The sequence below is a fragment of the Microbulbifer mixtoriginis (SeqCode) genome (genome assembly GCF_052466695.1).
Genome location: NZ_CP174285.1, coordinates 2,418,629 through 2,533,971 on the forward strand (window position 1 = coordinate 2,418,629; position 115,343 = coordinate 2,533,971).

Here is a 115,343-nt window from a genome sequence, read left to right on the forward strand (position 1 = left end):
AGGACAAGCCCGGATCTAAGCTAGCAAGTGGCTATGCAAATCATCCAGGCTGGATTGAGTGATCAGCCGACTATACGGACGGGGCGCTCTGCATTGCGGTAGCGCTCGGAGCGACGGGTGCGGTCGTTAACACTGCCGGCCAGCTGGCCACAGGCTGCATCGATATCGTCGCCGCGGGTAGTGCGCACGGTAACCGTATAACCCTTATCAAGCAGTATCTGCTGGAAGCGACGCAGAGCATTGTTGCTCACACGCTGGTAGTCGGACAGCTCAAACGGGTTAAAGGGAATCAGGTTAATTTTCACCGGAATCTCTTTCAGCAGCTCCGCCAATTGCTCAGCGTGCTCCGGGCGATCATTAACTTCGCGCATCAGCGTGTATTCAATGGTCATTTTACGGTGCGTATCCGGCATACGCTCGATATAGCGCTTAGCGGAATCCAACAACACCGCAATGGGGTATTTCTTATTGATCGGCACCAACTCGTTACGCAATTCGTCGTTGGGCGCGTGCAGGGAAATCGCCAGGCTCACATCGGTCACATCGGCTAGGCGGTCCAGTGCGGGCACGACACCGGAAGTTGACAGGGTGACGCGGCGCTTGGAAATACCGTAGGCATTATCTTCCATCATCAGGTTCATGGAATCGACCACATTGTCGAAATTGAGCAATGGCTCACCCATGCCCATCATCACCACGTTAGTGACTTTGCGCGGTCCTTTCGGGTCCAGCTGGCCGAAAGACTTACAGGCGATCCACACCTGACCGATAATTTCTGCCGCGGTTAAATCGCGGTTAAAGCCCTGCTTACCAGTTGCACAGAAACTGCAATCCAGGGAACAGCCCACCTGGGAGGAGACACACAGAGTGCCGCGATCGCCATCGGGGATATAAACCGTCTCGATAGCATTGCCACCGGAGACTTTAATTAGCCACTTGCGTGTGCCGTCGGCAGAATCCCACTGATTCAATACTTCCGGGGCACGGACTTCGGCCACTTCCGCCAGCTTTTGACGCAGGGCCTTGCTGACATTGGTCATCTCAGCAAAATCATCAACCCCATTCTGGTGAATCCACTTTAAAACCTGAACTGCGCGGAAGCGCTTCTCGCCCAATGATTCAAAAAAGGCGGCCAGCTTTTCTACTGAAAGGCCGAGCAGGTTGGTTTTCTCTGTGGTCATTCATTTCACCTCGGGGGAAGAATTGCACCGGTCCGGACAGACCGGTGCGATTTGTGGCGCTAATTAAGCGCGCGCGCAGATTTCGTCGTCGGCGAAGAAGTAGCTTACTTCGCGGGCAGCGGACTCTGCGGAGTCGGAACCGTGTACAGCGTTGGCGTCGATGCTGTCAGCGAAGTCAGCGCGGATGGTGCCAGCAGCCGCTTCTTTCGGGTTGGTAGCGCCCATCAGATCGCGGTTTGCCAGGATAGCGTTCTCGCCTTCCAGAACCTGTACAACAACCGGACCGGAAGTCATGAAGTCAACCAGGTCTTTGAAGAAAGGACGCTCTTTGTGCTCAGCGTAGAAACCTTCAGCCTTTTCACGGGACAGTTGAACCATTTTCATGGCAACGATGCTCAGGCCAGCTTTCTCAAAACGGCTCTCGATTTCACCGATTACATTCTTGGCTACTGCGTCCGGCTTGATGATGGAAAGGGTACGCTCCAGGGCCATGGTTATCTCCAAATTGATTTTTTGTAACTTAACTTACATATAGAAAGAGCAACCTACACAGTTGCTCTTCCCTAGTATTCCTTTCATACCCACCGGGGGTACTCAATTTTTGATCACCGCATTTCGCGGCCGGCGGATTATACGGGGTATTGATCGACTTTTGTACTCCAATACCAATACCCCCTTAAACCCATTCTGACTACTCGCGTTCCTCAATCCAGGCGGCCTGAATAGCCTCCAGAATCTTTTCACCACAACGGCCCGGCTCGTCATCAAACTCAGGTAACGCCATCACCCAGTTGCGCAAGTCGACAAAATTGACGGTGAGCGGGTCCACATCTTCATGGGCTTCGCAGAGCTCAATAGCGATATCGTGAATATCGGTCCACTTCATTGTTTTGGCTTCCTCACTACCCGCGGTACTCAGTGCTTTTCCGATACCTGGTTGATGGTGTATTTGGGAATTTCCACCACCAGATCTTCATCTTCAACGATCGCCTGACAAGACAGGCGCGACTCGGGCTCCAGGCCCCAAGCCTTGTCCAGCAGGTCTTCTTCCAGCTCATCGGGCTCCTCCAGGGAGTAGAAGCCTTCGCGCACAATCACATGGCAGGTAGTACAGGCACAGGCCTTCTCGCAGGCGTGCTCGATCTCGATATCGTTGGCCAGTGCCGCATCGATTACACTAACACCGCTCTCCGCTTCCACCACTTTACCTTCAGGGCACATTTCTGGGTGGGGTAAAAATACTATCTTCGGCATGGGTACTGACTCTCTATGGTCTCAATCCGACGGGGGCAAGCCCCGGCCGCAAGTTGTGCGGGCTAGGCGCCCACCGCTTATTTATCAAATTCATCCAGGCTGTGGCCGCGCATGGCGCGCTTGATAGAAGCATCCATACGTTTGGCCGCAAAGGGCTCTGACAGCTGGTTAAGGGTCTCCATACGCTGACGAATCTCATCGGCATCGCCCCCGTTATGGGCCAGGCGCAGAGCTTCCATTGCATGCTCCAACTCACTCAGCTCATGCTCTTCCAGCAACTCGGCACCGTTTTCACGCAGGGCCACCAGCAAGCTCTCTAAAGTCCGCTCCGCCTCAACCTGCACCTCGCGCAAAGCACGCAGAGCGATATCCTCGGCGGCGTGGGTATAGGATTCCTGCAGCATGCGCGCTATGTCCTTATCCTCCAGGCCGTAGGAAGGCTTCACTACGATATCTGCACTAACGCCACTGCTCTTCTCCATGGCGGTCACCGACAGCAAGCCATCCGCATCCACCTGGAAGGTCACGCGAATATGAGCGGCACCCGCCACCATTGGAGGAATTCCGCGCAACTCAAAACGTGCCAGCGAGCGGCAGTCGCTAACCAGCTCTCGCTCACCCTGCACCACATGAATCGCCATGGCGGTCTGGCCATCTTTGAAAGTGGTGAATTCCTGAGCTTTAGACACCGGAATGGTGGTATTGCGCGCAATCAACTTCTCGGTGAGTCCACCCATGGTCTCAATACCCAGAGACAACGGGATTACATCCAGCAGCAGCAGGTCGTCGTCGGATTTATTACCCACCAGCACATCGGCCTGCAGGGCCGCACCAATTGCCACCACTTGATCCGGATCGATCTCCGCGTGGGGCGCACGGCCAAAATAGTCTTCGACCCGCTCACGCACCCGCAAAGTCCGAGTGGAACCACCCACCAGAACCACTTCCTGCACTTCATCCACACCGATATCGGCATCGCGCAGGGCGCGTTTGCAGGCGCGCAGGGTCTTGTCGATCATGGGATCCAGCAACGAGGCCATGATCGCCCGGTCGAGCACGCCACGCCAGTCCCCATGGTGTATTTCTACCTGCTCGGCATCACTCAGGGATTCCTTAGCAGCGCAGGCACTGTCCAGCAACAACCGCTGAGTCGACGCATCCAGATCGGTGCCCAAACCCGCTTGCTCGGCGATCCAGGCCGCAATAATGCGGTCGAAGTCATCGCCACCCAAGGCCGTATCGCCACCGGTGGCCATTACCTCAAAAACACCGCGGGACAGCCGCAGGATTGAAATATCAAAGGTGCCGCCGCCCAGGTCATAGACAGCGATCACGCCCTCTTCCCCCCGATCGAGGCCATAGGCTACCGCCGCGGCAGTCGGCTCATTGAGCAGGCGCAGCACCTTCAGGCCGGCCAGCTTGGCCGCGTCCTTGGTCGCCTGGCGCTGGGCATCATCAAAATAGGCCGGCACGGTAATCACTGCGCCGTCGAGCTCGCCATCCACTTTGCCGTAGAGTGCATCGCGGCCACGCTGGGCCAGCTTCTTAAGGATTTCCGCAGATACCTGCACCGGGTTGACCGGGCCGGCGGCAGTTTCAATAGTGGGCATGCCGCCATCGGTATCGGAAAAATGATAGGGCAGCTGCTCGCCCAGGCTTTTTACATCGGCGACCCCACGGCCCATCAAGCGCTTGATCGACAGCATGGTGTTGTAGGGATCAGCAGCAGCACGCAGACGCGCCTCGCTACCAACGGTAATACCGTCGCGGCTGTAGTGCACCGCCGAGGGCAGGATGACACTACCATCCTCTGCCGCAATGGCCTCTGCCGAGCCGCTGCGCACCGTGGCCACCAGTGAGTTGGTGGTGCCCAAATCGATGCCCACCGCGTATTTGCGCTGATGGGGGTCGGGACTCTGCCCCGGCTCGGAAATCTGCAGTAATGCCATTACTTATCTCTTCTATCAGCGGGATTTATCGCGTTGGCACCGCCTGTGCCAGATCCCGGTTTATTTTCTGGTAGCGCTTGTTTAATCGCCGAACAGATCAGCTTCCAGCTCTTCCACTTGCGACTGCAGCTTGACCAGGAATTGCTGCTTGCGCAGGGCGTCTTCCGCTTCGCTGAACTTGCCCGCGGCATAGGTCTCAGCAAATTGCCGCTGCGCACCGCGGTAGAGGCCATCCACCTCTTCGGCGAGTTCCTCCAGGGCAACAGTGGGATTTGCTTGCTCGCGCACTTCCTCCAGGCGCTCACGCAGCACCATCTGCTGCATCAGGAACTCTGTATCGGCGGTAGTCTGCTCAGGTGGCACTTCCACCCCAGCCAACTTGAGCAGGTAAGCAGCGCGTTGCACCGGATCGCGAAGTACCGTGTGGGCTTCATTGATCTGCGCAGCCATTTGAATAGCGAGCAACTGTTCGCGCTCGGATTTGGAAGCGTATTTATCCGGGTGGAATTCCCGCTGCAATTCCCGATAGCGTGCGGACAGAGCACTGCGATCGAGTTCAAAGGCGGGGTCAAGCCCGAATATTTCAAAATGGGTCAGGTTGGTTGCCATCTCAGTTCACCTGCCGGCACTGGGCCTTAAAAACTGGGCGGCGGCGCCGCACCCGGCAACTGCCGGGCCAATAAAAAGGCCGGCATGCGCAGTGCATCCGGCCTCGCTGAAGCGGGCCACGCTCAGACGTGGAAACTCTCGCCGCAGCCACACTCGTTTTTGACGTTGGGATTGGTGAAGGTGAAGCCTTCGTTGAGCCCTTCTTTAACGAAATCGAGCTGGGTACCATCCAGGTAAACCAGACTCTTGGGGTCTACGATCAGCTTTACTCCATCCTGCTCGAATACCACGTCTTCGGCCTCTGCCGAATCGACAAATTCCAGTACATAGGCAAGGCCTGAACACCCGGCGGTCTTAACACCCACACGAATGCCAATTCCCTTACCGCGCTTGGCCAGCTGACTCTTGATATGAGCCTCAGCGGCCTCGGTCATAGTAATAGCCAAAACAATACCTTCACTGCTATTGGGCCCTGGGCCCGGTGGTTAACCTGCGGCGGATTCCGGCGCATCAGCGGCTTCGGCAGACTCACCGCGCTTTTCACGGATGTTGCGTACAGCGGCCTTGATTGCATCTTCGGCCAGCACGGAACAGTGAATTTTCACCGGTGGCAGCGCCAGTTCCTCGGCGATAGCGGTATTTTTGATCTGCTCCGCCTCATCGATCGTCTTACCTTTCACCCACTCGGTGAGCAGGGAGCTGGAGGCGATAGCGGAACCGCAACCGTAGGTTTTGAACTTGGCGTCTTCAATCACACCCGCGTCGTTCACCTGGATCTGCAAGCGCATCACATCACCACAAGCGGGCGCACCCACCATACCGGTGCCTACATTGTCCGCCTTGTCGTCCATGCGCCCGACATTGCGGGGGTGTTCGTAGTGGTCAATTACTTTATCGCTATAGGCCATGACTTTTCTCCTAACTCTTGTGCGCGCTTAGTGAGCGGCCCATTCAATCTTGTTCAGGTCCACACCGTCTTTGTACATATCCCAAAGCGGCGACAATTCACGCAGTTTCTCCACTGCCTTGCGCACGGCGGCCGCGGCGGTGTCCACGTCCTGCTCGCTGGTGAAACGGCCGAAGCTGAAACGCAGGGAGCTGTGCGCCAGCTCATCGTTTACTCCCAGGGCACGCAGCACGTAGCTGGGCTCGAGACTGGCGGAGGTACAGGCGGAACCGGAGGAAATTGCCAGGTCGCGCAGGGACATAATCAGGCTCTCGCCCTCTACAAAGGCAAAGCTCACGTTCAAGTTGCCCGGTACACGCTGTTCGGCGGAACCATTGATATGGACTTCTTCCATATCTTTGATCTGATCCCAGAAGCGGTTGCGCAGGGAAACCAGACGCTCGCCCTCTTGCACCATTTCCTCTTTGGCGATGCGGAAGGCTTCACCCATACCAACAATCTGGTGAGTCGGCAGAGTGCCGGAACGCATACCGCGCTCGTGGCCGCCACCGTGTATCTGCGCTTCCAGACGGACGCGGGGTTTGCGGCGTACATACAGTGCGCCGATACCTTTGGGGCCGTAGATTTTGTGGGCGGAGAAGGACATCAGATCGACCTTCATCTCCTGCAGGTCGATAGGCAGTTTGCCTGCGCTTTGCGCCGCGTCCACATGGAAAATAATTTTGCGCGAGCGACACAGCTCACCGATGGCGGCGATATCGTTAATTACACCGATTTCGTTGTTCACGTGCATCAGGCTCACCAGAATGGTGTCCTCACGCAGCGCTTCCTCAACCTGTTGCGGGGTCACGATACCGTCTTCACGGGGGTTCAGATAGGTTACTTCGAAGCCTTCACGCTCCAGCTGGCGACAGGTGTCTAGTACTGCCTTGTGCTCAATCTTGGAAGTGATGATGTGCTTGCCGCGGCCCTGATAGAAGTGCGCCGCACCTTTAATCGCCAGGTTATCGGACTCGGTGGCACCACTGGTCCAGACGATCTCGCGGGGGTCAGCATTAATCAGCTCAGCCACCTGACGACGGGCATTTTCCACCGCCTCTTCGGCTTTCCAGCCGTACAGGTGAGACCGTGAAGCCGGGTTACCGAAGTTGCCTTCCATCGTCAGCTGCTCTGCCATCTTTGCAGCGACACGCGGGTCAACCGGGCAGGTAGCTGAATAATCCAGGTAGATGGGAAGCTTCATAGTCATACCGTTTCCGCTCAATAATTCTCAAATATTCCGCTTTGGCCACAGTTGTGACCGATATTTACAAGCCGCCGAGTACGGCGACCCGCTCTTCCGGCGCTTCGCGCATATCCTGGCGGCGTGCCACTTCCTGTACCTCGGCGCGAGACACCAAGTTGGCCAGGCTGATTCCGCTCAGGAAACCGTGAATCTGATCACTCAGGTCTGACCAGAGGTAATGGGTCAGACATTGTTCGCCATTGGCGCAATCGGCGTTGCCGCCACAGCTGGTGGCATCCACCGATTCATTGACTGCATCAATGATCTGAGCCACAAAAATTTCTTCGCCATCGCGGGCTAGACGATAACCACCGCCGGGGCCGCGCACACTGGACACCAGTCCGGATTGCCGCAGGCGGGAAAATAACTGTTCCAGATAGGACAGGGAGATGCCCTGCCGTTTGGAAATATCTGCCAAGCTGATCGGCCCACGCTCTGCATGCAACGCCAGATCCAGCATGGCGGTTACCGCATAGCGGCCTTTGGTTGTTAAACGCATACCAGCTCCCAACTGATGAACAGCCCTTTTCCGATCGGGGCGCGAGTATGAAATAACCCAGCACCTTAGTCAAGTATATAACCAAGCAAAGTACTCGGGTACTCAACTAGTCTGGGCGCCCCTTGCCACCAGAGCGGTGAATATAGTTCTGGATGGAGGTGAGCATGCCGCGCAGGATACCCAGCTCCATATCATCCGGGCGCACACGGCTGTACAGCCTACGCAGTCGGGTCATAGTCTGGCGAGGGTTATCCGGATCGATAAAGCCCAGTTCACCTAAAGCTTGCTGGAGGTGCTCAAAATAGAGCTCCATATCGCTGGCTTTGGACGGTGGGCGATCCCAGTCTGCATAACTCACAGGCTCGCCTTTCTCTGCTTCCAGCGCCGCCATACGCACCTCATAAGAAAGCACCTGTACGGCGGTCGCCAGGTTTAGAGAGCTGTACTCGGGGTTGGCCGGAATATGCACATGGTAATTGCACGCCTGAAGCTCTTCATTGGTCAGGCCGCGGTCTTCGCGACCAAACACCAGCGCCACCGGGTGGCTGGAGGCCTCGGCCACTGCGCGCTCACCGCACTGGCGCGGTGTCAGCAGAGGCCAGGGAATACGTCGCTCGCGGGCACTGGTGGCCACCACCAGGCCGCAATCCGCCACCGCCTCTTCCAGAGTGTCCACTACTACTGCACTGTCGAGCAGCTCCGCCGCACCAGCGGCGCGCCATACGGCATTGGCCGCAGGGAATTCCCGCGGTGCAACCAGATAGAGCTGGCTCAGGCCCATATTCTTCAGGGCGCGCGCCGCGCCGCCAATATTTCCTGGGTGGGCACTGTTAACCAGAACCACACGCACATTGTCGAGCGCACTGAGCGGAGTCGTGTCTAATGGGGACTTGGCCATACTGAAAGTAATAATTCGGTGTCATGGGGGCGCGCGAGTGTAGCAAAAAGGAGCGGGAATCCATACAATCGCGTCCGCTGCGGTTAACCCGCGGTCTGCTTTTTAACCACTTCAACCACTTAGTGCGGAATAGTTATGGAACCCATGCTAAATATTGCCCTGCGCGCGGCGCGCAAGGCCGGAGAATTGATCGAACGGGCCTGGGAGCGCGGCGACCTGATGAAATTCGAGGAAAAGGCGCGCAACGATTTCGTCACCGAAGTGGACAAGGCCAGCGAACAGGAGATTATTTATCACCTGCGCAAAGCCTACCCCAAGCACAGCATCCGCGCTGAAGAGAGCGGCCTGATCGAAGGTGCCGAGCCCGACTACGAGTGGATTATCGACCCCCTCGATGGCACCACCAACTTTATCCACGGCGTACCCCAGTTTGCGGTATCTATCGCCTGCCGCTATCGCGGCCGCATTGAGCACGCGGTGGTACTCGACCCGATTAAGCGCGAAGAATTCACCGCGAGCCGCGGTCGCGGCGCGGCCCTTAACGGCCGTCGCATCCGCGTTTCCCCCCGCCAGGGCCTGCGCGGCGCTCTAATTGGCACCGGCCTACCCTTCAATGGCCCCGCTCTGGAAAACATCGACCCCTACCTGGGCGCTTTGAAAGAGATCGCCGGGCAGACCGCCGGCATCCGCCGCCCCGGCGCCGCCGCACTGGACCTGGCCTATGTAGCGGCCGGGCGCTTCGACGGTTTCTGGGAGATGTATCTGAATACCTGGGATATCGCTGCAGGCTCGCTACTGGTCAAAGAGGCCGGCGGTTTAATCAGCGACTTCCGCGGTGGAGAGGACTACCTGGAATCCGGCAATCTGGTCTGTGCCACCCCCAAAGTCTTCAAGCCGCTGGTGCAGATCGTCGGTAAGCACCTGGGCTCCGTGCGCTAAGCTTCATTCTTCACTGGCCCGGCGACTGCCGGGCCAGCTGTTACGGTGCCGCTAAACTGACCGACCGGCCCGCCCAAGGGTTTCCGCCAGCACACGCGACAACTGCATAAAGTCAAACTCTGCCGGCAGTGCCGGATAGTTCTCCCCACTGGGTTTTTCACCAACCAGTACAAAGCGCATGGCTCTGGTGGCGATATCCTCCTGCAAAATAGAGATTAGGTCCGCAGCGGACATGCCCGGCACCTCACTGTGAAACAACAGTACATCGGGACGCTGCGTTCGCGCGATAAAAATTGCCTCCACCACATCGGTGGCAATCAGGCACTGAACCTGGGGACTCTCCTTCAGCATTTCCTTTAGCTGGTCGGCCGCAGCAGGGCGGTTATCCACAAGTAACACGCGCCCCTCCGGCAACTGCGGAGGCTCCTGTGGATGAGCGGAAAAGCTCATAAGGGCATCGGGCGCATCGATCATAGGGAATTCGATCCAGAAAACTGAGCCCTGCCCCTCCTGACTATCAAAGTCGATTCGCCCACCCATAGCCTCGGTGAGCCGCTTGGCAATTGCCAGACCCACGCCGGTCCCCTCTATATGGCCCTTTTCCTCCCCCAAACGATTAAAGGGCTCGAACACCTCGCTGCGCCGATCCGGAGAAATGCCCTTACCGGTATCGAGAATACTTAAGCGCAGCCAGCCCTCTGCCTGAGGAGTAAAATTAATAATAACCCTGCCGTTATCCCGATTGTATTTCACTGCATTGCCGGCGAGGTTTAGAACCACCTGTTTGTAACGAACTGGGTCTGCGCAGATATAGGCGGATTCCCAGCCGAGAGGCTCGTAGACCAGACTGACCCGGCGGGTCTCCGCCAGTGGTTCCAGCAGGCGCTTACATTCGGCCACTAATTCCACCGGGCGCACCGATTCCATTGAGGGGCCGAGCCGCCGACTGTCGATACGGGCGAGCTCCAGCACATCCCCCACCAGGTGCAATAGGTGTTGACCCGCTCGGCGAATCTCCCCCAGCCGCTGGCGTTGGTCGGAATTCAAGCTCTGATCCAACTCCACCATTTGGCTGTATCCCAAAATGGCGTTGAGAGGGGTCCGCAGCTCATGGCTCAGGCTGAACAAAAGATCGGCTCGATGGGCATTTTCCTCGCGCTGCTGGTGCAACTCCCGTTCCAGCCGCGCCTGGCTCTCACGTCCAGCGCTAACATCCTGCAAAACCCCGAACACCCGCACCGGTTGACCGCGGCTGTCCAGTTGGGCCTTGCCGCGACAGCGAACCCAAACCAAGCTGCCATCGGAGCGCCACAGGCGGAATTCCACATCCAGGGGCAGCCGGTCGCGCACATGGTCCAACATCGATTGTTCCACCCTGGCTATATCCTCGGTGAGAATACGCGCTTTCCATTGCTCCGCAGCAGAGCGCCCAATACTGCGAATCGGGCTCACCTCGTAGCCAAGAATCCCCCAACAGGCGTCATCGAGTACCATTTCATCGGCTCGTAAATCCCATTCCCACAAACCATCTCCCACCCCGGACAACGCCTGCAGTGGCCGCTCACTGGGTAGATTGGTCAGATAGCGCTGCGAAAGTGCCTCGCTATAATCGGCACAAGTGCCAATCGCGATCACCTCGCTGCCATCGGCACTGGTGGTAGCCCGGCCACAAAAGCGCAGCCAGCGCATTTGTCCGGAGATGTCGTAGGCGCGAAAAGCGATGTCGAAGTAGCCACCCTCGCTGGCGATCCTTTTGCGTAACGCAAAAATGCGGTGACGCTCATCAGAATGCACCGGATGCAACTCGGCGCCAGACCACAGACCCTGAAGGGCGCGATCAGCACTATCGGCAAACAAATGCCAGATATCCCCCTGAGCGCGCTGGGCGCCACTATTTAGGTGCCACTCCCACAGGCCGCAATCCACATCCATCATCAGCCCCTGCAGGCGACCGGTTTGGTGTGTGAGCTCCAGAACATCCAGAGAGTGCAACTCCTCTGGAGTTGCCAGCAGGAAAGGGAGATGGGGCGGAACGGGGTTCTGAAATTCGGACACGCTTAACTCGATTCGTTGGCATTGCTGGCAAAAAAAGGGCATTTATACCTAGGCGCGAAAAGGGCGTCTATTTACCAAGCATTAGTGCCAATCAGAATTCCACACAGAGTCACAAAAATAAAATTTTTTTCGAGCGGGAGCGCTTGGAAATAGGGATAGAAGAATAAAAAAGGCCCCGCAAAGCGGGGCCATAATCAGCGATGATGAGAGAAAACGGGGAGTTCCTCATTGGAAACGGTTTGCCATAACCCCATGCAAACTCCCCGAAGTACGGGTCATGCGTCCCGTACGCTTCTAATACTGCAATCGGTATGCCAACTTCTCGTAGGATTTTGCGGTGGCCGATCTCTTTTTTTTCCTGGCGACCAAGCAATATGAACCAACAAGTGCCAAAAAACCTAAATATCGCACCAAAAAGAGGCGCAACCTGCCAAGGACAGCAACCACTAGAGGCCTGATGTAAAAAAATCCCTCTGAGAAATTCTGTGCGCCACTAGATTGGATGATCCAAAAACATCCCTTAGGTAGAAAAAACTACAACAATGCCAAAGGCCTTTAGCAGGACGACATTGTGATGAGGCAACACCACCACTATGTGCCGATCACCGCCAGTATGAACTTTGCTTTCGGCCTAATCCTCGGTCTGATTACCGGAGATATTGTCGCCATGTTTTTGCTGGCAGGTGTTTTGCGCATGGTAATCAATCACCATGCCGCCTTCTCTCTCAATTCAATGGGGCACCACTGGGGCAAAAGAAAATTCAGGGCGATATTGCGGCCCTGGACAACTCTGTTATCCATGCTTTTGCTTTTGCCGAGGGCTATCACAACTCCCATCACGCCTTTCCCGCGAAAGGGTCTCAGCTGGCTGGGCAGCACTTGGCAGTATGGATGACGGTAAAAAGCCCACTGCGCCTCCTCAAAATAATTATCTATATTCTCTGTGTAGCGTCGTATTGGTAATTGGAAATTATCCCCAGAAATACACCGCCAAATAACATCATAGAAAAACTGCGCCACTAACTATACGGGGCTTCCCGAGGCCGTTTCACAAACAGGCTCGAATTATGAATACTGCTTCACCAACATCCACAACTAAGCGCAAATGCTTTTGGGTTCCCACAGTGCTGTTTGCCAGTACAGGTTTCCTGGCCCTGACCGCCGTGCCCATCTACGGGCTGATGGTTGGATATCACTGGTACCAGTGGCTCGCCTTCGCTCTATTAGCCGCCTTGTGCAGTCTCTCGGTAACAGCAGGCAATCACCGGCTCTGGTCCCACAGAAGCTATAAAGCCCACTGGTCTCTACGCCTGTTCTTTGCCTTGTTCAGCGCGGCTGCCCTACAAAACTCCACCCTGACCTGGAGCGCTGCGCACCGCTTGCACCACCGCCATATTGATGACAATGATCGCGATCCCTACTCAGCAATGCGCGGCTTCTGGTTTTCACATATCGACTGGATGATGCACGAATATCCAAGCAGCCACTTGGATTATAAAAATGTCGGGGATCTAAAGCGCGACAAGATCGTGATGTGGCAACACAATCACTATATCCCCATCACCCTCAGTATGAACCTGGGCATTCCTTTAGCGCTTGGGCTTCTCACCGGCGATGTGATCGGCATGCTATTACTCGCAGGAATACTCCGTATCGTAGTCAACCACCACACAACTTTTTTGGTCAACTCCCTGGCGCACATGTGGGGCAAACGCCCCTACAAAAACGATATCAGTGCGCGAGATAATATCTTCCTGAACTTGTTGGTTTTCGGTGAGGGATACCACAACTACCACCACGCCTTTCCTGCGGATTATCGCAATGGCGTTGGCTGGTTTGCATACGACCCAACTAAATGGATGATCAAGCTATTCAGTTGGATCGGTATTACCAACGACCTGAAAACCCCCTCAGCGGTACAAATACAGAAAGCCAAACTGTCGGTGCAGTTCAGCCAGGCGGAGGAGAAGCTCGGAGGCAGCGCACACCGGGAGGACTGGTTAAAACTATTGGAGAACGAGGCCATACAATTCGCCAGGGCTCTGGAAAACTGGAAAAACCTGCAGTTACAGCGCGCCCAGTGCCGCGGGGATAAGATCGCGGAGAAGTGGCGTTCGCTGGCAATTCAAAATAAGGTTAAGGAGTTAGAGTTCGGCTTGAAAATGCAGAGCCGGCGTCTGAGTAGACTGATAAAGCAGTGCCAGACGGACTCAGCCACATCCTCCTAACAGTGCTGCGAAAATACTGGAAAATCGCAATAGGCAACTGCCTTCGAGTGGGTTAAAGGGTTTTTTCCGCGGCGAATTCACGCATGGAATACGCCACCCGCTCGTCCACCCCTTTCTCGAGCATCTCTTCATCCAGCCCCTCGATAAAGCGCAGACGCTGGCGCAGACCCACACCGTTAGCTACCTGTATTGCGAGACCGGGACGAGCATTGGCTTCGAGTAATAGCGGACCGCGCTCGCGATCCAAGACGATATCGCAACCGAGATAGCCGAGACCGGTCATTTCATAACAGCTCGCCGCCAGACGCACCAGATCGTACCAACCCGGAACCTTCAGCTCACCGAAAGACATCTTGGTATCCGGGTGGTGCTGGATGCGTAGGCCGCGCTGTACAGCGTGGCAGCTCTTGCCTGTGGCCAGGTCGATACCCACTCCTACAGCGCCTTGGTGCAGATTGGCTTTACCATCGGAGCTATGGGTAGAACAGCGCAGCATTGCCATCACCGGAAAACCGCGAAACACAATCACGCGAATATCCGGTACTCCCTCAAAAGAGTAATCCTGAAACACCGGGTCAAAATCCACCAGAGCCTCCACCATTACCCGGTCAGGCTTGCCGCCGAGGCTGTAGAGGCCACTGTGGATATTGTTAACGTGACGCAGAATATCCAGGGCTTCAACTTCAGAGCCGGAAATCTTCTTGTACTTATCCCCATCGCGACCGGCAATGACCAGGATACCTTTGCCCCCCGAACCGCGTGCGGGCTTGATTACAAACTTCCACAAGGGATCGATCACTTCCATCACGCGCTTGCGGCTGGCCGGAGTTTCAAAGGCCGCGATCAATTCCGGCACTGGTATGCCTGCGCGCTTGGCCGCTCGCTTAGTGTTCAGCTTGTCGTCGACAATTGGGAATTTTTCCCGATCGTTGTAGCGCGCAATGTAATTGATATTACGTGCATTCATCCCGAGTATGCCCATCTCATTCAGGGCCATCGGCGAAACCATACCACCGCGAACCTTGTTGATGATGTGCTTGAATGAAAATTGAAGCATCGCAACCCCCTACTTAATCAGAGGCCGGAAACGCATCAGCTCGCTGAGGCGATAACCGGTGTAGTTACCCACAACCAGGATAAAGGCCAACAACACCAGCAACAGCTCGGGGAAATTAAAGGTCCAGTGTTCCACATAGCGGTTAGTCATCACCCACCAGGCCAAAACAGCCACCAGCAGGCTACCGCCGGCCTGTACAATTACCTCGTAGGGGCCATCCTCCTCCCAAACGATGGACATGCGCTCAATGGTCCAGGCCAAAATAATCATCGGGAAGAAGGTCACCGTCAGTGCCTGCTCAATTCCGAGCTTATAACTGACCACACTGATCACCCCCATAATGAGCACCACCGTGACTACCACGGCGGCGATCCTCGACACAAGGAGCAAATTGAGCCGACTCAAGTAGAAACGCACCCACAATCCGAGCACCAGGATCAATACAAAAATTGATAGCCCTGTGAGCAGCTGAGTTTCAATAAAGGCTATTGCCAGGAGTACCGGCATAAAGGTACCGGAGGTGCGCAAGCCGACAAAGATGCGCAGCAGCACCACCACCAGGGCACCTACCGGCACCAGTAAAATCAATTTAAAGATACTTTGTTGCTCAATGGGCAGGCTGTAGATGGAGAAATCCACCAGTGCCTCTTTTTCGCCCTTTGTGCTACGCATGGAGACATCCCGTGCAGGCACGTCATTGGAAATGACCGAGAAAGTCACCTGCGAATTGCGGCCACCCTCCAGGTCCAGCAGACTCTTGCCACCGCGCTGCCAGATAAAGAAGTTTTCTGGAATTCCGGGCAAGCCGCTGCTTGGCTCGAAAACAATCCAGCGCTGACCATCGTAAACTTCGAGCAGATCCTCTGGAGCAAGGCGGCGACGGTCGTCCTCAAGGTAGAGGCCGCGGATGCGATGCGCTGGAATATCGGCGGTGGCCAGCATCAGCAGAGCGACATCCACCAGGGATTTATCGGTGTAGTGGCGGAAGACCAGGTTGCGATCCTGGTTACCATCGTCGTTCAGCTCAAACAGCAATTGAGTGGTGAAAGATTCCACGTCGGAGGAGCGCTCGCGGGCCTGCTTAACCAACGAATCAATCGCCAGGCGCACGGCTTCTTGCTCCCGTGCACCGAGGAAAGGTTTCTGTACCTGGGTGCTGAGATTCAAAGGCTGTTCGAGCGCCGCACCGGGAGTCTGGTACACATCCAAGCGATAGAACAGGGACTGGGGCCCCTCGGCGGAGCGGCGCGTCCAAACTGCCCGATACTCATCATTTTCCCGGGCGATAAAAAAGCCAAAACCGGAGGAACTGAAAGTCTCGCCGAGGATTTCCATATTGCGTTGCTCACGGGGCAAAGTCAGCGCAGCTTTTACCGGGCCGCCCTCCGCATCAAAACCCACTTTGGCCTCAATGGTCCAGACAGTACGGTATTCACCCGGCAGCAGAGGAAAACCTAATTCGAAATGTTTGTAAGCGGTGAGACCCGCCCCGATCAATGCGAGCAATGCCGCAATAACATAAACTTGAACGCGCGGCGACATTCGCCCTTCCCCGTAACTCTAGGGTTCCAAAAGGAACCTAATCTTAATAAGCGGCCTATTTGTTCCCGAACACCCGAGGCTGCCCTTGGATATTGCGCCGGCTCACATCGACAACCGCGGCATCTTTGAGGAAATTGCGTCCCAGCACCATCACAATATCGTTGCGGCCCTCATCCGTCAGACTGACCTCAACCATATGAGTAACCTCACCCACAGTGAGATTCATCTCCACTACCGGGCGACGCTGGCTCGGGAAACCAATACGGTTCGCACGGATATGGCGTTTGATGGGCAGTTCGATGGGAGAAGTTTCGGCCTTACCATCCACTTCCGGCAGTGCCAGCTGAATTCTGATCCAGTCCTCACCATCGCGCTCAAAGCGTGTCAGTGTCTGGGCACGCAGGGTGGTTGTCGGCGCACCGGTATCCACCACAGACTCAACAACCAGACCGGAGGGCTCGATAGAGATTTTCTCCACCGCTCCTAGTACCAGTTTGTCCTTGGCGACGGGCACTTCGACTACTTTTTCAAGGGTTCGTTCGATGACTTTTTCAACGACCCTGACCTCTGGCTCTGCGCAGATCACCTCCACAGGCTCTGGGCACTGGAGTATTTCGCCCTGAGATTGGCCCGATTGTGCAGTAGAGGGTTCTGCCCCTTGCTGGCTCTGTGCGGGGTACATCAGCGACTGACAGCCCAGCAATAACTGGACCGCGACCAATAACCACAGAAGGGAAAATTTCTGCATCCTAACGATTACCTCTAGCCCCATTAGCATTCCAATCCGACCGCACTGTCTTCGCAGCGTTCACGGTAGCAAGCGCAGAAATTCCTCCCAACGCAAGCAAAAGGCCGATATTAGCCTATGAAAGAGCTTGGTGAACAGGGATGTTCCTAGAGTCGAGCGATGCAAGCGCCACAATGTGACACGCGCCAGATCTTGAGAATTTGACGGCCAACCGTGAATCGTTATAGCTAACAAAGTAGATGAAAGCGAGGTGGGGCGCCCAGTGGACGCCAGAGAGGAGGACTCAGCCGCGCTGCAGGCGCTCGTCGATGCCCTTGAGAATCTTGATCAGAGGCTCAGCGCCTCCCCTCTCTTTGAAGAACTCTTCCGCGATTGGCGCTATGCCACACTGTTGCGGTAGGGGCATCTGCCCCTCAATTAGCTGGCGCATACGCGGCAAAAAGATGAATTGCAGCCACTGCGGCAGAGTCAGGGTATCTACACAGAAAGGTTCCCTGCTGGCTAAGGCTTCCGCTGTTGGGGCCTCCTCCTGCCACAGGGCCATGCGGCGCAACTCGGCTTCGAGCTGTAACAATTGATCGGCGACTTCAGAGTAAATAGCTTGCATAGATCCAATCCCTAAACCGCCCTGCCGGGCAGCTTGTAATCCCAGTGCCCCTGGCAGGAATTCCAAACCTGTAGACGAAAATGGGGCACACCAAAGAGTAAGAGGTTATTCGATATGGCGGTTAAAAGGCGGCAGTGAATTGAGAATCGCCTGGCCGTAGCGACGGCTCACTACACGGCGATCCAGCAGGGTGACTGTTCCACTATCCCCTTCCGCACGCAACAAACGACCGCAGGCCTGTACCAGTTTCAGGGCTGCATCCGGCACGGTGATCTGCATAAATGGATTGCCACCCTTGGCCTCAATCCATTCTGCCAAGGCCGCCTCAATTGGGTCATCGGGCACCGCGAAAGGCAACTTGGCAATCACCACATGCCTGCAGTAATCCCCAGGCAAATCCAGGCCCTCGGCAAAACTGGCAAGACCAAACAACACACTGCTGCCACCACCATCGACGATTTCACGGTGTGAGTCGAGTAAATGCTGACGGGACTGCTGCCCCTGCATCAGGATGCGGTTGCGCCAGGTACCGGGCAGTGCCTCGTAGACCGTCTCCATCTGGCGGCGAGAGGAGAAGAGTACCAGGGAACCACCTGAGTCCTTGAGCAACTCCGGCAGAGCATCAATCACCGCATCGGTGTGCTGGTCCGCATTACCTGCATCCACGGCACAAGCGGGAACCTGCAGAGTGGCTCTGGAAAAATCAAAGGGACTGGGAACCACTTGGTAGCTGGCATTTTCCGGGGTACCGGCACGCATACGCAGGCGGTCAAACTTGCCCAGTGCGGTGAGCGTCGCGGAGGTAAGCACCGCACCGTAGCAGCGCCGCCAAAGGCTGTAATCCAAAGTCTTGCCGGCCAGGATGGGCGAGCTGCACACCTCGAAATCGGTCGAACCACCCCAATCCACCAGAGTAACCCAGCGCGCCTGAGGCAAGGCCCCATCGGCATCTGCGCGGGCATAGTTGGCCCAGAGCAACAAATTGGCCTCGGCACGCCCATACCAGCTGCCTAGCTGCGGGTACCAACGCTCTAGATCTACAATAGGCACCGGAGAGTGGGCGTCCTCAAGCATACGCTGGGCCGTTTGCAACATTTTGCCGAACAGCCCCTCCAGCTCGTCAAAATCCTCGCGCAACTTTTCCGCCAGCTGCATCATGGAATCCGGCACCACTCCACCCTCGAAGCGGTGTCGAGTGGTATTACCCCGCTCATCCTCAAATTCGCACAATTCCTCAATCAGCGGCCACATTTGCTCCAAGCCCTGTTTGGCAGAGGTGAGCACCGCCGGTAGCTGCTCACCACAGCGATCCAGTTCGGCACCATCGCCGATCTCTCCCAACATCTGGCCAAGGGCCTTGTTGGCTTGGTCGAGCCAACCGGTGGAGGCGCCGACACGGCTGTGATGGGAGAAGTGATTGAGGGCCTTGTCCGGCAGGTGATGGGCCTCGTCGAGCACGTAAATCGTCTCTTCTGGGGGAGGCAATATGGCACCGCCGCCCAGGGCCAGGTCCGCCAGTAACAAATCGTGATTGGCAACAATCACTTGGGTCTTGCCCAAGCTCTCGCGCGCGCGAAAGAAACTGCAATTGGTGACATGGGGGCAGCGACGGCCGCTGCACTGACGGTGATCTGTAGTGATCCGACCCCAGTCATCGGCCTCGATAGTTTCCGGCCAGTTGTCGCGGTCACCATCCCAACGGCCAGAGGTCAGACTGTCAGTCATCTTCTGGTAGAGGGCAACACTATCCTCTCCCACCTGGGGCAGCTCGTCTTCATAGAGTCCCAGAGAGAGGCCGGTACCACTGGCGGAAAAACTGGAGAGTAGTTGATCTAATTTTGACAGGCACAGGTAGCGACCGCGCCCCTTAGCCAGGGTGAACTCAAAGTTGAGGCCACTGTGACGCGCCACTTCAGGCAGGTCCTTGTGGATAATCTGTTCCTGCAAAGCAACTGTGGCAGTGGAAATCACCAGGGTTTTGTCCTGGGCCTGGGCCAGAGGAATGGCGGCAAGTAGATAGGAGACCGTTTTACCGGTACCGGTACCGGCTTCCACCACACAGATATGCTCGCCATCTGTCTTACTGCTGTCGCGCTCGCCACTGGCACTTTGCACAATCGAGCCCAGCGTGCGGGCAATGGCTGCCACCATCAGTTTTTGCCCATAACGGGCCTTGAGGCCACGGCTGGACAGGAATTGGCTGTAGGCAGCCTGGATGGCGGTTTTGTGTTTATCGTTGAGCACGGGGGAGAGTCTATTCGCTAGTGGGTGGCGCAGGGGGCGTTATTATCCACTAAGCGCCCCCTCCTCACCAGCACCGCAGAGGCTGAGTGCCCCTCTTACACTGATTCCAAAACAGTTATTCAAATGCGAGGCGTGAAACTACCGGGTTGGCATAGGCCTGGATCGCCTTTTCCCGCCAACGCTCATCGACCTTGGCCATGCGCGCTTCAAACTTCTCACGGGTCTCCAGGTGTTCACTGGCATCCCAGGGCTTGTGCGGGTAACCCACCGGCAATCCGGACACCTCGCCATAGATCATTTCGTAGGCGATCAGATTCGTGGGATGCAGGGTGTAATTGCCGACAATCTGGCGATCAATCTCTTCAGCGACGCTGTTAACGTCATTGAAATCCGCCTCGATCGGTGTACCAAACGCGGTGTGCACCCGCCCTTTGAAGCCGATCACACCCTTGCCGATGGAGGCCAGATCCTCGTTCTTGGCCTTCTTGTACTCGTCCTTGTGTTCGGTGATGTAGAGTTCCTTGGCTTTCTGGGCATCGCAGGGGTCCCACTCGTAGGAGATGGACAGGGGCACTATGTGCAACTTGCGCCAGAAATCCGCAAAGGGCATATCCCGATCTTTCGTCATGGCGAACATGGCCGCCAAGGCCGGATTAGTACGATCCATACCATCCTTCGCACGCCCGGAGCGCTGCGCGATCCACACATGCTCATTGTCATTCACGATGGAATGGTAGATGTAGTTAGACAGCATTGTCGCCGACTGCAGCTTTTCCCTGCGGGTGCCAGAACTGCGCTTAACGGTAAAGCACTTGTTGAGCTTCATAATATCGCCGGCAAACTGCTTGCCCAGCAGGTTATCGCCGATGGCGATTCGGGAGGTCTCATGCCCCTCCTTGTACATGGACACGATGGCAAAAGCCGGGTCCATGGCAATATCCCGGTGATTGCTTACAAAGAGACAGGCGCGGTCCCGCGGCAGGGTATCCAGCCCGGAAATCGTCAGCCCGGAGGTGGTGCGGCTCACCACCTTGTCGATGTATTTTTCTACAATCGCCTGTACACCACGTACATCGTTCACTTTGCGAAATTCAAAACGCAGGAACTGGCGTACCAGCCAGGCCAGGGGGCCTTCCAGGCGCGCCAGTTTGGGGATCAGGAAATGCGCTACAGCGTGGGACATTTCCGGATCGGCGATCAGCCTGTCCAATACAGCACGCACCTCATCGTCGCGATAAGGGCGCATATCCTCAAATTGAGCGGGGTCTAACTCACTTGCTCTCATGACATCACTACCTGCCGGACCGACTATCTACCCGTGGCCCGGGCTCATTTTATTGTACGGCCACAGGGTAGCCGGGATAAGAAATCGGCGCAGAACATACCGGAAGCCTCGCCGAACTGCTAGCACCTCACCCGACCAGATCGATGACCAAGGCGATGAAAGAACCGTTAGACGGGTCAGTCAGCAAAAAGGTCCTCCTGTCCCAATTGCTATTCAAAGTAGACTTCACCGTCCCAAGCCGGGAGAATAGGAAGGTCAACCGCCGCCGACGGCAAAAACAACGATAACGAATACGGCACAAGCCACGCAGTCAAGCAGGAGTCCACCTTGTCTCAAGCCACCCCCACCAATGAACCGCGCACGCCCAGCCTGCTGGATGCGTTGATCCCCTTGGGGATCCTGGTCGCTCTCTTATCGCTGTCAGTGTACTTCTATGGCGCCGACTCCTCTTACGGCCCCAACCAAATTGCACTGCTGTTGTGCGCCTGTGTAGTTGCGCTGATGGGCATGAAAAATGGCCACAGCTGGAGTGATATGGAAGGCGGCATGCTGCACGGCATCGGCCTGGTATTCGGCGCGATTCTGATACTACTGGCAGTGGGTGCTTTGATCGGCAGTTGGATATTAGCCGGTACCGTGCCGTCGATGATTTATTACGGGGTACAGATACTCTCGCCCCAATGGTTCTACGCCGCCAGTTGTATTATCTGTGCCGTAGTGGGTCTTAGCATCGGCTCCAGCTGGACCACCGCAGGCACACTGGGTGTGGCTCTGATGGGGATTGCCGGTGCTCTTGGCTTGTCCCCGGAAATCACTGCGGGTGCGGTAATTTCCGGCGCCTACTTTGGCGATAAGATGTCGCCGCTATCTGACACGACTAACGTGGCTGCGGCGGTAACATCGAATGATCTGTTCCAGCACATTCGCCATATGATGTCGACCGCGATTCCAGCCTTCGTTATCGCCTTGGTGGTGTTCGCGTATCTCGGCCTCACTTCTGAAGCCAGCACTGCCTCCGCCTCAGATATCGAGTCTTTACTTACCGCCCTGAAGAGCGAATTCAAAATCTCCCTGATCAGCCTGCTGCCTCTGATCTTGCTACTCGCTATGGCCTGGCGCAAAGTCCCCGCCTTCCCCACGTTGATCGTCGGCTCCCTGGTGGGCTGTGCCATCGCATTGATTTTCGAACCGGAGACCGCCCGCCGTCTGGGGGGAGATGAAGGTGCCCTGGCCGCGCTCAAAGGCGCCTGGTACAGCCTGTTCGATGGCTATAAATCCACCTCTACGAATGAGAATGTCGCCGCACTCCTCTCGAAAGGCGGTATGAGCAGCATGCTCAATACCGTGTGGCTGATCACCTCCGCCATGGCCTTCGGTGGCGCCATGGAGCGCGCCGGCTTCCTACAAGTGATTGTCAACTGGACTCTGTCGCGTATTAAAACCGTGGGCGGCTTGGTGACCTCCACCGTATTCACCTGTTTCGGCATGAACGCCGCCGCTGGCGACCAGTACATGGCAATTATTATTCCGGGCCGTATGTTCAGAGAAGCCTTTGAAGAGAAGGGCCTGCATGGGCTAAACCTGTCCCGTACACTGGAGGACTCCGGCACCATCACCTCCGTGCTAATCCCCTGGAATACCTGTGGGGCCTATATGACGGCTACCCTTGGCATTTATACCTTCTCTTACCTACCCTATGCCCTGTTTAACATCATCTGCCCGCTGCTAGCGATCGCCTACGGCTGGTTGCACTTTAAGCAGATGCCGATCTCAGTTGCGGCCACAGCACCCTCCGATAAAAAAGAAGGAAATCTACAAAGCTGTCATGAGTGAAAGCGGTACCCTGAGCGCCCTGATAGAAGAGGCGGACTTTAAATTACGCTGGTTCGATCTGGGCCGGCGTCTTCAATCTGTACCAAAGTCTACAGCCGAGGCTTTCGAGGCGGGCCAAAAAGCCTGGCCTCACCCCTATTTGCGCCAGGCCTGGAGCGGGCTCTTACTGCAGCCCGTTGAGGGTGGTGAACCGGCGGTATGGTTCTTGCGCTTTCCCCTCGATGAGCAGGGCAAGCTACAGCTACAGGCCCGCGATGGCTTGCTGCGCGCCCTGGCCCAAGAGCTGAAGCAGGCGCCCGCTTCGGAATCCGCAGCGCAGCTGGACCAATTACTGCAACAAAGCGGTCTACTTTATACCCCTTCCAACGAGCGCCAAGCTGCATTTCACGCGCACACCCAACGGCTTCTGAAGCGTACACCTAGCGCGCACTATGCAGCAGTACTCGACTATTTTCACAACCCCCAGAAGTCCCGCTGGGATAACCTGGCCCTACAGGGCATTGCCGATCTATCAGCCCGCTGGGACTCCCAGAAAGAGCTTCTGTTAAATCAGTTGCCCCATATTGCTGCGCCAGTTTTTGTCAATCTGTGCCACTGTCTGGAAAATGAAGCGGTCGATCACCAGTTGGTAGAAGTCATCGCCACTCGGGCACGTGACTCTTTACACGATGACACTCCAGATTTCACCCTGATTGCCGCTGCAGTGCGTGGTATCTCTCATTCGCCGGCGCAGGGGTTGCGCAGCACTTTACTGCAAGAAGTTTTAAAGCATCTGGCACAAAAATCATCGAGTGGCACTCAGAGCATCAAGGCCAAGTCTCTAGAGCTTCTCGCTGCCATCGGCAGCCGCTGCCCCCAAGACCTAGAAAATCCACAATTAGCCAAACTCTGGCTCAATGCACTGGCAGATAGTAATAACCAGGATACCTTTAACTTATTGCTCTCTGACTTGATGTTTCTGCCCAAGGTGCGCACCTCTCTACTGAGTACATTACGCGACCCCGAACGGAATGAAACCCTGGCTCAGGCCTTCGGTCATTTCCTTCATGGACCCAAACCCACTCACTAGGGTCTTCAATCTGGCAATGATGTAGCAAAATTTTGGCCTACCTCATTGCCATGTTCACGCCTTATCTTTACACATTCCACCTGTAAATGATTTTCGTCATCTTCATAAGAAAAGTACTCATCTGCGCAACGAATAAAAAACTGCCATTTTTACATTCGCTAACTTCTATTCCAGCAATAGTTCACCTAAAATCCCGCAAAAGAAAACTGCAACAAAAAACATTAAAAAATAAATTTCAACTCACTCCACCGCCACAAAAAACAACACACTTAGCAGTACCTCAGAAAGAAAACGCTATTTTTACAGCCTAAAACCCTACAAACTGGCGCAAGCTTCTCCCTGACTTTGCACCTGACAGCTTTTTTTTTCCTGCGCCTATTACACTCAATTAGGCGGCTTCTTTGTAAAACACATTTTACAAAGCTGACCAACAGGTGACGTTTTATTGGCTATGCTAATGGCTAACATCAACGGAAAGGAGTTAGGGGATGAATTTCACTCCAGCCAAGTACTTAATCGGTATTATCAGTGCACTGGTTCTAGCAGGTTGCTGTAGCCCTCCGGCACCGCCAGCTTACTGCCCACCGGGTGCTGAACAAATTCCAGTTTCCATGGCCTGCCCTGCAGATGCTGACTGCTGGATGGCTTCTGACAGAGTACGCTGCATGAAAGTGGTGAAGTAAAATCATTTCAAGCAGAACAGCGTGGTGATTCATACTAAATGAGGTTTTGACTAAATTTACACTGACAGACACACAAGTAACAAAGCATTATTTAGTATGGATCACCACCAAATGCCGCTTTAACAAGCGGCATTTGTTTTTTCTCTCCCCCCTTCTTAGCGAAGACTCTTTTCTTGTAATAGACTGTACCGTCTCAGATACTGGTCCCGCGAAAGTAATAAGTTAGGATTGCCAGCCCGTTGACACCAAGCGCCGTTCAGCTTGGGAAGACAGAAAAATTACTCAAAAGAGAGTTTATTAACGACCACCATGACAAGTGAAACTCTGGCCCTGAGCCGTGCCTCTGCAATCAGACAACTCCAATTTCATTTCAAACAACAAAAGTGGTCTTTACGCGAACTTTTCGCCACCGATCCCCAGCGCACAACCAGTTTTAGCTGTGAAGCCTCTGGTATCTATCTGGACTTCAGTAAAAATCACCTGCGGCAGGACACTCTGCAACTGTTACTCGACTATGCCGAAGATCAGGATTTGGGCAGCCAGATTGCCGCCCTGCTAGACGGTGCCAATGTCAATAATACCGAACATCGACCAGCCCTACACACCGCCCTTCGCTTTCAGGGAGCGGCAAAAACTGAACACGAACGCGCCGTGGCCGACTGCCGCGTTCAGATGCAGCGATTTGCCGATAGCATCCATCAACAAAAATGGCTCGGATTCAGCGGCAAAGCTATTCGCCATATCGTCAATATCGGCATCGGTGGCTCCGATCTCGGTCCGCGCTTGGTGGTTGAGGCTCTCGGCTCATGGCATAAGGAAAGTATTCGAGTACATTTCGTAGCAAATATTGATGGTGCCGACCTCAGTAGTACCCTCAAAGGTCTCAACCCGGAAGAGACTCTCTTTATCATTGCCTCTAAGTCTTTTTCCACTCTGGAAACCCGAGAGAATGCTCTGAGTGCACGTCAATGGGTACTAGCGGCAGGTGCCACTGAAAAACAATTATCCCAACACTTTGTTGCCGTAAGCAGCAATATTGTGGCCGCACAAGACTTTGGTATTGCCCCAGAAAATATTTTCCCTATGTGGGACTGGGTAGGTGGCCGCTACTCACTGTGGTCGGCCATTGGTCTGCCGATCATCCTGGCCTGCGGCTACAACGTTTATGAGCAACTATTGGCCGGTGCCCATAGCATGGACACCCATTTTGCCAGTGCCCCTCTGAAGGAAAACCTGCCGGTATTGCTGGCTCTTATTCAGTTCTGGTATCGCCAGTGCTGGGGTGCCAGCAGCCAAGTGATTCTGCCCTATGCTCAGCGTCTATCCAAATTTCCCGCCTGGATGCAGCAATTGGATATGGAGAGCCTGGGTAAAAGCGTGGATAAAGAAGGCAAGCCTCTGGAGTATCCCAGCGGCAGTGTGATCTGGGGCAGCGAGGGGACCAATGGACAGCACTCCTTCCATCAACTATTGCACCAGGGCACCGACCTGATTCCAGCGGATTTTATCGCCATCAAGCAACCGACCTCTGAGCTAAGCGAGCAACACCGCTGGTTACTGGCTTGCTGTATCAGCCAGAGCCAGGCTCTACTACGCGGCAAATCCCTGCACGAAGCCCGCCAGGAACTGGAGGATGCCGGCTATACCCACCGCGAAGCCCATGCGCTGGCACCACATAAAGCCATTCCCGGTAATCGCCCAAGTAATACTTTGATACTGGAAAAGTTAGACCCGCATCACCTAGGAGCTCTGTTAGCGCTTTACGAGCACAAGGTATTCACCAGCGGTTGCCTTATGGGAATTAACCCATTTGACCAATGGGGGGTAGAGCTAGGCAAACAGTTAAGTGCGCAGATTTATAATGCCGCAGATGGAAATGTTCCCGAGGATTGGGATAGTTCAACTCGCTCTCTGATGGAAAAGCTCTTGTAAGACCATTTACAGAGAGCTCCACTAAAAAGGCCACATCAAAATGTGGCCTTTTTAGTTATGTTTCACAGAGAAAGAGAATTCTTTATTTCTGCGCCTCAGCACCACGTTTCAATAGAGGCTCAATCAAATCCAGTGGAAGTGGAAACACAATGGTTGAGCTATTATTTGCTCCGGCAATATCAATCATGGTCTGCATGTAGCGCAAAGTAATGGCGTTAGCATTTTGAGATAGCTGATTGGCAGCTTCTGTTAATTTTAAGGCTGCCTGGGCTTCGCCTTCTGCATGAATTACCTTGGCTCGTCGTGCCCGCTCCGCTTCAGCCTGCTGGGCAATAGCACGCACCATGCTCTCATCCAGGTCAATATGTTTAATTTCGACATTAGTGACCTTAACACCCCAGGCATCAGTTTGCTCATCAAGGATTTTTTGAATATCCACATTGAGTTTGTCCCGCTCGGAAAGCATCTCATCTAACTCATGCTTACCCAGTACAGATCGAAGCGTCGTCTGGGCCAGTTGACTGACAGCTTCATGATAAAATTCAACATTGATAATCGCTGACTGTGAATTAACAACCCGGTAATAAACTACCGCATTCACTTTTACTGAAACATTATCGCGGCTTATCACATCCTGTGTAGGGACATCCATCACTACGGTGCGCAAGTCCACGCGCTCCATGGTCTGGATAATTGGGATGATGATAATCAGGCCAGGTCCTTTCACCGTCTGAAAGCGCCCCAGAAAAAAGACCACCGCACGCTCATATTCCCGCAAGATTCGGATGGCATACATCAATAGCAGTAATACCGCGAGCACCAACAGCCCAACAAAATAACTGACCATGCTTATCTCTCCCTATAACTGCTTATAAATTTTGCTGGGGTAAATTCGCACCAGCAAAAGCCAATTTGAATGCCAACCGCAATGACTAGCCCGGCTCAACATAGAGCAGCAAACCACGCTGGGCGATAACACGCACTCGCTGCCCAGGCTCCAGTGGCGTCTCACAGTGCGCCCGCCATATTTCACCACCGAGGTGCACCAGCACCTCTTCTTCGCTCACATTGCTCACCACCGCCACTCGTCCCACCAGGGCCTGATCGGAGGCAGGTCGCGGTTTGCGCAAACTCCTGCCCACCGCCATTAAAAGACCCAAAAGAAAAACACCACTCACTCCGGCAATTGCCGCGATGAGTTTTCGCGACACCTGCATGCCCGGCACATCGGTATCGATCAGCATTACTGAACCAATCACCAAGGCAATAATTCCACCAATTCCCAAGGCGCCAAAACTGGGCATAAAGACTTCCGCCACAATCAAAAGCGCCCCAACAATAATCAACGCCAATCCGGCATAATTAATCGGCAAAACCTGCAAGGCATAAAATGCCAAAAGCAGGCAGATAATCCCCACAATGCCGGGCACAAAAGCGCCGGGGCTATACCCCTCGAAAATCAGCCCATAAATACCGATCAATAAAAGAATATAAGCCACCTGGGGATTGGTAATCAGAGCCAGTAACTCATTACGCCAATCTGGCTCGTAATTTTCTATAGGGAGCTGGGCAATCTCTGCCGAAATGGTAATTTCACCGGAATCAAGAGATACTTTACGTCCGGCCACTTGCTTCAGTAAATCCTCGTCATTCTTGGCAACAATATCGACAACATTCATCTCTAGCGCTTCCGAAGCGGTCAGAGTTGCCGCTTCACGAACGGCCTTCTCCGCCCACTCGGCATTGCGTCCATTACGTTGTGCCAAGCCTCGAATAAAAGCAACGGAGTCATTAACCATCTTGCGCTCCATGGCGGTGCCGGATAATGGCTTTTCCTTTTTGTCCTCGTCTTTACCTTCTTCGTCGTCTTTATTCGCTTTTTCTTTTTCCTCTTTTTGGTCGCTCTCTTTCGGGTTGCCACCTGGAGATGGCGTTCCCGGTGGTCCGCCTATTTGTACCGGCGTGGCGGCCCCCAGAGTTGTAGCCGGGGCCATGGCTGCTATCTGGCTGGCATAGAGGATATAGGTGCCGGCACTGGCTGCACGGGCGCCCGAGGGGTACACATACATGGCAATAGGGATAGGAGAGGAAAGGATATGCTGAATAATATCCCGGGAAGCCGCATCCAGACCGCCTGGAGTATCGATATGTACAATGATTAACTCAGCGCCGCGCTCACCAGCACTCTCAGTGGCACGCTTAAAGTAATCCGTCGTAGAGGGGCCTATAGCGCCATCAATAGTCAACAGCGCCACATGGGGGGAAGTACTTTCCTGTGCGGCACTTTTTGAAATCAAAACGACGAGAAGCAGCGTCAGGATGAGCGCGCCGCGCAAGAATACCGCTGACGATATCTGATTCGACATGCATCTTTCCCTGATGCGATTGCGGAGAAACCCGGGCCAGCCATCGTATTTCTGGCCGGGGTAACTCAATCAGATTAACAGAAAAAAACGGCGTTATCCGAAAACAAGGAAAGTGACGTTAAACTGGGTTGCGACGGCTATGCCAGTTAACTTCGCGGGCGTATTTATCCACTTGACGTTCCACCCCTAATAGCAGGGCAAACAAAGCCATACGCACCAGCAGGCCGTTATCGGTCTGGCGGAAAATCGCCAGGCTCGGATGTTCGTTCAGGTCGGTATCCAGTTCGTTGGCCTCTGCGCGTGAATCCCTCGGCAGGGGGTGCATAATCACCGTATTGGGCTCTGCATAGCGAGTAAAAATCGCCCGGTTAAGGCGAAAACGCCCGCGATAGCGGTTGGCCTCATCCTGAGAGGCAAAGCGCTCTTCCTGGATACGGGTGGAATAGACGATATCCACATGGGCGATCGAGGATTCCAGCTGGTCGGTCACCGTTACCTCGTGCCCCACCTCGCGCAGCTTCTCCACAATCGCATCGGGCATTGCCAGCTCCGGTGGGGAGACCAGAGTGATATGCACACTGCCAAATAAGCACAGCAGCTTGCACAGGGAATGCACGGTGCGACCGTGTTTGAGGTCGCCAATCATGGCAATACGGAAATCATCCAGGGTGCGGCCATGGGCGGCCAGCTCTTTGCGAATAGTGTAGAGATCCAACAGCGCCTGGGTGGGATGCTCATTAGCGCCATCACCGCCGTTGACCACCGGCACGCGGCTCGCTGCAGCAAATTCTGCCACAGAGCCCTCCTGTGGGTGACGCATACAAATCACATCGCTGTAGCCCGACAGTACCCGTGCCGTATCGTAGAGGGATTCTCCCTTAGCCATAGCACTGGCAGTAATCCCCACAGTTTCCCGAACCGTGCCACCCAATAAGTTAAAAGCAGCCCCAAAACTCAGGCGGGTACGGGTGCTCGGCTCCATAAACATATTGCCGAGAATCGCCCCCTCCAATACGCGCGTTACTTTTTCGCGCTTTGCATAAGGGGTCATGGCGTCAGCCACATCGAATACGCGCTCTATATCGGCACGTTCGAACTGGCTGACGGACAGAATATTGGCTCCGATAAAGTCCATGGTTACTCCAGTGATTGCGCCTTGTGGGCGCGGGTGTTCGCGAGCGGCATTCTACTCGGGCACCGCAATAGAGCCCAGTGAAAGAATGGCCGCTGGCGCGATTCAACACATTAGGCGAGTAGGCTATCGCCCCAGTTTTCCAGCTCGGTAATCAGCGATATCCGCTCCGGATGCTGTACTCGCAGTTCGGACAGCTGGCGGAAGTAATCTTCGAGGGTGATAGAGGCCCCTGCGGTGGGATCGGTTAACCGCTGGAAACACCAGATCTGCCAGCGCTGATGTTCCTCGTCCGATAGGGTCTCAGGGAAGTTGCGCGCACGCATGCGAAACAATAACTCGGGTAGGCGCTTATCACTGAATAGCACTTCGCCCGCCAGGGCTTCGGGCCCGCGGGCTGCCAAGCCGCGGTGCAGCTCACGGCAAATATCGCGATCGGCATCGCTGAGGAAACCTCCGTAGAGATCCGCCTCTACATCTTTCTGGGGAAACTCCCGATCCAGAAATACGTTGTGCAGTTTCTCGGTCAGATCAACGCTTTTCAACTTCTGCCAGTTGGCTTCGCAAGCCGCTCGGTCGATGCCCAGTTCACTGGCACGTTTATCGTCGAGCATATTGGCTGGGGCCAATATCGGGCACTTGTTCAAGTGCACCAGCTTCAGGCCCACCGGCAGTTCGCTTTCACCCAGTTGATCGCGAGCGGTATAGAGGCGCTCACGCAGCGTATCCGCATCCAGGTTGAGTAAAGGCTCGGGGTCCATCGCCAAATTGGCAACAATTACGGCGTTGCGATTCACCGGATGGCTGGCCAACGGCATCACGTAGGTCAAATGCCCATGATTGGCAGAAATCTTGCCGGAGATATGCAACAGCGGGCGGCGCTCACGCATATCAATCATCTTGGCGGCTTCCTGCTTTCGGCGCAGGCGGAAAACATAATCGTAAAGCTTCGGCTGTTGCTTGCGGATCAGCCGCGCCATATCTATCGTAGCGTGGACATCAGAGAGTGCATCGTGAGCGCCCTCGTGGGAAATTCCATTGGCTGCGGTCAGTTCTTCCAGGCGGAAAGACGGCGCACCGTCTTCGCGTGTCGGCCACTGGATACCCTCGGGGCGCAGGGCATAAGTGAGGCGCACCATGTCGATAATGTCCCAGCGGCTATTGCCAGAGCGCCACTCGCGCTCATAAGGATCGAGCAGATTGCGGTACAGGGTGTAGCGGGTTACTTCGTCATCAAAGCGCAAACTGTTGTAGCCCACTCCGCAGGTACCAGGCGCACCCAGTTCAGCGAGGATACGCTGGATAAATTCAATTTCCGGCACGCCGTTAGCCAGGGCCTTTTGCGGGCTGATGCCCGTCACCAGACTCGCCATGGGCTGCGGCAGGCAGTCCGCTGAAGGGCGGCAGTAAATCATCAATGGCTCGCCGACGATATTCAGCGCTTCGTCGGTCCTGATACCGGCAAACTGCGCCGGTTTGTCGGCACCCGGGTCTGTGCCCCAGGTTTCATAATCGTGCCAATAAAGTGTGGTAGAACTCACGGTACCTCCATAATTTGGCGGCATCATACCACTGAGCACCACACCATCTGGACACCTGTACCCAGATTTGAGTCGCTCTCCAGCCCTCGCTGGTTGCAAAGCCGCCACCGCCCATTAAAATTCGGCGTTTCCACGAATTTAAGACAGCTATAACCCTCTATGAATATTCGCCAACTCCTCTCCGACAAATTCCAGGCCGCCATGCTTGCCGCCGGTATCCCCGAAGAATGCGGCCCGATTGTGGCACCTGCGAAGAAAGCCGGATTTGGCGACTACCAGGCCAATGGCGCTATGGGCGCCGCCAAGCGACTGGGCACCAACCCGCGTGAGCTGGCCAGCAAGATCCTTGAGCAGCTGGACAAGGGCGATATGATCGAAAAGGTCGAGATCGCGGGTCCTGGCTTCTTAAACATCCATCTGAGTGAACAGTGGCTGAGCCAACAGCTGTTGGCTGCCCAAGGCGACAAGCGTCTCAATATTGCCTCTGTTGAAGAACCCAAAACCGTAGTTATCGACTATTCCCACCCCAATTTGGCCAAAGAAATGCACGTAGGCCATTTGCGCACCACCATTATCGGTGATGCATTGGCGCGCTTATTGGAATTCCAGGGTCACAAGGTGGTTCGCCAAAACCATATGGGCGACTGGGGCACCCAGTTCGGTATGTTACTGGCACATCTGTCCGACAAACTGGCAAATAGCGATGCGGAAGTAGCCCTGGCCGACCTGGAAGTCTTCTACCGCGAAGCCAAAGTACGCTTCGACGAGGAAGAGGGTTTTGCAGACCGCGCCCGTGAATACGTTGTAAAACTGCAGGGCGGCGACGAACAGTGCCTGAAACTGTGGAAACAGTTTATCGATATTTCTATCAGCCACTGTGAAGAAATCTACTCCAAGCTCAATGTCACCCTTAAGCAGGAAGACGTTTATGCGGAAAGCCAGTACAACGACGATCTGCCGGTGCTGGTTAAAGAACTGCTGGATAACGGCATCGCCGTAGAGGACCAGGGTGCTATCGTAGTCTTCCTGGAAGAGATGGCCGATAAAGAAGGCAATCCAAGCCCGATGATTATCCAGAAAAAGGGCGGTGGTTACCTATACGCTACCACCGACCTGGCTGCCATTCGCTACCGCGCCAACCAGCTCAATGCAGACCGTATTCTCTACGTAGTGGATGCCCGTCAATCCCTGCACTTACAGCAGGCCTTTGTTGCTTCACGCAAAGCGGGCTTTTTACCAGAATCCGTTTCTCTTGAGCACTGCGCTTTTGGCACCATGATGGGCGACGATGGCAAGCCGTTTAAAACCCGCACCGGCGGTACGGTAAAACTGGCCGCCCTGCTAGAGGAAGCCGTGGAGCGAGCAGAAAAACTGGTAGCCGAGAAGAACCCTGAGCTGGATGCACAAACCTGTGCGGAAATCGCGCGCAAGGTGGGCATCGGCGCGGTGAAATATGCGGACCTAAGCAAGACCCGCACTAACGATTACATTTTCAGCTGGGAATCCATGCTCAGCTTTGAAGGCAATACGGCGCCTTACCTACAGTATGCCTATACCCGCGTGCGCAGTATTTTCCGCAAGGCCGGTATTGAGGCGAGTGAACTCAAGGGCGATATTAATCTGGAAAGCCCCCAAGAGCGCGCACTGGCAGTAAAACTGAACCAATTTGGTGAAGTACTGGATCAGGTAGCCAAAGACACCTTCCCACACGTGCTCTGTACTTATTTGTACGAGCTGGCCAGCGCCTATATGAGCTTCTACGAAGCCTGTCCGGTATTGAAAGAAGGGGTAAGTGAAGAACAGAAGCACAGCCGTCTGCAGCTGTGTAACCTGGTGGCCAGCACTATCGCGACTGGCCTCGGCTTGCTCGGTATTGAAGTTATGGAGCAAATGTAAATTGTTCCTGCCCGGCCATACCTCCAGCAAATATGCAGGCTGGCTGGCCGGGCGGCTCTCTGGCGGGCAGGCTTCCCTAGCCTCCAGCCAAACTATCCTGCACCATTTATTACCCCACATAGGCCACCGTTTCCCCACTGGTCTAATTAAAGGAAAGTAACCCGTGAAAATCCTGATTACCGGCGCCTCCGGCCTGCTGGGCCGTAGTGTATTTAAACAACTTTCCAACAAACCTACTTTTTCCGTAATCGGCACCGCTTTTTCTCGCGCAGGCGAAAACTTAATTCGCCTGGACTTATCGGATAGCAGCGCAGTGAAAGCTTCCCTGAACGATATCAGGCCGGAAGTGGTGATCCATTGTGCCGCTGAGCGCTGGCCAGACCGCTGTGCTGACAATCCAGATACCGCCTGGCAACTCAATGTCAGCAGCACAGAGTTGTTGTCAAAGCACTGTAGCGAAATCAATGCACAGCTGGTGTATATCAGCACAGACTATGTCTTTGATGGTTCTGCGCCACCGTATGCCCCTGATGACACACCCAATCCCGTGAATTTCTACGGCCGCAGCAAGCTGGCGGGAGAGGAAGCAGTATTGAAAAACGGTAACCATTGGGTTTTAAGATTGCCCTGGCTGTTTGGACCCGTCTCCTACCTGGAGGAATCCGGTATTACCGCCCTATTAGAGACACTGCGAGAGCAAAAGCCGGTCACACTGGATCACTGGGCAATTCGTTTTCCCACCAGTGTGGAGGAAGTGGCAGAAATATTGGAGCAATGCCTGTTGAAAACCCAGCGTGGCATCCAATTTGAAGGTATCTATCAGTGGAGCGGCGACACCGCCTGCACTCGCTTTGAACTTGCGCATATTATTGCCAAAGTGTGCGAATTGAGTGCTGACCATATCAGCGCAGATAGCAAACCCGATTTTTCAGTACCGCGCCCCTACAATTGTCAGCTGGATAAATCGCGCTTAACAAACCTCGGCATCAAAGGGACTGAACCATTGCCTCAGCAACTGGCACGCAACCTGAAATCTTTTATCCAGAATTAAAAGCTAATGGAAAACGTATAAAAGAAATTAAATGGTATAGGGATATACCTGTGCCGGCCTATAAGCCGGCATTAACTTTTGTAATTGAGCACTATTTATAGCTAACAAGCGTTAATGGCAGTTATTACAGGAGTGGCCATGTATCGACACAAGGAAGGGTCGTGAAATCGCCAATTAAAGACTCTCGAACCATAGGGAAATATAGATGAAATTAAAACGTTGGCTATCTGCCGGAGCCCTGATTCTTGGTAGCTTTGCAACCCTGGCCTCCTGCCATGCGGATAATGGTCGCCATGGAAAGCGCCTGCACCAAGCAACCAAAAATGAAGATGCCCAACCGATTATCTGGATCGGCGACTTCAATAACTTTGACGATGCCGTAGCATTGATGCTGATTGCCAAAGACCCGCGCTACACCCTGGAGCTGGCAGTGGTTGAAGACTCCTTCAATACTGTAGCGCACGGAGCCAATACGGTTTACAACATCCTCGAGTGGTTGGGTAACAACGATACCAAAGTGATACGCGGTGCCTACTTTGCCACTGAGGAGGTCGCTTACGGGGCTAACGGTAAGGCTTCCAGCGCTCCGGTAAATGACGACAATGCTGTAACTGGCCGCGATGATTACCAGCTGCCCAACTCCTCCGATTTCAGCACCGGCACATGGAATCTGGAGCGCCGCAATGCCATGGGCATTAACCTCTATGGCCAGTATGTGCCCGGTCCCTGGCGTGACAACGGCTCCACCTTATACGGAACTGACCACCTAATCCCCCGCGCAAAACAGGAACACTACCGCTACCAAGGTAACAATGGTGTCTCCTTCAATTTTGAACTGGCCGAAGACATTATCCTGGAAACTCTGGATAAACTGGAGCAACACCCAGTGGTTTTCAATACCGGCAAACTCACCACACTGGCCCGGGTACTCGGCAAGGCCAACGAAGAGCAGCTGGCAAAAATTGATCGTGTGATTATGATGGGTGGAGGCTTTGAGAATTATGAGCCGTTTACCGGGAATCACCAAGCAGCCTGCTTTGGCGATAAATCTAGAAATCTGGGCGGCAATATTTTCTCCCATCCGAGTTTTGGCTGTGACAGCGACTTCAGCACCCACCAGGAATTCAATATTCTACTCGACCCGCTGAGTGCGCAGTGGGCCTTTAACGCCCTGAGTGAAAATGATATTGAAACCTATTTGGTACCCACCAACTCTACCGACATGGCCAAGGTACAGGGCAGCACCATCGAAGCCCTGGCTAAACGTCGCGCAACCCCTGAGGCCTGCTATACCTCCAAACTCCTTAGCTCTATCCGTGAATTTGAAGGTGGGGATTTCCAGGGTAATGGTGACTTCGCTATGGATGCAGTAATTCGCCTGTGGGATATAATCGCCGCACTGGTACTGTTGGAGCCTGAAACTCTAGAAATGGATCTGGTGGCCGGATTTATTGAAGTCGACCAGTTAAATACCGGTCTGGCTGACAGTATGACTCCTTACGACCCCATTTCCTTCGACCCCACCGTGGGTAAAACCACTTTTGCCGAAAACGGCGAGGGCCTAGAAGTGAATGTCGTAATGGGTATCAACCACGATGCCGCACGCACTACAATGATTGAGCGCCTGCGCGATCGTTTTAATTCTGCCCGTAAGGGATCTAGATGTAGACTGTAATTTACTAAATTGAAATTAGCCCCCCGTACTCTATTGACAGAGTGTTATGAGGGATATTGGGGGGCATTCGAAGATCCTTAATAAGGTAATTTTGAGAAATTAGTCAACCCTAAAGTACTAGTAATAATATTCTAAACCTACCTCTAAATAATCATCTTTTTGGAAACTACTCAATGGATCCTCTTTACCATAACTATTAAAAGTCCATCCATTCACCCTCCACAGCCAAGAATTTGTAATCCTGCTCGATGCTTCAAGCTTTATAGCTCTGGAATTAAAATAATCAAGATCCTGGGTTACCCCCAGCAATATCTCAGTCCCTGCGATATCATTAACTGTAAGTCTAGTTCCTATAAAAATATCTTGCTGCCATGCTGTCGTAGCACTCTGTCCACGGGAATCATACAAAACTTCCGTTAGAATACCTAAATCCATATTTGTATCAGTGATCCCTACAAGGCTGTATTCAAAACCTGCGGTTATTGCAAAGTACTCTTTTTCACCAGTATCACGCCATAGAGCTTCGGAAATCCAAGAAAAATCTCCTTTTAGCCACTGGGCATCAATTCCAACTTGTCTAATCTGCCGGTAAAAAGGTAACAATTGCTGCTGGTTATAGATAAAATCAGGATCTCTACCAGTGCCCTGGAAATAGCTTACCCCCAGATCAACCGAATTCATACTAGTAGAGTATCTAGCTGCAAAATCCAAATGCCTATTCCCTTTCGAGGACTTATACTGAGCAGACGAATTTTCAACGCCTAAACTAAGTCTCCCATCCTCACCTGGAAATGTACGTTCTCGAAAATAAGGGAGTAGAAAACCCTCAACACTTCCCCATTCCTTAATCCATGATACATGAAGCATTGGCTGACCGAGTTTATCCTCATTATCTAATGATTCGATACTGTCAGTTTGATTAATTATATCCACTAGATGCTGAGACTCAGTTACACCCCAAAATACCTTACCTATTCCAAGATCAACCTCAAGATCTAGCTCTTTAAAGTGATATCGCACCATAAATTCACGGATATCCCAGTGAGACCGTTCATCATCTAAAGCATCTAACCGTAAAAAAGGTACTACAGTGATGCTAGCACTGTCTTTCAAAAAAGATTGATAGAGTTCTGGTTCAACAAAAACAGAAGGCTGAAAGGTCTTCTGACCGACCTCGCCTCTAGCAAGGAATTGGCGATACTCAACTGCAGCAATCCCTCGTAATTCGACACAACTAGCACTAGAGGCGGAAGCAAGTAAAAATATAAAAAAAAGACAATTAAAGATGTGTAGCTTCATTGTAAAAAAATCAACGTATTCTTTTAAGCGTCGCTACATTAAAATCATCTTCACCCAACCCTACTTTAAATTTAAGATCATGAATGGTGAGCACAGTACTTTTGCCCGTCTGATGGTTTATCATTGTCAAAACATGTGCCCGCCAATATTGCTCCAAATATTGGCGATAGTCCTCCAAATGTAATGTTTTTAATAACTCTCCCTTTCGATCGTAAAATTCCGTTCTAATTGGTTGATAGTGATCTTTATCAATCCAGACTACCTGCCTTGTATAGCCAGAATACTCATCAGTAGGTATTTGTTCCACAACAAGGGTTTCCCTCCCCTTTATTAGCTCCTCTCTTAGATAGCTGAACTTATATTTCTGCAATTCAAAGGAAGTCATGTCTTCATAGGCAAATTCACTACTCATAAAAGGCCCTGATTTATTTCGTGAGGCTATTCGCTTAACTCTCTTTAACCGAGGTAGATAAAGCCACTGATCATCTGGACTATTAATGTGAGAATAGGATAAAAAAGCAGTTCCTTTTACATCACGAGGCTCATCAAATACAGTTAATCCTCTATCTCCATCACCTTCAATTTCCAGAGTTCTAACCCTAAGTTCTCTTGAGCTAGTTTCACCCAATGCATTTTTCAACAACATACTGACAGTTGCAATTGAGTCTCTCCAGCCTTCATCTCTTACCTTTCTCTCTTTGGCAATTTCCAGCCCCATTTCGGTATTCGCCATCGCGAGGGAAGCCAAAAGAAGTAACAGGCAAGTTAAAATTCCATTCTTTATCATGATTTTTCCTATTGATATTTTTAATTGGCAGCAGACAAAAACTCATTGTTGGCCTTGGCTTGCACAATATCCGTTCTTCTATCAAAAATTAAAAGTACAGCTGGCAGAAGTAAGAAATCGACAACTAGGGCAATTGTAATCACTAAAGCACTTAAAAGCCCTAAATCTGAATTCAACCGAAAACTAGATAATGCAAGAACAAGAAATCCAGCAACCAGCACGAGAGAAGTTACCCAGAGAGCACGCCCCACGGTATTAAAAGAGTAGGATATTGCTTCTTCCACGGAGTTTCCCTGCCGACGAGAATATTGATATTTGCTCAAAAAATGAACAGCATCATCCACCACAATACCCAATGTAAGTGACACGACAACAGACAAACCTAGATTCACCTCTCCTGAAATAAACGCCCATAAACCAAACCCCAATAAAACTGGAACCAATGTAGGTAACAAGCTAATTATTCCAATCCTCAAAGACTTTAATGCAATAACTAAGAGTGTAGAAATTAACACTAAAATAATTGGTAATGATTTAAGCATGCTATGCATGTTTGTCTCTCCAATATGTGCGAACATAAGAGAGGGACTGGATGCAACTATTTCATATTGTGGAGCATTGCTACTGAACCAGTCATATATTTTGTTTTCAAAATCAACAAGCTCACCGCTACCTAAATTTTTAGTTGTCAATTGCAGTTTAACCGCTGATTTATCAATATCGACTTCATTATTAATATCTAATCCATAGGGCAAGGAAAGTTCATACAATAGAAGATATTGTGCAGCCAACTCTCTATCATTGGGTAACTTGTAGTATTCTTCCTTGTCACCATGTAGGTTTTTATTTAACCTTTTATAGGTATCCACTAGACTAGCAACATGATCTATTTGTGGCTGCATACGAAGCCAATTTGTAAAATCATCTAGCATAGAAATAAAATCAGGATCAACTACACCCTGTGATTTACCAGACTTGACAGCAATACTAATATTAGTCATGCCGCTAATATGGTTCTCCATATAATCGGCAGCAATTCTAAATTTATGACTGGAATCAAAGTACTCTATCGGCTCATCATTTATTCGATTCTGCATCACCATATAGCCAGCAATCAAAACCACAATAGTGGAGACACAAAAGATACTTCGATGGTAACGAATTATCAGATTTGGTAGCAATTGAAATAATTTGGAATAAACACCTCCTCTTTCCTTATATACTTTTACTGGCATCAATAATAACAGCACTGGCAAAAGGAAAATCGAAAAAACAAAAGCCAGCATAACTCCCAAAGCAGATAAACTACCCATATGCCGTAAGACAGGCGAATCAGAAACATTCATTATTAGGAATCCGATAGCCGTCGTCACAGAAGTAATTAAAATAGCCATAAAGTTCAGTTTAAAACTATGAACAACAGCTTCTCGATTCTCCAATCCCTGCCTTTTGCCTTCATTGACAGAGGTAATCAGGTGTACACAATCTGCCACTGCCAAAGTCATTATCATTGTGGGAACATTAACTGTGGCAATGCTCAAATACATTCCTGCCCAACCATAAATCCCCATAGTTGCCACTACACTTGTAACAACAATAACCAAGGTTAAAATTACATAGGTGATCGACCTTAGCGTCATAATTAATAATAAACTAATTACCGCAAACATTACTGGCACTAAAGTGAGAATGTCTTTTTGAGCAGCCTTGGTAAAGGAAGAGTTCATAGCAACGATGCCAGCCTGATGAAATGAAACATCAGGGTATGACTCTTGATAGGAAGCAAGCATCCTATCTGAATGGTCCGTGATTTCAGCTACTCGAGCGGTCTTATCGCCTGACGGCAATTGAAAAGTGATATTAATAACTGCGGAATCACCTGTTTTTGAGACCAAGGCCCCCTTAAGCCTTGGGGCATTCTCAGCAACAAACTTAACTTTATTAATATATTCTGTATTTAACGGATAATTCTTGAATACGAGATTTTCAACTAAAAGATCATCTTCTTGAGCCTCAGTATGCTGATAGTTGGCAATGGAATCCACTCTACTGGAATAAGGAATATTCCAAGCATCTTCTGTGAGGAGCATTATCAATTCGAGATATCTTTCAGTATAAATATCGCCAGTTTCTGGCGCTATAATTATCGCCAAACTGTCAGTCTTGTTAAAGGTACCTTCAATCTCATTGAACGCCTGAAGCTCTTTATTCGAATCATCAAAAAAAATTGCATAATCACCACGAAAAAAAAGGTTTTTAGCACCAACTGTACAGGCAACAAAAAAAAGCAAAAAAACAGACAATACAAATTTTGGACGCGATAGAATCCCTCTAAATAGTTGCTCCATTATATATGGTCTCCCAAGAGAATATTTTTCTAACAAAAATTAGTAACCATTACTAAGCAATTCCACTCACCAGCTCGATATCACCAAACGGAGTCTTCAAGACTTGAGTAAAGATATCTTTAAAGCAAGCTTCAGCAAGAGCTTTTTCTACTGAACCAGAAGATAAAGAGAGTGGACCCAACTTTAGTTCTGCGTGAATACGACCAACAATGTGAAACTCAGGAGATGTTCTTTCGCTGTTCAGCTTTTCATGAAAGCTAAGGAACATTCCACCAGGATTAAGAGATTGACGTATTTTCTCTAAGGTATGAGTAAGATCATTGGCGTAATATAAGACCATCGAAGCAAAAACTAAATCATATCCGCTCCCTAGAGAAGCTGTGTTCATATCACCTTCTAAAACATTTATCTGTGCTTTTTGAAAAACTTGATTTTTAATTAGAGAGGCAATACCAGGCAAATCAAAAATTGTTACTTTAAGATCTGGCTTAACCGAAAGTAGATCTATAGCCAACTGCTCTGAACCTGCTCCGAGATCCAATATATGATTAACATCAGACCAGTTAGGCTGTGACATTAGAACATCTAAAACTATTGGATTTCTAACTGATAAATGAAATAATCTAAGGCCTTCTATCATATCGTTCCAAAATTCTGGATCTTTCATAGTAGGGCCATTTTTCTTCTGATGCTTACTGCTCAGGAGGTCAATAATCTCAGATTCACTTACATGCTTTATCTGACTGAGATGCTGCAATAACCCACACAAAGAAGAATCGGAACCAGAAGTCAATAAAGAACGATAGGAGCTACTTATTTGATACTTTCCTTTAAACTTATCAATCAATCCTATTGAAACCATTGAGTTAAGGAAAAGTTCAGCCCGGCTCTCTAGAAAATCAAAGTGAAGAGCAACGTCCTTAGCTGTACGTGCATCCTGCAGATAATCAAATATTTTAAGCTTTATCCCTGCTGATAGAATCTCCCACCGTAAAGGAGCCACTAGAGTATCAAATAAAAAAAATTGAGCATCATCCCCAAAGGAGGATTTATTAAACAACATTGATAATTCCAATATTTTCTGACAATAGATATCTAATCACAAACTTTATAATCAAAGATTACCCAATAAGACATATGGCCTGAAAACCCAGCGGTTAACAATTGAGATTTCTAAACATAGTCAGATTAAATTATTTATAAAATTTAAAAGCTAACAACTAAAGCTTTAAGCCATTTATTGACAAATTGGTAACAAGGTTAAGTAGAAAACGCAATAAATAGCTATAGATACCAAACAGATCTAAATCTCATTCCAGAGTTCCTATTTGCTTCAAATTAACCTGTAAACAAAATTAGCTTCAGGATTCACATCGTTCCTTAAACTTGCTTTATGAGAACACAATAGGCTGCTCTGCAATCGTTTCCTATCATTACAGGAGCGAAGGAATATCAATTGCTGAACGCCGTTAACCCTTTCGACTGTTCGTGATATGACAAAATCTTGAGCCTAATTTTATATCGAACCTCAATAAAAAACGGTTTGATAATCAAATTCGATAGATAAAAGATATAACAAGGACTACGTAATGACACTGCCCCCGCTTGTCAGCCCCGTTCACGAACTCAGTAAACAAGAAATGGAGAGGTATAGCCGTCACCTACTGTTGCCAGATATTGGAATTGATGGGCAGAAACGGTTAAAAAACAGTAAAGTTTTGATTATTGGTGCAGGCGGACTCGGATCACCGGCATTACTGTATCTGGCTGCAGCGGGAGTAGGAACACTCGGTATCGTAGATTTTGATACAGTAGATGCCTCTAATCTTCAGCGTCAAGTTATCCACGGCCAATCCAATATAGGTGAAAATAAACTCGATAGCGCAAAAGCAACAGTTCAAGAGGTCAACCCTTTCGTTCATGTTGAACTGTATGAAACACGTCTAGATAGGACAAATGCTCTAGAAATAATTTCAGATTATGATCTTATTCTAGATGGAACAGATAATTTTGCTACTCGTTACCTAGTCAATGATGCTTGCGTAATGGCCAAAAAACCTTATGTATGGGGTTCAATATTCAGATTTGAAGGCCAAGCCTCTGTTTTTTGGGAAAATGCTCCTGGCGATATAGGAATCAACTACCGTGATCTATATCCAGAGCCGCCCCCCCCTGAGCATGCACCTTCCTGTTCGGAGGGAGGGGTGTTAGGAGTCCTATGCGCAGCAATAGGCTCAATTATGGCGACTGAAGCCATAAAACTACTCACCGGTATTGGGAGTCCTCTTATTGGGAAATTGATGGTCTATGATGCACTGGATATGACCTTCTGTAAATTACCCATTTATCGTAATCCCGATAGACAACCAATTACAGAACTCTGTGACTATGAATTTTTTTGCGGACTAACTAAGCCTTCGCAAGCACAAGAAGAAATTCCCACTTTAACACCCACTGAATTGCATAAAATTCGGCAGACAGGAAAATCGCATCTGCTGATTGATGTAAGGGAGTCCGGAGAGCGTGACATCTGCTGTATTGAAGGTGCTATTCATATTCCTAAAGCTGACATTCTAGCCGGGCGTGGATTAGAGTCGGTAGATAAAAACACCTTCATAGTTTTACACTGCAAAGTTGGTGGAAGATCCAGACAAGCTCTGGCCGCTTTAGAAAATCAGGGGTTCACTAATCTTTACAATCTCCATGGAGGCATTCTTGCCTGGATTAAAGATATTGAACCTGAACTTCCAGCTTATTAACACTAAAGCACAGACTGGAAATTTACTATGCTGAAGATTTTAGATGTACATATAGAATCTATTATGAATCAAGCACTTGCTGAGCACCCTATAGAGGCTTGCGGCATTATTCTTGGTAAAAAAGATAATCAAGTACCCCATAGAATAGTGCCGATGCAAAATGCAGCACGCTCTGAAAATTTTTTTGCTTTTGACCCTAAAGAACAGTTTAAGGTCTGGCAAGAAATGGAAGAAAAAAATGAAGTGCCAATGGTGTTCTATCACTCACATACAAACTCCCGCGCCTTTCCAAGTAAAGAAGATATTCAACATGCTTGGTATCCTGATGCCAGTTATGTTTTGGTTTCAACAACTGGGGGTAAACCTGGTGAAGTGCGTAGCTATCGCATAGTAGACAAAAAGGCCATCGAAGAAACAATTAACGTAGTATCGCAATAAAACAAATAGGCAGATAAAAGCATGTCAGTGAAAGTAAAGATTCCTACTATTTTACGAACTCTAACTAACAATCAAAAAGAAGTAACGTCTGAAGGACAAACAGTCAAAGAGTTAATAGAATCTCTAGAATCGCAATATCCAGGGATCAGAGAGCGCTTATTAAAAGAAGGGGAAGTTCACAAATTTATGAACATTTATGTAAATGAAGATGATATCCGCTTCAAAAACCAATTAGCTACAGACATAAAATCAAGCGATGTCATTACTATACTTCCAGCTGTCGCAGGTGGCTAATTAAAAACAAATAAAAAAACTGTAAAAAACCTTAACATCTGAAAAAGGTGGTCGGCATTATCGACTCACCTTTTTACATTATATAGTGATACCTAATCTAACCGGTAGAGAAATAACCAGAGTTACCTTGTTGCTCTTAAATAACGACCTCAATTAATTTAATTGATTGATTGATTGTGTTACTGGCAACAGATTTTGGTGGTATATAAATTATGGAAATGGATAAATTTCTTAGCGATTGTACAATTATTGGTAACTTTAAAGAAGTTCCGGTTCACCTACAGTCAACAATAAATACTTTTCAGTATCAGTGCCATGCGTTAGGAATTCAAGTAGAAAATGATTTAAGTTTAAATAGTGATGTAAATTTTCCATTCAAATTTATATCTTCAGATAGACGAACTCAGGAAAACCTTTTCTCTTTTTGGTCAGATGATCCCCTACGGCAAGGCTCAGAGTCTGTGATTCAAGCCGCAACTGGCTTGATGTCGGTTCATGGACGTTCCATTGGTGGAATAGATGCCTTGAATGCTCCCTATCTATCTAGCGCATCAGCTGTTTTAACTCTTTTAGGCTGTATAGCCACCGCTATAGGCCATAGACGCGGATTAAATTCGAGAGGATTTCAAACCTCCATGGTATCTGCAGGGTTATTGTGTGTTGGGCAATACCTTGCTGGTGCAACTGTAAATGAATATGCGGAGAATATTCCTCCCGGAGTACACGATCATTCTCAACGACCACCTTTCTGTTCAGCAGATGGTGTGCTTTTTGAATTAGAAACTCTTTCTCCAGAACCTTGGCGTCGATTCTGGAGTGCTCTTGGGATCAGCCAGGAGGATATGAGCAAAGGTTGGCAGTCATTTCTGCAGCGGTATGCGAAAGCAACATCATATCTGCCAAGAACCCTCATATCAAAAATTTCTTCTTATAAATTTAAAGATATTGAATTGTTAGCAAGTGAATCGGGGGTCGCAGTATGTCGTCAGAGAACACTTTTAGAAAGGTCCACTGATAGAGATATATCTATTTTATTGGAACGAGGCCCATGGCAACTTAGACCTGAAGTTATTAATAATGATATATACAAAGATTCTTCAAAAAATATTTTAAATCAAGATACTTCAAATAACTTTATTACTGACCAAAGTAAACCTTTGAGTGGACTTACTGTTATCGAATCCTGCCGACGGATTCAAGGGCCTATAGCTGGCCATTTACTAGCCTTATTGGGAGCTAGGGTAGTACGAATTGAGCCACCTGGTGGTGACCCATTACGAGGAATGCCTCCTCTTGCTGGAGATTGTTCAGCGCGATTTGACGCACTAAACCATCTTAAAGAGGTTCGGGAAATCGATATTAAAACACCTGCGGGTCGCGCTGAAGTTCTTTCATTAGTATCTACTGCGGATGTCTTTATTCATAACTGGGCTCCAGGAAAAGCCAAGCAACTACAACTCGACCACGAACATTTGAAAAAGGTAAATCCTGATATTGTTTATAACTATGCCGGTGGATGGGGAATTCTAGATAACGATGTGCACTATCCTGGTACTGATTTCACCGTACAGGCTTATTCTGGACTAGCTAGTGAGCTTTCACATAATAATAAGAATAATGGAGGTACTCTATATACAGCCCTCGATGTTCTTGGTGGGATAATTTCAGCTCAAGGAACCACCTTAGGTCTATTCCGTAAATTTTTTAATAACCAGGGATGTCGTGTAGATACCTCATTACTAGGAAGCGCGACACTTTTAACCCAACCAATTATTAAATCTATTAGGGAAAAAAATAAAAAGCCTGAATTTCAGAAAGGAAGGCTATTCAAGACCTTAGATGGATATATCATCCTAGAGTTCTCCTCATCTAATGAACTAATTCCTTTGCTAGATGAAATAAATTTGACGGTCAGAGATTTAGAGCAATCGAACATAGATGAAAAATTAGAGAAAATTCTTGAAGACAAAAATGCTCAAGAGTGGTTATTTATTTTCGAGAAACATAACATCCCATGTAGTCAAGTAATAGAGTCACTCGAAGAGCTACCCAAGCAGCCTCGCTTTAAAGAAAACTTTCAAACCTCAAATTATTCTCGTGTAACCACGCCATGGAGATTCAAATGAACAATACAGGTGTGATTGATATAGTGCCCATTTCGGTGCGACAGGATTGGACTTCTAAAGGATATTATCCCGAGCAAACTGTTTATGAAAAATTTTGCGAAAACGCTATAAAACAACCAAATAAACCCGCAGTACTTGAGAAAGATACAATAACAACTTACAGCCAATTATCTGAATCCGCAGCCCGGCTTGCTAATAGTTTTTTAAAATTGGGGATTGTCAGTGGGGACGTTGTTGTTTATCAGCTGGTCAACTCCTGGCGATCATGTGCTATTGATCTTGCATGTGCTGCAATCGGTGCTGTTGTCTGTCCGATTCCACTTGGGCGAGGCAGCCTTGATATTAAATCTGTTATCAAGCGTACTAATGCCAGAGTATTGATTACTGAAAGATCTTATGCAGATATTGATTACTGTGAAATAATTCAATCGATTCGTCCAAATGCATTATCATTGAGAACATTTATCGTCCAAGGTGATAAACCAGCATCCAGTGAAACTAACTGGAATGATCTTGATGAATTATTTAAAAATGATCCGCTTAAAACACCGATCAAAGTATGCCCTAATAGCCCTGTAAGGTTTCTCATTTCTTCAGGTACTGAATCAGAACCCAAATTAGTTGCTTATTCACACAATGCTATATTGGGTGGAAGAGGACGATTTTTAGAAAGAATTACTAAGCCCAATAGAGACTTTCGTGCATTATACCTTATGCCTTTGGGTACTGCATTTGGCTCTAGTGCGACATTTGGCGTGCTTTCCTGGATGGGAGGTTCATTAGTACTTCTTCCAAAGTTTGATATAACTACTGCTATAGAGGCTATACAGCAACATAAACCAAGTCATATTTTTGGTGTTCCCACCATGTTTCAGCGTATGGCGGCGGCTGCAGAACTACAAAAAACTGACTTATCATGTCTTACGGCCATTGTCAGTGGTGGCGCCATTATTGATCAAGCGACAATTTATCGCTGTGTTAGTGCTTTTGACTGTAGAATTATTAGCCTTTATGGATCAGCCGATGGTATTAATTGCCATAATACATTGGAAGATTCTTTAGATTCTATTTGTAGATCCGTTGGACGTCCAAATCCTAGTATTTGTGAAATTCGAATTGTAGATGATCAAAAGCAACCTTTGGCTCAAGGGGAGATAGGAGAAATAGCTGGGCGAGGGCCGATGACGCCGATGCAATATGTAAATGCCCCAGATCTAGACCAACGTTACAGGGATCATGAAGGCTGGGTTTATACTGGTGATCTTGGTTGTATTGATGATAATGGATATCTTATTCTTCTCGGGAGAAAAAAAGATATCATTATTCGGGGCGGAATGAATATTAGCCCTGTTCAAATTGAAAAAATTGCAACCTCTCATCCTGAGATTATAAGTGCAGCTTGTATTCCTGTACCAGACGAAGATCTTGGCCAAAGAGTTTGTATCTGTATCACTCTGCGCGAAGGTTCAGATCTTCTCTCACTTAATGAAATTAATGATTACCTTAGGGATCAAGGCCTGGAAGTAAATAAACTACCAGAGTATCTGCAATTTTACCGGCAACTACCGATGACCCCTGCCGGAAAAATTAATAAAAAAATGCTTGTGGAAAATATCTCTTCATTGGGAAAGAGCAGAGAACAATCAAGGAATAGTGAATACGATACTGTAACATAATTTTGCTACCATTTTGGATACCCCATTTCCCTAAAAAGGATTAAATCGATCATGAGTGCCCCTCCAACTCATATAGATCCGTTCGATAAAATAAAAATTGGACTGGTTCTTTTACTTGCAATGGCATTACCAATGTTCATTCTTTATGCAACTGGTGTGCTGAGCCCATATTTAATTAAAGCACTACAAGTACAAGAGAGTGACCTGAGCTATATTGTGATGGTTTCTTTTGGATTAGCATCAATTTTATCCCTATTTGCGGGAAATGCTGTCGACTATTTTGGTCTTAGGGCATCATATGTTCTTCACTTCATAACAATTGCAATATCTTTTTTTATAATTAGTATCTCGGATAGCTTATGGACAATCATTGGCGCAATTTCTATAGTTGGTCTTTCTCAAGCCTTAGCCAATCCCTTAACTAATAAGTTAATTGCACTAAGAATCCCAGACTCTAGTAAGGCCATGATGGTCGGTATGAAGCAATCTGGAGTGCAGTTATCAGCATTACTTGCCGGTTTCACTCTGCCTTTTATAGCAAATAATTGGGGTTGGAGAGTATCCTTCTTGGCTGTAGTACCTATAGCAATAGTAATGGCAATACTTAGTTGGAAAGTATCACCAAATAAGCCTCTAGTAAGGAAATCCTCTCAACAATACATTCCAAATAGAAAGCTTGCGCTATTAATGTTAACCCAAGGAGGAATTGGAGCAGTTCTTTCTGCATACATCACTTATATACCAAGCTTTGCAATCAGTTTATCCCTAAGCCCAGAGCAAGCAGGGCTTCTCATTACATTGTTTGGTATTACAGGAATGTCCTCTCGAATTATAATGACACCTATAGCCTCATCATTTGATAATCAAGCAATGTTTATCGTAGGGATGATTGGATTCGCTATTCTAGCCATATTTATCACAATGAAATCAAATATTGAGGCCTCTTGGCCAATTTATATTGGAGTCATTGGAATTGGATTAAGTATTGTGGCAACTAATGCAATAGCTATGGGAATGGTTGTAAAGGATTCAAGATTTGGCCCTATTGCCTATGCATCTGGAATGATATCTGCTGCTTTTTTTGCTGGTATAGCCGTCGGATCATCTATTTTTGGAATGATCATTTCATTCTTTGAATCTTTTTCAAGTGGATGGATATTTACTATTTTAATCCTGTTGATAAGTGGGAGTTCTTGCCTGATTCTTGCAAACCAACATTCTCTCACTCAACAAGAAGCTGTTTAAAATGAATAATTCTTTGTTGGTAGAGAATAAAGAGTCATCTTTTTCAGACTCTTCTACAAGTGTAAATTACACAGCCATATATGCCATAACCAATACTTTAGAAAGAATTTCTTATTCTTGTGATGATAATTTCCCAATATTTACATCCCCCCAGGATAATCAGTGGAAATTTTCTTCAGGAGGTTCTTGGATGGGCGGATTTTGGTGTGGCAGCTGGTGGTTAAAGGCAAAAGTCAGTGGAAAGGATATTGATAGAAATTACGCGTCTTCTATTTTAGAACGTCTCACACCAAAACTATATTCAGACACAATATTCCGCAGCATGATTTATTGGTATGCATTAGCGCCTGGCATTCGTTTATTTAACGATACTAAGTCTATTTTATTTGCGGAAAAAGCAGCAAAAACCATCTTTCAAAGTTTCAATTCGAAGTGGGATTGCTATCCTATGGGAACCGCTTTGGGGGCAGGAGAAAAAGGAAAAAACACACTAAATATTGATGGCCTTGCTGCTCTTATCCAACTGTTACAGTATGGTGACTCTGAAACCCGTTCTACTGCAAAATCACACACCGATTCAATTATTAAGTTTATGCTCGACCCAAGTGGTAATTTTTCTGCAAATGCTACACTTGGAAGCAATAAAATAAAAATAAGCAATTCTTCCAAGGGTTGGGCTCGAGGCCATAGTTGGGGACTTTTGGGCTTAGCTACTGCTTCCCGTCTTTGGGGCGGAGATTATCATACATTGGCTGAATCATTGTGCGTTGAATGGCTTAATGAATATTCTGATAAATTCCCTAAGAACCTTAAAAATGGAAATCGAAATCACCTGGATCCCTCTGCATCACTGATCGCGGCATTATCCATGTATAAACTTTCCACATGTCCAAACAATATGATTGATTGGCGAGCAGAAGCCAACTCTATTATTAAAAATATAATTGAGTCTGACTACTTCAATATAAACGACCAGTCCCATGAGGCATATTTTAACGGTTGTTTTTTTCGCATTAACTCTAGCGAAGAAAGTTTAGGTGAAACAATATGGGGATATTTTTTTCTTCTGCAGGCTCTGCTTATATCAGAAAAAATTATTGACCCAAACGATATTTAACAAAATGAATTAGAGGCTCAACTTTAGAGATGAATCACAACATAGGGATATGCATTATTTCTGAGAACCCTGCTCTTATTGAAGAGCTGGATTATATTTTTTCTCTTATCCATGTCATTCAAAATCCTGAGGATGATTGCTCATTTACGATAGAGCCATTTTCTCTACCGCCGAAAAATAATAGGGACATATTGAATGCCACTATAAAACAAGCTCAACACTATCTAACGAATGCTGGCAAACGTCATGAATTCTCATTTACTCCATATATATTTAGAGATTTAAATGAAGCAATTAAGGTGTTGCCTGGGGAAAATACTGTTTTTGACATATTTATTGTTGACACTGAATATTTACCTGAATACTCCAAAGAGGCCAACATTAGCTTACCCGAAAGCCCTTTTGATTTATTAATATCATCTTGTAAAGTACGTACACTTACTCCATTTTCTAAAGTTATGTACGTGCCAGAAGAGAGTCTAAATAGTATTTTATCATATGTTGATGGCAGTACTCAGATTCAAGTTCTACAAGACGATCCGGATTTAGTTAGGGCGAAATTGCTAAAACTATTGATTGATCACATGGAGCACGGTTATCTCAATAAGTTATTATCAAGAACTGCAGCAACCACTAAATCACCAATTGGACTCGCCCAGGCAATCTTTAGTCACATGCAAGAATTCTGGCCGAAGCAATGGGATTTCCACTATTATACGGGCTCTATGGTAGCCAACTTAATTCGCTCAATACAGGCATTATGTACGGATGTCCAGGATGATTCATCGCCCAGATGTTTAACTGGTAATAATGAGCATTGTTTAGCTGCTGGCGCATTAGCAGGATGGCAACTATTCGAGCGTTCATACGTTATTACAGTCACTTCTGGTATGATTGATGAATTTCGTGGTACTTTATCCAACCTTCAAAGAGCAAAAGCCCCAGGTTTAATTATATGTGCTGATAGTCCAGCTGATTCTTGGTTTGCTTTTCAGGGAACAATTGACGTTGATACTGATGGGCGTGAAGTCATAGCTGCCAGAAGGATACCCCACGTATACCTACATGATCGGGAAACCTTATCAGAACAGCTGAATAAGGCTTTTCAAGTCATGCATGAAAATCCTGGTCCCGTTTTTATTTTTGCCACTCCAAATATACTCGAGTCTAGGGAGAATACATTTAGCCCATCTGAATTCATATCAAAAGTATCCGAACCTAATGATATACATCAGAATGATCTCGATACTGTTATGAACTTAATTAACAATTCTGATATCAGATTACTCTGGAACTGTGGTCCGCTTTCTAAGTATGAGCTTGAGTTGGTAACCCAGATTGCGCAAGATGCAGGTATAGCTCTTACCGATTCATTAACTCATCCAGGTACGGTTCAAGCTTATAGAAATGGAAAACTAAATAAAAACTATCTTGGAACCTTCGGCGTCTATGCTTTCAGTCGACGGGTTTATCACTACCTACATGACAATGGAAAACTACGAGGGCCGGATACTCTTAGTCAATTTTTTTTAAAACATAAAATTGATCAGGCTGCGACCCCATTTTCAGAAGGTAAACTGAAGCGTAATATCCATATCGTCCAAGTTAATAAAAATAAACGTCATCTCTCTCCTTACAGCAATATTGCCCTTAATATGCCTCTTGTAAAACTCTTGGAGTATATAAAGGCGCACTTAGACGTACAGGATCACATCAAAGCAAATCGCTTAGCATACTTGACAGAGGCTACAAATCTTGACGAATGTGTACCCGGGGATTATATGGCCAGCCTTCCAATGTCAGCCAATTATTTCATGTTGAAATTAGGTCAACAGGTTAGGAGATTAATTGAGAACAATGCATTTGAATTCATTGGTGTTTATGATGTAGGGCGCTGTGGGTTATCTGCAATACGTAATATACCAAGGACCTGTCGTAGTTTTTCTGGCTGGTACGGAAGAGCACTAATGGGAGATGCGCTTTCTGCCCTACCCTACATTGCTAGAACTTCTGATAAAAATGTATTGGCATTTATTGGCGATGGTGCACGAGCACTGGTCCCCAATATTGAGAGTCAACTTGTCCATGCTTTATCTCAAAACCCAAATGGGACAAAAATTAATATTACACTTTTGTATCTATGCAATGGTGTTTTATCAATGATTCAAACATATTTGGACAAAAGAACACCATCCGGCTGTGGTCGACAGGTAGTGGTGCCTTTACCACTTCAGGAGAACCATACCGATCATAAGAGAGAGCCTGTTACTTCCCGCAATATCATTGTTAATCGAACAAGGGTTAGTAGCTATCAGGAGCAGCAAATAGGAGATCTTTTGAATCAAAAGGGAAGAATAAATATTGCTGAGGTGCTTCTATCCCACAATTCTGATGGAGATGGTCTAAGCCTAATCTCTGAAGCCTCCTGGAATCGAATTACAGCTTGAATTTGGACTTAAAAGAATGAAATTTGGATTTATCGCTCACCCAACATCAGTTGCCCTGAAGCGTCATGTTAAACTTATTGATTTGGTCAACCGAAATATTGATGAGCAAAGTAATGGTTATCATGAGGACTACTGGAAAAAGCAAAACCTTGTGCCATTTACTACTTTTGATTCCGTTATCAGTAAGGCAGGGTCACAATGTAGTGGAATTATCCACTATATGCCTCTAACCGCAGAGGAAATGCTTTCGGAACATCGAAATGTAACAAAACGTGTTATTGAGGGAATCAATGACTTACAAAGCCGAGGAGCAGAACTAGTTGGGTTAGGTGGATTCACTGGCATCGTTGGAAATCGGGGCCTGCAGACAACAGAGAAATGCTCAATTCCAATCACCACAGGTAACTCTCTAACAGCTTATGCTGCTCAAAGAAACATTCTACAAGCTATGGAGCGGCTCGAACTATCACCTCAAGGTATAGAAGTTGCCATTATAGGCTATCCAGGCTCTATTTCTCTCACTATTGCTCAACTACTTATCGACAAAGGTTGTCACCTAACATTAGTGCATCGAGGTAAGAGCGATCCTGATAAATATCTGAACTACCTGCCTAGCCAGATGCATTCATCTGTAACGCTCACTAATAATATTGAAGATTGTTACGGTAGAATTAAATTCTATATTGCCGCAACTTCTACAGGCAGTGTAATAGATCCAGCCAGACTTCTTTCTGGCTCAATAGTGGTTGACGCAGCCTTACCTAAGGATGTAATGCCCACACTACAGCCGAGAGAAGATATTCTGATTATAGATGGTGGCCTGATTTCTGCAGGTCCTGAAGTCAGCTTCGGGGAAGCCACTAAAAATTTTGCTCCAAAGAAGTTCATGAATGGTTGCTTAGCAGAAACTATAGTTTTAACTTTAGAGCAATGCAGAGAAGACTATTCATTAGGTAGAATACTGCCGCCAGAGCGTGTATTAAACATTGGCCAACTAGCGGAAAAACATGGTTTTACCACTGTACCAATGGCCACCGACGGAGAGTGGATTACCGATTCCCATTTTTATGGGCTTCTTCGCCATCATCGTGATATTCAGGTCTCTCTTGATACTTCAAAACACCTACAGCGCACTCAAACCATTAGTAGATTTCGACATCACATTAATCCTGTGATGGCAGATTTTTACCAATTTAATCATATTGAACGTGTTTTTCATCACGGAAGTGGATGTCAACTCACTGATATGGATGGAACAATTTACTTAGATTTTGTTGCCGGTTATGGGTGCCTTAATACTGGCCATAATCACCCTAAAGTAACAAAAGCTATCACAGATTATTTATCATCGGAGAATCCTACTTTTGTTCAGTATGTCTCCATGCCATATCATGCTTCTCTACTTGCAGAGAGGCTGGCTGAGCTTGCTCCTGGAGATTTATCAAGAGTCTTCCTCAGTAACTCAGGTACAGAGGCTGTGGAAGCTGCTATTAAAATGGCTCTTGCCGCAACTTCAACGGGTCGTTTGATATATTGTGATAATGGCTATCACGGAAAAACCCTTGGGGCATTATCTATCACTGGCCGCACCAAACATAGATCAGAATTCGAACCTCTATTACCTGAATGCCATGAAATACCTTTCGGTTGCTTGACCGCATTAGAGGAGGAATTACAGAAAGGTGACGTGAGGGCATTTATCCTTGAGCCTATACAGGGTGAAGGCGGTGTTCTATTACCACCTAAAGGATATTTAAAAGAAGTCAGGCGCTTATGTACTAAATATAATGTCATAATGATTCTCGATGAAGTGCAAACGGGACTAGGTCGAACCGGTAAACTCTTTTGTTGTGAGTGGGAAAATGTGGTACCTGACATTTTAATATTATCCAAGTCACTTTCCGGTGGCACTATTCCAATTGGTGCTACGATATCAAATCCTCGTTTATGGGATAGCGCTTACGGTAGTATGGATCGCTGTATTTTGCATACATCAACTTTTGGAGGCGGAAACCTGGCTGCTGCTACGGCTCTTGCGACTTTAAATGTTATTGTAGAAGAAAATTTAGCGGCTAATGCTATAGCTATGGGAGAAAAACTTAAAAGCTCATTAGAAGAAATTGCCAGTCAATACCCCTTCATTAAGTCTGTAAGGGGAATGGGACTTATGCTTGCAATTGAATTTTCTCAGTCTTTCAAAGGCAGTATTAATGCTACTGCTCAGGAACTTGCTCATCGCTTACCCTGGAATTCTCGTGAAACTTACAAAATGCTGTCAGATAATGCCAAGCATCATATGCTTGCTGCCATTGATGCAATTGAGTCCAATTTGGAAGATATGTTTTCCCTAAGATTCGTTACAAAGCTTTCTCAAGAACATAATATTTTAACTTTTCTTACTGCCAACAATAGTCGCGTGATGCGCATTCAACCTCCATTGGTTTTGAATTCCCAAGAAGCATTAAGATTTATTTCTGCTTTCGATTCAGTATGCCGAGACATGTCTACTTTTATGGACTAACCATCATACATGTTAAGCAATTAATTTTTAATGGAAGCCAGCAGCTAAAGGATAAACATGTCATTATTAACAAAACAACAAGAAAAGCTTGTTCAGAGAGCACGTGATTTTGTACAAACAGAACTCCTTCCTCTTGAAAAGGAGGTTGAAAAATCTGGTGGAATAAGTTCAGAATCTTCTAATGAAATCATAAGAAAATCTCGACAAGAAGGTCTTTTTGCGGCCAATATTGATCGCCGATTTGGAGGAGGGGGACTCACCACATTAGATAACGTTCTCCTGCAAGAACAGTTCGGAGCCACCAAGGAAATTCTTGCACGTCGTGCGGCAGGAAATATCTATGAGTGTATTAAGGAAGGTACATCCGAACAAATTGAGCGTTTTTTAATTCCTAGTATCAGAGGCGATCGGCACTCAGCATTAGCTGTCTCTGAGCCTGAGGCAGGTTCTGATGCGGCATCTATTACTACTAGGGCCGTACGCTGTGATGCCGGCTGGATACTTAATGGAAGAAAATATTTCATTAGTGATGCGGATTTCTGTGACTACTTTATAGTTGCAGCTGTAACTCAACCAGATCTTGGTCCACGTGGAATCTCTTTATTTTTGGTTGACAGGAGTCAACAGGGATTTTCCTATGGCAAAAGTTTTAATATGCTCGGATTTAAGGGTACAACGCATCGTGAGCTAATTTTCAACAATCTTATTCTGGGAAAAGATGCGTTGCTAGGAGAGGAGAATGACGGCTTTAGAATCCTCGGCGATACATTAGGAAAAGCGAGATTAAGTAAAGTCGGAGCCAGGGCAATTGGAAAGTGCCATCGTCTGCTGTATTTGATGAAGAAACACGCCCAAGATCGTCAACAATTTAGTAAAGCTCTCATTGATTTTGGCCAAATAAAACAAATGATTGTTGATAGTAATATTGAAATTGCAGCTGCAAGAGCACTTCTTCTACAAACTGCTAAGGAAATTGATACTGGCTTAGATTCTCGAGCTGCCATTTCCCAAGTAAAGATACTCGCAACCGAAACTTTGGGGCGTGTTGCAGATAGGGCTGTCCAAGTCTTTGGCGCCTCGGGCTGTCACGATGAAGAGGTGATTGAGAGTTTCTATCGCGATGCTAGACTGTATCGTATTATAGATGGAACATCAGAAATCCATATGAATATCATAGCGAAGGGTCTAAAAAGATCCGTTGGGCCTTGTTTCGTAGCCAGCTAAATTCCCTTGATAGCCAGAACTACTATTTCAGTCAGTTTCTGGCTACACCAGAGAAATTAGATTGATTGATTTCCTTTTAGAAGGATTAACTTATGATTTTTAACTCTCCAAAAACTAACAGCGACCATTAGCCCACCTAATAATATAGTAAACATAAAAGGTGAGAGAGGGGAAAACTGGTGAAGAAATGCTCCCATCAATGGGCCCAGGGCCAATCCTAAGCCTTTACTGACGCCATTGATTCCAGCTATTTTCCCCTGTGTATTCTCATCACCGCTGAGACTTAATAACGCGAGATTTCCGGGAAAAAGTAAACCCATTCCACCTCCCAGAATTGCCATGCCTAAGAATAACCACAGGTAAGAATCTGCAGAAGCAGATATAACTAAGGCTACAACTTGAATGATACAACCACCTATTAGTAACTTCTCAGGGGACCATGAAAGTAATTTCATTAACACACCCTGAGTTATAACCATAACTGTCATACTGGTCATCATTACTGCACCAGTTCTTTTAAGTGCCTCTCCTGAGGAATAACCAAATTCATCTTGTAACCTCAAACCAATAACTTGCTGTAATGTTCCATAAATTAGCAGACCACAAAATGTTATGAACAACATTGGTAGCAGATTCTTATAAGATAATTTAAATTTTGTATTTAATGACGAACTTCCAATTTCCTTTGATTCTTGTAGATTATTGCAGCCTAACCACCACAATATTAATAGACTTAATCCAACGATCGAGAAGCCTATTGCAATGGAATGCTTACCAATAAGCATTGCTATGAAACCACCAACAATAGTACCAACTCCGAATGCAGCACCCATTTTACCCATTCCTCTTGCGCGGTAGTCACGAGAGGTGAGATCAGCAATAAATGCCTGAGCTGCCGGCATAATGCCTCCAACCCCGATTGCCTGGCATAACCTTAAGCAAAGTATAATTAAAAAGACAGACACCACAGCTATATCAAAAGTTAGCTTTATATATATAGTACTTGCGGTCAATATCAAAAATAAACCCGTGACCAATATACCAATAGATATAATTTTTTTTCTTCCATAAATTTCACTTTTAACCCCCCAAAATGGAGCCGAAATCATCATAGCGAGAGAGGAGACCGTTAATATAAAACCGGTTTGAATATCTGTTAGCCCCAAATTTCTACCAAGTAAAGGAAATGTTATAACAAATAGACTGTGCGCTACTCCATTGGCAACCAGGATAAGAAGTAATAAGTTAATGTTTTGTGCTTTCTTAAAAGACTTAACTGATTCCATACTCACAGTACACTTCCTGTAGTCTTTCATTATTCCTAAATTCAATAGGAGTGCAGCTATATCTCTGTTTAAAAGTCTGTGCAAAATGGCTTGCACTGCTAAATCCACATAAGAAAGCAATATCTGTAATACTTCTTTGCTTATCTTTTAACAGTGATCGTGCTCTCGCCAACCGATAATCTCTTAGCCAACCAAATACTGTCTTGCCAAAAGTCTTTTTGAAGGTTCTATTTAATCGACTATGGCTCATCCCTACTATTCTTGACATTTCCTCCAGCGAAGGGACATTAGCTAAATCAGCCGTCATCAAGTTTATTATCTTGTCCATTTCGGATGATTTTTTTGCGACGGGAGTATCATCAGGTGCAAGTTCAGCGAGAGGTCTCAGCCATCGAGCCAATACATCGAGCGTTTTTGCCTCAGCACTCAAACAATCTAAAGCCGTATTAAAAGGGTTTCCCATTAAGTCTGAAATCCAGGATTCATTTGCTTCTTGATAACCCAGCCTCATAAGCCAAGGTGTTCCATTATCGGAAAAAATTCTAGATTTATTTGGAAAGGCAAAACCGACACGTTTTGTTGCATATTTGATTACAACCATTTCATTCTTTTGCTTAGAAGGTGTATATCGAAAAAGCTTACTGCCTCCGGTATTCACCAACCAAACATCACCAGGTCTAATCAAATAATTTATATCATTTTTGGAAAACCCAATGGAACTAACTCCTTCAAATCCAAATATCAGTAGTGTTGTATTTTTTTGATAGCGAATACACGAAAGATAGTGGTCATTAAACGTACAGCTACTTCCAGTCAAAGTAATATCGTCGCATATTCTACACGTCGTGAACTCCGTATCGCCAATTTCAGGTGGCAGAGAAGTTTGGCTCCACTTGCCCTGGGCCCTACCTGTCTCTTGTAAGTAATTATCAGAGACAATAAATGGTACGCAACCATCAATTACAGACTTTTTCCCACACAACTCCATTTGATCTAATCCATCTATCCATCAAATTTTTCACATGAGAATACATTAGATTGCCTTCATTTCAAGGAAATTAAACTAACTACCTTTATTTTCTACAGGTAAGAAACTAAATAGGATGTTATTTAGCTAAAGTGTTATTTTGTGACTTATCTATCTTGATTATTTGTTGAGTAAAGTTATATAAGATCTGAAGAGAGGTTGAATAATCATCTGCTTAACAGCCTGGGTCAGAAAATATCTAAAGTTTCAAAATTTCACTCTACTTTATGCCATTGATACTTTTGAAACATTCTTCCATCCATACTAGAAACTATTCTTCTACTTGAACTTTCTTGTTAGATACTATCTAAACTGTGGCCCACCAAGCCATCTTTAGGAGACTCAAGAACTATCGATTTTCCACACAAAAAGTAAGTGTTTTGTATGCAATGTCGCATGAGGAGGAGAGGAACACTATTTCTATACTGAGGGTGCTGTTATGGTACTTGTTACTTGAATATCGTCAGCAGTCAGCATCTTTCCATTCTTATTTTCCCATATCTAGATTACAGTTTTCCTATGCCAAACCGCTAGAAAGCCCTTTCATCTATTCAGGGTAATTATTTGTCAGACTTCTTGAGAGGTGTTTCGTTCATGTAATTAATCATACTACCTGCTCTTCTCAATACTGAAGCCTACTTAAGAAAGAACTCACAGCTTATCCTTTAAATCTGTCGGATAATCGAAATTTCTTAGACATCACTTCTACTTTCCAGCAGGATCAGTGGATATTTTATGGTTGCATAATGTTCGCCATTTAATCCCATTTGGCAACTGTAAACACCGGCAGTTCTACCTATTTTGGATGAGAAAAAATAATTTACTTTATGCTATACAAAACTTTTAACAACAGGCCAATGTAGGCTAGGTGGTTAGCTTGCCCTTTCATATAAGTCCTATTCCTGACAAGCTACATACCACAACTCAAAACATTTTAAAATCTAAGATACATTGTCAATATCTATACATCACCCCTAAAATTAAAAATTCATAGTAATCATCAACCAAAATTTATTTGTATCAGATAAATAATCTTTTGCATTATAGTTTGCATATTTCACCATGCCGGACAAATTCTTACTGAATTTGCGATTATATCTGACACTCCATTCACTACCATAAAACGCGCTTCCCTGATTAGCGTCAAAGTTATGATAGCTAATGCCCAAATTCCCACCGATCAGTTTTAAGTTGGCAGTAACATACAAATCTTCAACACCTTTTGCTGGTGTTTTTCTGAATTTATCTGTAAATCCTTGAAATTTATGGGTAGTTGCAAGTGGTGTACTGAAACCAATGCCGTTGTTTGCTCCCAGTATCTCGTAACCTATTTTCCCCTTCATTTTTCCTAAGGTGCCTGTAATCTCAGCTAGATAATAATTTGCTGAGTAATCATTAAGGTTTTGATTAATATTTTTCTGGTGTGCGAAACTCAAACGGGTTTCAAAGGCACCAAAATTTCCCAGATAATCCATACCGTAAGTACGACTAGAATCATTTATGGCATTATCGAAGTCTAGATTATATAAAAATACAGATAGTTGATGTTTTGTTAAAACAGGGTAGCTAGCTCGAAATAAGTGGATATCCCCTTTGAAATCTGAAAAGTTGCTATCTTCTCCATAAACACGATTGATGTTGTAGATATAGCTGTGATCTAACTGTAATTGACCCGGATTACCATATTGATAGCGTATACCATCGTATGTTCTTTCGTTCTGACGCCAGCTTGCTTTACCCTCCATGCCTCCAACAAAGCGTGGGTTATTTAAGTTAATACGCTGATTACCTACCGTAACTTTCAATTGTTCTAAATTATATCTCAAGTATACCTGATTAATCTCTGTACCTTTGGGGTCAGCCACAACCGGATATTCAGTCTTACCATTAACCGTAGAGTTATACTTATCTACACCAATCTCACTCACATTGTCTAACTCAAGGAAGAAGTTCGCCCCCTGAAAGCTACCACTTCTCCAGTTAATACGTGTTCTTAAAGTAGAGGCTACTGCATCTTCATACATATTATCTTGTTCGACATACTCTGTACGGTATCGAAGGTTCACTCCAACCTCACCCGACTTTAGAACTTCTGTTATTCTGTTGGTATTACCACCGTTAGCCTCTACTCTTTGAGTATTGCAAACACTTAGGATGAGTATTGTTACCACCATGTATAAATTATTATTTTTCACTCGCTAATCCTTTGCACATTTTAATAAGCTCCGCTACCGGATAGTATCAAAACTCAAACATCCTACTTATCAAACTACGGTAGCTTGCTATTAGTTAGATACCAACCTTATCAGATCCCGAATCATGAACCGATAAGATAAATAACCGGTTAAGATTAACCTTAAATTCATCTCATGTCATTTTTCCAGATTCAGCATGATAAAAATACGGCTTCATAAATTACTAGCATCGATAATTACTAACCACCCAACCATTCTCTTGCACCATTTTCAGGTTAAAAATACAGTCTAAATGATTATCTCCACCAACTTTATGAAGAGTTAAAGCCTGAAGTGGGGTTGTAAAAAAGTCGATCAAGTAATAAACCTGCTTCACAAAAGGAAACCCATGATATAACTAGATGTACCACCCCTTAGAATATTTAGTAATTATGAAACAGCGATTGCAGTAAGGATTACTTTGAAAGAGATAGAGATTACACAAAAAGACAACCTTCATTTAACGCTACATCTTTCAGGTAAAGATGAATTAAATACCTCTTCTTACCGTATAAAACCATTAAATAGTAAAGCTATGCTATCAAATGAAAACTCAAAGAATTTGGCGTTGATGAACGTCAGATATCTAACGCGTATATATTCAAAAATTTCTTTTTGTGCTTAGAAATTATTATTGAAATTAAAAGTTTAGCCATCCAGTAACGTCGGTCTTGGAAAAGGATTATTTTGATTGAAGCACAAAATTTGATTGGAACAGCTCAGAATATTTCTTCTATTTAATAATATTGCTAGATTTAAGTAACAGCTGTAATAGTACATTTTTACAGATTACTAACTTTTATATCATTCATTTAAAATTTAGCCAGGCACCTTAGATGAAAGCTAAATGAATGAGCTTGGAGACAAAATTAGGTTATACCCATCTAAGGAGATCTCTAGTTTCCAGCCGTTACTGAATATACATATACTCGATGCCCTAGTAGAAGGCTACTCGCTACCGTAGGGTCTGGGACTATATGTTCACTCATACCCTTTGTTCGCACTTAAAACCATAACTTCTTCGGCTCACCCAGAACAAAATACCTCAATATCCCACATTACAGGATTTAACCCACTTTTTGCGCCAAAATTTAGCAGTTTCCCCGCCCAAAACCCGCAGATTGCCCCTACTCGCGCCGATTGCTAAGATGCGCGCCTGCCGCTATGGCCCGGCTTCCCCTCTGGTTCCGTATTGCAACACTGGGGCTGCCATCAAACCGATTCTCCCAAGCGTTACCCTCGCCTATCCGCTACGCGGAGGCCCGAGGCTTTCCACAGGAAAAGCGGTACCGAGGCCAGGTGCTATTTTTAACCGCGAGCGCACCGCGACGACTCCCTGCGACTACAGGAACGAAGTTTATGACCCAACCATCGCTGCAGCAGTTGGAACAACACGACGCCTTTATCCATCGCCATATTGGCCCCGATGCCAAACAGGTAGAGGCCATGCTGGAAACCCTCGGAGTTGCCAGCCTCGAAGAGCTGATCGAGAAAACCGTGCCCGAAGCCATTCGCAAGACCGATGAGCTGGATCTGGCCGATGCAATCAATGAAGTTGAGGCCCTCGCAGAGCTGAAAGATATCGCGGCGCGCAACAAGATCTACCGCACCTTTATAGGTATGGGTTACCACGACACCATTACCCCCAATGTGATCCTGCGCAACGTGCTGGAGAATCCGGGTTGGTACACCGCCTATACCCCTTACCAGCCGGAAATTGCCCAGGGCCGCCTGGAAGGCCTGCTGAACTTCCAGCAGATGATTATGGACCTCACCGGAATGGAATTGGCCAACGCCTCCATGCTGGATGAAGGTACCGCAGCAGCTGAAGCCATGGCCATGTGTAAGCGCCAGGTCAAACGCAACAAATCCAACGTCTACTTTGTGGACCAGGACTGCCACCCGCAGACCATCGCCGTAGTTAAGACCCGCGCCGAGCACTTCGGCTTCGAGGTCGTTGTAGGCGATGTGGAAAAAGATATTCCCGCCGAGCTGTTCGGTGCCCTGCTGCAGTACCCCGGCAGCACCGGTCGCGTACGCGACCTGACCGACATCATCACCAAGGTGCACGAAGCCAACGCCCTGGTAACCGTGGCCGCAGATCTGATGAGCCTGGTAGCCCTGCGAGCACCGGGTGATATGGGTGCAGACGTGGTTGTTGGCTGTAACCAACGCTTCGGCATCCCCATGGGCTACGGTGGTCCCCACGCCGGTTTCTTCGCCTTCCGCGAAGCTTACAAGCGCTCCGCACCGGGTCGTATTATCGGCGTTTCCGTAGACAGCAAAGGCAAGCGTGCACTGCGCATGGCCATGCAAACCCGCGAACAGCATATTCGCCGCGAGAAAGCCAACTCCAATATCTGTACTTCCCAGGTACTGTTGGCGGTAATGAGCGCTTTCTATGCGATTTACCACGGCCCTGAAGGCCTGAAAACCATCGCTGCCCGCATCCAGCGCCTGGCAGATATTCTCGCTTCCGCCCTGCAGCAGGAAGGCTTCAATCTGGCCCACGACAGTTGGTTCGATACCCTGAATGTCACCGTTGGCGCCAAGCAGGAAGAGATTTACCAGCGCGCCCTGGCCGCTGAGATCAACCTACGTAAAATTGGTGAAGACGCCCTGGGTGTGAGCCTGAGTGAGACCGCCACCCTGCAGGATGTGTCCGACCTGATCAATGCCTTTATCGGAACCGAACACAGCATCGATCTGCATACTCTGGACAGCGAAATTGCCAGCAAGGGCTCTCTGGGTGTACCCGCCTCCCTGGCGCGCGATACTGAATTCCTGACCCACCCGGTGTTCAACACTTACCACTCCGAGACCGAGATGCTGCGCTATCTCAAGTCTCTGGAAGCTAAGGATATCGCCCTGAATCACTCAATGATTCCCCTGGGCTCCTGCACCATGAAGCTGAACGCCACCGCCGAGATGATCCCGGTCACCTGGCCAGAGTTCGGCAAGCTGCACCCCTTCGCACCAGTAGATCAAGCGGAAGGCTACGCAGAAATGTTCCGCCAGCTACAGCAAATGCTGTCCGCCTGCACCGGTTACGATGCGGTGAGCCTGCAGCCCAACGCCGGTTCCCAGGGTGAATACGCAGGCCTGGTTGCTATCAAGAAGTACTTTGAAGCGAAGGGCGAAACCCAGCGCGACATCTGCCTGATTCCCGCCTCTGCCCACGGCACCAACCCGGCTTCCGCCATGATGGTGAGCATGAAAGTGGTTGTGGTTGCCTGTGATGATAAAGGCAATGTGGATATCGAAGACCTGAAAGCCAAAATCGAAGAGCACGGCGACCGCGTTGCCGCACTGATGGTCACCTACCCGTCCACCCACGGGGTGTTCGAGGAAGGTATCCGCGAAGTTTGCGATCTGGTTCACCAGGCTGGCGGCCAGGTTTATATCGATGGTGCCAACATGAACGCCTTGATCGGCGTCGCCGCTCCGGGCCAGTTTGGTGGTGACGTATCCCACCTGAACCTGCACAAAACCTTCTGTATTCCTCACGGTGGCGGCGGCCCCGGTATGGGTCCGATCGCTGTTGGCGAGCATCTGAAGCCCTACCTGGCGGCCCACCCGGTGACTGAAGTACCGGAAACCAATCTGGCTAACGGCACCATCTCCGCTGCTCCCTGGGGCTCCGCCAGTATCCTGCCGATCAGCTGGATGTATATCCGCATGATGGGTAAGCAGGGTATGAAGCAGGCTACCCAGATGGCAATCCTGAACGCCAACTACGTAGCCAAGAAATTGGGTGAGCACTACTCCCTACTCTACACCGGCACCAATGGCTTTGTTGCCCACGAATGCCTGGTTGACTTACGCCCCCTCAAGGAAGCCAGCGGTATCACTGAAGAGGATATCGCCAAGCGTTTGATGGACTTCGGCTTCCACTCCCCCACCATGTCCTTCCCAGTAGCCGGCACCCTGATGATCGAACCTACCGAGAGTGAATCCAAGGGTGAGCTGGATCGCTTTATCGAAGCGATGGCAACAATTCGCCAGGAAGTGGAAGATGTCACCAGCGGTAAATATTCTTCTGAGGACAACCCACTGCACAATGCCCCTCACACCCTTGAGGACGTGATGAGCGATGAGTGGACCCACAGCTACTCCCGTGATATCGCTGCGCGCCCGGCGGCGTGGTTAAAAGAGCACAAGGTGTGGCCGGCTGCTAACCGTATCGACAACGTATACGGTGACCGCAACCTGATCTGCTCCTGCCCTCCGATCGAGAGCTACGCCGAGTAAAATCCGACACTCTCACAGGAAGGTTTAAAAGCGGGCTTAATGCCCGCTTTTTTCGTTTTTATTGGGGCGAATTAAACTTCGCACCACCTAAAAAGCACCCCTTTTTTCTCTCAATCAGTGGTAAGGAACACCCAATGAAAAGCGGTAACCAAAGAAGAACCGAAATTAAGCAAGCTTGAAGAAAACGAGAATAGAGAAGTTAATTAAGGGCTAGACCCTTGGTCAATTCAGTGGCCCCATTCCCGGCTGGGCTATTGCGGTAGATAGGGCAGCAATTGTTCACCACTCTTACTATATTGACATTCCTCTCTACTAATTGGATCGAGAATTTCAATGTAAAGATTGTGGCTCAGATGAAGTATGGACAACAAAGCAACAAAAATGGTGGTATGAAATCACCAACGGAGACTTTGAGACCTCTGCGATTCGCTGCCGGCCCTGTAGGAAAAAGAGAAACCAATCGAAGGCAGAACAGAAAGCTCATATGGAAGCAATGGCAAAGAAAAAGCCACACCCCAATGAGGCCTTCTTTAAAAAGAGCTTTATTAAAAAAGAGTAGAAGTGTATCCGCCAAGAGTCAGAAACAACTCCTTAGGAGCTGAGTATAAGGGTTGTATTTCGGAGTGTTTACTACCCACTCCGAAATAGATTTACTAAAGAGAATTAACTAAATCACAACTATCAATATTTTTGAACTACTTAAGGCAACTAGGAACCGCTGAAGTACCTGGCCAAACTGTAGAAAGATAGCTGCTAGAATCTTTAGTCACATTAAATATCATAGTGCCGCCACCAAGGTTATTATTTTCGTTACAGGAGGCCAAAGCACTTGCAGTAGATGCACCATTCATCACAGTGGAAGCTCCAACACCCAGCTTAGACTTATCAACACCCAGATTGATATACTTCTGGATTCTTGAAGTACAACTTGAGCCCAACCAATAGCTCATCTCCCAGCCATAAGTTAGTTGATCGCCCAGTTTCTTGCCATTCCATTCAGCCTGAAAAGCATCGGTATCACTCCAGAGTGCTTTGGAAATGATTTTATTCGGCATTTTCTCTCGCAATGCACTAGTCACTTTTACCAGGGAGTCAGAATAGGTTTGGCTGCACTGTGAGTACTCATCATCAATATCAATACCATCCAGACCATATTGATCCACTGCATCTTTCAACTGTTGAGCAAAGTCATCAGCGGATTGCTCATCGGCAAAACAAGACCAACCTGCATTTTGGTGATTTCCGAGAACGCTGAGTACCACTTTCGTACCCTTGTCTTGCAAGTCTTGTACTGTACTCAAATTGTTATTGAGCAAGTCTGACACTTGGTCATTAAAATGCAGTACAGCTTTCTGACCATCGTAATTAATATTTGCCGCAAAGATCACAGCTATATCGAACAACTGACTGCCATCGCTCTCTGTAAAACAGCCCGCATTGCCCAGGTTATTACTGTTAACCTCTACGTAGGCAACTTTCGGAGCAGATCCACTTTCCTGAGGAGTATCAGATTTACACAGTGTTGAGCCCAGCTCACGGATTTCATTCTTGCGTGAACCACACCCATAGCCACTGCCATCCATGGAGGCATTATCGGCAAGGTTTGCAATTTCCCAGTCTCCCAGAACAGAGCACAGCTCATCTTTATAAATTTGTGCCTCAAGATAGGTAACCGGGTCTGCATCGGACGAACAACTGCCTCCACTAACAACATGTGGTGCTGAAGGTTCAGACTTACAGAGTGTCTTGGACATTTGGCGACTTTCATTATCCGTCAATTGGCAATTGTCACCCAGGTGCTCTATTGAAGCCCCTCCTGATAGACCTACAAGATCACCACTATTGAGAAGACCACAAAATTCATCAGGATAATTAAGCGCTTCAGAATAGCTTACTGTTGTAGCATCAGAAGGACATACGCCTGAACTGACTACTTCAATATCTGCGTAGGCACCAGCCTGAAATAAAAAGGTAGCACAAGCAGCTTGCATTGCTCTAAGTGTTGGTTGTTTCATATCTATGCTCATTTTTTATTATGTAGTTATGTGAATTTTACAATCTAACATCTAAAGTCAAAAAATGGTGTAGTGCATTTGCTCTACACCCAATACTACGATCAACGAGGTGTTAGAATTTATAGTTTGCACCAATATAAAATCGGCGCCCAGAGTAGTTGTTGTATGTCATCCGATTTTCCTGTTTCCAATATCCCTCCGCCACTTCTTCAGTTAAATTGATAATAGAGGCAGAGATATTAAAGTTATCAGTGAAGGTATAGGTTGCATTCAGATCCAACTGTCCGTAGTCCTTATCGTATACCGCATACCCACGATGTAAACTTGTAACCCTGTCATCCACCCAATTATAGGAGGCACGAACACCGAAATTTTCATTCTCATAAAATGCAGATAAATTATATTGATGTCTCGCGGTACCAGGTATCTCAGCTTCGATTGACTCATTAGCAAGAATGATCGTGGAAGTGCCGGTATCGGTAAATGTATAGTTGGCCATAAGACCGAAGCCACTTTCGAAAGCATGCTGGGCAAACAACTCCACCCCTCTAGAAGTTGCGTTTCCTCCCCCTATCTGCCCCTTCATTTCCACTTCAATAGGGCCATTACAACAATCGTGCTCACGCTCAACAATTTCAGTTACTTGGATTGGCAGATTGTCAATATCTTTGTCAAATAAAGTTACACCCAATGCAGAACCATCGGCGTAATACCACTCTAGGCCCAGATCGAACTGCTTGGAGATCATGGCCTCCAGATCCGTATTCGCAAAGAAGCCACTTCCTCGCCCCGTCCACTCATCCGGAGAAACAATATGAACTGGTGGACCATAAGTTTCAGCCTGCCCCAAATAAGCGTAACTCACCCTTGACATAGCTTTAGAGGCTGTAAATCGTATTACCAGATCATCAGTTAGATCCCAGGCAACATTCAAACTTGGCAAAAATTCTTTTGTGGTATTACTGCGGGAGTTAGCAATAACTTCATCCGATTCCATTCCAGTAATATCATCATACGTTTCAGTAGATAATTTTGTGCTGACATAGCGAACCCCCAAGTTTCCACGGAAGTCTCGCCATATAAAATCAGCTTGGGCATAGGTTGTGAATATTTCTTCATCAATTGTATAAGTGCCAGATAGTACTGGCATAACAGTGAGGTTGAAGTTTCCACGCACATAGTCCATCAAGGCATCGGTATCAAATGCCAGATAATCAATTGCACCTGTATTACCAGCACTATTATCAACTACCTTATCGCTAATTAAAGTTGAAGTATCTGGGTGGTAATCAGGATTATGGAACCATTGATCGCCAGGTAACCAACCTCGGTAACCGCCATTATCATCAGTCTCGTCATCCCATCGATAGATATCTCTATAGGATCTAGCCTCATGATCCCTATACTTTGTGCCCACATAAAGCTTATTAACAATTCCCCAGTTAGTATCAAATGCCAAATCTAGCTGATAGTAACTCTCTTCATCGCTATTTTCTGTAGCATCTGAGCCAAACCAGTCATAATAGGGATAAGCTTCTGTATCTTTAGTGAGATCTGTGGAAACTTCATAGCTCGGCTTACCATCTGCAATTGACCAAAGCCAGCTATCCACGGAACCATAACGAGCATCCATATTAGCGTATGTGAGTTCAGAAGTTCCCCCCTCTGCTTCTGTATGCCCAACATTTATCACTGCGGTATAAAAATCCCCTTCATAGATAACTTCAAAATCATAAGTGTTAGATTCCGATTCACCCTTGCGGGTATAGCCTGTCAGCTGGGGAGACATCAAACCACGGTATACGTCTACACCGCCATTTACATCTCCATCGCCCCAGTTATTTTCATTAAGGTCACCATTGTCGTTAAAACCATAGGTGACGACTGTATCTCCATCCACTTCAATGCCATAGTATGCATCGTCATGATCATTCCATTCCGCAAATGTCAGGCTTTGAGTATTAGTGTCATAGCCAAGCTTGGAACCGAAATAAGCTAAACCAAACTCCAGGCGTTCAGTGGGTCGCCACTGTGCGGCAAGCTGGTATCCATCACGGGTTCGGTCTTCCTTAGAGTTGTGAATACTGACCTGCGTGGGCGCCCACACATTGTTGAAAACTTCTTCTGTGGTCTGATCAACAAGAGCTGACAAATCTGCATTTTCATCAGTATCTGAGTGCAAACGCCAGCCACTTGCATAATTGGTAACTCCGGTTACGCCACGGTCCTGGCTGGTGTACCCCACTAAAATACCAAAAGTTTCGCTCTCATTTTTCCAGGAGTAGAAAGCATTATATTGTGGGTCCCACTCTTCGGTAGTATCTGAATAAGTCGTCTCTGTGGTGATTACACCTTGTCCAGCATCAAGATCAAGAGGTTTGTGGCTATGTAGGATAACGGTACCACCGACACCACCTTCATCAATTCTTGCCTCGGGGCTTTTATAAACCTCTGCCTTACTGATCATACTGGAGGGAAGCAATAAGTAGTTAAAATTTCTGGAGGGAGCTCCACTACCGGAAGTAGCAATGTAATTCCCATTTAACTGGGTGAGAGTCCACTCTGAGCTGGTTCCCCGAATACTAACCGTGCTACCTTCACCACCACTGCGATCGATAGTGACACCTGGCACACGCTGAAGAGAATCAGCTACATTTTTATCGGGGAACTTACCAATATCTTCTGCAGTAATAGCATCTACTACAGCAAGGGAATCCCGTTTGATTTCAAGGTTTTTGGTAGCACTCTCAAGAATTCCAATGACTTGAACCTCTTCAATTCTCTCATCAGAGTCCGAAGTTTCTTCCGCGATCGCCATGCTACTTACGACCAGCGAGATAGCAGTAACCATAGACTTCTGCCTGAAACCCCTGCTCCAGGTATTAACCCTTTTTCGGCTATTATTCTTCATTATTTTCATAGCATCCCAACTTTCTATTTTTTCTCTCACCGGTTCAAAAAATGCCAGCCCCTTTCAAAGGGCTGGCGTAAAACTGTCAGGGGACCCTAAACCCCAAAAAGACAGTTCATTTGTTGAGCACTAAAACCCTAAAAAAAAACCTTGATGGAGAGGTAATCAATACTGGGATACTAATGAAACAAAATCGGCGTTTTAGATTTTTAAGAAAAAACAAGCAGTCGCAGAAAGCCAAAAATGAATCGACTAACTACCTGTTTTAAGGAGGAAAATCCCAAGTCAAACTCGGGTCTAGAATTTCAGGAAATGAATTAAATGGGCGGCTGTCAACTCATCGGGGGAATTTAACGCACAACTCTCTCTAAAGTAGCTGAGGACACTCAGCTTGTTCGGTGTTTATATATTGGACTGAACTTCACTACGATAATTTGCTGGAAGCTGTCCAAACATGCCTTTGAAGTGTCTACTGAAGTAACTATGAGATGTAAAGCCAACCCGATAAGCAATTTCAGATATTGGGCTTTGTGTTTCCACCAGCATACGACGAGAGTTCTCTAATCTAACTTCCCGAACGAATTGCATGGGTGTTTTATCCAGATATTTTTTGAAACGCCGCTCTAGTGCACTAACCGATAAACTCGCGACCTCTGCCAAATCTTCAACGGCAATTGGCTGACTATAGTTATTTTTTATGTATTCAACTGGCCTTTTAAGTTTATCCATTCTAGAGAGAGTCTTAACCGTCTCTTTAAGGTCTCGAGCTACACCATAGGTTCCTATGATTTCTCCATTGGCACTCTTTAATGGGCGCTTTGATGTCGTAAACCAAACTAACTCGCCTGTTTTACCAATATTTAATTCCAGACGATCTGTAATCGTCTCTCCTGACATCACCCTTTTGTCATCACGTATATAGTTTTTAGCGAGATAAGAAGGGGAAAAATCCATATCTGAACGGCCAACTACCTGATGTAATGACCTGCAGCCGACATGCTCAATAAATTCCCGGTTACAATGCACCACATAGCCGGATTCATCTTTTACCCAGAAAATAATATCTGATATAAGGTCAAACACCGCAATGATCTGCTGCGTAGAGACCTGTTCCAAGACTGATTTATACTTCATTATTCTTATTTACATTTTGTATAAAACTGGAATATAGCTGAGCTTACTGGCTAACCTCTTAAAAATTAACAAACTCAATAAGTTTTTCTAATCAAGACACTAAAAGTATCAAAATGCCCCCTCTCTACACTCACCCCGCACTTCTCCCCCATATGGGGAGATAATTCGCTCAATTTCAAAATAACCACGCTCGCAGAAACCGGTTTCTATCAACTTCTGCTCCAGAGCCCAATCAAAATAGGCTTCTACCCGACGACTTGAAGGGCCACCGCTCTCCACTGGCCCTCTCGGCATACGGGACTGCGCACTGGAACCTGCCACAACTGGCGCAGGGATATCACGCTGCTTTCCCTTTAACGTAAAAGTAAAACGCTTGGCGCCATTGGGAGCAACTTCTGTCTCAAAGGATTCCTTCATTCCTGGTATCGGGCTGTTACTGGTACAACCTGTAAATATCAGGGCAATTGCCAAGCCCCCAAATAGTCGTATTGGGGATAATGAGGAGTTAAATTTATTTTTATTCAGCACAGCAAGCCCTCTTGGCTCATCAATAGCTTCCATAAAAGGCTATTAGCCTCAGGAGACTTTATCAATTATTTGAATACCACGGTTTTATTGCCATGGATAAATACCCGCTCCTGCAACAGTAACTGCAGTGCGCGGGACAAAACCAACTTTTCCACATCGCGGCCCGCATCCGCCATGGACTCCGCCGAATAGGCATGGTCCACATGTATTACATCCTGTTCAATAATCGGGCCCTCATCCAGATCATCAGTCACAAAGTGGGCGGTGGCACCGATAATTTTAACTCCGCGTTCATAGGCCTGCTGATAGGGCTTGGCCCCGATAAAGGCCGGCAGGAAGGAATGGTGAATATTAATAATTCGGCCAGCATAATGAGCGACAAACTCCGGGGTGAGTACCCGCATATACTTGGCCAGAACCAGGTAATCCGGATTGTACTCATCTACCAGGGCAGCCACTTTTTCCTCGTGCTCGCTGCGTTTCAGGTCTTGTGCCGGTACACAGTGGAAGGGAATATCAAACTTCTCTACCAACCCACCCAGGTCTGGATGGTTGCCAATCACAGCGGCTATCTCAACATCCAGTGCGCCCGAATAGCACTTCATCAAGATGTCACCCAAGCAGTGAGGCTCGCGTGTCACCATCAACACCAGGCGCTTGCGTTTGGTGGACACCAGGCGCCGCTCGGCCCCCTGCGGCAGGGCCATATCCAAATCTTCCAGGAAAGTGGTGTCGTTGAAGATACCTTCCAGGGCGGTGCGCATAAAAAAGCGGCCCTCCGCGCGGTCTACAAATTCATCATTCTTGATGATATTGAGCTGGTGCTTGTAGCAAATATTGGTAATCTTCGCGATCAGGCCCTTATCATCGGGGCAGTCGGTTAGCAGTATCTTCTTTTCCATGGTCGAATTTCAGGCCAAATATCCAGAGTTCAGACTATACACTATGCCGTCTAATCGATTCAGCGATCCATTCCGGGGAGAACATGGATAAAAACCTTTACGCAGATCATATGGCCACCCTGTGCCGCCGCTACGATGAAATATTGGAGTCCTGCGGCTTCGATACCCTGAATGTATTCAGCGGTGCACCCAGGATGCAGTTTCTGGATGACAACCCCTACCCTTTTAAGGTCAATCCCCAGTTCAAGGCCCTGGTACCGATCACCGACAACCCCAACAGTTGGGTGATCTTCAGGCGCGGGCAGAAGCCCAAACTCTTGTTCTACCGCCCGGTGGACTTCTGGCACTATGTCCCACCTGCACCACAGACCTTCTGGAGTGAGCTCTACGATATCGAGCTGTTGAGTAAGCCAGCAGATGCCCGGGAATTCCTAAAGGCGGATAACGCCGCCTTCATTGGTGAGGCCGACAGGTTCCAGGACTGGCCACTCGGCGAGATCAACCCCGAAACCCTAATCAACCGTCTACATTGGGCGCGTGCCTATAAGACCCCTTATGAAGTCGCCTGTCTGCGCGAGGCCAACCGCATTGCGGTGGCAGGGCACCGAGCCGCTGAATTGGCTTTTCGCGGTGGCGCAAGCGAGTTCGAGATCAACCAGGCCTACTTGAGTGCTACCGGCCAGGGCGAGAACACCATGCCGTACGGCAATATCGTGGCCCTCAATGAACACGCGGCGATACTGCACTACACCCACCTCTCCACCCAGCGCCTGCCCGGCACAGAATTAAAGACCTTTCTGATAGACGCAGGGGCCGATTGCAACGGCTATTGTGCGGATATCACCCGCACCTATAGCTATGCCGACAGCGAGTTCGCTCAGCTGGTGGCGGCAATGGATGAAAAGCAGCTGCAGCTGGTGGACGGCCTCAAACCCGGCCTGCCCTACCCGGATCTACACCGCCAGTGCCACTTGAAAGTTGGCGAGTTGCTGGCCCAGTTCGATATCATCAAATCTTCTGCCGAGAGTGCGGTGGAGTCCGGACTAACCCAGCCATTTATGCCTCATGGTCTGGGCCACTTCCTCGGTCTGCAGGTACATGATGTGGGTGGTCACCAGAGTGGCCCCGATGGCGGTAGCACACCCCCACCTGCGGAGTACCCTTTCCTGCGCACCAGCCGCACTATTGAAGAAAACCAAGTGTTTACTATTGAGCCGGGGCTCTATTTTATCGATAGTCTGCTTGCGGAATTGAAAGTCTCCTCCCTTACCAGTGAAGTTAATTGGAATAAGGTTGAAGAGTTCCGCCCCTACGGCGGCGTGCGTATTGAGGACAATATTGTGGTGGGTGCCGAAGCGAACGAGAACCTCACCCGCGCCTGCGAGGCAGAGTATTAATGCCATAGGTAAACAAATACTCTAACTCGCTCTCGCCAAGAGTAAGGCAATCTGGCAGGTTTTGCTGTCTTCCAGGTTGCCGGATCTCCTCAAGCTCTCCCTCACCCTTAACAGGTAAAATAAAAAACCACTGAGGTTTATCCCAACGCCCTGTCGCCCTGATTCATCCTTCTGCCGAAATTACTCCTAAAGCCATCACTCTCTGTACTGCTATCTCTTGCCTGAATAGAAAAAAACAGCCAACCTCCCCTGCGCAAAAACAACAAGAAAGGTTCACCCTATGAAAAAGTCCAGGCTAGCGACACTGGTCGCCGCAGCGGTATTTGCCACTGCCAATTGCGCCTATGCAAAATCAATCGAATATATCTTTTACGATAAAGAGGGTATCGCCGGCAGCGAGGTGATCGAACAAAAGGGCTCAAAAATTTCCGGAGAATTAAAGCTCGGTTGGAATAACCGCCGACTCAATCTAAAGGAGAGCTTCACGATCGGCGCTGCCAAAATGCCCGAGCAGGTCCACATTGAAGGTATCAGTCCCTTTGGCGCGCCAGTTAATGAAGAGTTTACACTGAAAGATGGTGTGGCCACTTGGCAAGGCACCGATGAACACGGCAGCGCAAAAACTTCCGAAGCGCAGTTTTATATTCCCAAAAACTCGACTCTGGCCGTACAAACCCAGCTGGTAAAAGCGCTACTTGCCGATAAGGATCACAGCATAGGTTTACTACCCCAAGGACAAGCTCAGCTACACAAGCTGGATCAGCTCACTCTTGAGCAGGGCGATGAGAAGAAAACCGTGTATCTCTACGGTGTGAGTGGCCTGGGTTTTACTCCGGACCTGGCCTGGTACGATGAATCCGGTGATCTGTTTGCTGCCGATGAAGGAGGCTGGTTCGCCATACTGCGCAAAGGCTGGGATAAATCCCACCTGCAACAGCTCAAAGAACGCCAGGTTGCCGCTTCCGACCAGTATTTACTGGATATCGCCGAAAAGCACACCCATACCTCCGCCCAACCGATCCTGATTAGCAACGTCAATCTGGTCGATGTAGAAGCGGGCAAGCTTCGCAAGCGTCGCCACCTACTGGTGGAAAACGGCAAAATCACAAAGATTAGCCGCCGCCCAATCAAAGTCCAAAACGCCACCCGTATCGATGCCAAAGGCCACACCCTGATTCCCGGGCTGTGGGATATGCACGCACACCTATCACCCACTGATGGTGCCCTGAATATGGCCGCCGGTATTATTAATGTGCGCGATATCGGTAATACCCACGAAAATATTATGCGCATCTCCGGCCTGTATGAATCCGAACAGATTATCGGCGGTGACCTGTTCCGTGCGGGCTTTATGGACAGGGAAAGTGAAAATGCCATGCGCATGGGTAAAACGGCAGATAGCCTGGAAGAAGCCAAGGAAATTGTCGAGTGGTATGCGGAACATGGCTACCAGCAGATAAAAACCTACAGCTCCATGGAGCCCGAGTGGATCGCACCCTTAGCCAAACATATCCACGAAAACGGCATGCGCTTATCCGGGCATATCCCCGCCTTTATGACCGCAGAGGAAGCGGTGGATGCCGGCTTTGATGAAATCCAGCATATCAATATGCTGTTCCTCAATTTTATGGGCAAGATCGACACCCGCAAAAAACTACGTTTTACCGAAATTGGTGAACATGCCCACGAGCTGGACTTGGAAAGTGCAGAGGTTGATGAATTCCTGGATAAACTCGCTGAGAAAGGTACAGTGGTAGATGCCACGACTACCGTATTTAGCTCTATGTTGCTGCGCAAACCTGGCAAAATAGATCCGGAGTTTGAAGATATCGCCGACCATTTACCGGTGAATATTCAGCGTGCATTTGTCGGTGCCGAGCTGGATGTAAAACCGGAACACAGGGATGACTACGACCTCTCCGCCGATGCCCTGCTGAAAATGATGCGTAAACTGCATGAGCACAAGGTGACCATGGTAGCGGGTTCCGATGGTATTCCCGGGTTTACCCTGCTGCGCGAGTTGGAGCTCTATGCCAAATCCGGTATACCCGCTATGGATGTCCTACGTACTGCCACACTGGTACCTGCCCAGGTAATGGGAGCCGATCAATATACTGGCAGTATCACCGTGGGTAAAAATGCAGACCTGGTTTTACTGGAAGGTAATCCGCTGGAAGATATCAGCGCACTGCGTCGCACCGCATTGGTTATTGAAGGGCAAAATCTCTATCGCCCTGATGAACTGTATCAAGCCCTGGGCATCAAACCATTTCACCCCTCGGTACCATTTGAAATAAATGGTACGACTACCATTGCAGCCAAGTCTGAATAAAAAGACAAAGCGGTAAGCAAAAAAAGAAAAGTAAAAACCGGCAGTCAAAAAGACTGCCGGTCTTTTTTAAAGCCAAATATTAAGCCAACTCGCTGCGCACAGTGCGCGCCGCTTCCACCATGTTCAATAGGGAGGAGCCCACTTCGGCCCAGCTGCGGGTTTTTAAGCCACAATCTGGGTTCACCCAAAGCCGCTGTATCGGCACTACTTCGGCAATTTTCTTCAGACGCTCAACCAGCTCCTCCCGCTCAGGCACATTAGGGGAGTGGATATCATAAATTCCCGGCCCTATTTCATTGGGGTAACCGCCATTCCTATCGGCAAAAGCACTGAGCAGACGCAGGTCTGAGCGGGCGGATTCGATAGTAATGACATCCGCATCCAAGGAGACAATCGCCTCCATGATTGCATTGAAATTGCTATAACACATATGGGTGTGAATCTGGGTTTCCGCTTTTACCTCGCTACAGGTAAAACGAAAACATCCCACCGCCCAGGCAAAATAATCAGCATGCTCGGATTCACGCAGGGGAACCCCCTCGCGCAGCGCCGGCTCATCAATCTGAATAATTCCTATACCCGCATTCTCAAGATCCAATACCTCCTGGCGTAATGCCTCGGCAATCTGCAAGCAACTTTCACTTCGGTGGATGTCCTCACGAGGGAAGGACCAGTTGAGAATCGTCACTGGACCTGTGAGCATGCCTTTTACCGGCCTTTGGGTCAGGCTCTGGGCATAGCGGCTCCACTCCACCGTCATAGCCTGTGGACGAGAAATGTCACCGAAAATAATGGGCGGTTTTACACAGCGGGACCCATAGCTCTGTACCCAACCATTGCCAGTATGCACAAACCCCTGCAGCTGCTCGCCAAAATACTCCACCATATCGTTGCGCTCGGCTTCACCGTGTACCAACACGTCCAAGCCAAGAATTTCCTGGCGACGGATCGCCTCGGCAATCTCCGCACGCAAATGCTGGGTGTAATCCGACTCACTGATCTCACCACTGCGATGCTGGCGGCGTACCTTGCGCAATAGGTCCGTTTGTGGGAAAGAACCGATCGTGGTGGTCGGCAACAGTGGCAACTGCCAGCGTTTTTCCTGCAGTGCCGCGCGATCCTGATAGCGCGGTGCACGCCAGCTGTCCTGTAAGCGCTCAGTGACGGAGTTGCCGGCGATAGGTTTCTTTACAGGAGTTGCCGTTGATGGGACTGGCTCGGCCAATAGTTTTTGCAACTGGGCCAACTCCGCTAGCTTCTGGCGACTGAAGGCAAGCTTTTGTTTTTGCTCAGCCGGCAACGATGTTTCGGTATCCAAGTCCACCGGGCTGTGCAGTAGTGAGCAGCTGGCTGAAACCCATAGGCGCCCGCCCAAACGATCCGCCAGAGACTTCAGCTGTGAGTGCCACTTCTGCAAATCCGCTCGCCAAACATTGCGGCCATTTAGTACCCCGGCGGAAAGTACCTGATCTTCCCCAAGCAACTGCGCGGCTTCCGCAAGCTCCTCTGGCGCCCGTACGCAGTCAATGTGTACTCCCGCAACCGGCAGGGAAAAAGCCAACTGCAGGTTTTCCCGCAACGAGGAAAAATAGGTCGTCAGCAACAATTGCAAATTTGCCGTGTGGTTGAGTTGGGCATACACAGCTTGAAACGCTTTGCGCCACTGCTCTGGCAAATCCAAGCCGAGAATCGGCTCATCAATTTGCACCCACTCCACCCCCAGGCTTTCAATCTGGGAAAACAGCTCGGTATAGCAGGGCAATAGATTGGCGAGCAAATCCAGAACATCATCAACACCCCGCCCCAACCAGAGGTAAGTGAGCGGCCCAAGAACCACCGGCTTGGCCTTATAACCCAGGGCTTGTGCTTCACGTATTTCTTCCAGCAACCAATTACTATCCAGGGTAAAAGTTTGCTTCTCGTGAAGCTCTGGCACTAAATAGTGATAATTGGTATCGAACCACTTGGTCATGGCACTCGCCGCAACCGGTTGACCGGAGGGTGCGCGGCCGCGGGCCAGACGAAAGTACTGGTCCAATTTATTGTTCGCAGCCCCTTCGGCAAAGCGCTCAGCAACCACACCAAACATCAGCGAATGATTGAGCACCTGGTCATACCAGGCAAAATCGCCAACCGTCACTGAATTGAGCCCCTCACTTGCCTGGGCCTGCCAGTTCTCCCGGCGAATACTCTCACCAACCTCCAGTAGCCGCTGCTGAGATATTTCACCGCGCCAATAGGCTTCCTGAGCTTTCTTTAGTTCGCGATCAGCGCCGATGCGCGGATAACCAAGGACATGCGTTTGCACCATTTTCTACTTTCCCAAGTCCGTTCCTGTGAGAGGGGCCAAGCCCTTTTTTCCTGCCCACACATGTCGGCGCTATTTGTCTACCGATTGCGGCTTCACCACTTGTGAGGCTTAGGACTTGATTGTGTGCCTGCAATGTTATTCAATCAATTTCATATTTTTTGCCATAAACATGAATAATTTTAATGATGATAGAAATGCGCCATCTGCGCGCCCTCTCTGTTCTGCGTGAGACTGGCAGCCTGGTGCGCGCCGCTGAGCATCTACACCTGACCCAGTCGGCCCTCTCTCATCTGTTCCGGGAATTGGAGGAGCGCCACAACCTGTCACTATTTGTGCGCAAGTCCCGCCCGCTGCGCTTTACCAGCGCCGGCTTGCGCCTGCTGCAGCTGGCCGATGACATATTGCCGCGCGCGGCTCTAGCCCAGCGAGACTTGGCACGGCTGGCCTCCGGCCAGTCGGGACGCTTGAATATCGCGATCGAATGCCACAGCTGTTACCAGTGGTTGATGCCGGCTTTGAATACTTATCGCGACGACTGGCCCGAGGTGGAGCTGGATCTGTGCAGTGGCTTTCACTTCGCACCGCTGCCAGCCCTTACCCGCGGTGACTTGGATCTGGTGGTCACCTCTAATCCAGACCGGGATTTGAAAGGCATCCACTATCAGCCACTATTCAGCTTTGAGATGTGCCTGGCACTCAGCCGCAAACATCCACTATTGCAAGATGATGCCAAACGCCGCTGGGTGACTCCCGGGGAGTTGGCCGGGGAGGTACAGATCACTTACCCGGTGGAGCGGGAGCGGCTGGATATTTTCCAGAATTTCCTCGAGCCCGCTGGCATCGAGCCCGCGGGTGTACGCACGGCAGAGTTGACGGTTATGATGGTGCAGCTAGTGGCCAGTGGCCGCGGTGTGTGCGCTCTGCCCAACTGGGCCTTGCACGAATATCTGCAAAAAGGATTTGTGGCGCAGCTGCGTCTGGGAAAAAAGGGTCTATGGAGTACCCTTTATGCCGCCGTACGCGAGGAAATGCTGGAGCAAGCCTATGCCGCTGACTTTCTGCGGACTGCCCGGGATACCTGTTTTAGCCATCTAAATGGGATTCGCGCGGCGAGTTAAGCGAACTAGCCACTACTATCAGCAACAGATAACTGGAGCGGGTGCACACGCCCGCCGCAACCTAACGCCCGTGCTGGGCGCTGCTTTACAGGAGACGTTCTATGTCCACAACGAATGATCGCTGGAACTCAGTGAGTAAAGGCCTGCATTGGCTGTTTGTGATTCTACTACTGGCGGTATGGGGCGCCGTAGAGCTGCACGAATTCTTTGAACGCGACGATCCAATGCGCGGCTGGTTTATGCGCCTGCACTTCTCTCTGGGTGTCGCGGTGTTAATGCTGCTGGCAGTTCGTCTCTACTGGCGTGCGCGCCACAAGCGCCCGCAGATCCAGGGCCGCTCCTGGCAGAAGGCCTTATCCAACCTGACCCATGGTGCTCTCTACTTGGTTTTACTGGCAATGCCGGTTTCGGGTATTGCGATGCGTCAGCTGTTCGGCAGGGATACAGAGTTTTTTGGCCTTTTTGCCCTACCGCGCCTACTGGCAGAGAATTCAGACCTGGGCAAGCAGCTCGGTTTCCTGCATAAGGATGTTCTGTGGCCGGCCCTGCTGATATTGGTGGGACTGCATATCGCCGCCGCGCTCTGGCACCACTTCATCATGCGCGATAGCACTCTGACCCGTATGCTACCGCAGCGCTAGGCACAGCTACCCTAGATTTGCGGCATAAAAAACGGCGCTATAAGCGCCGTTTTTTATGTCTCGGGACTCGCTGGGAAAAGATTACTCCCCGCCATTATCCCGTTTGAACTTGGGCTTGCCCTTGGGTTTGCCCTTGGGCTTACCTTTAGGTTTGCCCTTCGCCTTAACGGCCGACTCATCGAAACGGGAAATCTTCATGGGCTTACCAGCCACCCGTACCTTCTTCAGATGCTGGAAGATTTCCTTGGGCATACCTTCCGGAAGGTCCACGGTGGTGAAGTCTCCATATATCTCAATACGACCTATAAAGGAACTATCCAGATCCACCTCGTTGGCAATGGCACCAACGATACCACCCGGACGCACACCGTGCTCGCGACCAACTTCGATACGGTAGCGCTCCAGCCCCTCATCGGGTGCTGGCATCTTGCGGTCTTTTTCATAACCGTCTTTCTTACGACGACGCCCTTCAAAATCATCGTCCCGCTCGCGGCGTTCTCTTTCCCTGCGCGGCTTGGACTCCTGCTCTTTGATCAGCAGCGGCTGGTCACCCTGGGCCATGGAGGCCAAGGCAGCAGCGACATCCAGTGGGTCCACTTCATTCTGGGCGAGGAATTCCTCCACCAGCAAGCGGTAGGGTGCCAGGTCTGTCTGGCCTTCCAGGGTTGCGGTAATGCGCTCGCGGAAGCGCTGCATACGGGCACTGTTAACCATCTCGGCACTGGGTAACTCCAGCTTCTCAATGGGTTTCTTGGTGGCCTTCTCAATAACACGTAGCATACGGCGCTCACGCGGCGCCACAAACAAGATGGCATCCCCCTCACGACCCGCGCGGCCGGTACGACCGATACGGTGAATATAGGCTTCGGTATCGTAAGGGATGTCGTAGTTGATCACGTGGCTGATACGTTTCACATCCAAGCCGCGCGCTGCCACATCAGTGGCCACAACAATATCGAGCTTGCCGTTCTTGAGCTTATCGATTACCTGCTCGCGCAGGTTCTGCGCCATATCGCCATTCAGGGCGGCACTGGCGAAACCGCGCGCTGCCAGCTTGTCTGCAAGCTCAACAGTGCTGTTTTTGGTGCGTACGAAAATAATCGTTGCATCTACCGGCTCGGCTTCGAGGATACGAGTCAGGGCATCCAGTTTATGCAAACCGCCCACGGGCCAGTAGCGCTGGCGGATGGTCTCCGCAGTCTCTTGCTTAACACGGATTTTGACTTCAACCGGCTCGTGTAAATGCTCGCGAGCTATCCGAGCGATCTCTTTGGGCATGGTAGCGGAGAACAGCGCGATCTGGCGCTCTTCCGGAATCTGTTCCAATACCCACTGCACATCGTCGATAAAACCCATGCGCAACATTTCATCGGCCTCATCCAGCACCAAGGTACTCAGATTGGAGAGATCCAGGGAACCGCGACGCATATGATCCATCACTCGGCCAGGGGTACCCACCACTAGCTGCACACCGCGTTTTAATTGTTGGATCTGTCCACGATAGTCAGCACCGCCATAAATTGGAGCCACGTGGAAGCCTTTCAGGTTAGAAGCATAAGCCTGGCAAGCCTCGGCTACCTGGATAGCCAATTCACGAGTCGGCGCTAATACCAAAGCTTGCGGCCGACGGTTTTTCAGATCCAGTTTGGACAGTAAAGGCAGTGCAAAAGCAGCTGTTTTGCCGGTGCCGGTTTGGGCCTGGCCCAGCACATCGCGATTCTCCAACAGGGAGGGGATTGTCTGTGCCTGAATCGGAGAGGGGGTCTCATAGCCCAGTTTTTCGATGGCAGTTAGGATTTCAGGCGGCAGGCCCAGCTGGTCGAAGCCGGCCGGTTTTGGGGTATCGGTCATTTCGGAATTCACTTGAAGCCTAAGTCCCTGTCGTGGGACCGGAGCGGTGGGTCAAAAGGTCGCGCAGTCTAACAGGTTAGGCGTCCCAGATCAGCCTGTTTTTTAAGCAGATATCAGAAGAAAGCCCCAACAGCTGCGAAATCTCGGCCCCATAGTGGGAGAATGATAGAAGAGAAAAGACCAGGCAGGGGCCGCAATCTAGTGAAAAAACCACTGAACACTCATTTTGCATCGGTCCTGATATTAGTGCCGACAGGCTTTGATAGCGGCAAAATGGAGTCTTTTCTACCAACTTCCTTCAAACGGGCACAAACTCTGTCCACTGTCGACTTAAGCCCTCGGGAAAAGCTGCCATCCACCTGTGTGCGCTCATACAGATAAGTATGAAAACGCCGGAAAAAATTGATGTCTACCGGCTCTGGCTGTTTCCAGAAACTAGAAAGGCTGCCCTGGTGCGTCAAACCCGGCAAATCATATAAGGACCGCCCCATTACCTTGGTAGGCACCTTGTGAAGCAGTGCGGAAATGCCCACAGTACTGTTGATAGTTACCACACCCCTTGTATGGTCCAACAAGGTCGGTAAATGCAGATCATGACAATAAATCACCCGCCCACTTATCCGATAACGCGCTTCCAGTACACTGATCAGCCTTTGATAGTGGCAAAAGCCGCGGTCCATCGGATGGTGCTTAAAAACAATGACCGTATCTTCAGGCGCATTTCGTGCAAAAGATTTACACACGACATCTATCGCATTCTCAATCGAGAGCAGGTCGGAATGCTTGCGCAACTGAAAATCATCGCAGGTCTGTAAAGGAAACAGGTAAAAACGGCCACTGTACTTTCCAGTCATCTGGCGGATAAGCCCGCGCTCTTTGAACTTATAGAGCCCCTTACGATAAAAGCTTCTCAGCCAACAGACGCCTTCCTGTAACCAACTGCGATTCCGGTGATGGCGATAACTGGCAAATTCTGATTGGGCAAAGCGCATAGCCAAGTAATAAGCAGATGCGAAGTAGGCACGCCGCCAAAAAGTATGACCAACGGGAGGCGCCGGGGTACGGCCTCTAGGTAGATATTGATCTATTGCCTGCCTGGACCAGTCAGTTGAGGAAAAAGCATTAACCCCACCCCACTCCATAGTGACAAAATCGGGGCGCAGATAGCCTTCCTCGAAAACGATAAAAGCAACTCCCATTGATTGGCATACTTTTTTGGCGCTTTCATGCAGCCTTCTGCAGTCGCCATATGCAAAAACCGTATCAGCGCCATGCTCAGAAAGATAACGACGTAAAAAAGATGGCCAGTCAGCTTCTCTACCGGTGAAATCTACTTGGTAGTTCCCCCAGCCAAAGTAGCGATCGCCTCCATTGAAGTTGATCTTGTGGGTAACAATACCGAGTTGCGAAAACCGCTTTGCCAGCTGGGCAAAAAACGGGCCATGCGGTCCCTGTAAAAATACTGCCACAGACATGAATAGGCCTACTCCGGAGTCACCCTACTAGGGGCATTGAAACTGAACAATGAAACATCAAGGCTACGATCGATAACTCATCACATACAAACCACTGCTATAGCAGACCAATAAACATCGCAACAAGAAACACAAAGCTGGTCATACAATAGCCCAAGAATTTCTGAACAAAAAACGAACATCGATTGTACAGGCACTAATTTAGCGGCATAAACAGGCCTTCAGGATACATTACTGCAAATTTATCCATCAGGCGATAGCCTGAAAAGCCACCTTTAGAGACAAGTTTGCCCGTTAAAAAACGATGCGGGCCTGTGGATACTTCTCTGGTAAATTGATGCAGATTCAAAATTCATTTCAGTAATGGGGTTGGAAGCAGGCTCTATAGGAACCGGAATAGACACCAGTAGCCTTCACTTTATATATAGCAGAACAGATGACTCACTGAGATTGCTCATTTGAAGAGTGTGGCGTACTTCACGGACGGCTATTCTAGAGAGTAAAGAAAATAATGCCAAGACAGCCTATTACACGAGGGACTCGCTAGCAATGTTCGTCTCTAGCAGGTTTAAAATCCTCTAATATATTTCAAATAACTTGATGCGCGCTCACTTTTTCAAGAGCTAACTTTTTCTCTGCACTACAGACCCAACTTAAAATAAAATGTATTTCAATCGATTGCACTCAGAATTATTCAGACTCAAGTATTTTGGAAGCCATCACACTTTTAGCACGATTAAAGGTACCAAAATAGTTACTCTGTTCTCCTCCCTCTGTTTTCCGGCTATCAATCTTCCTCAACGCCTTCTTCCATATCCACTCAAATAGCAACGCGGTTGATCTCGGAAAAGGGGTGAACAAGGGGTTAAATGGGTTATCACGCGCCTGCATCCAAACCGTCATTCGGTGTGACTTTTGTAGCGCCCTACCACGGCAATGGAAACCATAAACATTGCCAATGATAAGCGTATTTTTCGGCACGGATAGCTTCTCCACTTTAAAACCCATTTCAGCCAGTTCCGGAGCACTTACGCGAAATGAGCCATCCCAATAGCGCCCTGGAGCACGATCGGCTCCTTTCTTGCATGCTTCCAAACTCTGCCTGTATTCCCATTTGAGCCGCTTCCATGTCAACCGGTGGGAACCGGGAACATAAACAAATGAGCCATTAGTATCTGAAGAATCATCTATGTATAACCAGGCTTTTACACATGGATGAAAGGTGTCTGCATGCAAATCTCGCTGAGGATCTGGACGTGGAGTGACGTTCGCATGGTTACATAAATTTTCAATATAAAAGAGTGGTGGTCGATTCTTTGAAGAGCAATAACGCATCAATCTATCCAAACCTTTATGGGAATAAAGCCTTTGAAAGTTTGGTGTTTTAGCTCTCTCCGTAGAGTCCATAAAGACCCGTTGAGTAATGGTAGTTCCCTCAATAACCTCTCTGACAGGGGCCTTCAGCTCAATCAACTCTTTAGTCAAGCGCTGAAACTCAGCCTGAGAAAGAAAATTTTTCTTAAGTAAAAAACCATTACGTATGAATTCACGTCGATCTTCTGAGGGGACCAAAGGAGATAATAGTAAAAGACGAAATCGAAAAAGCAGGTGGGCCAGAATAACTCTGATCACATGTAACCCACAGCGATTTAAAAAGCTATTGCCCAGCAGGGGATTATTCTTAAAGCTTTTACCCCAGCTGAGCAACTCAAAAATCCACTTTGGTACTTTCCAGCTTAGCCCAACCATAGAACGCCACATAACACTCCCCAAATTAAAATATGTTCTAAGCAGGTTTTAACCCCCATAAAAAAGAGGGAGGCCCAACAAAATCAAATACTCAAAACCGACTTATATTTGTTGCCACATCAACAGATAAAAAGTATTGAGCTGAAATTCAATACTTTAAAAATCGACTCCGATACCAACGAAATATCTGCAAGAAAAAGCTCGCCGATTGATCGGATTTGCGGCTTTTTTGTAAGATCTCAATGTTGGTTTTTGCATCAATAAATTCACCGCTCACCGGATCCACATATACAGGATAGAAAAGTAGAGTACCAGCGATTAATTGCTCCAAACTTAACGCTCTTTGCCGCCGAAGTTTAAAAGACTGCAAATCGAAAGCGTCATATACTGGCGCACTGAGAAGTATATCTTCTGTAAGTCCCCAACCAGCATAAAAAGGAAGCCCATAAGTTACCACTTTGATTTCTCGCAACAAAGCCTCAAAACCACACAGTGAACTCATGGTATGCACTTCATCCACTTTATCCAAAAGCAGAGAAATATCACCTTTTTCAATTAAACTGTCGTAAAGGGATTTTGCACCTACAGGCATCCCCCCTTCTCTCGCACCTTCAACAACATCTGGGTGGGGCTTATAGATAATATGGGCACTAGGATTTCTCGCCCTCACCTCTTTCAACAAAGCATAGTTACTTTTTATTTGTGGCGATCCAGTGGCAATGGAAGCATCACTCTCAACTTGACCGGGAATTAGAATAATTTTTTTACCCCTCGGAATTTCCAGCTCATAAGGTGACAATTCTCGACCAATGTTATATTTAGTTACTCTTTTATTTATTAAATTATCTCGCAATATTTTTGCTTGAATTAAACTTTCCGATGGAAATCTAGCACTATTGAGATACACTTCCAGATCACTGGAATAGCGGGCATCAAAATAAATACCACACGCATCCAGCACCAATGAGCTTGGTTTTACCAGGTCAGCACCCAAACCCGCTGAGCGTAGAAAACCATCTTCAATTCTCCATAAATTTAATTGATTTTGTTGACACTGCTCAACCAAAGTATCTGTAACCTTACTGGCCCACACCAAAATATTGGTATTAGGTCTGATTATTGCAGCCCTATCAAGAGACCTGAAGAAAGTAATCCTAGATTTATCGCCCAAAAAATTGGGAATAAAACTGCGTTTCCATGGGGAAAATCCAATTCCTAACCATGTCCCCTGAAAACGTTGCCACTGTCTTTTTTGTTCCAAAATCAATGACAACGTATCTTCAAATTCGCATATAACACCCGTATAAGGATTGATATAACGGCAATAACGAAGATAGGCCGCACAGAAAATTTCAGCCAGTGTTCGTTTTACATTGCGTCTGTTAACAAGCTGGCGATCCTTTGTGAGCCCCCAGCCTGCATAGAAAGGAACACCAAAACAGTGCACTTCCTTACCTGCGATCAATGCATCAAAACCCAGCTGACTGGTAACTACATAGACTTTTTCAACGCGGTCAAATATTGACCATGGAGATAAATCCTGTCCAATAATCCTACAGCCTTCTTGCTTTGCAAGCTCTTGCAAATAACCACGTTTTCTGCCTGAAATAACGTCAGGATGCACTTTGACACAGATCTCAGCACCTGGATTTTCAGTAATCGCACTTCGCAGCATTTCCCGGAAGTGCCTCTCGGAAGCCAACCCAGCGGTTATTGATATATCACCATAAGTCTGGTCTACCACCAGGATCGCCGGACGCTCATCAGCTAAATCCAGAGGAATGTCAACCGATTTGTTATATTTGCACAAACGGTGGGTACGAAGAAGATGAAGTCCATTTTCAGCCCTATTGAGTTCTTCAACGCTAAAATCACTCGCACTGATCAAGCCCTCAAGATCACTGGGGCGAGAGGCGTCGTAATAAATACCGCTATAGTCCATGACCAAACTATGCGCTTGTGCTCCCTCCACTCCCAATCCCAGAGAGCGTAAGAAACCATCCTCAATACAGAAGTAAGGAAGTCCATTCCGTGTGGCTATTCGCTTTGCCTTTATCGACGTAGCCTTGAGCCCCCAGCCCACCATTTGGCTTACGTTTCTATTAGGCCTGGAAAATACATATTGACACTTAGCACCAAGAAAACGCTCTAGGGTACGCATTCTACTAAGCCCTAAAGAGCAGTGCCCAACTACAGGCATTTTTTTGCCTCACTCAGCAGTTTTCCTCTTAAAGCATCATCAGCTGCCAATTGTAAAATGCCTTCTATCCAGAGTGATGGCTCCATAGGCAATAGAATTCCATTCTCCTGATGTCGAACCACCTTACCGTAGATATCCCCCTCCGCATAAATGCCCACCGCACCTGCCTGCGTAATATCATAAAATTTGGTATGGGATCTTGCCCTATTGAAGGGGCTATCCAAAAGAGGAGCTAAGCCTATAGAACGTCCCGGCCTCCGTAGCAAGGATAAATAAGTAGGCCATTTCATGGGGTACAGTACCCGTACTCTTGGTACACCACTAAATAAACGATTTACATGTTTATCCCCAATAATCTCAAAGCTCAGATCCGGATTTTCTGCCATTACTTCTTTGATAATTGGATAGAGCCAGTTGATGTCCTCATAGTGGGACGCTGATCCATGATAGAAAATAGAAAGTTGCTGTCCCTTATCTAGATCCAGTGGCTCTGCCGACAATAATTCAGGGGACCAATCCCGATATTTATTCTGTAGAAATGGAGTTGAGACCAGTAATTTCGCCCCTATAGACTTTAGCCAACGCTGTTTGGACCAGCTATAGCGCAGGATTTTGGCCTGATAGCGCACTGGCATCCTCGCGAAGGCCGACCAATCCAACAAATCATCATCAAGAAATACCGAAACGCCAGATAACTTACTTAAATTCTGTTGTATCAGTGATTGCCAGGAACGAGAAATATAACGTACAAAAATGAGCTGCGCCTCTTTGAGCTCACCTTCAGAAGGAAGCTCATTGAAATTCAAGCGCTTGATATTTACCCCAAGTTTGCGTAAGTAGGGAATAACAAAGTAATCGGTCGAGGGATTAGGCCCCTCCTCTACAACGATCCAACGGCTGACTACTTCCATTCATACTCCAATAGTTCAGGTAAATATAGGGTCATCACTTAAAAGGAAATATGATTGGCAGTAGTATCAAAACTGTAATTGAATAGGCAATTGTGAGGGGTAAGCCTGCACGTAAGAAGTCACGTAAATGGTAACCACCCAAGTTTTGTACAATTAAATTAGTTTGATAGCCAAAAGGTGTCAGGAAGCTTGCACTGGCCCCATAGGCTACAGCCATCACAAACGGCATCCAACTAACGCCAAAGCTATCGGCTAAACTCCAGGCTAATGGAAATGTGAGCGCCGCTGCAGCATTATTGGTCATCAATTCGGTTAACAACAGAGTTAACAAAAAAATACCAATAACCCCAACAAATGGCCCGGCCCCCTGGAGTGAATCTCGCATTGACAGAGCAAGACTATCTGCCAGTCCACTACCGGAGAAAGCTTCTGCTAAGACTAACGCACTGGCAATAATGATCCAGATCTGGAATGGAAAGCGCCGCTGTAGTTCAGTGGTAGTAACGATGTTCAATATCACCATAAAACCTAGCAATACCACCAAGCCTTTTAGTAGTGAAAAAAACCCCAGAGCTGATCCTGCCACAACACTCGCGAACCCCAGCCCCAGTAACCAGCTGTCCCTAGAAGTTAGTTGGCGCTGTACATCAGTACCACTGATTACATAGAAGTTCTTATCAATATTACGATGGTGCTTAAAATCCTGTCCTACCGCCAAAAGTAAGGCATCTCCAGGTTGAAGCTCAATCTCACCAAGCTTTCCGGACAAGCGATCACCGCCTCGGCGCATTGCCACCACGGCTGCATCGAAACGAGTTCGAAACTGACAACTTTTTAAGGTTTCACCGACGATACTGGAATTGGGAGTTAGAACGACCTCTGTCAGGTCCATATGCAGAGTATCATCATCCAATGCAAACAAATGCAGCCCCTCTATAGCCTGGAGCCTTTGTATGTCACGTACATCACCACTAAAAATCAGCTTGTCACCACTACGAATAAGTTCGGTGGGGGCCACAGGGCTAATACTCTGCCCTCCACGGACAATCTCGATTAGGTAAAGTGTTTCGAGTTGGCGCAAATTGTTTTGCTCGACACTACGACCATCCAACGGTGAAGCGGGAGTGACTTCAGCCTCCAACAAATATTGAGCCGCCTCCTCCTCTACAGCGCCTCCTTCGGGGAGCAGACGATTGCACAGAAACAATACTACCAGCCCGACCACAACCGCAGCACTACCAATAGGTAGGAAAGCAAAAAAGTCCAGTGACGCTTCCCCCCTATCCAGAACAAAGCTATTCACAATCAAATTTGTGGAGGTACCTATCAGTGTCAGCGTACCACCGAGAATAGCCGCATAAGATAACGGCAACAGCAGCTTACCTGAGGGGTGGCGCTTCTGAGCCTTAACGCTGGATGCCAACGCCGCGACAATAGCTGTATTATTTAAAAAAGCAGAACTCAAGGCTGTAGCACTAGTAAGTCTTAGTAAGCTGGATTTCAACCTCCCACCGATCAATCCATCAGAGATCGCCCTGAGCCAGCGTGCTTTCTCCAAGCCAATAGAGATTAGAAGTAACACGACCAATGTCACCAGGCCGGGATTAACTGCTTTTTGTAGAACTGACTCGACAGGAACCAAGCCGATCAAAAAACATACAGTAGCAGCAGAGGCAAAAACTAGAGAGGGACGAACGCGACTAAAAATCAAAATAAAGATAACTAGAACGAAAGTGCCGGCAACAAAGAATTGGGAGAAAGTCATAAAGTTGGAGTGTCGCTCTGGTAACCTAGGTAGATACTTCACCTGATAGATATCTTTGGCAAAGGCAAACTATACTAAATCTGTTGCCAACACCCAACGATTAGCTTTTCTCCCATCCTCAAGATTAACTCAGCTCTTCTATCAAAGGAGTTCATACAGACATGTTTTTCAGAGAACTCCTTAGGGAGACTAATGAGGGGGCCGGTTCTCAATACCGCAAACATGATTCTCACCGCAAAAGTTACAATCTGGTTAAAACATAACCACATAAAGCAATATACCAACCCAGAGGGTCATCATAGGATAAATTGATTTCGTCCGTGAACACTCATTAAAGCCTCATATGAAATTTGGCAATGAGTATGAAAGCGGCTGTATGATAGGGAGTATCAGCTATTAATCTATATACTATCGTATATACGAAATCTTATTGATAGTTGGGAACTTAATCATCTCGCGATCGAATGATTTAGGGGGTCAGCTCTATAGAGCCGGCATATTGGGTCAACCTGAGATATAGGGCAAACTGATATTACATCTACAAAAGACTTAGAAGCTTAAAACAAATCCTAAATTTTAGTTTAACCCTCATCAAGCTGCCTTTCAGCTTTTTTTCGTACTCCTAAACTGGAGCGCTTTCCATCCTGAATAGCTACTCAAATGCTATAGTCAGAGTTAATATTGCCGTTTTGAAAGACCATCAACCGAGCAAACCATAACCCCTGACATTTGTCGACTGATTTGATTACTCAACGCCACAAAGGGGCTTTTGTTCTCTCATTAAGGCCTAGAGAAAAATCCTCTCTAGTGTGAGTCAAAAATGGACTGTAGTAAGGGTCTTTTCCCTCATCTGTAGACCACCGTGTCTTCAAACTCATTGCCTCACGATCAAATCGAGCCCGTTTCTCTGGAGTATTATCAATACCGCGACTGATGGATTCATGATGATACATTTCTGCCCAAGGTGTCCATAAATTGCGATAACCAGCTTCCTTAACCTTCAAACAGAAATCGACATCATTAAAGGCCACCTCAAAATGTTCCTCATCTAACCCCCCAACAGATTCATAAATACTCTTACGGACCACTAAGCAGGCCGCTGTAACAGCAGAAAAATTTTGTGTACACATCAGACGATTCATATAACCCTCTTCATTGCGATGATAGAACTTATGAGCATGACCTGCTAATCGCCCCAGACCAACAACGACACCAGCGTGTTGTATACGGCCATCACCATAATACAATTTGGCGCCAACACAACCTATATCTGGCCTTAAGGCATGGGAAACCATTTCATTCAGCCAGTCAGGAGAAATCACTTCGATATCATTGTTTATCAGGCCAATGATATCGCCACGAACATGTTGGACGCCAAAGTTGTTGATTGCCGAGTAATTAAAAGGTGCATCGTACTTAAGTACTCTAACATTGGGATATCTTTTCAACGCAGACAAATATTTTAGTGTTCTCGGATCAACACTTTGGTTATCGAGAACCAGTATTTCGTAGTTTCTATAGATGGTTCGACAAAGAATACTTTCGATACATTGACGAAGTATCGATAACATATCTCTAGTGGGAATCAAAAGAGAAACCAATGGCTCTTCTTTTTTTAAAGGCCAACGAACTTTAAGAACTTTATTGCTTTTCATGGCCTTCACTTCAACATTCCCACACCCTACATCATTAAAATATTCTTCCAAAATATGCTGACTCTTTTGGAGATACTTCCTATCAGCAACTGTCTTTTTTCTATGAAAAAGGACTCTGGGAACATGAATAATTTCTCGCTGTGGGTCCTTCAGTTTTCGCAGCACATTGAGAAACAATGAAAAATCCCAGGCTTCTTTAAAAAAAGCATCATAAATTTCAGGGAACTTAAATAAACCTGGCGCAAAAAGGACAAATTCACCAATATAATTCCTAGAAAAGAAGAGGTCTGGATTCCAAGCCGGCTTGAAATCAGGGAGGCATCTCCGCCCTGCCTCGTTAAGTAGATCTTCATCCGCATAGATCACTTTGGCATATGGCTTATTCTGTAAAACATACTGCAAACAATTTAGTGTTTTCTTAGAAAGTAACGCATGCGGTGGACATAAAAGCTGATAAGTACGCGAAAAAAATAAACAATTATTTTCAGCTATATATGTGTACCTATCAATCAACTTAATTCTACTATCTGAATTGGCATAGCCTTTGAGGGAGGAAAAAATATTTTTCTTAATATTTTCTGAAGGCAATAAGAAAAGCTTCCAGTCTCCGCAGTCTTGGGCCAATACTGAATAAATTACATGCGCTATATTTTCTAAAGAATCATATTTATCAATTGGCATTAACAATAGAAAATTAATGACACCTGGAGATGGTAGTGAATTAGGCCAAAAATTTGGTTCTGTTTTCCTCACCCAATCACGATAGGATACTCTTACGCCAGCAAGCCTAAATGTCGCATCGTAACTGGCCCAACGATTAATTAATTTAAAGGGAACTCGTAACTGGCGACACTTCAATCGTGAACGCATTCTATCAAGAGCAAAAAGGAGGGATACCCGAACCAGGGTTAAGTGACGAATGGTAAACTCACACTCGGTTTGTGCGGGAGAAAACTGCAACCGCTCTCTCCCCCTAGCAAACCAAAGCAGACGTTTAGACATACGCCCATTACGAATTGGTAGGCGAAGCTTCTGAGATTTCTTCCCCCCCTTTTGTTGAAGTATAAAAGCAGCATCCAAGTAACTTTGATCCGTATCGAGTAATACTTCAACCATATACCAGCCCCGAGAAAAATTTATATTTTCAATGGAAAATTTAGATTGGCTGGTAGTTGAACTCCATACAATAGCGCCATCAATACTAGACTCAGCTGTTAACCCCTGAAGCGGACATAGCAGCGGAAGTAAATCGTACCTCGTTAAGTGAGGAATAGTGATTCTTGAGCACTTACCCCTCATATACAACTCCAATAGTCCCCATTATTTTATACCCGATGCCAAAGAGTTATAGCCGCAGGAAAATCACAACTTAATCGTAATAAAAAATCTCATTTAGCTTATAGTGATAAATAAGCTTATTTTCGCTTAATAGCCCTAAATATTTTAGAAAAACGTATTCTCAGACCTGAACTAATAGTGCCATTCTTGCAGGAAACATCTAAACTCTCGAGTGTATTTTTTGACTCTAGATTCCCCCCTGAAAAAATTCTCAGCATGTACTCAGACCCATGATCCTTCAGAAGAGAATTCGGATATTCCAACCTCCAGTCAGAAAAATCGTATTTTAAGTACTTTATGTATTTTTTAAAAATAGGCTTTAAAAAAACTACATCTTCTTTGGAATACCATTCTCTCCAATTTCCGTGAGCTTTACTTCTAACTACTCCCGCATGATTTTTATCAACGGACACATTCTTTTTAATCGAAAAAGAGAGATACCCTTCCAGTTTCTCGATATCCCCATCAATAAGATCTTCATATTTTATGATCAACCAGTCTTTATTAATTTCTTTTAGAAACCTTAAAACATTATCGTACGTTTCAGATATTTTTTTTGCCAATACGGGATAAAAACTTGGGCTTTGATTAAATAAAAATACTGTAGGTACATCTTTTGGATTAAGCTCCTTGTACCTGACCAATCTCAATGTACGTTCAAATTTCTCTTTGTCTGGCCTATGTGCCCAATGCCACCTATAGAAAATTTGACTAACAAATCGGTCACGTGGATCTCTAACTATAAAAATTTTTTTATCAAAATAATCTTGATAATCCAATACCTTATCAGGTGAAACTCCAGAATCTAATAAACTCTTAACAACCTCAATGCTATTGGATTGCATGGGCGAACATATGCCGTCTTTAGCATAAAGCACCCCATCGGCGCCCTCCAAAATCTCAAAAGGCTCAAAGACTTCTTGCACTCTTACCTTCAGGTGATTCTCCAGAGAATCTTTCACCATAGCATGTAGAATCGTGGTTCCAGACTTACTCAGCCCATAAATTAAAATTCGCATGCTGTCTGTTCACCATTTTTATACTAAACAATTTGACAACCATTGTAATAAACACCTTTAACATCTACAGCTAAGGTAGCAATTTTTAGAGCAACCATAATATTTAAAAGATTTAGGGCTTACTCTCAGATTAAGTGGCATGTGCCGAACGCGAACAAAGATGTTCAATTTTATGCAAAATCATTCCGAATCGTGTAACCATTGCTTCGAAGCTATAGTTTTCTTCTGCTCTCCGTCGACCGGCCATTCCCATATATAATCGTAGTACGGGATCTTCAACCAGCAACATTACTCGATCCGCTATAGTTTCCACTTCACCCAATGGAACAAGGTATCCGTTCTCACCATCTACGATAAGCTCCGAAAGAGCCCCCCAGTCATAGGCAACGACCGGGCATGCTGCCGCCATGGCTTCTAAAATTGTACGTCCGAATGACTCTTTAAAATGCGACAGATTCACCACTATATCAACTTGAGCTAAGGCTTCTTGTGAGCTGGCAATATAACCAGTAAACTGTAAACATTGCGAAATTTCACCGCTTTGCTGTCGTTCTCGTAAATCCCTTGTATACTCGTTCTCCGGTCCAATCAATTTACAAACTACAGGAACAGATCTCTGCTCTAGTATTTCCGCTAATTTAACGAAATCTACCAAACCTTTTTTAGGCAAGTTACTGCTGATTAACGCGATACGTACAGGACTATCTTTGGATTTGATAGCCTCTAAGGGGGGAGAAAACATTCTAATATCGATCATATTGGGCAATACAATCACGTCCTCTACAGATATTTCCTTCTCCACAGCTTTAGAATTTACTAGTGTGATATCCGCTAATTTTCCAACGCGCGCAATGATTGATTTAGCAGTTGCACCTAATGTCTTACATAAAGCTTCATCATGAGAAGGAAGTTCACGTACATGAATGACAGTAAGTACTTCTAAGGCTCGAGCAGCAAGTAAAGGCTCGTCTAGCACTAGTGTATTGGCATATACTGCCTGGATATCAAACCTATCAATCAATTGCTTAAACTTCATCAGGGTTTGAGGACAAGGCTTCCGATCAGCCTTCCACCAGCCGTAAGGCAAAACCATTACAGCCTTTGCCATAGATTTAATAGCCTCAACATAAGCAGTATTTATAGCACTTGGCAATACTACGATCAGGTTTACTTCCAGCTTATTCAAAGCAGCCAACACGTCAAGCAAGCTGCGTTCAGCGCCAAATAGACAGTTTCCAGCCTGGTGAGTGCAGACTAATAGATTTAATGCTCCAGGCCAGTGAGGCTGTGTTCCTGGTATTTCCGCCAGAGGTTTAAACCCTTGAGCTAGTCCCACGGTTAAATAGTGGTAGAGTGTAGGTAGCTTATCTACCCTGGCTTCTGGAAAGCGATATCCGTAGCCAGTGGTACTGAACTCTGGTCCCGGGTCCCGCCCCTCTAAAGAACCTACTAACCAGTAATGCTCAAACAGGTCAATTGGCGCTTCTTGTAAGTCTGAATTCTGCTCCAAATACCATGCTGCATCGAAATAGCCTGATTGCTGAACAATATCCATAGGATTAGGGCTCTGCACAATCTTTTTATCATGACAAATTGCTGCCGGTGCTTTAAAATAGCGGAGCCTTGGATTGGCAGGTAAATAAAGATCTTTTGCCGATTTAGCTCTTGTGTGCCAGCGCTTAGCTGCATCTTCGTAATCTTTTCGAATACCGTAAAATCGTGTGAAGAGGTTTGTCTCGCTACACCTACTTAGAGAGTTTTTATTAATACGGCCAAAGCTGAGTGGCACACCAAGCAAGACTTCAGTTAAAGAATCCTCACCAAAAAAGTTAAGGATACGATAATAATATTCTGTGTCCCCATTGACTGTAACCCTATCCCAGTAACCTAGCATCTCAAATACAGAGCGACGAAACATCAGCGAAGAGACATTACGGTACACCCAACTATCTTCTGGACGCCAGTGGGAAAAATGTAATTCATTAGTAGTGCGCACCCAATGAGAGGTACAACCCACTTTAGAAGATTCTAACATTAAAGCTTTAACTTGATATTCTATTTTTTGTGGGTGGGACCAATCATCGCTATCATGTGTGGTAATTAGGTCACCACTGGCTACCTTCAAGGCGGTATTACGGGCAGCGTAGGTGCCTTGATTTTTTTCATGCCTCAATAGCCGAATTTCCACACCAGGACGCAAATGTGTATTTCGTACATACTTTTCAAGTACTTCCCAAGTAGCGTCTTTACTAGCATCATCAACCACCAAAATTTCCAAGTTTCTCCAAGACTGCTCACACAAAGAGCGAAGAGCCGTTTCCAGGGTTCTCTCAGCATTATAAGTAGGAATGATTACTGAAACCCTCGGTGCCCCTTCCCCCCCTACGATAGGTAACTGCTCTGCAGGATGGAGAGAATCCAAATTCAAGGATTTATCATTATCCCCTGCTAATCCACATAATTCATTTTGTATAAAGACTTGATTGATTGTTTTTAAAATCAAATGATTCAATTGCCCATTAGGATCTTTTGTAGCTTTAATAGTTTTCTTGTGAACAAGTAGATTGACCTCTGCCAATATCACGTCAACCTGTCCAGTAAAGCGCTGAGCCAATACCAATAGCACTTCCTGGGCCGTGCTCCATTGCTTATGCTGTAGAGCAGCTTCAAATATCAGCAAAAAGGGGCCTGCATGCGAGGGATAAGGGTAATCTGCACACTGAAACAAGGATAGAGAGGTAAATACTTTCGACCAATCACCATTTGCAGCATACCAACGTGCAATGGCCCAGGCCGCATAATATCTTTCTTGGCTTATTGCGTTCGGCATTGCTGAAAGCTGCTCTAGCTGAGGTAAAATAAATTTATTGCCTCCTCGCCACAGATGGTACTCCCATACAAGGGCACGATTCTGAAATGGTCTTCGACCCTCAAAACGCCCATAATTAATATAATGCTCTAGTGGATCAACCCCAGCAGATGCGACATCTGGATATGTTTGCAGATACCATTGGGGGTCAAAATTATCAAGGGCCGGCAAATCGCGGCCACATACCTGAGCAAGAGGTTTAGAGCACATCTCAATAAGTCTGCGCCATAGACGCCTTATGGAAAGCATGGTATCTAACCAATTTAGCAGGGTAGCGGCTGACGCCCCTCCTTCCTTCCCATAGAGATATAGTGCACCAACGGATTAAAACCGCTACCTTTTACATCTGGATTGCTATCCAGATACCACTGGCTATCAAAGTCAGGGCCGGGATTACGCCCTTCAAAGGCCCCCAACTGCAAGTAATGCAATGCGGGATTGCTCGCAGAGCTTTTATCTTCTGCCACGTCGGGATAGGCATCTAGATACCATTCTGCATTAAATAAGCCAGAACGGTTGATTTGATCCAGTTCCTTTTTTTGCTTGCGTATTTTTTTAGCACGCTTACCGAAGGGTACACTGACTTGAAAAGCAGAGTTTATGGCTGGTGAACTCCTGTCCGTTGATGGCCCTTCCATATCCCCCTCCATTTTGGCACGCAGGGTGACCACTTCCTTCTCTTTTTCTTCCAGTAAACGTGTTAACGAGGTCAACTCATTAAAGCGTTCATCAATTGAATTTTTTGCACCTGAAAGGTCAGATTTTAGTGATTGAACTCTAAGCTGCAATTGTTGCTTCGTCTTTAATAGAGTATCCCGCTCCATTTCAACTGACTTTAAACTCGTCTCCAGCTGCTTACAGCGGGAGTCAAGATCTTTCTGGGTTTTATCTAAATTTTGTTTTGCCTGAAAAAAGGTATCTCGCTCCTTTTCAACTGACTTTAATCCAAACTCCAGACTATTACAACGGGTGTCAAGGGCTACCCGGGTTTTATCTAAATTCTTTTTTTCATGTAATAACTGCTGTAACTGCTCCTCTACAGACTCGAGAGATTGTTCAAGCTGATGGATGCGCTTCTGTGCCTTTTGTCCCTCTGTATCCTTCTTCGAAAGTTCTATTTGAAGTTCAAGGCTTCTCTCCTGCAACTGACGCTCCTTAGCACTTAGAGCGCTCTCCAGTTGCTTAATACTGTCTGACGAAATACGCTCTTCTTGTTCGTGTAGCGCTACCAATTCAATCTTCTCCTGCCTTACTTTTTCGAGCAATTCAGTAAGCGTAGATAGTTCATGGTAGCGCTCCTCTAGAGATACTTCTTTCTTCTCAATTGCCTTTTCTAAAACATTGATTTGCTCTTCAAGTTGACTCTTATTTGCCATAGCATCATCAAATTTATATTTGATTTCCGCGAGTTCATTCTCTAACTGTTTAGTCCTTAGTTGTGCTTGTTTCCACTCGTCATGCAGAGTCTGAGTTCGTTTTTCCAAATCATAATTTTCTTTAGCAGCACTCTCAGACAAATACTTCAACTCCGCAAGTTCTCGCTCCAACTGACTAGTATGATCTTGATTCTTTTGACACTTCTGTTGCTCCTTCTCCAAGACAAGTACTCGTTCAGCAAGCTTGGCTTTTTCCGCAACTATATTTTCTGATTTATGCTTGAGCTCTACTAGACTCTGCTCCAACTGCTCCGCTAAATTTTGTGCTTGCTTACGTTGCTCCTCCTCCTCTTCAAGTGCTTGCATCCATTCATCAAGCTCACCTTCTTCTGCCAAGGCTCTCTCCAGCTGATCTTCAAGTTTAGCGAGATCCCACTCCAGTTTTTTTGCACGATCTTCTGTCTGTCTCCAATTTTCCTGCTCTTTTTCTAAAGTTTTTACGTATCCTTCGAGCTCACTTTTTTCTGCAACAAGGTTCTCAGATGCTCTCTGGAGTTCAGCGAGATTCCACTCCAACTGTTTCGCATGACTTTTTGTATGATGCCACTGTTTCCGCTCTTCATGGAGTATTATTAACTGGCCCTCAAGATCATTATTCTTGGAAGTAGTGCTCTCGCACTCTTGCTTAAGTTTAATGAGCTTTTCTTCCAAAACTACTGCTCGGTCTTGTGTCTGCTGCAACAGCTTATATTGCCCCCGTAATTTATGAATCTGCTCCTCTAGTTTCTTCTTATCTAAAGCACTATTTTCATACTTATATTCTAGTGCCGAAAGATTTTTTTTCAGCTGCTCAACATGGCTTTGTGCCTGCTGTCGCAATTTCTGCTCCTCCTGTAATTTTTGCAGCTGCTTTTCGAGTTTATCTTTCTCTGAAGCATACCTTTCAGATTCTTGTTTTAGACAAACAAGCTTCTTCTCCAGCAGTTCAACACGACTTTGTGCTTGTTGTCGTAGCTGCTGCTCTCCCTGTAACGCTTTCAACTGATTTTCAAATTTATTTTTTTCTAAAGAATACCTCTCGGATTCTTGCTCCAGCTTAACAAGCTTCTTTTCTAACTGTTCGACACGACCTTGTGCCTGTTGTCGCAATTGCTTTTCTCCCTGTAACTCTCGCAACTGCTCTTCAACTTTTTTTGCCCCTAAAATATTAATCTTGGAATTTTTCTCTAGTTCCGCAAGCTTCTTTTCTAACTGACCCACACGAGTTTGGGCCTGCTTTCGTAGCTGTTGCTCGCCCTGTAATTTTTGCAATCGCTCTTCGAATCTTTTTTTCTCTAAAGCATACCCTTCAGATTTTTGCTCTAGCTTAGAAAGCTTATTTTCCAATTGTTCCACTCGGCCCTGTTCTTGTTGTCGAAGCTGTTTTTCTCCCTGTAGTTTCTTCAGATGCTCTTCGATTTCACACTTCTCTAAAGCAATAATCTGAAACTCTCGCTCTAGTTCCACATGTTTCTTTTCAAGATGCTTCGCTCGGTCTTGTGCTTGCTTTCTTAACTTTTGTTCCCCCTCAAGTGTTTGCACTTGCTCTTTGAGTTCGCGATTCTCTAAAGCAGTATTCTCAGATTTTAGCTCTAGTTTCGTGAGATTATTTTCCAGTTGATCTAAATGACTTTTTTCCTGTTGTCGCTGTTTTTCCTTCTCAATCATTTCGGATTTCAGAACATCGTTAAGGGCTCGCTGGGTGCTTAGTGCATCTTCTTGCCTATGAAGAATCACCTCTAGCTCCGATCGTCTATGTTCACTTTCCTCCAACCTTCCCGTTAATTCTGTGAGCTCTTGGTTCTGCTGCCCGCGAGATTCCCGTTCCTTTGAAAGTTCCAATTCCAGCAACTGTAACTGCTTACTAAGCGAGCTTATTTCCTTTGTCTGTGACAGCCTCTCCGAGGCGTTTCGAGCAATATCTTTTTGCAATTGCTCAAGCACCTTGTTTCTTTCGGCCAGCTGTTTTTCTAGATCTTCCAAACGAGCTGAAAGCACAGCTCCTTCCACCTGTCGCTGATCAAATAGTTCTTTCAGGCGTTGCTGTTCAGACTGCGCCTTACTCAGCTCCTCAGCACTATATTCCGAACGAACCTGATATTTCGCCAGTTCGTTCCGCTCTTCAGCAATGCTAGCGTGCAATTGCAAAAGCTGCTGGTTGCGTTCATCCACCTGCCGGAATTGCTCATCAAGGCGCTGTCGAAGCTGTATAACTTCGGACTTCAATCCGTCGCGGAACTCCTGCAATATGCTAACCCGCTCAGCCAACTGGCCACGCTCTTGAGCATGCCGCTCCGCAGACTGCTCCATGCGCTGACTAAAACTAGCCAAGTCCCGCTGCTTAGATTCCAGTTGGATGCGTGCATTTTCATAGTCGGTGTTTAATTTCTTCAGCTCACCCTCTTGCTTTGCAAGACTAGCTTCCAGAGCTTGTGTCTTCTGCAGGTAGTCACTGGCCTGAAGAGCATCTTTACAAGTCCGCCCTAAACGGGCAAAAACATCCCGTACTACCTGCTGGGCCGAGTTTGATTCGCTACGCTCAAACAACTTAGCCAGCATCGGGCCCAGGTCACCTCCCACAGAAACGGCACCCAACCCTTCACCGTGGTGGAAGGTAAAGGTTGAGTACTCTTGCGCCAGAACTTTAAATGCCCTGAAAGTTTCCCACCCCGAGCCTCGTTTCGAAATACCGGGCATCAGCACAAGACCACAAGTTGACATTTTCGACATCCAGCGAGACAACAGACCCTCCAGATCCTCTTCGACCGTAGGGTTCAATATCAGCAGATCGACACTGTCATCTTCGAACTGGCTCGCGACCTTAATAGAGGGGCTATCGAGTAGAAAAGAGAAACTATCAAAATGTTGAACATGATAAGCTAGTATCTCTGCCTGGAACGGAGAGACGTTCTCTCCATGTTCCTGGTAGGTTACATAACAACTAGTATCCAATCGCAGCCGCTGTACGGCTTGGCAGAGCGCGAAATGAGCTACGCCGGCTTCCATCCCCAAGGTCATCGTTATCCGGGGTTGATGTGCCTCAATCAACCAGAACAGAAAGGGCACATGCTCTAGCCATGAAGAAGAACGAAGGTAATCCGGACTCCAGAACATAGAACTCTGAGCCAGAGAATTGATTGCCGGTTTAATCGCCAGATCAGATTGCATTTTCGTCAGTTCCTTTGTCGAAATTTAATACTAATCAAAATCAATTAAGATCACGGCCCAGGCTTGCCTAGGCGACTATCACTTATCGAACTTATGAGATAGGTACTCACAGTATTCTTCATAGCTCAAAATACTCGAGGCATATGTCATGCTGCTCAGTTCTAACGACATTGATAACTCTTTTAAATTAGCGAATAGATTCCATCGCTGATGTATGAGCAGTTCTGCTTAAAGATCGCTAATGTGTAGGCAACGCTCATCCCTTCCTACAATCTTCATAAAACGAAAACTTAGCCCCAGACCGAGAACACATCATCTTGAGAAGTTAATAGAGTTCCAGTGAACGACGACTTTAATGAGACAGTGCTATTCGGTCGCGTTAACCGTCCTAGACCTTTCTCCAACGCAAGGTACTCCAGCTCAAACCCATGATTCTGCGCCCAGCGTTCACAAATATCCCTTTCTTCCTGGCGAATGGTGTCGTCCATCCAAACTTCGGCCTTTGGAGAAAGGCAGTTTAACAATGCTGGTAATGCCGGATAGCGACTGTGCAGACAGGTAGCTCCTGGAGGACCATCCACCCAGAGAAGATCTACACTTTCGGCCCCCTCCAACAGTGACTGTGGATACCAGCGTGAAGGCTTTTCTGTATCCTCGGAGTTTAGATGCTCACCCTCCCAGGGTATTAAGTCCCCAATACGTAGATCTACCCATGACTGTAAATACTCAGCCTCCAACGTCGCCAGTGTCCGCGCGCCATAATAGTCACTGTGCTCAATAGAGATTAATTTCCCAATGCCATTTTGACGTAATGCATCGGCGATAACCAACGTAGAGGCACCACTTCCGAACTCCACCACCAAATTTGGTCGGGAGGCCATAATGTGCGTATGCAGGTGCAGGAGTACATCCGGTGAAGCAGCCCAACCACGTAGAGGGGGTAATTGCCCCTTGATGGATAAACGACGTTGTAGCCAGCTCAGACTTTCCAACTGCATATAGAGGCGATTCTGAACAGTAATCATGTCACGAGTAAGCTTATTTGAATGTTCTTTTCCAGCTTGAATGAGCCTACTTTCGAGACTCTCCAGCATATTAGAAAAATCATCCAATTTATATTCAGACATAACAAGCAGCAACTCCGTAAAATATTAAATGTCCAGATACGTAGAGCCAACTTGGCCTAATTAATTACGGCATTCCACAACTAACATAAAACTTACCATTATTTATTTCAGTAACCAAATAGTACTTGGCCTCGAGTAATAGCTACAATTCCCTTATACTGCAAGCAGATCATCTTGCGGTCCCTTAAATAACTCATTCTGTGGACTTCCACCCCAGCTCATTCCAGGTCTACTATTCAGACGATCCATTTTAAATTGAACCTGTCCGCCTGTTACTTTATTAAAATCTGTATCCTTTAGTAAATATTGTCGAATGAGCCTATTAGAGTTTTCGTTGATCCCTTTCATCCACGATGAATACATGTGTGAAAAATAAATATCGGCATCTAAACCCTACATAACCCTTTCATAACCAAAAAATTCAAGACCATTATCGGAGGTATTTATCTTGATTTCATCTTTGAAGCTCACCATATGACTAATCGCTGCTTCAGCCAATAAGTCTGATCGTTTATTTGTCAACATAACAATAACAGTAAAAACAACTTACGCTCATCCATAGTCGGCAAAACTCAGCAGCGCCCATTGCCCATTGCCCATTGCCCATTGCCCATTGCCCATTGCCCATTGCCCATTGCCCATTGCCCATTGCCCATAAAAGTATCGCCTTTCAAGTCATTTATGCAATGCATTCGGTCAATAACCGATGGCTGATTAACTATATTCTCTCTGTTTTTTACCTTTCCGCGCCGATCACACTTACCAAAGTTCTTCAAGTTGAGTTTTGATGTAATCCTAAGATACTTGTATGGGTCTGCACCACCTGTCTGATCTATATAAATCAGCTGTTAGATAGTCTAGTGATGTAACGATACAGCCGTATGCAACCTCAAATAGCTGACCGTCTGGTGAGGATTTAATTCTTTCCGTGTTAGAATTTGTATTTTGCCATACACCACCTGTGAATTTCTGTACCTTCTTCACTTGCCGGTGCCTTAGATCCGAAAGCTTAAGTACTTGCCCTGGGCGATATCCTCACAAACTCGTATGCGTTTTAGCTCTCAACTGATCATCGAGAGATACCTATCCAACAATTCTGTAATTGCTTTCTGAGAGTATCCGACTTTTCTCAGGCTGTATATCTCGTATCGTTCGCTCTCACTCAGTTGGTAGCAGTTCATCAGTGTCTTTCTCTTGGTAGAGAAATAGCGACTCTAATAGCTGAGCCCTTCCTTACCAATTGGACTAATTATCAAAAAATAAGATCATCTGTATAACTCCTTGAAAACAAATTTAACCTCAAAAAAAACTTAATTCACACATTGAACTTTTCAGTTAAGCAAAAAATAAACTTCACGTGCAATTAAAACATTAATTGAAAAACAAATACAAACAGACAACCTAAACATGTAGTCAAGAAATTATTAAAATTAAAACTTTACTTAACTTTTGGCCCGCCAGTAAGGCACACCCACATACCATATAATAGTTAAAACACTATAAATTTTTATCCTTAGAAAAACCAAGTATTTTCCTTTCACATCCACTACAACATTAAGGTCAAAAATCTACCCCAAAATACTAAACTCTGAAACCACCTCAAATAATCCCGCATTAGATGTTAAAATCAAACTAGGAGACAACTCCTTCAATCCTGTACCACTTGTAACAAACCTTTCAACATTTTCAATTTTTATATCTGCATTTGTGACAATATTTAAAACAATAGAAGTCTCACCTTTAAAAACCTGAAAACTATTACCCTTTAGTTTTTCTAATCGGATCTCTGGGGCAAAATGGAAGCAAAGAGACCAATCAGAGCTTGAAATAATTTTATCTTTTAAATTAAAAGAATTGTCATAGGTAATAACATCCCTAGTAAAGCAGGATTTGTCAGCAAGGTATGCCCCTTCCAGAGAGGTGAATTTATTACTTACAAATACTTTCTCATGCACGGGGTTTGGTTCAGCACCACAAAATGTAATAGTATTATGTGCCAGGCTTGTACGAAACCATTGATACCTCAAAGAGTCACCATATTTATATGGTCCTCCTGAGTCAACCAGTATCATTCCCATATCCTTAATCCATAGGTCAACATGCAAAGGTGAATAGTGACCATGTGAACTTTCAGCATTGTGGCTAAGGATATGATAGTGAAACCTATCATTTTCAGAGGCTCCTCGGAAATGTCCTATTCTCTCTAAACCTTTCCATAATAACTTTCGATCCTTAGAAGTAAGAGATGGCGCCCCACCCTTAAGTCCTATCGGTGTATCGCCAGAAGCTGGAAATTCTCCATTAGGAAAAGCTAAGGCGGACATGTGTCTACCTTTTTTCTTAACTATATCTTTAATGTTCAACCTATTATCTATAAAATTATCACCTATTTCAGATACAAAATTAGATACAAGTTCTAACAAGATAATATCAAAGTTATAATAGGCAATGGATTGCTCAACAGCTACACCTGTTTCTAAATCGATCAACTCTAGGAAAAATTTTTCTATTTCCAAGAGAAATTTATTTGATGAAATCTTATTTTTCTTATAGACTTTTTCTAGGCAATACTTAGCACAAAGATGGAATATTCGATGGTTATTCCTTTTCCATTTATCTGAAGATACCAAGATATCTAGATTTTTTGTTAGTGACTTTAAGTGTTCATCTATTTTTAAAAGAAGAAATTCATCATCTATTACCTCTTTAACATATAAAAGTGCACATGCACGTTCAGACAATGCATGATCATCCCATATCATTTCTCTACTGTTAAAAGCAGGCTTCGATTTTGCATACTCAAATACATCTATCAATATTTTCCTTACTGCTCCCCATCCCTCTAGATTCTTAAAATCACAAAAACCAACCCAAACCAAATCAAAAAAATACAACTGAAGGGACTTGGGAAGCTGAAAAACTTGCTTTATGGTATCTTCGTTTACATTCAACAGAACATGCTTATGAGCGGGATGTACCTTGATAGATACTCTATCTGTGCCGCCTTCGTAAACTATAATTTCATCATCACTAAGAAAGTCATTTGCATGCTTAATCCACTCAGCATATTTATAGGGCTTCTTTTTCACGGGCCACCTTAATTAACATAACTTTCAAAGTCTTTATTATAGAGATCACATATTTTTTCTAATATACCAACAGCTCCTTCATAATCTGACTTAACCACATCATTTAACTTAGTGAGATACCATCCAGTCATAAAATTATCAAAGTGAGACTTTACAAAGTCATTTAACAGGTCATTATTTCTCAAGAACTCTACCTGCTTTTTTTCTAGAATAAGTTTTTTCTCAAAATAACTTAGGTCAATTTTATTTGTAATCGAGTCGGAACGATCTGCATAGTAAATAATGAATGCATCGCAATTGAAACCTCCACAATTAGCCTTTGCGATCACCTCCCATCCGAAAAGAGTATCTTGACCTGCTGACTTCTCTACAAAGCGTATTTTATTTGCATCTAAAAATTTCTTTGAAATAACAGCTGATTGTGTAGCTATTACAGGAAAACGACCACGATTGAAGTACCCTTTCTTGAAATCCTTAATAATACTAAGGCGCTTAGGAGTATGCTTGCCAATTGTTTTAACGTCTTCAGCAACTTTTACATGATAGCCAGAAATAAACTCTACCGGCTCATCAGATAATTGGTTAGCTTCTAAGTATAATTCCGTCAGTAAATCATAAGCGCCGGGCGCAATTTCATTATCTGGATCAAGGAAGGTAATCAATGGTGCTGTTGCCATGTCAATCCCCTGATTCCGAGGGCGAGAGGCGCTGCCACTGCCACTGCCATGATTAAACCTGGCTTTGACATTAGGATGAATGGATTTCATATACTTTAGGATTTGCAATGTTTCCTGGTCATCAGATCCATCATCCACCAGTATAACTTCCATTTCAGGCCAAAGTTTATTACGCTGTAGACTTGGGATACATTTACTTATCAAAAACCGCCCATTGTTATAGACAGGAACAATGACGGACAACTGATAGGATCGACACTGAGTGGAGTGCCGCTTCATATAACGAAGAAAATTTATCTCGAACGGATCGATACTATAACCATTTTTAAATATAAATTTTCTCTCTTCACAATAATCAGATAAATGATCTGGATGTAAGAACTGCGCACTGAATAGAGATAGAGCTTTGCCGCTACACAGCTCTGTGTATTCATGTTCTTTACCAAAAACATACTTTCCACTTTTATCGAAGTGAGAATTTTTCGTTATATAGCGGGAGTTTGTATACTTGAAACCATTTAGCAAGTCGTTAAGGTAGTTTTTCTCATAATCATTAGCTGTGCTGAACCAACAGAAGTATCCAACATTTTGGTCTTCTTTAATTATTTCCCATTTTTCCAGCTCCGACTCTTCAATTAATATTTTTCTAGGATAGGCCTGAGCTTTAAATGAGCGTATTACCTCATCTGTCTTTTCTGTACAAATAACGGCAATAGTTGTATCAATTTTTTCTGTTTTTTTAAGTCCAATATTTTCAAGCATCGTCGATACAACCTGATAGCTTGTTTTATTATTTAGTACCTCACGTATATTATTTATATTTATAGAATACTCTTCCCAGGTCTCATCCCTAGTAAAGTCAAAGCTCATGTTCTGCTTAAATGGTACAATACGAACTCCTGGAAACTTATTAAAAACTGAGTTAGCATAATTTGATATCAGCCCATTTCCTTGTGCTTGCAGCTCATAGACTCGCATAGCACACATAGTGGGACTCTGTTTAATAGAATTAAAGTTCAGATTATATCTAAACAGCTTATGGAGTTTTTGTAGAACAGTATGCTGAACAGGCGGTAACACGGAAAGCTGGAAACGTTCAGGAAAAATAAGATCTTCTGTATCTGCTCCGAAGTTACGGTCTGCAATAAGTAGTTCGCCTCCAGAACCTACAATTGAGTCAAATATGATCTCCATGTCTTCACAGCGCTCTTTATAGCGTCGCGGATAGGAGCCAGCAAAGAAAGCAGCATTCCTCGTTTTTCGTCGACAACCAATTGGATTATTCAGTTGTGGGTTTACTCCATATTCTCCAAAATATACACGGTCATGATTCAGCTCCTTCTTATAGCGCTCAATACAATTCGTGTCCGTCGTCAGGATATATTCGAACTTCTCAGCCACTGGCAAAAAATATTCAAAATTTGAAGGATCCTCTATTGTCTGAAAAACAGTTTTTATGTTGTGCTCTTTAGCATAAGCTAAGATCTTATCCAGAGCTTTCTTAGGTTTTTCTCTAAATTTAACACCTCGCCACTCTTCATTATCGATTCCCTTCCAGCAGGTAGTATAAATTATGATATCAAGCCCCTGTTCAAGCATGTCTGGGTAATTCGTAGGGCTGAGATATTTAACCGTGGTAAAAACATCCTTATAGAAATTGTACATATAAATATCAGCAATCACACCCACCCGGAAATTATGTTTGGTGTAGTATTCACTACCATTGCTATCCGGGATGGCCTTAGCCTCCTTCAGAGCCTGATTAAAGGAGTCGATGTACTTAGATTGCTCTGAACTTTCTCTTATCCGATCTTTTGTTGAGATTAGCTTGTAGTCTCCGTCAAGTATTAATCCTGACTTGCATCCAAACGCAACGAGATTAACAGAAACATGAGTCGCACCTGGTGGGCATGTAAGTGTATAAGTTTTAAGCTTTGCATCTTTAGACTCAAATGTTTCTACATAGAAGTAAGAACCAAATGCCTTTGATTTTGCCATTCCTTTATAAGGCTTTGGTAAAGTAATGCCTTCTTTGTTGTAGAAGCTAACATCCGCAACTGCGCCTTTTGGGTTAGCTCTGTCATTGGAAACACACTTAATGGTAAGTGAGTACTCTTCTCCCTCGTAAACCATTCGCTGTATTTTAAAGCTCTTACCAGTGCTGATTGGTATATTATCAAGTTTTTCAGATTCAGTTTTTATTTCGTCCTTATCTATACCCAGACTAGGTTGTTTGGTATATTTTTTTAGAGGACTAAATTCAGTAATTAAGTCCAGTTTCTTATCGATAAAAGCATCTACAAATGGCTTTACATTATATTGAAGGGAGTTTTTATTTTTCTTAACTTTGGCTGAAAGAATTGCTTGAATGCTATTTACTAAGCTATCCACTATACCTGACTCAAATGTCACTACATTGTCATTATTTATTGCATACTCAGTTAGTGGTGCGACATTCGACACAACTAGCCTCTTACCATAAGCTAATGCTTCAGCGACCTTCAATGGAGGCACTAAATTACTCACTGGTAAAGACTTTCGTGGAATGACTACTGCATCGATCAATCTATAGTAATCCTCTACCGCCTCATGAGGAACACGGCCAATTTGAATTAACCAGGGTTTATCGAGGGGTAATTTTCTTGGTTTTATTACCTCCGTTAACATTTGGTCATCGCCCACTAGGAGCAGTTTGATTTTCTCACCCTGGTCAATTAGATCATTACAAGCATGAATAAGGATATCAACTTCTTCATATGCGCTGAAACTTCCGACATAACCAATTACCTTATCATTAGATAGAATACCCAACCGCTTTTTCAAAGCTGGATCAGCATAATTAATTCTAGGCAGCTCACTGACACCATTAGGTACAATATCAATTCTATCAAAATCTATCCCTCGCTTGATCAACTCTGACTTCATCTCCTGATTGAGAGTGAATACTCTTAAAGCCTGCCTTCCTAGAAAGCTATTGCGCTCAGCTTCCACTCTGAATCCTGTAGTACTTTCGTAACCTGGCTCACGTGCAGCACGCGAGAACTCCCAAAAACCACGCACCTCATTAAAGAACGGCAAACCAAATCGCCTGGCAGTAACCCATGCTGGCAATCCTACGATATAGTCAGAAGCAGCCAATACTATCTCTGGACGATAGACTTTAAATAGCTCGGTAAAAAGCGTGACACTTGACTCTAAATGTGCGATCTCTTCTACTAACGTTTGATCATTAGGCCAACGACTGTGGATATATCGCACTCCATCAATCACTATTTCAGGCTTAATTGTGATTTTTGATTCACACAACTCCCATGGGCGACCGGGGCGAATAAAGCATAACGTCTCAAAGCCTTGTTTATTCAAAGACTTAGCAATTCCCTGCGTTCGTACCGCATAACCATTACTGGCGTAACTTTGTCCGTGGCTAACCATGTAGGCTATACGCCCTCGAATAGGGGTATACGCTTTAAAAGAGTGATCTGCAAGAACTTCAGCGTGTTTTAACAGTTCATCCATAAAACTCATTCCAACAGTTAGCAAATTAAAGAATACAATCAGTTATAAGTGGCTGTTAATCAGTTGAGGAGGCCCACTGCATCAATTACGATACTCTTACTTGCAACGGATTCAGCTTGCTCTATAAAAGCGCTATGCTTGACGAGAACACAAACCACATCTGCCTCAGACAATGACTGTTCTAAAGAGGTGAGCCCTATATTCATGTACTTTAGATTTTCTGATAAAGATTCAATATTGGGCTCAACGATCTGTACTTGGCATCCAAACTCAGCAATTTTCTTTACAATACTCAACGCAGGGCTTTCACGAAGATCATCAATATCTGGTTTGAATGCAATACCGAGGCAGGCAATTACAATATCGCGGGAAGTATAACCCGGGTTTTTCTGTAATAACCTCTGCAGGATTTCTTTGACTTGATTCACTACCCATTGCGGCTTAAAATCATTAACCTCACGTGCGGTTCGGATCAGTTTAGCTTCCTCAGGACAAGAATCGACGATAAACCATGGATCTACAGCAATACAGTGGCCACCCACTCCTGCTCCTGGCTCGAGAATATCTACACGAGGATGGCGGTTTGCCAGGGAGATCAATTCCCAAATATTGATGTCTAGGTTATTGCAGATGACAGATAACTCATTGGCAAAAGCAATATTCACATCCCGAAAGCTATTCTCGGTGAGTTTCGTCATTTCAGCTGTCCGAGTCGTTGTCACTAAACACTCTCCTTCGACAAAAACTTGGTATAGAGCCTTAGCAGCCTCAGAACATTTTGGGGTCATACCACCGATTACGCGATCATTCTCTACCAATTCACGAACCACTTGCCCCGGCAATACCCGTTCCGGACAGTGAGCTATACGGATATCTGAGTTTTCTCCATAGATCTGAGGAAAAGTAAGGTCCGGACGTGCCTTTGCAAGCCATTCAGACATTTTCTCGGTCGCTCCCACCGGGGAAGTTGACTCGAGCACCACTAAATCACCACATTTGAGTACTGGGGCCAGTTCTTTGGCGGCCGACTCAATATAGCTGAGGTCCGCCTTATGGTATTTACCATCACCAGAAATAAAAGGCGTAGGCACAGCGATTATGAATGCATCAGCTGGTTGAGGTTTAGTACACGCTTGTAAATAACCTTCTGTTACGGCTGCGTGTACTATCATCTCCAATTCTGGCTCTATAATGTGAATTTTACCCTTATTAATCGTATCCACAGCGTGCTGATTTATATCTACGCCTATCACCTTAATACCCCTTGAGGCAATTAAGGCAGCCGTAGGTAAACCAATATAACCTAGCCCAATGACAGAAATGGTTTCTATTTTCATAAAAATCTCATTATTCATTATATCCAAGCACAAATTTAAATGATGCCAAAAGAATTTTTATTGAGCGTTCGATTTCTGTATCTTTTGGTAATTAATCAATGTATTTATTATCCGGCTACATGCTTCGCCATCTCCGTATGGGTTATGTGCGAAACTCATTGTCTTATATGCTTTACTATCTGTAAGCAGCGTTGTAATTTCCCTATTAATAGTCTCAATATCAGTTCCTACCAGTTTTACGGTTCCGGCCTCAACAGCTTCGGGACGCTCAGTATTATTCCGCATAACAAGTACTGGCTTACCTAAGGATGGTGCCTCCTCTTGAATACCACCAGAATCGGTAAGAATAATATTAGATTTATTCATAAGGTACACAAAGGGTAAATAATCCAGAGGCTCAATCAAGTATATATTTTCTATATTCTTCAATAGGCGATTAACTGGTTCACGCACATTAGGATTCAAGTGTACGGGGTATACTATTTGACAATTCTGATTTGTTTTGGCTGTCAATACTAATGCTTGACAGATATGCTCAAAACCTAAGCCAAAGCTTTCTCGTCTATGTCCAGTTACCAAAATCAGTTTTCGATTTTCATCAATAAATTTAAATTTCTCGCGTAAACTATCGAACGTTGATTGGTCATCATCTAGTTTTCGTACCGCCATCAATAGAGCATCAATTACTGTATTACCCGTAATAAATATATTATCTTCACTCACGCCCTCAGCCAGTAAATTATATTTTGAGTTTTCCGTAGGAGAAAAATGAAGGGCTGCCAAAGCCCCAGTAAGTTTTCGGTTTGCCTCTTCTGGCCAGGGTGAGTAGAGATTACCCGTACGCAATCCAGCTTCAACATGACCAACCGGAATCTGTTGGTAATAAGAGGCTAAAGTTGTTGCAAAAGTTGTTGATGTATCACCATGTACCAGCACAATATCTGGTTTTACTTCCTTTAATATCTTACGTATTCCCTTCAAGATTGCTATACTTATATCTGTAAGGTCCTGACCTGGTTTCATCAGATTCAGATCATAATTTGGGCTTAATTCAAAAAGACTCAATACTTGATCTAGCATCTCCCTATGTTGCGCCGTTACGCAGATCTGTGTATTAAACCTCGGATCATCCCTTAGTTTCAATGCCAGGGGTGCCATTTTGATTGCTTCGGGTCGGGTCCCAAACACAATGAGTACATTCATATAAGTATTCCTTTACAAAAAGCAAAACCTACACTTTTGCATCCATAATTTGATATTCAAGTTCATGATAACGGCGGATATATATTTCTAGAAGGCGCTGAGTTTCATTTAGCTGGCTAATCTCAGCACCATAAAACTTTTCTTCTACTTCATGGGCCTGACAAAGAGAATTTTTTGCAACGTCAACTCCAATGTCTACCTTTTTATCCCCATTACTTTGTCTTACCGGCTGTATTTTGCGACCTTCGCGTCTACCAAAGCGCAAATAATGAACAAGGGGATTCACACCACTTCTTAGCACATCAGGATAATTTTCTAAGTAGCTAGCGGAACAAAAAAAACTTGAAGGACTTCTTCCCATGCGCCATCCGTAACGAAGATAGTGCTGCTCTGGGGAAAGCTTTATACGGTCCACATCCAAGTGCTGAGATTTATACCAATCTGCATCGAAGAGCGATGATTCCTTCAGCAACTGAACTTGATATTTTTCATCCATTTCTATTTTTGCCATAAATTATTAACATTAAGTTATGATATATTCATGGATTCTATGTAGATTTATTGACATTGATATTCAATATGTCAGTGACCAATAAAAATGGATAAACCTTCAATCAATAAACTACATATTCTGCTCATCAATTAAAAGCGACAATAAAAAGTACCAACGTCCATCTTTCCAGGCCACACACTAAACGAAATGCTTTTTTTAAAAGTCAATTAAGCTTTATTTAAAGCATAAGAGAACTGAAAATGGTAATTTAAACGACTGCTTATTAACTTTTTTCATGTTCAAAGAATGCTTTTCAACGCCAATTGATATGGTTTCCTATCAGCATATAAAGCTTCAGGTAGTACTATTTGGTCAGGCATCATAATTAATAATCTCTTTTACTTGAGGAGCTAATTACTACTGAAGAAATTATAGCTATAAATATTGTTTAGAATCTGATGAAACTATTAGTACATCAATTTAAACTCCAAATGTCCAATCAATGACGCGCCAAGTTATTTTAATTTATTCATACCATGCCTGACAGATCGCCTTAAGTATATAAACCATATATCTTATTATGAAAACCTTGTCTTCTCATAAAATTACAGTTAAAAACTTGACTTTCAAATCACTGTATAACTGATAGAGAAAATACAATAAGATTTTTAATTATATTACTCTTCAACTTCAAGCTTTCCCTGCTTTTGCAATTACGTGAATATTCAGCGACCAAAAGCATGATCTTTCAGGGATTCTCCTAACAGACTAATCAAATATTCACCATACCCACTTTTCATTAATAGTTTGGCCTGGATTTCAAGTTCACCTGCAGAAATAAATCCCTTTCGAAAAGCTACCTCTTCTGGACATGCTATTTTAAGCCCCTGCCTACGCTCAATAGTTTGTACAAAATGCGCAGCAGCAAGTAAATTATCATGGGTGCCTGTATCAAGCCATGCAGATCCACGTCCCATTAACTCAAGATTGAGTTCATCACGATCGAGATAAATTCTGTTAAGATCAGTAATCTCAAACTCTCCGCGACAACTTGACTTTATTTCTCTAACTAATTCACAGACTTTTTCATCATATAGGTACAAGCCGGTGATCGCATAGTTGGATTTGGGTTCTTTAGGTTTTTCCTCAACACTAACGACTTTACCATTAGCATTTAATTCAGCCACACCATAAGCACTTGGATCAGCTACTCGGTAACCAAATATTGTAGCTCCTTGAACTCTCGCATTAGCCTTATTTAATAGACTACTAAATTGATGTACATAAAAGATATTATCCCCTAAAATCAAGGCGCTAGGTTTATTGTTGACATGAGTACGACCGATAATAAAGGCCTCTGCAATTCCGTTCGGAGAAGATTGTATCGCGTAGGTTAAATTTATTCCCCATTGAGAGCCATCACCCAATAATGCTTGAAATAAATACTGATCTTGTGGTGTAGTAATAATCAGGATTTCACGAATACCTGCCAACATTAATGTCGTTAGCGGATAATAGATCATTGGCTTATCGTATACTGGCATTAATTGCTTACTGACACCTTTTGTCAGAGGATAGAGGCGAGTTCCTGTACCACCAGCTAGTATAATCCCTCTACGTCCATTATGAGTCGCAGTCACAATTCCTCCAATA

General features: G+C 46.5%; 78 protein-coding genes. 26 read left to right on the forward strand and 52 right to left on the reverse strand.

Annotated features, from left to right (window positions below; translation table 11 throughout):
• Positions 1–62: 62 nt before the first annotated feature.
• From rlmN to trmJ, 11 genes are all read right to left on the reverse strand, one after another.
• Positions 63–1,181 (reverse strand): dual-specificity RNA methyltransferase RlmN, encoded by a 1,119-nt coding sequence (rlmN, locus tag ACJJI0_RS10750; RefSeq protein WP_252084812.1) that lies wholly within the window; start codon positions 1,179–1,181, stop codon positions 63–65.
• 63 nt (positions 1,182–1,244) lie between these two features.
• A complete protein-coding gene (ndk, locus tag ACJJI0_RS10755) occupies positions 1,245–1,673 on the reverse strand; it encodes a nucleoside-diphosphate kinase (protein WP_108731991.1) in 429 nt (142 codons plus the stop codon).
• Between the two features lie 199 nt (positions 1,674–1,872).
• A complete protein-coding gene (gene iscX, locus ACJJI0_RS10760) occupies positions 1,873–2,067 on the reverse strand; it encodes a Fe-S cluster assembly protein IscX (protein ID WP_444885872.1) in 195 nt (64 codons plus the stop codon).
• 29 nt (positions 2,068–2,096) lie between these two features.
• Positions 2,097–2,435 carry an ISC system 2Fe-2S type ferredoxin gene (gene fdx, locus ACJJI0_RS10765; RefSeq protein ID WP_152451921.1) on the reverse strand — a complete coding sequence of 113 codons (339 nt, stop codon included), beginning with the start codon at positions 2,433–2,435 and terminating at the stop codon, positions 2,097–2,099.
• Positions 2,436–2,512: 77 nt separating this feature from the next.
• Complete coding sequence (gene hscA / locus ACJJI0_RS10770; RefSeq protein WP_444885873.1) at positions 2,513–4,384, reverse strand: Fe-S protein assembly chaperone HscA; 1,872 nt, start codon at positions 4,382–4,384, stop codon at positions 2,513–2,515.
• An 81-nt stretch (positions 4,385–4,465) separates the two neighbouring features.
• On the reverse strand, positions 4,466–4,993 hold the full coding sequence (gene hscB / locus ACJJI0_RS10775; RefSeq protein WP_444885874.1) for a Fe-S protein assembly co-chaperone HscB: 528 nt from the start codon (positions 4,991–4,993) through the stop codon (positions 4,466–4,468).
• A 122-nt stretch (positions 4,994–5,115) separates the two neighbouring features.
• A complete protein-coding gene (gene iscA / locus ACJJI0_RS10780) occupies positions 5,116–5,427 on the reverse strand; it encodes an iron-sulfur cluster assembly protein IscA (protein ID WP_435583629.1) in 312 nt (103 codons plus the stop codon).
• 51 nt (positions 5,428–5,478) lie between these two features.
• A complete protein-coding gene (gene iscU / locus ACJJI0_RS10785; protein ID WP_252084807.1) occupies positions 5,479–5,901 on the reverse strand; it encodes a Fe-S cluster assembly scaffold IscU in 423 nt (140 codons plus the stop codon).
• 27 nt (positions 5,902–5,928) lie between these two features.
• On the reverse strand, positions 5,929–7,143 hold the full coding sequence (locus ACJJI0_RS10790) for an IscS subfamily cysteine desulfurase (protein ID WP_252085971.1): 1,215 nt from the start codon (positions 7,141–7,143) through the stop codon (positions 5,929–5,931).
• A gap of 64 nt (positions 7,144–7,207) precedes the next feature.
• Positions 7,208–7,684, reverse strand: a complete 477-nt coding sequence (gene iscR / locus ACJJI0_RS10795; protein ID WP_252084806.1) for a Fe-S cluster assembly transcriptional regulator IscR — start codon at positions 7,682–7,684, stop codon at positions 7,208–7,210.
• Positions 7,685–7,790: 106 nt separating this feature from the next.
• Complete coding sequence (gene trmJ, locus ACJJI0_RS10800; protein WP_444885875.1) at positions 7,791–8,582, reverse strand: tRNA (cytosine(32)/uridine(32)-2'-O)-methyltransferase TrmJ; 792 nt, start codon at positions 8,580–8,582, stop codon at positions 7,791–7,793.
• 135 nt (positions 8,583–8,717) lie between these two features.
• Between trmJ and ACJJI0_RS10805 the strand changes: the two genes are divergently transcribed.
• Positions 8,718–9,521 carry an inositol monophosphatase family protein gene (locus ACJJI0_RS10805; RefSeq protein ID WP_252084804.1) on the forward strand — a complete coding sequence of 268 codons (804 nt, stop codon included), beginning with the start codon at positions 8,718–8,720 and terminating at the stop codon, positions 9,519–9,521.
• Positions 9,522–9,572: 51 nt separating this feature from the next.
• Here the strand turns inward: ACJJI0_RS10805 and ACJJI0_RS10810 are convergent, their stop codons facing one another.
• On the reverse strand, positions 9,573–11,576 hold the full coding sequence (locus ACJJI0_RS10810) for a hybrid sensor histidine kinase/response regulator (RefSeq protein ID WP_444885876.1): 2,004 nt from the start codon (positions 11,574–11,576) through the stop codon (positions 9,573–9,575).
• 571 nt (positions 11,577–12,147) lie between these two features.
• Between ACJJI0_RS10810 and ACJJI0_RS10815 the strand changes: the two genes are divergently transcribed.
• Both ACJJI0_RS10815 and ACJJI0_RS10820 read left to right on the forward strand, forming a co-directional pair.
• Positions 12,148–12,471, forward strand: coding sequence for a hypothetical protein (locus tag ACJJI0_RS10815; protein WP_444885877.1), 324 nt, complete (start codon positions 12,148–12,150; stop codon positions 12,469–12,471).
• 172 nt (positions 12,472–12,643) lie between these two features.
• Positions 12,644–13,804 carry an acyl-CoA desaturase gene (locus ACJJI0_RS10820; protein ID WP_444885878.1) on the forward strand — a complete coding sequence of 387 codons (1,161 nt, stop codon included), beginning with the start codon at positions 12,644–12,646 and terminating at the stop codon, positions 13,802–13,804.
• A gap of 52 nt (positions 13,805–13,856) precedes the next feature.
• Here ACJJI0_RS10820 and ACJJI0_RS10825 read toward each other — a convergent pair whose 3' ends face one another.
• From ACJJI0_RS10825 to ACJJI0_RS10850, 6 genes are all read right to left on the reverse strand, one after another.
• A complete protein-coding gene (locus tag ACJJI0_RS10825) occupies positions 13,857–14,861 on the reverse strand; it encodes an alpha-L-glutamate ligase-like protein (RefSeq protein ID WP_252084800.1) in 1,005 nt (334 codons plus the stop codon).
• A gap of 9 nt (positions 14,862–14,870) precedes the next feature.
• Positions 14,871–16,403 (reverse strand): inactive transglutaminase family protein, encoded by a 1,533-nt coding sequence (locus tag ACJJI0_RS10830; RefSeq protein WP_252084799.1) that lies wholly within the window; start codon positions 16,401–16,403, stop codon positions 14,871–14,873.
• A 55-nt stretch (positions 16,404–16,458) separates the two neighbouring features.
• On the reverse strand, positions 16,459–17,151 hold the full coding sequence (locus tag ACJJI0_RS10835; protein WP_444885879.1) for an ATP-dependent zinc protease family protein: 693 nt from the start codon (positions 17,149–17,151) through the stop codon (positions 16,459–16,461).
• A 283-nt stretch (positions 17,152–17,434) separates the two neighbouring features.
• Positions 17,435–17,758, reverse strand: a complete 324-nt coding sequence (locus tag ACJJI0_RS10840; RefSeq protein WP_444885880.1) for a YqcC family protein — start codon at positions 17,756–17,758, stop codon at positions 17,435–17,437.
• A 105-nt stretch (positions 17,759–17,863) separates the two neighbouring features.
• Positions 17,864–20,002 carry an ATP-dependent DNA helicase DinG gene (gene dinG, locus ACJJI0_RS10845; RefSeq protein WP_444885881.1) on the reverse strand — a complete coding sequence of 713 codons (2,139 nt, stop codon included), beginning with the start codon at positions 20,000–20,002 and terminating at the stop codon, positions 17,864–17,866.
• A 115-nt stretch (positions 20,003–20,117) separates the two neighbouring features.
• Positions 20,118–21,287 carry a 1-acyl-sn-glycerol-3-phosphate acyltransferase gene (locus ACJJI0_RS10850; protein WP_252084795.1) on the reverse strand — a complete coding sequence of 390 codons (1,170 nt, stop codon included), beginning with the start codon at positions 21,285–21,287 and terminating at the stop codon, positions 20,118–20,120.
• Between the two features lie 327 nt (positions 21,288–21,614).
• On the opposite strand from ACJJI0_RS10850, the gene nhaC reads away from it, so the two are divergent.
• From nhaC to pgi, 4 genes are all read left to right on the forward strand, one after another.
• Entirely contained in the window at positions 21,615–23,120 is a 1,506-nt protein-coding gene (gene nhaC, locus ACJJI0_RS10855; RefSeq protein WP_444885882.1) for a Na+/H+ antiporter NhaC, read from the forward strand.
• On the forward strand, positions 23,113–24,189 hold the full coding sequence (locus ACJJI0_RS10860; protein WP_444885883.1) for a DUF3549 family protein: 1,077 nt from the start codon (positions 23,113–23,115) through the stop codon (positions 24,187–24,189). Before nhaC ends, ACJJI0_RS10860 begins: the two co-directional genes overlap by 8 nt.
• A 488-nt stretch (positions 24,190–24,677) precedes the next feature.
• Positions 24,678–24,872 (forward strand): hypothetical protein, encoded by a 195-nt coding sequence (locus ACJJI0_RS10865; protein ID WP_252084792.1) that lies wholly within the window; start codon positions 24,678–24,680, stop codon positions 24,870–24,872.
• Between the two features lie 309 nt (positions 24,873–25,181).
• A complete protein-coding gene (gene pgi, locus ACJJI0_RS10870; protein ID WP_444885884.1) occupies positions 25,182–26,804 on the forward strand; it encodes a glucose-6-phosphate isomerase in 1,623 nt (540 codons plus the stop codon).
• 82 nt (positions 26,805–26,886) lie between these two features.
• Here the strand turns inward: pgi and ACJJI0_RS10875 are convergent, their stop codons facing one another.
• The 4 genes from ACJJI0_RS10875 to sbcB form a co-directional block, all read right to left on the reverse strand.
• Positions 26,887–27,651 carry a slipin family protein gene (locus ACJJI0_RS10875; protein ID WP_252084790.1) on the reverse strand — a complete coding sequence of 255 codons (765 nt, stop codon included), beginning with the start codon at positions 27,649–27,651 and terminating at the stop codon, positions 26,887–26,889.
• An 85-nt stretch (positions 27,652–27,736) separates the two neighbouring features.
• Positions 27,737–29,170 carry an NfeD family protein gene (locus ACJJI0_RS10880; RefSeq protein ID WP_444885885.1) on the reverse strand — a complete coding sequence of 478 codons (1,434 nt, stop codon included), beginning with the start codon at positions 29,168–29,170 and terminating at the stop codon, positions 27,737–27,739.
• Positions 29,171–29,288: 118 nt separating this feature from the next.
• Positions 29,289–30,305, reverse strand: a complete 1,017-nt coding sequence (locus ACJJI0_RS10885) for an aspartate carbamoyltransferase (protein WP_252084788.1) — start codon at positions 30,303–30,305, stop codon at positions 29,289–29,291.
• 110 nt (positions 30,306–30,415) lie between these two features.
• Positions 30,416–31,867 (reverse strand): exodeoxyribonuclease I, encoded by a 1,452-nt coding sequence (gene sbcB / locus ACJJI0_RS10890; RefSeq protein ID WP_444885927.1) that lies wholly within the window; start codon positions 31,865–31,867, stop codon positions 30,416–30,418.
• A gap of 135 nt (positions 31,868–32,002) precedes the next feature.
• Between sbcB and argS the strand changes: the two genes are divergently transcribed.
• The 3 genes from argS (at position 32,003) to ACJJI0_RS10905 (ending at position 36,465) form a co-directional block, all read left to right on the forward strand.
• Positions 32,003–33,739 carry an arginine--tRNA ligase gene (gene argS, locus ACJJI0_RS10895; protein WP_444885886.1) on the forward strand — a complete coding sequence of 579 codons (1,737 nt, stop codon included), beginning with the start codon at positions 32,003–32,005 and terminating at the stop codon, positions 33,737–33,739.
• A gap of 163 nt (positions 33,740–33,902) precedes the next feature.
• Positions 33,903–34,790 (forward strand): dTDP-4-dehydrorhamnose reductase family protein, encoded by an 888-nt coding sequence (locus ACJJI0_RS10900; protein ID WP_444885887.1) that lies wholly within the window; start codon positions 33,903–33,905, stop codon positions 34,788–34,790.
• 205 nt (positions 34,791–34,995) lie between these two features.
• On the forward strand, positions 34,996–36,465 hold the full coding sequence (locus tag ACJJI0_RS10905) for a nucleoside hydrolase (RefSeq protein ID WP_444885888.1): 1,470 nt from the start codon (positions 34,996–34,998) through the stop codon (positions 36,463–36,465).
• A 117-nt stretch (positions 36,466–36,582) separates the two neighbouring features.
• On the opposite strand, the gene ACJJI0_RS10910 is transcribed toward ACJJI0_RS10905, so the two are convergent.
• The 4 genes from ACJJI0_RS10910 to ACJJI0_RS10925 are packed head-to-tail and all read right to left on the reverse strand — an operon-like array spanning position 36,583 to position 41,962.
• Positions 36,583–37,764, reverse strand: a complete 1,182-nt coding sequence (locus ACJJI0_RS10910) for a hypothetical protein (RefSeq protein ID WP_444885889.1) — start codon at positions 37,762–37,764, stop codon at positions 36,583–36,585.
• Positions 37,765–37,774: 10 nt separating this feature from the next.
• Positions 37,775–38,551, reverse strand: a complete 777-nt coding sequence (locus ACJJI0_RS10915) for an outer membrane lipoprotein-sorting protein (RefSeq protein ID WP_444885890.1) — start codon at positions 38,549–38,551, stop codon at positions 37,775–37,777.
• Between the two features lie 20 nt (positions 38,552–38,571).
• Complete coding sequence (locus tag ACJJI0_RS10920) at positions 38,572–40,899, reverse strand: efflux RND transporter permease subunit (protein ID WP_444885891.1); 2,328 nt, start codon at positions 40,897–40,899, stop codon at positions 38,572–38,574.
• Between the two features lie 52 nt (positions 40,900–40,951).
• Positions 40,952–41,962: a class I SAM-dependent methyltransferase gene (locus ACJJI0_RS10925; protein ID WP_444885892.1), complete on the reverse strand. Its 1,011-nt coding sequence runs from the start codon at positions 41,960–41,962 to the stop codon at positions 40,952–40,954.
• A 526-nt stretch (positions 41,963–42,488) separates the two neighbouring features.
• Here ACJJI0_RS10925 and moeB point away from each other — a divergent pair.
• The 10 genes from moeB (at position 42,489) to ACJJI0_RS10975 (ending at position 56,746) form a co-directional block, all read left to right on the forward strand.
• Complete coding sequence (gene moeB / locus ACJJI0_RS10930) at positions 42,489–43,658, forward strand: molybdopterin-synthase adenylyltransferase MoeB (RefSeq protein ID WP_444885893.1); 1,170 nt, start codon at positions 42,489–42,491, stop codon at positions 43,656–43,658.
• Positions 43,659–43,685: 27 nt separating this feature from the next.
• Positions 43,686–44,096: a M67 family metallopeptidase gene (locus tag ACJJI0_RS10935; RefSeq protein WP_252084779.1), complete on the forward strand. Its 411-nt coding sequence runs from the start codon at positions 43,686–43,688 to the stop codon at positions 44,094–44,096.
• A gap of 21 nt (positions 44,097–44,117) precedes the next feature.
• Complete coding sequence (locus ACJJI0_RS10940) at positions 44,118–44,390, forward strand: MoaD/ThiS family protein (RefSeq protein WP_444885894.1); 273 nt, start codon at positions 44,118–44,120, stop codon at positions 44,388–44,390.
• A 212-nt stretch (positions 44,391–44,602) separates the two neighbouring features.
• Entirely contained in the window at positions 44,603–46,516 is a 1,914-nt protein-coding gene (locus ACJJI0_RS10945) for a CoA transferase (RefSeq protein WP_444885895.1), read from the forward strand.
• The gene (locus ACJJI0_RS10950; protein WP_444882571.1) at positions 46,513–48,192 is read left to right on the forward strand and encodes a class I adenylate-forming enzyme family protein; all 1,680 of its coding nucleotides are present in this window, start codon (positions 46,513–46,515) and stop codon (positions 48,190–48,192) included. The genes ACJJI0_RS10945 and ACJJI0_RS10950 overlap by 4 nt, the downstream gene beginning before the upstream one ends.
• A 51-nt stretch (positions 48,193–48,243) precedes the next feature.
• On the forward strand, positions 48,244–49,437 hold the full coding sequence (locus tag ACJJI0_RS10955; protein ID WP_252084775.1) for an MFS transporter: 1,194 nt from the start codon (positions 48,244–48,246) through the stop codon (positions 49,435–49,437).
• A gap of 1 nt (position 49,438) precedes the next feature.
• On the forward strand, positions 49,439–50,554 hold the full coding sequence (locus ACJJI0_RS10960) for a hypothetical protein (protein WP_444882572.1): 1,116 nt from the start codon (positions 49,439–49,441) through the stop codon (positions 50,552–50,554).
• 29 nt (positions 50,555–50,583) lie between these two features.
• Positions 50,584–53,001, forward strand: coding sequence for a hypothetical protein (locus ACJJI0_RS10965; protein WP_444882573.1), 2,418 nt, complete (start codon positions 50,584–50,586; stop codon positions 52,999–53,001).
• A gap of 16 nt (positions 53,002–53,017) precedes the next feature.
• On the forward strand, positions 53,018–55,522 hold the full coding sequence (gene pigE / locus ACJJI0_RS10970; protein WP_444882574.1) for a prodigiosin MAP biosynthesis aminotransferase PigE: 2,505 nt from the start codon (positions 53,018–53,020) through the stop codon (positions 55,520–55,522).
• A 57-nt stretch (positions 55,523–55,579) separates the two neighbouring features.
• Positions 55,580–56,746 (forward strand): acyl-CoA dehydrogenase family protein, encoded by a 1,167-nt coding sequence (locus ACJJI0_RS10975; RefSeq protein ID WP_444882575.1) that lies wholly within the window; start codon positions 55,580–55,582, stop codon positions 56,744–56,746.
• Positions 56,747–56,802: 56 nt separating this feature from the next.
• On the opposite strand, the gene ACJJI0_RS10980 is transcribed toward ACJJI0_RS10975, so the two are convergent.
• The 3 genes from ACJJI0_RS10980 to ACJJI0_RS10990 all read right to left on the reverse strand — a co-directional run bounded on the left by ACJJI0_RS10980 (position 56,803) and on the right by ACJJI0_RS10990 (position 61,254).
• Positions 56,803–58,032, reverse strand: a complete 1,230-nt coding sequence (locus ACJJI0_RS10980; RefSeq protein ID WP_444885928.1) for an MFS transporter — start codon at positions 58,030–58,032, stop codon at positions 56,803–56,805.
• The gene (locus ACJJI0_RS10985; protein WP_444882576.1) at positions 58,019–59,020 is read right to left on the reverse strand and encodes a helix-turn-helix domain-containing protein; all 1,002 of its coding nucleotides are present in this window, start codon (positions 59,018–59,020) and stop codon (positions 58,019–58,021) included. Before ACJJI0_RS10985 ends, ACJJI0_RS10980 begins: the two co-directional genes overlap by 14 nt.
• 1,019 nt (positions 59,021–60,039) lie before the next feature.
• Positions 60,040–61,254, reverse strand: a complete 1,215-nt coding sequence (locus ACJJI0_RS10990; protein WP_444882577.1) for a hypothetical protein — start codon at positions 61,252–61,254, stop codon at positions 60,040–60,042.
• A 1,398-nt stretch (positions 61,255–62,652) separates the two neighbouring features.
• On the opposite strand from ACJJI0_RS10990, the gene gcvP reads away from it, so the two are divergent.
• Positions 62,653–65,544 (forward strand): aminomethyl-transferring glycine dehydrogenase, encoded by a 2,892-nt coding sequence (gene gcvP, locus ACJJI0_RS10995; RefSeq protein WP_444882578.1) that lies wholly within the window; start codon positions 62,653–62,655, stop codon positions 65,542–65,544.
• A 316-nt stretch (positions 65,545–65,860) separates the two neighbouring features.
• Complete coding sequence (locus ACJJI0_RS11000) at positions 65,861–66,103, forward strand: zinc-ribbon domain containing protein (protein ID WP_444882579.1); 243 nt, start codon at positions 65,861–65,863, stop codon at positions 66,101–66,103.
• A gap of 136 nt (positions 66,104–66,239) precedes the next feature.
• On the opposite strand, the gene ACJJI0_RS11005 is transcribed toward ACJJI0_RS11000, so the two are convergent.
• From ACJJI0_RS11005 to purU, 5 genes are all read right to left on the reverse strand, one after another.
• Positions 66,240–67,559 carry a glycosyl hydrolase family 18 protein gene (locus ACJJI0_RS11005; protein ID WP_444882580.1) on the reverse strand — a complete coding sequence of 440 codons (1,320 nt, stop codon included), beginning with the start codon at positions 67,557–67,559 and terminating at the stop codon, positions 66,240–66,242.
• Between the two features lie 112 nt (positions 67,560–67,671).
• Entirely contained in the window at positions 67,672–70,410 is a 2,739-nt protein-coding gene (locus ACJJI0_RS11010) for a TonB-dependent receptor (RefSeq protein ID WP_444882581.1), read from the reverse strand.
• 462 nt (positions 70,411–70,872) lie between these two features.
• A complete protein-coding gene (locus ACJJI0_RS11015) occupies positions 70,873–71,604 on the reverse strand; it encodes a PAS domain-containing protein (RefSeq protein ID WP_444882582.1) in 732 nt (243 codons plus the stop codon).
• A gap of 108 nt (positions 71,605–71,712) precedes the next feature.
• Positions 71,713–72,165 carry a hypothetical protein gene (locus ACJJI0_RS11020; protein WP_444882583.1) on the reverse strand — a complete coding sequence of 151 codons (453 nt, stop codon included), beginning with the start codon at positions 72,163–72,165 and terminating at the stop codon, positions 71,713–71,715.
• 32 nt (positions 72,166–72,197) lie between these two features.
• Positions 72,198–73,034, reverse strand: a complete 837-nt coding sequence (gene purU / locus ACJJI0_RS11025; protein ID WP_444882584.1) for a formyltetrahydrofolate deformylase — start codon at positions 73,032–73,034, stop codon at positions 72,198–72,200.
• An 83-nt stretch (positions 73,035–73,117) separates the two neighbouring features.
• Between purU and pepQ the strand changes: the two genes are divergently transcribed.
• Together pepQ and ACJJI0_RS11035 are read left to right on the forward strand one after the other, a co-directional pair.
• Entirely contained in the window at positions 73,118–74,431 is a 1,314-nt protein-coding gene (gene pepQ, locus ACJJI0_RS11030) for a Xaa-Pro dipeptidase (RefSeq protein WP_444882585.1), read from the forward strand.
• Between the two features lie 280 nt (positions 74,432–74,711).
• The gene (locus ACJJI0_RS11035) at positions 74,712–76,763 is read left to right on the forward strand and encodes an amidohydrolase family protein (RefSeq protein WP_444882586.1); all 2,052 of its coding nucleotides are present in this window, start codon (positions 74,712–74,714) and stop codon (positions 76,761–76,763) included.
• A 79-nt stretch (positions 76,764–76,842) separates the two neighbouring features.
• On the opposite strand, the gene metE is transcribed toward ACJJI0_RS11035, so the two are convergent.
• Positions 76,843–79,074, reverse strand: a complete 2,232-nt coding sequence (gene metE, locus ACJJI0_RS11040) for a 5-methyltetrahydropteroyltriglutamate--homocysteine S-methyltransferase (RefSeq protein ID WP_444882587.1) — start codon at positions 79,072–79,074, stop codon at positions 76,843–76,845.
• Between the two features lie 182 nt (positions 79,075–79,256).
• On the opposite strand from metE, the gene ACJJI0_RS11045 reads away from it, so the two are divergent.
• Both ACJJI0_RS11045 and ACJJI0_RS11050 read left to right on the forward strand, forming a co-directional pair.
• Positions 79,257–80,192, forward strand: coding sequence for a LysR substrate-binding domain-containing protein (locus tag ACJJI0_RS11045; protein ID WP_444882588.1), 936 nt, complete (start codon positions 79,257–79,259; stop codon positions 80,190–80,192).
• A 101-nt stretch (positions 80,193–80,293) separates the two neighbouring features.
• Positions 80,294–80,833 (forward strand): cytochrome b, encoded by a 540-nt coding sequence (locus tag ACJJI0_RS11050; RefSeq protein WP_444882589.1) that lies wholly within the window; start codon positions 80,294–80,296, stop codon positions 80,831–80,833.
• Positions 80,834–80,914: 81 nt separating this feature from the next.
• Here the strand turns inward: ACJJI0_RS11050 and ACJJI0_RS11055 are convergent, their stop codons facing one another.
• The 17 genes from ACJJI0_RS11055 to rfbA form a co-directional block, all read right to left on the reverse strand.
• Positions 80,915–82,684, reverse strand: a complete 1,770-nt coding sequence (locus ACJJI0_RS11055) for a DEAD/DEAH box helicase (RefSeq protein WP_444882590.1) — start codon at positions 82,682–82,684, stop codon at positions 80,915–80,917.
• A 221-nt stretch (positions 82,685–82,905) separates the two neighbouring features.
• Entirely contained in the window at positions 82,906–84,159 is a 1,254-nt protein-coding gene (locus ACJJI0_RS11060) for a capsule polysaccharide biogenesis protein (protein WP_444882591.1), read from the reverse strand.
• 690 nt (positions 84,160–84,849) lie between these two features.
• Entirely contained in the window at positions 84,850–85,920 is a 1,071-nt protein-coding gene (locus ACJJI0_RS11065; RefSeq protein ID WP_444882592.1) for a phytanoyl-CoA dioxygenase family protein, read from the reverse strand.
• Positions 85,921–86,056: 136 nt separating this feature from the next.
• On the reverse strand, positions 86,057–88,069 hold the full coding sequence (locus ACJJI0_RS11070) for a capsule polysaccharide biogenesis protein (RefSeq protein ID WP_444882593.1): 2,013 nt from the start codon (positions 88,067–88,069) through the stop codon (positions 86,057–86,059).
• 29 nt (positions 88,070–88,098) lie between these two features.
• Positions 88,099–89,019 carry a glycosyltransferase gene (locus tag ACJJI0_RS11075; RefSeq protein WP_444882594.1) on the reverse strand — a complete coding sequence of 307 codons (921 nt, stop codon included), beginning with the start codon at positions 89,017–89,019 and terminating at the stop codon, positions 88,099–88,101.
• Positions 89,020–89,053: 34 nt separating this feature from the next.
• Positions 89,054–90,826 (reverse strand): SLC13 family permease, encoded by a 1,773-nt coding sequence (locus ACJJI0_RS11080; RefSeq protein ID WP_444882595.1) that lies wholly within the window; start codon positions 90,824–90,826, stop codon positions 89,054–89,056.
• Positions 90,827–91,533: 707 nt separating this feature from the next.
• On the reverse strand, positions 91,534–93,555 hold the full coding sequence (locus ACJJI0_RS11085; RefSeq protein ID WP_444882596.1) for a glycosyltransferase family 2 protein: 2,022 nt from the start codon (positions 93,553–93,555) through the stop codon (positions 91,534–91,536).
• Positions 93,556–93,854: 299 nt separating this feature from the next.
• Positions 93,855–94,796, reverse strand: coding sequence for a sulfotransferase domain-containing protein (locus tag ACJJI0_RS11090; protein ID WP_444882597.1), 942 nt, complete (start codon positions 94,794–94,796; stop codon positions 93,855–93,857).
• Between the two features lie 130 nt (positions 94,797–94,926).
• Positions 94,927–97,914, reverse strand: coding sequence for a glycosyltransferase (locus tag ACJJI0_RS11095; RefSeq protein ID WP_444882598.1), 2,988 nt, complete (start codon positions 97,912–97,914; stop codon positions 94,927–94,929).
• 14 nt (positions 97,915–97,928) lie between these two features.
• Positions 97,929–102,248 carry a hypothetical protein gene (locus ACJJI0_RS11100; protein WP_444882599.1) on the reverse strand — a complete coding sequence of 1,440 codons (4,320 nt, stop codon included), beginning with the start codon at positions 102,246–102,248 and terminating at the stop codon, positions 97,929–97,931.
• A gap of 290 nt (positions 102,249–102,538) precedes the next feature.
• Entirely contained in the window at positions 102,539–103,375 is an 837-nt protein-coding gene (locus ACJJI0_RS11105) for a class I SAM-dependent methyltransferase (protein WP_444882600.1), read from the reverse strand.
• 1,568 nt (positions 103,376–104,943) lie between these two features.
• The gene (locus ACJJI0_RS11110; RefSeq protein ID WP_444882601.1) at positions 104,944–106,464 is read right to left on the reverse strand and encodes a heparinase II/III domain-containing protein; all 1,521 of its coding nucleotides are present in this window, start codon (positions 106,462–106,464) and stop codon (positions 104,944–104,946) included.
• Between the two features lie 8 nt (positions 106,465–106,472).
• The gene (locus ACJJI0_RS11115; protein WP_444882602.1) at positions 106,473–110,657 is read right to left on the reverse strand and encodes a glycosyltransferase; all 4,185 of its coding nucleotides are present in this window, start codon (positions 110,655–110,657) and stop codon (positions 106,473–106,475) included.
• 59 nt (positions 110,658–110,716) lie between these two features.
• Positions 110,717–111,994, reverse strand: coding sequence for a UDP-N-acetyl-D-mannosamine dehydrogenase (gene wecC, locus ACJJI0_RS11120; RefSeq protein ID WP_444882603.1), 1,278 nt, complete (start codon positions 111,992–111,994; stop codon positions 110,717–110,719).
• Between the two features lie 57 nt (positions 111,995–112,051).
• A complete protein-coding gene (gene wecB, locus ACJJI0_RS11125) occupies positions 112,052–113,197 on the reverse strand; it encodes a non-hydrolyzing UDP-N-acetylglucosamine 2-epimerase (RefSeq protein WP_444882604.1) in 1,146 nt (381 codons plus the stop codon).
• Between the two features lie 28 nt (positions 113,198–113,225).
• Positions 113,226–113,708 carry a hypothetical protein gene (locus ACJJI0_RS11130; RefSeq protein ID WP_444882605.1) on the reverse strand — a complete coding sequence of 161 codons (483 nt, stop codon included), beginning with the start codon at positions 113,706–113,708 and terminating at the stop codon, positions 113,226–113,228.
• A 707-nt stretch (positions 113,709–114,415) separates the two neighbouring features.
• Positions 114,416–115,330 (reverse strand): glucose-1-phosphate thymidylyltransferase RfbA, encoded by a 915-nt coding sequence (gene rfbA, locus ACJJI0_RS11135; protein WP_444882606.1) that lies wholly within the window; start codon positions 115,328–115,330, stop codon positions 114,416–114,418.
• Positions 115,331–115,343: the final 13 nt, after the last annotated feature.

Bases quoted from the DNA above. Each gene is read 5' to 3' on its own strand.
- rlmN (WP_252084812.1), bottom strand. From the start codon at position 1,181: ATGACCACAGAGAAAACCAACCTGCTCGGCCTTTCAGTAGAAAAGCTG.
- ndk (WP_108731991.1), bottom strand. From the start codon at position 1,673: ATGGCCCTGGAGCGTACCCTTTCCATCATCAAGCCGGACGCAGTAGCC.
- iscX (WP_444885872.1), bottom strand. From the start codon at position 2,067: ATGAAGTGGACCGATATTCACGATATCGCTATTGAGCTCTGCGAAGCC.
- fdx (WP_152451921.1), bottom strand. From the start codon at position 2,435: ATGCCGAAGATAGTATTTTTACCCCACCCAGAAATGTGCCCTGAAGGT.
- hscA (WP_444885873.1), bottom strand. From the start codon at position 4,384: ATGGCATTACTGCAGATTTCCGAGCCGGGGCAGAGTCCCGACCCCCAT.
- hscB (WP_444885874.1), bottom strand. From the start codon at position 4,993: ATGGCAACCAACCTGACCCATTTTGAAATATTCGGGCTTGACCCCGCC.
- iscA (WP_435583629.1), bottom strand. From the start codon at position 5,427: ATGACCGAGGCCGCTGAGGCTCATATCAAGAGTCAGCTGGCCAAGCGC.
- iscU (WP_252084807.1), bottom strand. From the start codon at position 5,901: ATGGCCTATAGCGATAAAGTAATTGACCACTACGAACACCCCCGCAAT.
- ACJJI0_RS10790 (WP_252085971.1), bottom strand. From the start codon at position 7,143: ATGAAGCTTCCCATCTACCTGGATTATTCAGCTACCTGCCCGGTTGAC.
- iscR (WP_252084806.1), bottom strand. From the start codon at position 7,684: ATGCGTTTAACAACCAAAGGCCGCTATGCGGTAACCGCCATGCTGGAT.
- trmJ (WP_444885875.1), bottom strand. From the start codon at position 8,582: ATGGCCAAGTCCCCATTAGACACGACTCCGCTCAGTGCGCTCGACAAT.
- ACJJI0_RS10805 (WP_252084804.1), top strand. From the start codon at position 8,718: ATGGAACCCATGCTAAATATTGCCCTGCGCGCGGCGCGCAAGGCCGGA.
- ACJJI0_RS10820 (WP_444885878.1), top strand. From the start codon at position 12,644: ATGAATACTGCTTCACCAACATCCACAACTAAGCGCAAATGCTTTTGG.
- ACJJI0_RS10825 (WP_252084800.1), bottom strand. From the start codon at position 14,861: ATGCTTCAATTTTCATTCAAGCACATCATCAACAAGGTTCGCGGTGGT.
- ACJJI0_RS10830 (WP_252084799.1), bottom strand. From the start codon at position 16,403: ATGTCGCCGCGCGTTCAAGTTTATGTTATTGCGGCATTGCTCGCATTG.
- ACJJI0_RS10835 (WP_444885879.1), bottom strand. From the start codon at position 17,151: ATGCAGAAATTTTCCCTTCTGTGGTTATTGGTCGCGGTCCAGTTATTG.
- ACJJI0_RS10840 (WP_444885880.1), bottom strand. From the start codon at position 17,758: ATGCAAGCTATTTACTCTGAAGTCGCCGATCAATTGTTACAGCTCGAA.
- ACJJI0_RS10850 (WP_252084795.1), bottom strand. From the start codon at position 21,287: ATGAGAGCAAGTGAGTTAGACCCCGCTCAATTTGAGGATATGCGCCCT.
- ACJJI0_RS10860 (WP_444885883.1), top strand. From the start codon at position 23,113: ATGAGTGAAAGCGGTACCCTGAGCGCCCTGATAGAAGAGGCGGACTTT.
- ACJJI0_RS10865 (WP_252084792.1), top strand. From the start codon at position 24,678: ATGAATTTCACTCCAGCCAAGTACTTAATCGGTATTATCAGTGCACTG.
- pgi (WP_444885884.1), top strand. From the start codon at position 25,182: ATGACAAGTGAAACTCTGGCCCTGAGCCGTGCCTCTGCAATCAGACAA.
- ACJJI0_RS10875 (WP_252084790.1), bottom strand. From the start codon at position 27,651: ATGGTCAGTTATTTTGTTGGGCTGTTGGTGCTCGCGGTATTACTGCTA.
- ACJJI0_RS10880 (WP_444885885.1), bottom strand. From the start codon at position 29,170: ATGTCGAATCAGATATCGTCAGCGGTATTCTTGCGCGGCGCGCTCATC.
- ACJJI0_RS10885 (WP_252084788.1), bottom strand. From the start codon at position 30,305: ATGGACTTTATCGGAGCCAATATTCTGTCCGTCAGCCAGTTCGAACGT.
- sbcB (WP_444885927.1), bottom strand. From the start codon at position 31,867: ATGCCGCCAAATTATGGAGGTACCGTGAGTTCTACCACACTTTATTGG.
- argS (WP_444885886.1), top strand. From the start codon at position 32,003: ATGAATATTCGCCAACTCCTCTCCGACAAATTCCAGGCCGCCATGCTT.
- ACJJI0_RS10905 (WP_444885888.1), top strand. From the start codon at position 34,996: ATGAAATTAAAACGTTGGCTATCTGCCGGAGCCCTGATTCTTGGTAGC.
- ACJJI0_RS10910 (WP_444885889.1), bottom strand. From the start codon at position 37,764: ATGAAGCTACACATCTTTAATTGTCTTTTTTTTATATTTTTACTTGCT.
- ACJJI0_RS10915 (WP_444885890.1), bottom strand. From the start codon at position 38,551: ATGATAAAGAATGGAATTTTAACTTGCCTGTTACTTCTTTTGGCTTCC.
- ACJJI0_RS10920 (WP_444885891.1), bottom strand. From the start codon at position 40,899: ATGGAGCAACTATTTAGAGGGATTCTATCGCGTCCAAAATTTGTATTG.
- ACJJI0_RS10925 (WP_444885892.1), bottom strand. From the start codon at position 41,962: ATGTTGTTTAATAAATCCTCCTTTGGGGATGATGCTCAATTTTTTTTA.
- moeB (WP_444885893.1), top strand. From the start codon at position 42,489: ATGACACTGCCCCCGCTTGTCAGCCCCGTTCACGAACTCAGTAAACAA.
- ACJJI0_RS10935 (WP_252084779.1), top strand. From the start codon at position 43,686: ATGCTGAAGATTTTAGATGTACATATAGAATCTATTATGAATCAAGCA.
- ACJJI0_RS10940 (WP_444885894.1), top strand. From the start codon at position 44,118: ATGTCAGTGAAAGTAAAGATTCCTACTATTTTACGAACTCTAACTAAC.
- ACJJI0_RS10945 (WP_444885895.1), top strand. From the start codon at position 44,603: ATGGAAATGGATAAATTTCTTAGCGATTGTACAATTATTGGTAACTTT.
- ACJJI0_RS10950 (WP_444882571.1), top strand. From the start codon at position 46,513: ATGAACAATACAGGTGTGATTGATATAGTGCCCATTTCGGTGCGACAG.
- ACJJI0_RS10955 (WP_252084775.1), top strand. From the start codon at position 48,244: ATGAGTGCCCCTCCAACTCATATAGATCCGTTCGATAAAATAAAAATT.
- ACJJI0_RS10960 (WP_444882572.1), top strand. From the start codon at position 49,439: ATGAATAATTCTTTGTTGGTAGAGAATAAAGAGTCATCTTTTTCAGAC.
- ACJJI0_RS10965 (WP_444882573.1), top strand. From the start codon at position 50,584: ATGAATCACAACATAGGGATATGCATTATTTCTGAGAACCCTGCTCTT.
- pigE (WP_444882574.1), top strand. From the start codon at position 53,018: ATGAAATTTGGATTTATCGCTCACCCAACATCAGTTGCCCTGAAGCGT.
- ACJJI0_RS10975 (WP_444882575.1), top strand. From the start codon at position 55,580: ATGTCATTATTAACAAAACAACAAGAAAAGCTTGTTCAGAGAGCACGT.
- ACJJI0_RS10980 (WP_444885928.1), bottom strand. From the start codon at position 58,032: ATGGAATCAGTTAAGTCTTTTAAGAAAGCACAAAACATTAACTTATTA.
- ACJJI0_RS10985 (WP_444882576.1), bottom strand. From the start codon at position 59,020: ATGGAGTTGTGTGGGAAAAAGTCTGTAATTGATGGTTGCGTACCATTT.
- gcvP (WP_444882578.1), top strand. From the start codon at position 62,653: ATGACCCAACCATCGCTGCAGCAGTTGGAACAACACGACGCCTTTATC.
- ACJJI0_RS11005 (WP_444882580.1), bottom strand. From the start codon at position 67,559: ATGAAACAACCAACACTTAGAGCAATGCAAGCTGCTTGTGCTACCTTT.
- ACJJI0_RS11010 (WP_444882581.1), bottom strand. From the start codon at position 70,410: ATGGTTACTGCTATCTCGCTGGTCGTAAGTAGCATGGCGATCGCGGAA.
- ACJJI0_RS11015 (WP_444882582.1), bottom strand. From the start codon at position 71,604: ATGAAGTATAAATCAGTCTTGGAACAGGTCTCTACGCAGCAGATCATT.
- ACJJI0_RS11020 (WP_444882583.1), bottom strand. From the start codon at position 72,165: ATGGAAGCTATTGATGAGCCAAGAGGGCTTGCTGTGCTGAATAAAAAT.
- purU (WP_444882584.1), bottom strand. From the start codon at position 73,034: ATGGAAAAGAAGATACTGCTAACCGACTGCCCCGATGATAAGGGCCTG.
- pepQ (WP_444882585.1), top strand. From the start codon at position 73,118: ATGGATAAAAACCTTTACGCAGATCATATGGCCACCCTGTGCCGCCGC.
- ACJJI0_RS11035 (WP_444882586.1), top strand. From the start codon at position 74,712: ATGAAAAAGTCCAGGCTAGCGACACTGGTCGCCGCAGCGGTATTTGCC.
- metE (WP_444882587.1), bottom strand. From the start codon at position 79,074: ATGGTGCAAACGCATGTCCTTGGTTATCCGCGCATCGGCGCTGATCGC.
- ACJJI0_RS11045 (WP_444882588.1), top strand. From the start codon at position 79,257: ATGATGATAGAAATGCGCCATCTGCGCGCCCTCTCTGTTCTGCGTGAG.
- ACJJI0_RS11050 (WP_444882589.1), top strand. From the start codon at position 80,294: ATGTCCACAACGAATGATCGCTGGAACTCAGTGAGTAAAGGCCTGCAT.
- ACJJI0_RS11055 (WP_444882590.1), bottom strand. From the start codon at position 82,684: ATGACCGATACCCCAAAACCGGCCGGCTTCGACCAGCTGGGCCTGCCG.
- ACJJI0_RS11060 (WP_444882591.1), bottom strand. From the start codon at position 84,159: ATGTCTGTGGCAGTATTTTTACAGGGACCGCATGGCCCGTTTTTTGCC.
- ACJJI0_RS11065 (WP_444882592.1), bottom strand. From the start codon at position 85,920: ATGTGGCGTTCTATGGTTGGGCTAAGCTGGAAAGTACCAAAGTGGATT.
- ACJJI0_RS11070 (WP_444882593.1), bottom strand. From the start codon at position 88,069: ATGCGTACCCTAGAGCGTTTTCTTGGTGCTAAGTGTCAATATGTATTT.
- ACJJI0_RS11075 (WP_444882594.1), bottom strand. From the start codon at position 89,019: ATGGAAGTAGTCAGCCGTTGGATCGTTGTAGAGGAGGGGCCTAATCCC.
- ACJJI0_RS11085 (WP_444882596.1), bottom strand. From the start codon at position 93,555: ATGGTTGAAGTATTACTCGATACGGATCAAAGTTACTTGGATGCTGCT.
- ACJJI0_RS11090 (WP_444882597.1), bottom strand. From the start codon at position 94,796: ATGCGAATTTTAATTTATGGGCTGAGTAAGTCTGGAACCACGATTCTA.
- ACJJI0_RS11095 (WP_444882598.1), bottom strand. From the start codon at position 97,914: ATGCTTTCCATAAGGCGTCTATGGCGCAGACTTATTGAGATGTGCTCT.
- ACJJI0_RS11100 (WP_444882599.1), bottom strand. From the start codon at position 102,248: ATGCAATCTGATCTGGCGATTAAACCGGCAATCAATTCTCTGGCTCAG.
- ACJJI0_RS11105 (WP_444882600.1), bottom strand. From the start codon at position 103,375: ATGTCTGAATATAAATTGGATGATTTTTCTAATATGCTGGAGAGTCTC.
- ACJJI0_RS11115 (WP_444882602.1), bottom strand. From the start codon at position 110,657: ATGGATGAACTGTTAAAACACGCTGAAGTTCTTGCAGATCACTCTTTT.
- wecC (WP_444882603.1), bottom strand. From the start codon at position 111,994: ATGAAAATAGAAACCATTTCTGTCATTGGGCTAGGTTATATTGGTTTA.
- wecB (WP_444882604.1), bottom strand. From the start codon at position 113,197: ATGAATGTACTCATTGTGTTTGGGACCCGACCCGAAGCAATCAAAATG.
- ACJJI0_RS11130 (WP_444882605.1), bottom strand. From the start codon at position 113,708: ATGGCAAAAATAGAAATGGATGAAAAATATCAAGTTCAGTTGCTGAAG.